The sequence below is a fragment of the Pseudomonas sp. TE3911 genome (assembly GCF_054062775.1).
On sequence record NZ_JBSSFP010000001.1, the window covers coordinates 401,260 to 513,466 of the forward strand.

A 112,207-nucleotide genomic window follows, 5' to 3' on the forward strand; every position below is an offset into this window, starting at 1 on the left:
TGGTCTATTGCCTGGTAATCGCTGCTGTGTGGCAAGCCTCCGGATTCATCATGGCGATGTTCCTCGCCGGTTTGCGTGGCGTTGATCAATCGATCATCCGCGCCGCGCAGATCGACGGCGCGAGCCTGCCGCGCATCTACTGGAGCGTGGTGCTGCCGAGCCTGCGTCCGGTGTTCTTCAGTGCGGTGATGATCCTGGCGCACATTGCCATCAAGAGCTTCGACCTGGTGGCGGCGATGACCGCTGGAGGTCCGGGCTACTCGTCCGACCTGCCAGCGATGTTCATGTATTCGTTCACCTTCAGCCGTGGCCAGATGGGCATGGGGTCGGCGAGTGCAATCCTGATGCTCGGTGCGATCCTCGCGATCATCGTGCCTTACCTCTACTCCGAGCTGAGGACCAAACGTAATGACTAGTCTCGCCTCTAAACCGTCCATCAGCCTGAGCCGCATCGCGATTTACGCGGTGCTGATCCTCGCCGTGCTGCTGTACCTGGTGCCGCTGGTGGTGATGCTGCTCACCAGCTTCAAGACCCCGGAAGACATCACCAACGGCAACCTGCTGAGCTGGCCCACCGTGGTCACCGGCATCGGCTGGGTCAAGGCCTGGGACACCGTCGATGGTTACTTCTGGAACTCGATCAAGATCACCGTTCCGGCTGTGCTCATTTCCACCGCCATCGGCGCATTGAACGGTTATGTGCTGTCGTTCTGGCGCTTCCGTGGCTCGCAGCTGTTCTTCGGTCTGCTGTTGTTCGGCTGCTTCCTGCCGTTCCAGACCGTGCTGCTGCCCGCGTCGTTCACCCTCGGCAAGATGGGCCTGGCCAGCACCACCACAGGCTTGGTGTTCATCCATGTGGTCTACGGCCTGGCGTTCACCACGCTGTTCTTCCGTAACTACTACGTGAGCATTCCGGATGCGCTGATCAAGGCTGCGCGCCTGGACGGTGCAGGATTCTTCACCATCTTCCGTCAGATCATTCTGCCGATGTCGACGCCGATCATCATGGTCTGCCTGATCTGGCAGTTCACTCAGATCTGGAACGACTTCCTGTTCGGCGTGGTGTTCTCCAGTGGCGACTCCCAGCCCATCACGGTGGCGCTGAATAACCTGGTCAACACGAGCACCGGGGCCAAGGAATATAACGTGGATATGGCGGCGGCGATGATCGCCGGGCTGCCGACCCTGCTGGTCTATGTGATCGCAGGCAAGTATTTCGTGCGCGGCCTGACGGCCGGCGCGGTCAAGGGGTAATCATGGCTACGCTTGAACTTCGCAATGTAAACAAGACCTATGGCGCCGGCCTGCCCGACACCTTGAAGAACATCGAACTGTCGATCAAGGAAGGTGAATTCCTGATCCTGGTCGGCCCTTCGGGTTGCGGTAAATCCACGCTGATGAACTGCATCGCCGGCCTTGAGACCATCACCGGCGGTGCGATCATGATCGGTGATCAGGATGTGAGCGGCATGAGCCCCAAGGATCGCGACATCGCCATGGTGTTCCAGTCCTACGCGCTGTACCCGACCATGAGCGTGCGCGAGAACATCGAGTTTGGCCTGAAGATCCGCAAGATGCCGCAAGCCGACATCGACGCCGAAGTGGCGCGCGTGGCCAAGCTGCTGCAAATCGAACACCTGCTTAACCGCAAGCCGGGCCAACTCTCCGGCGGTCAGCAACAGCGCGTGGCCATGGGCCGTGCCCTGGCGCGTCGGCCGAAGATTTACCTGTTCGACGAACCGCTGTCCAACCTCGACGCCAAGCTGCGCGTCGAGATGCGCACCGAAATGAAACTGATGCACCAGCGTCTGAAAACCACCACCGTCTACGTGACCCACGACCAGATCGAAGCCATGACCCTGGGCGACAAAGTGGCGGTGATGAAGGACGGCATCATCCAGCAGTTCGGCACGCCGAAAGAGATCTACAACAACCCGGCCAACCAGTTCGTGGCGAGCTTCATCGGTTCGCCGCCGATGAACTTCGTACCTCTGCGCCTGCAACGCAAGGACGGTCGCTTGGTGGCACTGCTCGACAGCGGCCAGGCCCGTTGTGAGCTGGCGCTGAACGTGACGGATGCGGGTCTTGAAGACCGCGACGTGATCCTGGGCCTGCGCCCGGAGCAGATCATGTTGGCGACAGGCGAGGGCGACAGCGCATCGAGCATTCGTGCCGAAGTTCAGGTCACCGAGCCAACCGGACCGGACACCCTGGTGTTCGTGCAACTCAATGACACCAAGGTCTGCTGCCGCCTGGCGCCCGATGTGGCACCCCAGGTGGGCGAGACCCTGACCCTGCAATTCGATCCGGCCAAGGTGTTGCTGTTCGACGCCAAGACGGGGGAGCGTCTGGGCACTGCTGCCTCAGTGCCGACACAGGGACATGCCGATAACGTGGCTCAGTTCAAGGGCCGCTGAACGATATAAGTCGTTGTTTTAGTTAAAAAATGTAACCCGCGTTAGATAAAAACAGTTTAATAACAATAAAGACGAGGATGTAGGGATGAAAAAGCAACACAACAACACTCGGCTGATCTGCCAACTGTCAGCAGCAGCAGCCCTGGTATTGTCCGCCAATGCGATGGCGGCCGATGCATTCAGCGCCGATTCCAAGTGGATGACCGGCGATTGGGGCGGCGAGCGTACCAAGCTGATCGAGCAAGGTATCGATATCAAGGCCGACTACGTTGGGGAGATGGGCGCCAACCTGCATGGTGGCTACAACGACGACAAGACTGGTCGTTACTCCGACCAGTTTGGTTTGGGCGTAGCACTGGATCTGCAAAAGCTGTGGGGCTGGGATAACACTCAGGCCAAGATCCAGTTGACCAACCGTAATGGCCAGAACATCTCCAACGACCGCATTGGCGATCCGCGTGCCGGCACGCTGAGCTCGTCGATGGAAGTCTACGGTCGTGGCCACATGGTGCGTCTGACCCAGTTCTGGATTCAACACCAGATGTTCGACAACAAGCTGGATGTGAAGCTCGGCTACTTCGGTGAAGGCGAAGACTTCAACACCTTCCCATGCGACTTCCAGAACCTGTCGTTCTGCGGCTCGCAAGTCGGTAACTACGTGAACACTTGGTACAACTGGCCTGTCAGCCAGGCGGCCATTCGCGTGAAGTACAACATCACGCCTGAGTTGTACGCGCAGATCGGTGCCTACAACCAGAACCCATCGCAGCTTGAGCACGGCAACGGCTTCAAGCTCAGCGGCAGTGGCACCAAGGGCACCGTGATTCCGGTGGAATTGGTCTGGTCGCCGAAAGTTAACAACCTGCCGGGCGAATACCGTGTGGGTTACTACAAGAGCGCGGCTGATGCACCGGACGTGCGTGAAGACGTCAACGGCGGCAATGCGGTCCTCACTGGCGCAGACTTCCGTACCCGCAGCAGCAAGAAAGGCTACTGGTTCGTTGCACAACAGCAGCTCACTACGCACAACGGCGATGCTTCGCGCGGCCTGAACATCGCAGCGAACGCCACCTTCCACGACAAGGAAACCAACCTGGTCGACAACTACCAGTCCTTGATGCTGGTGTACAAAGGTCCATTCGACGCGCGTCCAAAAGATGACGTCGGCATTGGTGCTGCTCGTCTGCACGTCAACAATGATGTGAAGAAGAACGCTGAGCTGCTGAACGCCGATAATGGCGTAAGTGACTATGACAGTGCGCAGTACACGCCGATTCGCGAGACCGAGTACAACTTCGAAATCAACTACGGCTTCCACGTCACCAACTGGCTGACCGTGCGTCCCAACCTGCAATACGTTGTCCAACCGGGCGGCGTGGATAAAGTCGACAACGCGTTGGTGGCTGGCCTGAAAATTCAGTCTACGTTCTAACGTTGTTGCGATAAGCTCCTTCTCTCTGTGCGCATTTGCGGGTAGCCATGGCTATCCGCTTTTTTTTGGGTGGCACTGTGATATTCGGGACCGTGGCACATGCATGAGCATCCGCTGCAACGCTTTTTCAAATCCTTGCGCGAGCGTCCAGTGTTCGCCTGGGAGCGCTTTCAGATGCGCGATGTGTTGGTGATTGACCATCCGCTGTGTCAGGCGGTGTTCAGCCGGCAGGGCGCGCAACTGTTGCATTTCCAACCCCGTGGCCAGAAACCCTGGTTGTGGTGCGCGGCCAAGTGGCCGCAAGTCGGCGCCATCCGTGGTGGCGTGCCGGTGTGCTGGCCGTGGTACGGCCGTCACCCGAGCGAGAACGCGTGGCCATCCCATGGCTGGGCGCGATTGATCGACTGGAAACTGCTCGACAGCAGCACCGACGACGACGGTGTACGCCTGCACTGGCAATTGCAGTTGTGCGACTGGCAGGTCGACCTGCACGCGCACCTGGGTGAAACCCTGGAACTGCGCCTGAGCACCGAGCATCAAGACGAACTCCCATGCCAGTTGAGCCATGCTTTGCACGCTTACTGGCGTATTGGTCACGTCGACGAGATAGCGCTGTCTGGGCTCGACGGCGCCCAAGGTTATGACCAGCTCAATCGTCAGGCTTGTCAGCAGGAAGGCGAATTGCGGGTGGACGGTGGGTGCCAGCGGGTGTTCCAGCACGAAGGTGAACTGCAGCTCAAGGATCACGCCTGGCAGCGTGAACTGTGTATCGACACTGGCGACAGTGCGGACACCGTGGTGTGGCATCCAGGCAGCCGGCCGTTGCTGGGGGTCAGTTTTAACGAGGCGTCGGGGTTTGTGTGCGTGGAGTCGGCGATGGCTGGCGCAAGTCTGGCGCCGGGGGAGCGGGCGCATCTCAGCTTGCAGGCGCGGGCTGGGGTTTAGCGGTGTGGCTGATGGCCCTATCGGGGGAAAGCCCCCTCCCACAGTTTGATTTGTGAATACATTTCAAATGTGGGAGGGGGCTTGCCCCCGATGAGGCCAGTGAAGCCAACACACAGACTGGCTTAGTTGAACTCATCCCCAACCGGATACCGGCTGTCATTCAAACTCTCTTTGATCTTGCGCAGATGCGGCTGGAAATCCACGCCACGGCGCAACGTCATGCCGGTGGCCAGCACATCCAGCACCGTCAGCTGAATGATCCGCGAGGTCATCGGCATATAGATGTCGGTGTCTTCCGGCAGCGGAATGTTCAGGCTCACGGTACTGGCCTTTGCCAGCGGTGAATTCTCGGCAGTCACGCCCAGCACCGATGCGCCGTTTTCCCGTGCGATACGCGCTACTTCCACCAACTCGCGGGTACGCCCGGTGTAGGAAATAATCACGAACAACTCGCCGGTGTGCGCCACTGAGGCGATCATGCGTTGCATCAGCACGTCGGCGTGGGCGGTCACCGACAGGTTGAAGCGGAAAAACTTGTGCAGCGCATCCATGGCCACCGGCGCAGACGCGCCCAGGCCGAAGAAGTGGATCTGCCGCGCCTGGATCAACAAGTCCACGGCCTTGCTTATCAGGTTCGGGTCCAAGGCCTGGCAGGCGCTGTCCAGGGACGCAATGGCGCTGCCAAAGATCTTCTGGGTGTAGGCCTCGGGGTTATCATCGGCCTCCACGGCACGGCTGACATAAGCTGCGCCACTGGCCAGGCTTTGCGCCAACTGCAATTTGAGTTCAGGGTAACCGCTGACGCCGAACGAACGGCAGAAACGGTTGACCGTCGGTTCACTGACCGAAGCGGCCTGGGCAAGGGCGGCAATAGAGAAGCGGGTCGCCTGCTGCGGGTTGAGCAGGATGACCTCGGCGACTTTTTTCTCAGCCTTGTTCAATTCTTCGAGGCGGTTCCGGATCTGTTCCAGAAGATTTCGCACGCGGTCCATTCAGTCTTTCCTTCGGGCGACGATGCAAATAAAGGGCGGCAGCCAATCGACGAGTGGCTTTTCGCGGTGGCCTATCCTACTGAGGGTAGCTGAACACCACCACTCGGAATGCGTATTTCGGGAAAATGTTGTGGTTATTACTACATTTTTCCTTGAGTGATGCCTTGAAAAAAGGTATTTGTAGCTTAACTTGATAAAAGAACAAACATCATGCCTTCGATAACCGTAGAACCCTGCACCTTTGCCCTGTTTGGCGCCTTGGGTGATCTGGCGCTGCGCAAGTTATTTCCTGCCCTCTATCAACTTGATGGCGCTGGGCTGCTGCACGACGACACGCGCATCCTGGCCCTGGCCCGTGAAGCCGGTTCCGAACAGCAGCATCTGGCTCATATCGAAAAAGAACTGCGTAAATATGTCGGCAACGAACTGGACGAAAGCATCGCCCAGCGTTTCCTGGCGCGCCTGACTTACGTCCACGTCGACTTCATGAAGGCCGACGACTACGTGGCCCTGGCTGAACTGGCGGGTACCGAGCAACGCCTGATCGCTTATTTCGCCACCCCGGCCGCGGTGTACGGCGCTATCTGCGAGAACCTGTCCAAGGTCGGCCTGGCGGAAAACACCCGTGTGGTGTTGGAAAAACCCATCGGTTCGGACCTGGAGTCCTCGCGCAAGGTCAACGATGCCGTGGCGCAGTTTTTCCCGGAAAACCGCACCTACCGTATCGACCACTACCTGGGCAAAGAGACCGTCCAGAACCTGATCGCCCTGCGTTTCGCCAACAGCCTGTTCGAAACCCAGTGGAACCAGAACTACATCTCCCACGTGGAAATCACCGTGGCCGAGCAAGTCGGTATCGAAGGCCGTTGGGGCTACTTCGATAAGGCAGGCCAGTTGCGGGACATGATTCAGAACCACCTGCTGCAACTGCTTTGCCTGATCGCCATGGACCCACCGGCCGATTTGTCGGCCGACAGCATCCGTGACGAGAAGGTCAAGGTGCTCAAGGCCCTGGCGCCGATCAGCCCGGATGGCCTGACCACTCAGGTTGTACGTGGCCAGTACATCGCCGGCTACAGCGCCGGTAAAGCGGTGCCGGGTTACCTGGAAGAAGAGAATTCCAACACCCAGAGCGACACCGAAACGTTCGTCGCACTGCGGGCCGATATTCGTAACTGGCGTTGGGCCGGGGTGCCGTTCTATCTGCGCACCGGCAAGCGCATGCCGCAGAAGCTGTCGCAGATCGTCATCCATTTCAAGGAACCGTCTCACTACATCTTCGCCCCCGAGCAGCGCTTGCAGATCAGCAACAAACTGATCATTCGCTTGCAGCCGGACGAAGGGATTTCCCTGCGTGTGATGACCAAGGAGCAGGGCCTGGACAAGGGAATGCAACTGCGTAGCGGGCCTCTGCAACTGAATTTTTCCGACACCTATCGCAGCGCGCGCATCCCCGATGCCTACGAGCGTTTGCTGTTGGAAGTGATGCGCGGCAATCAGAACCTGTTTGTCCGTAAAGATGAAATCGAAGCCGCGTGGAAGTGGTGTGACCAGTTGATCGCCGGGTGGAAAAAATCCGGTGATGCGCCCAAGCCGTATGCGGCGGGTTCCTGGGGGCCGATGAGCTCCATTGCACTGATCACGCGGGATGGGAGGTCTTGGTATGGCGATATCTGAATTGAAACTGCCTCGTGGCGTAACTGCCCATGAGTACCGCACGCCAGTGCAACTGGCGGACGGCCTGGCCAATGACGTGGCAGAGCAACTGCGCACGGCCATCAGTGCCCGTGGCGAAGCGACCCTGGTTGTGTCCGGTGGCCGCAGCCCTGTGGCGTTTTTCCAGAACTTGGCCAAGCAAGGCCTGGACTGGTCCAAGGTCACGATTACCCTGGCCGACGAGCGCTGGGTGCCGGTGGAACACGCCGACAGCAATGCTGGCTTGTTGAAACAGCATCTGTTGCAAGGCCCGGCCGCCAAGGCCAAGTTTTTGAGTCTGTACAGCGCCGCCGCCAATCTAGAAGACGCTGCCGAGCAGGCCGATCGCCTGCTGGCCGAGTTGCCAGCCATTGATGTGCTGGTACTGGGCATGGGCGATGACGGTCACACCGCATCGCTGTTTCCCAACAGTCCGAACCTCGCCGAAGCGTTGCAGGCCGACGGTACCCGTCGTTGCTGGCCGATGCTGGCGCCGACCGTGCCGCACCAGCGCCTGACCATGAGTCGCGCGTTGCTGGCCACAGCCAACTACACCGTGCTGTCGATTTCCGGCAGTTCGAAATTGACCACCTTGAGCGCCGCCCTGGCCAGTGACGACGTTGCTGCCATGCCGATTCGCGCGTTTTTGCAACCTACTTTAGAGATTTACTGGTGCCCATGAGCCAAGGATCAGCCGCTATGAAAAGCCCCCAACCGACCGTGTCCATGGCGGATAAAGTTGCCTTGATCGACAGCCTCTGCGCCAAGGCGCGGATCCTGCCGGTGATCACCATCGCCCGCGAACAGGACATCCTGCCGCTGGCCGATGCCCTGGCAGCCGGTGGTTTGACCGCCTTGGAAGTGACCCTGCGTTCCGAGTTCGGCCTCAAGGCCATTCAGGTACTGCGCGAGCAGCGTCCGGAACTGTGCACTGGTGCCGGCACCGTGCTCGACCGTCACATGCTCGAAGCGGCCGAAGTGGCTGGCTCGCAATTTATTGTCACCCCCGGGATTACCCGCGACCTGCTGGAAGCCTCGGTGCACAGCCCGATTCCTTTGCTGCCAGGCATTAGCAACGCCTCCGGCATCATGGAAGGCTATGGCCTGGGCTACCGCCGCTTCAAGCTGTTCCCGGCCGAAGTCAGCGGCGGCGTGGCGGCGATCAAGGCTCTAGGTGGCCCGTTCGGCGAAGTGAAATTCTGCCCGACCGGCGGCGTTGGCCCGGCCAACATCAAGAGCTACATGGCGTTGAAAAATGTGATGTGCGTAGGTGGTAGCTGGATGCTTGACCCTGAGTGGATCAAGAACGGCGACTGGGCCCGTATCCAGGAAGTCACCGCCGAGGCGCTGGCGCTGCTGGATTGATCTGATTTACCGAATCGTTGTTGCTGTGCTTAACGGCATTTTTGCGGTGCACTTGGTCGGTGTACCGCTTTTTTTTGCCTGTAGAAAAGCGCTTATTCGGCGCTCAACTCGGTAATAGCGTTGATCAGCGCATGAATGTCCTGCGCGGAGGTCACCAACCCTGGCGTCACTCGAATACACGTGCCAAACGCTGCTCCGGTTCGCGTGGTGGTAAACAGGTCGTACTCTTTGAGTAACCGATCGACCATGCCTTGCTGATTGCGGCCGACGAATTTGAACGCGGTAATCCCGCAATACAGCCGTGGATCATCCGAGGTCAGGACCTCAATGCCTTTCAGTGGTCGCACCTGACTTACCCATAAATCGCGCAGGTAATTCACCCGAGCACCTTTGGCTGCTGCGCCACCCAATGCCCGATGTTCTTCAAATACCAGTGGCAGTGTCATCAGCGCCGGAAAGTTCGGCGTGCTGTAAGACGTGCGTGCGCGAACATCCGTGATGGGGTAGTGGAATTCGCCCATGTCCGGATCGATGTCTGCCAGGCGTTCCGGAGCGATATACAGAAAACCCAGGGTCAGCGGTGCACCGATCCATTTATGCAGGTTGAAGCCGGCGAACTGGATACCCAGCTCGGCGAGGTTGAAGTCGATCTGGCCCAGGGCATGGGCGCCATCGAGGATCACGTCGACGTCATGTTCACGCGCCGCCTTGGCGATGGCTGCGACGGGCATCACCAGGCCGGTGCGGTGGGTGACGTGAGTCAGCGCCATCAGCTTTAAACGCGGGTACTCAGCGAAGGTACTGCGATAGGTCTGCAACAGACTGTCGAAACTGGCCGGGTGCGTGTGGGAAAGCTCGATCACCTCTACACCGCGAACCCCGGCCAGCCAACGCATGGCGCCCTTGACGGTGTCGTACTCCAAATCACTGATCAACACCTGGTCGCCCGGTTGCAGACGGTTGTAGTTGCGGATCAGCGACTGCAACGCTTCGGTGGCATTGCGGGTAAAGGCCACCGACTCAGGATCTACATCGATTAGTTCGGCCAATTGGCGGCGGATCTCGACGTTCTCGCCCTGTTCAAAGCGCTGGCGCACGTGCAGCGAATTGCTGCGGTTGATAAACGCCACATGGTCCAGATACTGCGCCTGTACTGCGCGGCTCATGCGCCCGAAGTAGCCGTTTTCCAGATTGATCGGACCCGGTTCCAGGTCATACCGCTGGGCGATGGCGTGCCAGTGACGTTCGTTGTTTGCATTCCCTTGCATGGCGCAGTTCCTGATTAATAGCGCGGGGCGGGCTTGCCGTGTTTAGTGCGCAAGGGTTCGAGCAGTTCCGACAAACCGTTGTGGTCGATTTCCTGCATCAAGGCCAGCAAACCGCCCAGCTCGCCGTGGGGAAAGCCTTCGCGGGCAAACCAGTTCAGGTAAGGACCCGGCAGGTCGGCGATGATCCGGCCCTTGTATTTGCCGAAGGGCATTTCGCGGGTGATCAGCAGTTCGAGTTTTTCGGGGTTCATGGGGGGATTCAATGGCGTGAGTCGAGACGTTCGAAAATACAGGCATTCTGCATGAAGGCCAAATGACAGATCATGCAAATAACGTACATACAGATCGTTCAAATATTTTTAAGTTGTTGAAATTAAACATAAAAGTTGTTTTTCAAAACCTGGCACGAGCGCTGCAATCATTAAGACAACCCTTCGTAACCTGCCTAAGGAATTGAAAAATGACTGACATCAATAAAGAATCGATCTCCGTACTCAATGACCTGATCGAGACCAGCATCGACGGCCAGAAAGGTTTCAAAGAATGCGCCGAAGACATCAAACACCCAGAACTCAAGGCGCTGTTTGCCAAGCGTTCCGCTGACTGTGCAACCGCCGCCGCCGAGCTGAAAACCGCCGTGCGTGCTCTGGGTGGTGATCCGGAAGATTCGGGTAGTGTGGCCGGCGCCCTGCACCGTGGCTGGGTCGACGTGAAGTCGATGGTTACCGGTAAAGATGAAGAGGCTGTTCTGAACGAAGCCGAGCGCGGCGAAGACCACGCACTCAAGGCTTATAAAGAAGCGATCGAGAAGATCAACAAGCACAACCTGCTGGGCATTCGTGACTTGGTTGAGCGTCAGTACCACGGCGTACAGCGCAACCACGACCAGGTGAAAGCCCTGCGTAACCAGGCTCGCGCTCAGTCGTAAGCCCTGCTGTGTAACAAATGTGGGAGGGGGCTTGCCCCCGATAGCGGTGGATCAGTCGATATTTCAATGACTGACACACCGCAATCGCGAGCAAGCCCCCTCCCACATTTGTATGGCGTTGGCCTTGAAACCAGACTCAGCCGATGCTGATCGGCGGCAGCTCGGTCAAGGTCACGACCTGCTGTTTGCGTGGCGCGAGGATTTCCGCCTCGCCATCCACTACCAACTCGTCACGCTGATTGAACACGCGAGTGGCGATACGTACGCGAAACTTCGGCAGCTTCTCGAGGATTTCCAGACGCACGGTCAGGGTATCGCCGATTTTGACCGGCTTCTGGAAGGTCATCTGCTGGCCGATATAGATAGTGCCCGGCCCAGGAAGCTCGCAGGCCACCGCCGCGCTGATCAGCGCACCGCTGAACATGCCATGGGCGATACGCTCCTTGAACATGGTCGCCTTGGCGTATTCGGCATCCAGGTGCACCGGGTTGTGGTCACCGGACATGGCGGCGAACAGCTGGATGTCGCGCTCTTCGACGGTCTTGCTGTAGCTGGCGGTCTGGCCGACTTCAAGGGCTTCGTACGGGGTGTTGGTTACCTGAGTCATCTAAAGGTGCATCCTGTGGCTAAACGGTAATTATCGGCCGATTTTAAACGGCTGATTTTAAAAGAAAAGTTATTCGCAGCGGGCTGGCCTGCGCAAGGTCAGGGCTTGGTCGAGCCACGTCAGCACATCCGCGGTGACGGCGTCGCGGTTGGTTTCGTTGAACACTTCGTGACGCGCCTGCGGGTACACATTCAATTGCAGATGCTGGCAGCCGGCCTCACGCAGGGCGTGGGCCAGGTTTTTGAGACGCTTGCCCTCACTCACCGGATCACATTCGCCGCCCATCACGAGGATCGGCAGGCCCGGATCAATCTGGGCGAGATTGGACGCTTTGCTGATTTGCTGCAAGCCGCCAAGCAGGTCGATCCACAGCTGGTTGGTACACCGGAAGCCGCAGAGTGGATCGCTGACGTATTTGTCCACTTCATCCGGGTCACGGCTGAGCCAGTCGAACGCCGTGCGGTTGGGCTTGAAGGCCTTGTTGAACGAGCCGAACGACAGGAACTCGATCAGCGCACTTCGCCCCCTTACACCCTGGCGCAGACGTTCGGCCCGAGCGATCATCCGCGCTGCGCGGTAAAGCGCTACCGGTTGGAAATTCGATCCACTGAGAATTGCCCCGTGCAGGCTGGCGCTGTGGTGCAGCAGGTAGGCTTGGGCGATGTAGCTGCCCATGCTGTGGCCCAGCAGGATGATCGGCAGCCCTGGTTGCTGCTGGCCGATGTGTTGATTGAGGCTTGCCAGGTCGCCTACCACTTTGTTCCAGCCATCCTTCTCGGCGTACAACCCCAGCGTACCTTCGTCGGCGGTACGTCCATGGCCACGCTGGTCCGGTGCATACACGCCATAGCCTGCGCTGCATAACGCTTCGGCCAAGCGTCCATAACGCCCGCTGTGCTCGGCCATGCCGTGGGACAGCATGACTACGGCGTGAACCGGGCCGTCGGGCATCCATTGATTGACGTACAGGCGGCTGCGGTCATTCGCGGTCAGCCAGAAGGTGCTGTGGTTCATGGCGCTTCCTTTGCTATGGGTCGTTGCAGTGTATAGCTGATCTGCCGAGGGGCGGGGTATCTGCCTACGCATCAGCGGCAAGATTCATACAATCAATGACACGATTTAGCGTATTTGCCTGTTTGGTCATAGCTGCTAACGTCCCCAAAGCTCCGCTTGTTATAAGCGGCCGGACATACTCAGGTAAGGGGACAAGAATAATGCAACCTGGTTTCTGGAATGACAAACGCGCGGCGGGCGTTCCCAACGATATCGACCTCACGGCCTACAAGTCGGTGATCGAAGTCTTCGAGCGCTCGTGCAAGGCCTTTGCCGACCGTCCGGCATTCAGCAACATGGGCATCACCCTGACCTACGCCGAGCTTGAGCGCCAGAGTGCGGCGTTCGCCGGTTACCTGCAACAGCACACCGACCTCAAGCCCGGCGAGCGCATCGCAGTGCAGATGCCCAACGTGCTGCATTATCCGATTGCCGTGTTCGGCGCCTTGCGCGCGGGGCTGATCGTGGTCAACACCAACCCGCTGTACACCCCGCGCGAGATGCGCCACCAGTTCAAGGACGCCGGCGTGCGTGCGCTGGTCTACCTGAACCTGTTTGGTTCGCGGGTACAGGAAGTGTGCAACGACACCGAGATCGACTACCTGATCGAAGCCAAGATGGGCGACTTTCTGCCCGCCGCCAAAGGCTGGCTGGTCAACACCGTGGTCGACAAGGTCAAGAAGATGGTCCCGGCCTATAGCCTGCCGCGCGCGGTGTCATTCAAGCGTGCCCTGCGCATGGGCTCGGGCCTGGCGGTGACCCGTCACCCCGTGACCCTGGATGACATCGCCGTGCTGCAATACACCGGCGGCACGACCGGCCTGGCCAAGGGCGCGATGCTCACCCATGGCAACCTGGTGGCAAACATGCAGCAGGCGCGTGCGTGCATGTCTCAGGTCGGCGACGACGGCCATCCTTTGATCAAGGAAGGGCAGGAGGTGATGATCGCGCCGCTGCCGCTTTACCACATCTATGCCTTCACCGCGAACTGCATGTGCATGATGGTCACGGGTAACCACAACGTACTCATCACCAACCCGCGGGACATCGGCGGGTTTATCAAGGAGCTGAAAAAGTGGCGCTTTACCGGGTTGCTGGGGCTTAACACGCTGTTTGTGGCGTTGATGGACCATCCGGAATTCAAGACCCTGGATTTCTCCCACCTCAAACTCACCAACTCCGGTGGCACGGCACTGATCAAGGCCACGGCCGAACGCTGGCAGCAAGTCACCGGCTGCACGATTGGCGAGGGCTACGGCCTGACAGAAACCTCACCGGTGGCGTGCACCAACCCCTATGGCAACAAATCGCGCCTCGGTACCGTGGGCATTCCCGTTCCGGCTACCGCGATGAAGGTGATTGATGACGAAGGCGTGGAGTTGCCTCTGGGCGAACGCGGCGAGCTGTGCATCAAGGGCCCGCAGGTGATGAAGGGCTACTGGCAGCAACCGGCCGCCACGGCCGAGAGCCTGGACGCTGAGGGTTGGCTCAAGACCGGCGACATCGCGGTGATCGATGAGGATGGCTTTGTACGCATTGTCGATCGCAAGAAAGACCTGATCATCGTCTCGGGTTTCAACGTGTACCCCAACGAGATCGAAGACGTGGTGATGGCCCACCCGGCCGTGGCCAACTGCGCGGTGATCGGCGTGCCGGACGAGCGCACGGGGGAGGCGGTTAAGTTGTTTGTGGTGGCGCGTGCCGAAGGCGTGAGCCTTGAGGAGTTGAAGACCTACTGCAAGGCCAACTTCACGGGGTACAAGGTGCCCAAGCAGATTGTGTTACGAGACTCGTTGCCGATGACGCCAGTGGGCAAGATTCTGCGCAGGGAGCTACGCGACATCGCCTGACCATGAATTGAAATGCAATCAAATGAGGGAGGGGGCTTGCTCCCGATAGCGGTGTATCAGTCACTGAATGTATTGACTGAACCACGGCAATCGGGAGCAAGCCCCCTCCCTTATTTGTTTTTGATTGTTCTGAAGACCCCATTCCAGAGCCTTTCAGTAGGTAATTCGAGCGCCAAAATAATTGTGACTAAATATTGTCCTACAGTCGAGTTTATGACTGTAAGGCCCGCTTTTGGCTCTAGTCGGCCCTTGGCAAAGCTGCTACTCTCGGCGCGCTTTGTGACGTCTAGGCCTGCTTGAAAGCGCCAGATTCACCTAAAAAAACATACACCAATAATAATCGCATCAAATGCGATGATGAATTCGCGTCGCTGAGGAGTGGGCTTCCATGAACGAAGACTTTTGGAAGGATAAGTACCCCGCCGGGATTGCTGCAGAAATCAATCCAGACGAGTATCCAAATATTCAGGCGGTACTGAAACAGTCCTGCCAGCGCTTCGCTAACAAACCGGCTTTCAGCAACCTGGGCAAGACAATCACCTACGGTGAACTGTACGAATTGTCCGGCGCCTTCGCCGCGTACCTGCAACAACATACCGACTTGAAACCCGGCGATCGCATCGCCGTGCAACTGCCCAACGTCCTGCAATACCCGGTCGCGGTATTCGGCGCCATCCGTGCCGGCCTGATCGTGGTCAACACCAACCCGCTGTACACCGCGCGGGAAATGGAACACCAATTCAACGACTCCGGTGCCAAGGCCCTGGTCTGCCTGGCCAACATGGCCCACTTGGCGGAAAAGGTCGTGCCCAAGACCGCCGTCAAGCATGTGATCGTCACCGAAGTCGCCGACCTGTTGCCGCCGCTCAAGCGCCTGCTGATCAACAGCGTCATCAAGTACGTTAAGAAAATGGTCCCGGCCTACCACTTGCCACAGGCGATCAAGTTCAACGACGTACTCGCCAAGGGCAACGGCCAACCAGTCAACGACGTCAACCCGGCGAGCAGTGACGTGGCCGTGTTGCAATACACCGGCGGCACCACCGGCGTGGCGAAGGGCGCGATGCTCACCCATCGCAACCTCGTTGCCAATATGTTGCAGTGCAAGGCGCTGATGGGCTCCAACCTCAATGAAGGCTGCGAGATCCTGATCACGCCGCTGCCGCTGTACCACATCTATGCGTTCACCTTTCATTGCATGGCGATGATGCTGATCGGCAACCACAACATCCTGATCAGCAATCCGCGTGACTTGCCGGCAATGGTCAAGGAACTGTCGAAGTGGAAGTTCAGCGGCTTTGTCGGTCTCAACACCTTGTTCGTGGCGCTGTGCAATAACGAAGGCTTCCGCAAGCTGGACTTCTCTGCACTCAAGGTCACCCTGTCGGGCGGCATGGCCCTGCAACTGGCGGCCGCCGAGCGTTGGAAGGCCGTGACCGGGTGTGGCATCTGCGAAGGTTACGGCATGACCGAAACCAGCCCGGTAGCCACTGTGAACCCGATCCAGCACATCCAGATCGGCACCATCGGCATTCCGGTGCCGTCCACAGTGTGCAAAGTCATTGCCGATGACGGCACCGAGTTGGCGCTGGGCGAAACTGGCGAGCTGTGCGTCAAGGGCCCGCAGGTGATGAAGGGCTATTGGCAGCGCCAGGACGCCACCGACGAGATGCTCGACAGCGAAGGCTGGCTGAAGACCGGCGACATCGCGATCATCCAGCCGGACGGCTACATGCGTATTGTCGACCGCAAGAAGGACATGATCCTGGTCTCAGGTTTCAACGTGTACCCCAATGAGCTGGAAGACGTACTGGCAGGGCTGCCAGGTGTGCTGCAATGCGCGGCCATCGGCGTGCCGGACGAGAAATCGGGGGAGATCATCAAGCTTTTCATCGTGGTCAAGCCGGGCGCCACCCTCACCAAGGATCAGGTGATGGAGCATATGCGCGCCAACGTCACCGCCTACAAGGTGCCCAAGGCTGTCGAGTTCCGCGATGCATTGCCGACCACCAACGTGGGTAAGATCCTGCGTCGTGAATTGCGTGATGAAGAGTTGAAGAAGCTGGGCCTGAAAAAGTAAGCCGATAAAAAACCCGCCGATGCGGGTTTTTTAATGACTGGATTGGAATGCAATCCAATGTGGGATGGGCGGTACCACGATTCGACTTGCCTCCGATAGGGAGGGATCAGTCACCAGATTCAGTGACTGACACTCTGCTATCGAGAGCAAGTCATATCGTCGCACCGCGCCTTCCACCTTTAAATCCGGTGCTTACAGGGCGAAATGCGCGAAGCTCACGTTAGCGCCGGCTGGGCGTACGTCTTTAAGGAACGAATCCTTGTCCGCGCTCAATTCCAACGTAATCTCGGGCTTGCGCTTGCCCGAATTGCGCACCACCAGACCTTCGATATGCTCGCGCAGGAACGCCGTCGGCACCTTCAGGTGCAGCAACTGGTCCGTCTCGGCGTTGTGCATCAACAAGTGAATCCACTCGTAATGGCCCACCGCAATACGGCCCAGCGGCAGGTCGAACCACCAGATATTGCGCTTGCGGTCCAGGTCGGTGAAATGGCAGTTGTTGACGCCGAGTACGGCACCGCCCAGTTCCTGGTTTCTACGGGCGATGGCCTGTGCTTTATTGAGTTTCATAACCTTCCTACGGGATCTGTTATTCAGCGTTATAGCCTGAATGTGCCGCGCATTCTCGTGGGTTGGTCGACAAACATAAAGCCAAACCTGCCGTTTTGGACGAAATGCCCGCTGAAAATAATTGAAACTCTGCCGAACGGCCTCTGGTCAATCTTTGTGTAATCACCAAAACCCTTGATTGTTCTTTCGGAGAAATACCATGAGCAGCACATCGGACAAGGCAAAAGGCTTGGCAAACGAAGCGATCGGCAACATCAAGCAAGGCGTCGGCAAAGTGACCGGCAACGACAAGCTTCAAGCTGAAGGTGTGATTCAGGAAAAGAAAGGCGAAGTGCAGAAAGCAGTCGGCGATACCAAAGATGCGGTCAAAAAAGCGACCAAGTAAGTCTGTATCACTGGCTGTATTCGTACAGCCCGGCGGCCATCCACGGATGGCCGTTTTTGTATCCCTTATTGCAACTAAACTTTCGAAATTGTTTCAAAGTCGCCATATGGGCTACTTTGATGTAGAAAACGGCCCCTGAGTCGCCCACGATCTCACCCTCTTTGCGGCGAAAGGAGACGCTATGATCTTTCCGGTTCTCGATGGTCTCAAGCTGCACAAGGTGCTGGTACGCACCGTCAAGGAATTCGTCGACGACGAGATGTCCACCTACGCGTCTGCATTGGCCTACCAGATGCTGTTCTCGCTGTTTCCCTTCCTGCTGTTCCTGATTGCCCTGATCGGTTTCCTGCACCTGCCTGACTTCTTTACCTGGCTGCGCCTGCAGTCGGAACTGGTGTTGCCGCCCCAGGCTTTGGAGCAGGTCAACCCGGTGATCGACCAGTTGCAGCAGTCCAAGGGTGGCCTGCTGTCGGTGGGTATCGTGATTGCGCTGTGGACCGCTTCGGCTGGTGTACGGTTGATGATGAGCGCCATGAACGCAGCCTACGACGTGGTGGAAGGCCGGCCGATTTGGAAGCGTTTTCCGCTGTCGATTTTCTACACCATTGGTATCGCCGGCATGCTGTTGGCCGCTGCGGCGTTGATGGTGCTCGGCCCCCAAGTGATGGAATGGGTGGCGGGGCAGATCGGCATGCAGGAGTTCGTGGTCACCTTGTGGACCATCCTGCGCTGGCCGCTGATTGTGATTTTGCTGATGTTTGCCGTGGCCTTGATGTACTACGTGATGCCTGACGTCGAGCAGAAATTCCGCTTTATCACCCCAGGCTCGGTGCTCGCAGTGGTGGTGTGGATCGTGGCCTCCCTGGGGTTTGGCTACTACGTCAAAACCTTCGCCGACTACAACGCCATGTATGGCAGTATCGGTGCGATCATCGTCCTGCTTTTGTACTTCTATATTTCCGCTGCCGTGCTGCTGCTCGGCGCGGAGATGAATGCCGTGATCGAACACATGTCGGCCGAGGGTAAAGATCCCGGTGAAAAAGAGTTCGATGACCCCGGCCACACTGATGAAAAACAGCACGTCTCAGGCCTAGGCCGTGACCACTCCAAGCCCACCCCCGTTGAGCCTGATCAATGATTCGTGAAATCCTGAAAATGGGCGATGAGCGCCTGCTGCGTATCGCGCCACCGGTTCCGCCGGAGATGTTCGACAGCCCCGAGCTGTGGCAATTGATCGACGACATGTTCCAGACCATGGAGCACGTCGGCGGTGTAGGTCTGGCGGCGCCGCAGATTGGCGTCGACCTGCAACTGGTGATCTTTGGATTTGAAGCCAGCGAGCGCTACCCGGACGCGCCGCCGGTGCCGCAGACTATCCTGATCAATCCGTTGATCACGCCGCTCAGCCCAGTGCTGGAAGAAGGCTACGAAGGTTGCCTGTCGGTACCCGGTCTGCGCGGCGCAGTGGACCGTTACCAGCAGATCCGCTACGAAGGTTTCGACCCCAAGGGTGAGCCGATCGTCCGCACTGCCGACGGCTTTCATGCGCGGGTGGTGCAGCACGAGTGCGATCACCTGATTGGCCGGTTGTATCCGTCGCGGATCACCGACTTCAGCAAGTTCGGGTTTATCGAAGTGATGTTCCCCGACATGGACCCAACGGCTGACGAGTAATCCCCAGACACACTGAAAAAATGTGGGAGGCCAAGCGCCTCCCATATTTGAATCGCGCTTCACATCGGGTTATCGGGTCGGCTTCACGAACTTCAACGTCATCCGATCCGATTCGCCAATCGCCACATACTTGGCCTTGTCCTGCTCTCCCAGCTTCAATGCCGGCGGCAATGTCCACACGCCCTCCGGGTAGTCTTTGGTGTCTTTCGGGTTGGCATTCACCTCGCTTTGCCCCTCCAGTTTGAAGCCCGCGTCGGTGGCCAGTTTTACCACATACGCTGTGGTCAGATAGCCGCTGTGCTTGATGTCTTCCAGCGACGCTCCGTCTTTGGCGCGGTGATCCACAACACCTAGCACGCCACCGGGTTTAAGCACCTTGTAGAACGCGTTGAAAGTGGCCCTGTCGGTATCAGCCAGCACCCAGTTGTGCACATTGCGGAATGTCAGCACCGTATCGACCGAGGCCGGTTTGCCGAATACCGGTGCCTTGGGGTCGAACTCGATCACCTCGGCCTTGGCATAACGCGTAGGGTCGGCGGCAAATTTTTTCTTGAGGTTTTCTTCGGACGTACGCGCGTAAGCGCTGCTGCTCGCGGCCTGCACCGCAGCGATGTAGTGCCCTTGGTCCTTGAGCAATGGCGCCAGCACCTCGCTGTACCAGCCGCCGCCGGGGGTGATTTCGATCACGCTCTGTTTGGCGCCCAGGCCAAAGAATTCCAAGGTCTGCTGTGGATGCCGATACCCATCGCGGGCGCTGTTTGCCGGGTCGCGCCAACTGCCGGCGAGCACGCTGGCGTATTGCTGGGCACTGATGGGAGCGTCGGCTGCCTGGCTCAAGGCCGGGGCGAGGAGGGCGGTGAGGCAGAGGGCTGCAAGCGTCGGTTTCATGATCATCCTGGTAAAGGCCACTGTGCTGCCGAGGCTAGCATGGGCGCTTTACCGGCCGATCACACATTATCTGAGGTCGACCTCACCAACGGTTCTAAGCCCATGGCGATCATCGGTTTGTTGCGCTTGTAACGCACCAGCCGTTCGCTGAGGGATTGGGGCAGGATCGTATCCTGGGTGAATCCAATGCGCTGATACAGGCTTTCCAGGTCTGGATGGCACAGCAGCCATACCGTGCCTTGCACATCAGCTATTGCCTGAAGAATCAAGCGCGCCGCCAACCCTTGGCGGCGATACGCCGGAGCCACAAACACTCCGGTCAGCCATTGCCCGCCTACCACCGGCGACAGGCACAGCCCGGCGACAATTTCACCATTGCGCGCCACCCATAAACGCCCGCCTTTGAGGGCCTTCATCGACGAGTCGTGGCTGCGGTAGAACTTGTTCAGCAGCGGCCACAGAGGCTCTGCCAGCAGATCAATGGACAACTCAGTCATGGTGTTCAGACAGGCTTTATAAAGGGGCGCGGATTATAAACCCCTTCTGGCGGGTGATCGGTGTTATACCCAGTGTTACATCCCCTTTCAGTGGAGCACGCATCATGGCCAAAGGTATGGATTCAAAGAAAGCAGCGAAGAAGAAACCGGCAAAGACCGCCGATGAAAAACGCGCCGACAAAAAAACCAAGAAATCCGAGAGCGGCCTGTTCGGTCACTGATCACCGTTCAACTGAAGGATTTTAAGCGGCCAACGCAACCCTCTCTGTTGGCCGTTCCCTGCCCCGCGCTCAACCTCCCTTCCTGCCCCGCCTTGCCATAACTAATGGCTGACTGGTGGCCTTGCATAGCGCCAAGCCCTGTCTATGCTCACCCAGAACCGTTGATGACGCTCGGCGTGTAAAGCGTTTCGGATGGTTATCCCATAAAGGTCTGCCAGCACTATCCAACTGATGAATGGAATGCGCCTAGCCAGGCGCGGGTTACTTAAGGGTGTCCGACATGTTCAACCTCCATCACAAGTCTGACCTGCTTGAAATCCAGCGTTTCTCCTGTGCACTCACCGAATCCAACGCCAAACTCGCCGCTATCAGCCGTTCCATGGCCATGATCGAATTTGATCGCGATGGGGTGATACTTGATGCCAATGACAAATTCTGCAAAACCATGGGCTACAGCGCCGAGGAAATTCGCGGCCAGCATCATCGGATCTTTTGTGACGAGGCCTACACCCATACCGACGCCTACGCCAAGCTCTGGCGCGATCTGGCGCGGGGCGAGGCCCTCAGCGGCACGTTCGTACGCTTTAACAGGCACGGCCAAGAGGTGTGGCTCGAAGCCAGCTATATGCCCGTGCTGGACAGCGACAACCACGTACAGAGTGTGATCAAAGTGGCGTCCGATATTTCCGCGCGGGTCCACCATGAACATGAAAACCAGAGCCTGATCGACGCCATCAGCCGCTCCATGGCGATGATCGAGTTCACCCCTCAAGGCCAGATTCTCAAGGCCAATAACAACTTTCTGAAGACCGTGCAGTACTCACTGGATGAAATCGTCGGCCAGCACCACAGCCTGTTTTGCCATCGCAGCGAAGTGGAGTCGCCGGCGTACAAAGCGTTCTGGGCGTCCCTCAATCGCGGCGAATACCACTCGCACCGCTTCGAGCGCAAAAACAAATACGGCAAAACCCTGTTTTTGGAAGCGTCCTACAACCCGATTTTCGACACCAACGGGCGCCTGTACAAAGTGGTGAAATTCGCCAGCGACATCACCGACCAAGTGACCACCCTGCGCACCGCCGCCGATTCGGCTCACGCCACCTCGGTACAAAACGACGCCTGCGCGCGCAAAGGATCGGAGGTGGTGCAGCAAACCGTGCAGATCATCGAAGAGATTTCTCACAATTTGAACCAGGCGGCACAGAGCATCGACGCGGTGAGCAAGCAGTCGGACATCATTGGCGCCATTGTGCAGACCATCCGCAGCATTGCCGAGCAAACCAATATGCTGGCGCTCAACGCCGCGATTGAAGCGGCACGAGCCGGTGAGCACGGACGCGGGTTTGCGGTGGTGGCCGACGAAGTGCGCAGCCTCGCCGCACGTACCAGCCACGCCACGGTGGAGATTGTGGAGGTGGTGCGCAAGAACCATGATCTGTCGTTGAGCGCAGTGTCGAGCATGCAGTCGAGCTTGAGCCGTACGGGGTTGGGGGTGGAACTGGCGAACGAGGCGGGGCAGGTGATCCTGGAGATTCAGGAAGGGTCACGGCATGTGGTGGATGCGATCGGGCAGTTCAATTCGACGCTTCAACTGCAATAGCCAACCTATCCATTTCCAATTTGGAAAGCCAATCCCTGTGGGAGGGCGCAAGCACTCCCACAGGTTGATCCGAAGTGTGGCTTAGATTGCCGCCAGGGTTTCTTTCACCGAGTGCGCAGGATCAGTGGCTTTCGCCGCTACTTGCTGCTCTTGTTGCTGCTTCAACCGGTCGGCCACTTGCTTGGAAATCGCGTCCTGTTTTTCCAGGGACATGTTCTGTACATCCGCCTCAGTCAAACCCTGCTCCTTGAGCAACTGCTCACGGATGCGTTCGGCCGGGGTTTTGCTCATGTACTCCGTGAATTCCGAGCGCGCGCCAGAGGTGGATGTGGTGGCAGGCGTCTCGGTCGAGGAGGTGGTTGCCGTGGTGGAGGCTTGCAACTGCACGCGAGTCTTGGCGAAGGCTTCGTCGATACGGTCGGTGGCTTTGTCCAGGTCCTTCTGCGCGACCGGTACGGCCACACTTTGCTGCGCGGCTTGAACGGCGCCGCTGTAAAGCGCACTGGCGGCAGCGTTGGCTGGATCCATATCGGGGCGTTTGAGTTGTTGGACGGTCGATACGGCTTGGGTGTTGTTGTTAACCAGCATGATCGGGCACCTGGAGGAAATGTACGGTGCTACAGCTGGAGCAAATAGCGTGCCGGGCGCCAAAGCCCAGGTTTTGCTGGGGGCGGCTCGGCTGTTGCGGCAAGTGCTGGCCCATCGACGGCCAGCCATTGCCGCCTGCAACTCAGTAGGTGATGGGAATCTCGAATGTCTGAAACGCATCATCCACCGGTTGATAGCCCAGCACACGCGTGGTTTCGCTCAAATCCAGACGCTTGAAACGGTTATTGGAAATGCCGTGGGCGATCAAGTGCTTTACGTCTTTAGTTTCAACCGAACGTTGCAGCAATTGCACTGCATCCCGTGGGCTGAGCCAAGCGCTGAGGTCGCGGGCGTTGTTCAGGTCGTGGCTTTCGGGGAATTCAAAGGCGCCAATGCGCAGGGCAATGGTCGACAGTGGCGTTTTCGCCGCGTAGTAGCCGCACAGCGCCTCGCCATAGCATTTGCTCACGCCATACAGGTTGGCGGGCAGCACTGGCATGCCAGGCGTGATCTGCCGATCCACCGGGTAGCCTTCGATGGTCTGGGCGCTGCTGGCGAAAACCAGACGCTTTACCCCGGCGGCCACGGCAGCTTCGAACAGGTAGGTGGTGGCGAGGATGTTGTTTGGCAGCAGTTCGTCGAACGAGGCGCTGGCATGGGGGATGCCCGACAGGTGCACGATCACGTCGATGCCATCGAGCAGCGCGACGAGCGCGGATTTATCGCTCAAGTCGGCGTGTACGAAGCGATGGTCGCCCAGTTCAAAATCCGGCGTGACGCGGTCTGTAAGCGTAAAGCGGTAGCGGTCTTTCGAGGCTTCGAAAAACGTCTTGCCGATTCTGCCGCAGGCGCCGGTGAGCAGTATGTTGAGTCCTTTCACGTGCATGTCCTTAGTTGTGGCCGTCGAGGGCGAAGGTCTGGAAGCCCGGATGCTGGCTGAGGCGTTCGTAATACGCTGCGATGGCGGGGTAGGGCGGATGTTCCATGGGCGTCATGCGCCAGCGGTGCACCGAAAGGCCGATAAGGACGTCGGCGAGGGTGAATTCGTCGCCGGTGACGTAAGCGTTGGTTTTGGTCAGCTGTTGTTCCAGCAGGCCCATCTTGTCATTCCAGCCCTGTACGCCGGCTGCGATTCGTTGCGGGTCCTGATGCTCAGGACTCTGACGCACCAGCGCTTGGAACGCGTAACCCCAGGAAGGGTTGAGCTCGGTGGCTTGCCAGTCCATCCACTGCTCCACCCTGGCCCGTGGCGCGGGTTCGGCGGGCAAGAGGTCGTGGCGTTGGTAGAGGCTGACCAGGTAGCGGCAGATGGTGTTGGATTCCCACAGCACGCCGTGGTCGTCGATGAGCACAGGTATTTGCGCGTTAGGGTTCAGGGCCAGGAATTCGGGGGATTGGGTGGGGGTGTAGCCGATGCCCCAATCTTCGCGTACGTATTCGATGCCCAGTTCGTGGCATGTCCACAGGACTTTGCGTACGTTGATGGAAGAGGTGCGGCCCAAGATTTTCAGTGAGTGTCCCATGGTGCTTCCCTGGCAGTGGAGAAGGGACAATCTAGCAGGGGCCGGGGAGGTTAAGCGAGCGCGGTCAAATTGAGGGAACCGGCAGGCTAGCTCCCTCGATGGATCACGTTCGGCTTGAAGGTCAGGTGCTTTCCCGCACCTGCAACGCAAAGCCCATGTCCACTACCGGCTTGGCGACCTTGTTGCCCGCCATGATCGTGAGCAGATGCTCCGCCGCACGGCGGCCAATGGCTTCGCGTGGCGTGCTGATGCTGCTCAGGCGCGGCACCATAAAGGACGACGCGGGCAAGTCGTTGAAACCCAGCACCGCCACGCGCTCTGGCACCTTGATGCCATGGCGCAGGGCTTCCAGCAGCGCGCCTTGGGCCAGGTCGTCGTTGCCGAAGAAGATCGCATCCACGTCCGGATGGGCGGCCAGCAACTGTAGGAACAACTCACCGCCCAGGCCCACGGAAGAAGGACGCGGCGTCAGCAGCTCCAGCGCCGGGTCGTACATTCCGGCCTGTTGCAGGGCGCGGCGGAAACCCTCGCCACGCAGCAAGGTACGTTGGTCCAATTGCGCGCCGATATAGGCCAGGCGCTTGCGGCCACGGGACAGTAAATGCGCCGCGGCTGTTTCACCGGCGGCCAATTGCGAGAAGCCCACGCAATTCACGCCAGCGTTAGGGTCCAGGTCCATCATGTAAACGCAAGGCACATTGCTGGCCTCGACCATTCGTCGGGCGCTTTCGGTGCGATCGAAGCCCGTCAGCAGCAAGCCCCGTGGCTGATAGGACATGTAGTTGCGCAGCAGGTTTTCTTCTTCATCGCGGGAGTAGTGAGAGTTGCCGATCAGCACTTCAAAGCCTTTAGGCCGTAGCACCTGATGGATGGCTTCGAGGGTTTCGATAAATAGCAGGTTGGACAACGACGGTACCAACACCACCACCGAATGGCTTTGAGCCGAGGCCAGGGCGCGGGCGGCGGGGTTGACCACGTAGTTGAGCTCGGCAGCTGCCTGTTGGACTTTTTCTACCAGTTCGATGGCCACAGTGCTGATGCCGCGCAGGGCGCGTGAAGCGGTGATCGGACTGACGCCAGCCAGGCGGGCAACTTCGTTGAGGGTCGGGCGACCCGTGGTGCGCGTATTTTTATCGTTCTTAGAGGTCATCAGGCGGCTTGCCAAACAAAAATCGAGGCACTAAGGTAGCGCTGTCTCCAAATGGCTGCAAATTATTGAACTTTGGGTTGCCTGATCCGGTTCAAATGATTGGAGCGGATGCACGCGTCACTCCATAAAAATGACAAGACGGCGCGGGAAAAGCCTGTTTTTGCACGTGCCTTACAGCGTGTGAAGGTAGCGCTATCTGCGTCTTGAGGTGTTTCATGAGTCAACCTGTTACCGCCCTGGTCATCATGGGTGTTGCCGGCTGTGGCAAGACCAGTGTCAGCGAGGCCTTGTGCCGGCTGAACGGCGCCACCGCCATTGAAGGCGACAGCTTTCACCCTGCCGCTAACATCGAAAAGATGAGCGCCGGCCACCCCCTCAACGACGACGACCGCGCCGGCTGGCTCGACATCCTGTGCGATGAACTGCGCCGCTCGCTTAAAGCGGGTGAACATCCGGTGCTCACCTGTTCGGCTCTCAAGAAGAAATACCGTGACCACCTGCGCGAAGCCGCGCCAGGTCTGGGTTTCGTATTCCTGGAACTGACCCGTGAAGTCGCCTCGGACCGCGTGTCCCATCGCCCCGGCCATTTCATGCCGGCAAGCCTGATCGACAGCCAGTTCGCCACCCTTGAATCGCCCAAAGGCGAGCCACTGACCCTGGCCCTCAACGCCAGTGAAGACAGTGTCGAGGCGTTGGCCGAGCAGACCAACGCTTGGTGGCTGCAACACGGCTTTGAACGAACTCATTAATTTTTTGCCGGAAAAGATAGCGCTATCCCCGGCAAGAAATTCAACACCCGCTTTAATAACAACAACAAACAGGAGAGACCCCCCATGTTTGGCATGTCCCACGAGTCGTACCTGCTGCTAGACGCAGTCGTCACTATCATCGGGTTGATCGTTCTGATCACCAAGTTCAAGGTCCACCCGTTCATTGCACTGATCATCGCGGCCGGCTTCCTCGGCCTGACCTCGGGCATGCCCGTGGACAAGATCATCAAGGCCTTCCAGGACGGTTTCGGCGGGGTGCTCGGCTTTGTCGGCATCATCCTCGCGCTGGGCACCATGCTCGGCAAGATGATGGCCGAATCCGGCGGTGCCGATCAGATTGCCCAGACCCTGATCCGCGCCTTCGGCAAAGAGAAGGTCCAGTGGGCCATGATGTTCGCCGCGTTCCTGGTGGGCATCCCGCTGTTCTTCGAGATCGGCTTTGTGCTGCTGATCCCGCTGGTGTTTATCGTCGCGCGCCGCACCGGTGTGTCGCTGATCAAGATCGGCATCCCGCTGCTCGCAGGCCTCTCGGCAGTGCACGGCCTGGTGCCACCGCACCCGGGCCCGCTGCTGGCTATCGGCGTGTTTGGCGCGGACATCGGCAAGACCATCCTGTATGGCCTGATCGTCGCACTGCCGACCGCCATCATTGCCGGCCCGATCTTCGGTACGTTCATCGCCAAGTACATCCCCGGTAATCCCTCCCAGGAACTGGTGGATCAACTGGCCCGCGAGACCGATAACAAGTCGCTGCCAAGCTTCGGCATCACATTGGTCACCGTGCTGCTGCCGGTGTTTCTGATGCTGCTCAAAACCTTCGCCGACATCGCCTTTGCCGAAGGCAACGTGGTGCGCAACTGGATGGACATGATCGGTCACCCGATCACCGCCTTGCTGCTGGCGCTCCTGCTGTCGCTGTACACCTTTGGCAGCCGCCAGGGCATTCACTCCAAGCAAATCCTCAAGCTGCTCGACGCCAGCCTTGCGCCGACGGCCGCGATCATCCTGATCATCGGTGCCGGTGGTGGCTTCAAACAGATGCTGGTAACCAGCGGCGTGGGTGACGTGATCGGCCATATGGCGGTGAATGCGCAGATCAACCCGATCCTGCTGGCCTGGCTGGTGGCGGCGGTGATTCGTATTGCGACCGGTTCGGCGACCGTGGCGACCATTACCGGCGCGGGCATCGTAGTGCCGGTGGTGGGGATGATCCCAGGGGTTAACCGTGAGCTGTTGGTGCTGGCGACGGGGGCGGGTTCGTTGATCCTGTCTCACGTCAACGATGCGGGGTTCTGGCTGGTGAAGCAGTACTTCAACATGACCGTGGCCGAGACGTTCAAGACCTGGACGGCGATGGAAACCATTCTGTCTGTGGTGGCGTTGATCTTCATCATGCTGCTGTCGTTGGTGGTCTAACAGACACACCAGCAGCAAGGGTGAAAACCCAATGTAAATGTGGGAGGGGGCTTGCCCCCGATGGCGGTGGGTCAGTCACCAGATGCAGTGATTGAACCTCCGCTATCGGGGGCAAGCCCCCTCCCACATGTTGACCACATTTGTTCAGGTGGATCGGGTCAGGCTTTAGCGACCAGCCCATCCGCCCGGAACATCCCGCGAATCCCGCGCACCGCCTGGCGAATCCGGTCCTGGTTTTCGATCAGCGCAAAGCGCACATGATCATCCCCATACTCGCCAAATCCAATCCCCGGCGACACGCAGACCTTGGCTTCCAGCAGCAGCTTCTTGGCAAATTCCAGCGAACCCATGGCGGCATACGCCTCGGGAATCTTCGCCCAGACATACATCGATGCCTTGGGATTCTCCACCATCCAGCCCAACTCATGCAGGCCCTTGACCAGCACATTGCGGCGCTGGCGGTACTGCTCGGCGATGTCCTTCACGCACTGCTGATCGCCTTCCAACGCAGCAATCGCGGCGACTTGCAGCGGGGTGAAGGTACCGTAATCGTGGTAACTCTTGATCCGTGCCAGGGCGTTGACCAGTTCCGGGTTGCCCACCATGAAACCGATGCGCCAGCCGGCCATGTTGTAGCTCTTGGACAGGGTGAAAAACTCCACCGCAATGTCCTTCGCCCCCGGCACCTGCATGATCGACGGGGCTTTCCAGCCGTCGTAGACGATGTCGGCGTAGGCCAGGTCATGCACCACCAGCACGTCGTACTGCTTGGCAAGGGCGATCACCCGTTCGAAGAAATCCAGCTCCACGCACTGCGCAGTCGGGTTGGACGGGAAGCCGAGGATCATCATCTTCGGCTTCGGGATCGACCCACGAATCGCCCGTTCCAGCTCGGCGAAGAAGTCCACGCCCGGAATCAGCGGCACCGAACGCACCTGGGCGCCGGCAATCACGGCACCGTAGATATGAATCGGGTAGCTCGGGTTGGGCACCAGCACCGTGTCGCCCTGGTCCAGGGTGGCCAGCATCAAATGCGCCAGGCCTTCCTTGGAACCGATGGTGACGATGGCTTCCGTCTCGGGGTCGATGTCCACCTCGTAGCGGTCTTTGTACCAGCGCGAAATCGCCCGGCGCAGACGTGGAATGCCTTTGGAGGTGGAGTAACCGTGGGTGTCTTCACGCTGGGCGACGGTAACCATTTTCTCCACGATATGGGGAGGCGTGGCACCGTCGGGGTTACCCATGCTCAAGTCGATGATGTCTTCGCCGCGCCGACGCGCAGCCATCTTCAGCTCGGCAGTGATATTGAAAACGTAAGGGGGGAGTCGATCTATGCGCGCAAAGCGGCGCGGCGAACCTTGGTCGGCCATTGTTGCCTCGAGAGTACGTAAGCGCCCGGAACCGTCCGAGCGACGTCGGCCACTGCGGTGGCCTGCGGAGCAGACAATACGGTCGATGATGGCCAGTTGTCCATATGCGTAGGAAAATTTTCTGCATGGAGTACGGCACGGATATACCCCTATACTCGATGCGGGTTTGTTCCCTCATAAGAAGGAGACTGTTCGTATGGATCAGCAGACAAAACAACCGTTAGAGCCACGCATGGAAGCAGGCAAGGCCTTGGTGATTGCTGGGGTACAAGGGCGTTATTCCAAGGCGACGGTGGGCGATATTCCCAAGTTGTGGGAGTTGTTCGACACCTGCATCAAGGACATCAAGAAGCGCATCGGCGGTGTGACCTATGGCGTTTGCCATAACCCCAATCACGGCGAATTCGATTACATGGCGGGGGTGGAAGTCCCGAGCAAAAGCGACGTCCCGAGCAACTTCGAAGCCATTGAAATTCCACCGCTCAACTATGCGGTTTTCCCCCATTACGGACCGGTGCAGGCTTTGGAACAGACGTACGAGCGCATCATGTTCGAGTGGTTGCCACATTCGGGCTACAAAGTGGCAGGGCCGGATTTTGAACGCTACAGCGCTGATTTTGACGTGAGGAAAGGCACGGGGACGGTGGAGATCTGGTTGCCTGTCGTAGCCAATACCTGATGGCGCATGACTGAGCTGCCGGGGCAGCTCAGTCGCGTGTGTCAACGGCTGAGCAGCCGCCCGATGAAGGACGCGTTGCCGCCGAGCGTGCCACTGCTTTGCAGGCGCTCTTCCTCCAAAACGCGCTCGAGTTTGTCGATATAGGAAGGCTGCGGCCTTGATTGCGTGTCGTTCCAGGCTATTGCGACGCCTTGATCGCCAAAGTCGGCGTCCAATTGGCCGGTCACGGTGTGTCTGAGCAGCTTGACCAGATTTCCGCTGTCATTACGCGCCAACGCGACAATCTTCCCATCGTTCTGGACCGTTACACTGGCATAGTTGCCATGGTTGGTTTCGGTTTCCAACGGCTGTCCTGCGTTGAACGACGTGTCCAGTTGACCGTTGGCAAGCAGGCTGGCAACGAAGTTCATTTGATGTGGGAGTTTGTGGCTGTCGCCGACCACCGCAATGCCGCCGACAACGGCAATGCGCCCCTCTGGGCCGCTCGCCAGCACAGTAACCTGTTCGTCGTGATTGCCCGAAAGCGGCAAATGGACAAGTCCGTTGTTGCCAAATCCTGTGTTCAGTTCCCCTTTGTTCGTATACCCGCTGAGGTGGGCTTTGCCATTGCTGGTACCCGCCAGTACAAAACCCTGCGCTGTCGTCAAGACCGCACTCAGGAGAACACCATGGACTTCAAGTGGCCCGTTGTTTCCGAAGTTGATAAATCGGCCACTTTCGTCGAGCTGGTAAACGAAACTTTTGGTGCCGTCATTGAATACAACGATGATGTTGCCATCACCCTGCACCGCAAGACCGGCCTTGCTGGTTTCACCGAGATTGATCGCTTGATTCAGCACAACTTGACCGTTAGTGCCAAACGACTTATCTACGTCGCCGTTATCGACCCGGAATCGTGTGACAAACGCCGCTTCACCGTCAGTATTTGCCGCTAGCAGCAGGGGTTTGTTATCCGGCTGAATCAGCATGTCGACAAGGACGTCGCGGTCTTCAGCCGGCGTGAGCCAGAACCCGAAGTTGATATCCTCCTCTCCGGTCGGTGTGTGTTTGGTGAGACCGATGAAGTGATTGTTCTGGTAAGTAAACAGGCCCGCTGTAAGGGTCGAGCCATTACTGAGGGCGCGGGAAATCCCCACCGTATTTCTGTAGATCACAGTGCCGTTCTTGGGGGTTGCGTTACCAAACGAAAGATCCGCGCTTCCTGCGGTGTTTACTGCAGTACTGCTCGATGAAGTCTTCATGGAATGTCTCCGCACTGGACGTAAAACGTTTCCACTCCTGCTCGTCATATTCCGTGAGCGACAACCTTGGCGTTACAGTAAAAGGCATCGAGGTGCGTGCGTATAGCTGTGAGATCTGACAGTAGGCAACGGGGGCTAAAGCCTGCGCCGACTGCCGTATCACTTTCGCTAGGTAAGGTGTGTCAAAGACGCTCCACCCAACATCAGACTCAACCTGCGTTCATACCCCACCCGCGCCTTGTACGCCTCGCCGATATCCAACCAGCCCGCTTGCAGATATAACCCCATCGCCGCCACATTGGCGCTGTCCACCGACAGTTCCAGTGCCTCGATTTGTGGCCATTCCTGGCGCGCTGCCGCCGGCAATGCCTGCAAACACGCCTTGCCGAACCCTCGCCCTTGCTGGTGCCGATCCACCTGGAACGCATGCAGCGTGGCGCTGTGTGCATCGGCCCAATGGGGCAGGCAAGGCGGGCGTTTGAGCAAGAGGAAGGCCACCGGAATGTCATCGGCCAGCAGGGCGAACCCTTTGACGCCTGGGCTCGGTTTGGCCAGCAGCGAATTGAGCGCGCAATACATATCGCCGCAAAACGGCAGTTGTTCGGGATGAACTTCGATGGCGCTGGCTTGCTGTCGTTGCACAGCAGTGAGCGCTTCGTAGGCGACAAGGCGGGTTTGCATCGGAACGTCCGAACGGCTGCAAGGAAGCGCGCAGTCTAGCGGGTTTGAGGGCGACACAGTGCTTAGTGATAAGCGGGCTGGCCCTGAGCGAGGCGCGCCAATTCACCACATACTCTGAGCCTGATCACTCATCCAGCATCTGCGCCAGCATCCAGCTGCCCGCCGGTCCCGGTGGATACTGCCGCGACCACAGCGCATCCACCGCTACCAGTCGCGGCCAACCGCGCACTGGGAGTTCCACCAGCCCAGTGTTGCCAAAGCGTTCCACCAGCCAACGCGGCAGCTCGGCCCAACCGAAACCGAGCTGGGCCATTTCCATCAGCATCAGAAAACTCGGCGCCGACCAAACGCGGCCGCTGGGGCGGGTTTCATTCGGGTTGATGATGCTCGCCAGCCGAAGTTCGCGGTGTTGCTGTAAGCACTGCACGTCGATGTTCGGCAGCGTGGCCAACGGATGCTCGGGCGCGACGAACAGCGCGATTTCCGTGCGTTCAGCCACGGGCGCGCGGCTGAGGTCGGGTGGGTAATGCGCCTGGGCTTCGACAAATGCGATCTGCGCACGACCGCTCTGCACCAGCGCGATCAAGTCTTCGCACTCGGCGATCAGCCATTCCAGTTCAAGGTCCGGGTAACGCTGCTCGAAGGCCTTGAGCGCGAGTTCGAAGCGCTCAGATTGATAGGTATCGGACATGGCAATCGTGACTTTCGGCTCCAATCCCATGGCCAACTGACTCGCGGCCAGCGACAGGCGACTGCTGGCTTCCAGGACTTGCTCGGCGCGTTGCAGCAACACCAGGCCGGCGGGCGTGAGCGTCGGCTTGCGGCTGCTGCGATCAAACAGCACAACATCCAAGTCAATCTCCAGGCTGGCTACCGCCGCGCTGACGGTGGACTGGCTCTTGCCCAGTTTGCGCGCCGCCGCCGAAAACGAGCCTTGTGTGGCCGCCTGCACAAACGCCTGCAGCACTTCATTAGAGGCCATGACTATCGCCTTGATCGATGGTTATTGGTTATGAAGTATCGATTCAAAGGGTAATGATGGCAACCGTCGTCACTCTCGGAGACGGGTCATGAACCCTACCAAATCCATCACTGAACGCGTTTGCCAGGCTGTTGGTTTCGAAGCCCTGGCGTTGTTGATCTGCACCCCTTTGTTGGCGTGGATCATGGACAAACCCGCCCTGGAAATGGGCATGGTCACCCTGGCGATCAGCCTGATGGCGCTGACCTGGAACGTGATCTTCAACGGCCTGTTCGACCGACTCAAGGCACGCCTGCAACTGGCCAACAATGGCTGGACCCGTGTGTTGCACGCGCTCATGTTTGAAGGTGGCTTGATTTTGGTGTGCGTACCGCTGATTGCGGCGTGGCTGAATATCAGCCTGATGCAGGCATTTATCCTCGACATAGGTGTATTGCTGTTCTTCCTGCCGTACACCTATGTGTATCACTGGGGCTATGACGTACTGCGCGACAAGCTCCTACAGAAACATTCCGCCCGACGCCTCGATGCGCTGGCCGGTGATCCAGTGGCTGCCGTCGGCCAGCAGGCTGGCAATCGCTCCACCGATATCGTCCGGTAAGCCGGCGCGGCCCAGGGCGGTGTTGCTCGCGACCATGGCATTGAGGTTGGCGTTGTCGCGTACAGCGCCGCCGCCGAAGTCAGTTTCGATCGCGCCAGGGGCCAGGATGTTGACGCTGATCCCGCGCCCACCCAGCTCTTTGGCCTGGTAGCGGGTCAGCACTTCCATGGCGCCTTTCATCGCCGCGTAGGCGGCATAGCCCGGCAGGCTGAAACGCGCCAGGCCGCTGGAGACGTTGAGGATGCGGCCGCCGTCGCGGATCAACGGCAACAGCTTCTGCGTCAGGAAAAACGGACCCTTGAATTGGATCGCCACCAGTTGGTCGAACTGGGCTTCGGTGGTCTCGGCAAAACTGGCGTGAATGCCGATCCCGGCGTTGTTGATCAGAAAGTCGATGTGATCCTGTGCGAAAACATCCTTGAGCACGCCGGCCACGTCGCCGACAAAACCTTCGAATGTTGCGCTTTGGCTCACATCCAATTGCAGCATGGCGGCGCGGCCACCCAATTGTTCGATCTCGGCCACCAATGCCTGCGCCTCGTCGGCCTTGCTGTGATAGGTGCCGATGATGTCTACGCCTTGCGCCGCCAGGTGCAACGCAGCGTTTTTACCCAAACCACGGCTGGCGCCGGTGATCAATGCGATTTTGCGGGTCATGGTGCAGTCCTCTTCAGATGTGAACGTGGGACTGAGTGTATTTGTCCGCTGCTAACGTGATAAACAGGGCCACACCGGAATCACTGGCCGGATAAGGCGAACAATCCCATGAACAAACTTGAGTTGCTGCGCACCTTCGTGCGGGTCACCGAACTGTCGAGTTTTACCCAGGCGGGCGAGAGTCTGGGGCTGCCGCGTTCCACGGTGTCCGAGCATGTGCAGGCGCTGGAAGAACTGCTCGGCGCGCGTCTGTTGCAGCGCACCACACGCAAAGTGCAGGCGACCCAGGACGGGCGCGTGTTGTACGAGCGCAGCAAGGACCTGCTCGCGCATATGGAGGAACTCGAAGGGCTGTTTCGCCAGGACGAAGCGCAACTGAGCGGGCGCATCCGCGTCGACATGCCTAACGTGATGGCGCGGGAACTGATCCTGCCGCGCTTGTCGCAGTTCATGGACGCGCACCCGTTGATCGAGTTGGAGATCAGTTGCACCGACCGCCAGGTCGACCTGCTCGCCGAAGGCTTCGACTGCGTACTGCGCGTCGGCGCCCAGCCGGACCACAGCGTGGTCGCACGCGTGCTGTGCCGCATGCCGATGATCAACTGCGCGAGCGCGGGTTACGTGCAACGTTACGGCGTGCCCGCGACCTTGGCCGATCTGGCGCAGCATCAATTGGTGCATTACGTGCGGCCGTTGGGTTCACGCTCGGCCGGTTTCGAGTATCAGCAAGGCAACAAGGTGCAGCGCATCCCCATGGCCGGGCGGGTGACGGTCAACAGCACGGATGCGTATCGCGTGGCGTGCCTGGGCGGTTTTGGCATTACTCAGGTGCCGGCCTTGGGTATTCGTGACTTGCTCGCCAGTGGCGAGTTGGTGGCCCTGCTCCCGGACTACCCGGCGCCGCCGCTGGATGTGTCCTTGCTCTACGCGGGCCAGCGGCATTTGCCGTTGCGGGTGCGCGTGTTCATGGACTGGCTGGCGGCCACCCTGCAAGCCCATCTTTAACGGCGCGCCGACAGTTGCTGCGGCGCCAGGAACGCGTCGTGAAAGTAATCCCGGAACGCCTGCATCGCCGGGGTAAATGCCCGCTCGCGGTGCCAGGCCAGTCCGACGCTCATGGGCGTGACCGGGTCGGTGACGGTCAGGGTTTCGATGCGCTTGCCTTCCAGTGACCACGGGCGGTGCACCAAGTCCGACAGAATCGCCACGCCGCTGCCATTGGCGACCATGCTGCGTACTGCCTCCACCGAACTGGTGCGCAGTCGCACCTTAGGCGTTTGCCCGGCCTGTTCCCAATAGCGCATGGCGCTGTGTTCGGCTTCATCGACGGTCAGCAGGATGTAGGGCTCCTGCGCGACATCCGCCAGGCTCACGGCGCCGCGCTCGCACAATGGGTGATGGCTGGGCAGCCACAGGCGACGTTCCGAGTTGAACAGAATCTCGGAAACGATCGCCGGGTGAGTCAGGTTGGCGGTGAGCACCACGGCCATGTCGAACTGGCCGTCGAGCAGACCTTGTTCGATCGCCTGGCGTTCCTGCTCGAAGACCTCGATGGTCACGTCCGGATGCCAATGCTCCATGCGCTGCAAGTGATGGGGCAGGAAGTAACCAAGCACAGTGTAACTGGCCGCTACCCGCAGGACGCCGCTGGCGCGGTAGTCGGGCAATGGACTGTTCAGCGCATCGTCCACGCTGCGCACAATCACATAGGCTCGGTTGAGAAAGTGCCGCCCGGCATCGGTCAAGTTCATGCCTTGGGCCGAGCGCACAAACAGTTGCACGCCGAGCATCGCCTCCAACTCCTTGATCGCCGTGGTCACCGCCGACTGCGAGATGTTCAGGTGGATCGCTGCCTGAGAAATCTGGCCGATCTCAGCGGTGGCGACGAAGTAGCGGATTTGGCGCAAGGTCAGCGACATGAGCGATATCTGTTTTTCAGAAGATAGGGCATCTGATAATAGATCTTCCCAAGGGGTCAAGGCGCAGCCTACTTTTCCAACATCATTTCTGGCGGAGCGACCCCGATGCAGGCAGTGGATTTCAATTCGGACATGGGCGAAGGTTTCGGCCCCTGGACCATCGGTGATGGCGTCGACGCGGAGCTGATGGCCTACATCAGCTCGGCCAATATCGCCACCGGCTTCCACGCCGGCGACCCCGGCACCATGCGCCGCACCGTAGAACGCGCCAAGCAACTGGGCGTGGCCATCGGCGCCCATCCCGGCTTTCGTGATCTGGTCGGCTTTGGCCGTCGGCATATCAACGCACCGGCCCAGGAACTGGTGGACGATATGCTCTACCAACTCGGTGCCCTGCGGGAAATCGCCCGCGCCCAAGGCATGACGCTGCAACATATCAAGCCTCACGGCGCGCTCTACATGCACTTGGCCCGTGACGAAGAAGCGGCCCGGCTGCTGGTGCAAAACCTGCAACTCATCGAACCGACGCTGTTGCTGTACTGCATGCCCAACTCGGTGATCTGGCGGGTGGCCAAGGAGTTGGGGCAACCGGTGGTCCGGGAATTTTATGCCGATCGTGAGTACGATCTGACGGGCTCCATCGTGTTTACTCGCACTGTTCGCGCGCTTGATCCTGCAACGGTGGCGGCACGTGTCCTGCGGGCTTGTCAGACGGGGTTGGTGCGCACCGTAGAAGGCGAAGACCTGTTTATCGAATTCGATTCCATCTGCCTGCACAGCGACACTCCCGGCGCCCTGGAACTGGTGGAAGCCACCCGCGAAGCCTTGGACCAGGCGGGTATCACGGTCAAAACACCCTAATAAGATCGACCCCTTACTTTTTTGCCTGCCTTTCCATAACCATTCCAAGAGGAAGCGACATGGCTGAAACGACCCCCATCCGCTACAGCTTCGGCGGTGACGAACACCTGTTTGCCGAGGTCAGCGACAGCATGTCGTTGGAGGCCTTTTTCAAGGGCATGGCGGTGACTCGAGTGGTGGAGCGCCTGGCGCTGGAAGGCGTGCTGGATGTGTGCCTGGCCAATGCCTCGTTCCAGATCCGCTTCGACCCCGACCGCATCGCGCCCCATGTGTTGCTCGACGCCGTGCAAAGCGCCGAAGCCCAGGCCGTGGCCGAACGCACCTTGCGCACGCGCATCATCGAAATCCCGGTGCTGTACAACGACCCCTGGACCCATGAAACCCTGATGCGTTTTCGCGATCGCCATCAAGACCCCAGCGGCACCGACCTGGAGTACGCCGCGCGCATCAATGGTCTGGCGGATGTGGACGCGTTTATCGCCGCTCACAGCGGCGCGCCGTGGTTTGTGTCGATGGTCGGGTTTGTCGCGGGTCTGCCGTTCATGTTCCAAATGGTCGAGCGTGAGCGGCAGTTGCAGGTGCCCAAATACCTGCGCCCGCGCACCGACACGCCCAAACTCACCCTCGGCCATGGTGGCTGCTTTGGGTGTATCTACTCGGTGCGCGGCGCTGGCGGTTACCAAATGTTCGGCGTGACCCCGGCGCCGATCTACGACCCGGCGCAGCAGTTGGTCTACCTCAAGGAGCACATGGTGTTCTTTCGCCCCGGTGACATCGTGCAGTTCAAACCCATAGAACGTGATGCCTACGACCTGGCCGTCGCCGAGGTGGACGCAGGACGTTTCGACCTGCGCATCCGCCCGGTGGAATTTTCCCTCGACGCCTTTCTGGCCGACCCGGTGGGCTATCCGAAAACCCTGCAGGAGGCGCTGGCATGATCAAAGTCCTCAAACCCGGCCTCGCCACCTCTGTGCAGGACCTTGGCCGCGAAGGTTATTACCACTTGGGCATTCCGCCGTCGGGGGCGCTGGACCAATACGCGCTGAGCGCGGCCAACCATCTGGTGGGCAATCCGGTCGGTGCGGCGGGCCTGGAATGCACCTTGATCGGGCCTGAATTGGAATTCCAACAGGATGCGTTGGTGGCACTCAGCGGCGCGCTCATGTCGCCGCGCCTTGACGGTGAAGTGGTGCATCAGGACACCGCGTTCCAGGTGCGTGCCGGGCAGGTGCTGCGTTTCGAATTCCCCAAGGCCGGCGCACGGACTTACCTGGCGGTGGCCGGCGGCATTGATGTGCCCGTGGTGCTCGGCAGTCGCTCCACTTACACCCTGGGCGCGCTTGGTGGGTTTAAAGGTCGGCGCTTGCAGGAGGGTGATGAATTGCACATCGGTGAGCTCTGCGGGCAGGGGCGGGCGGGCAACAGTTTGCCCATGGCCTTGCGCCGGTCGGTAGGGGGCGATATCACCCTGCGTGTGGTGCCTGGCCTGTATTACGAGCGCCTGACCGATGCCGCCAAAAGCAGTTTTTTTGCCGAACCGTGGACCGTGGGTTCCGAAGCGGACCGCATCGGCTATCGCTTCAAGGGCGGTAGCGCGTTGAGCTTTGAACCACGGGAACAGCCGTTTGGCGCGGGCTCGGATCCGTCGAATATTGTCGACAGTTGCTACCCCATCGGTTCGATCCAGGTACCGGCGGGGCTGGAGCCGATTGTGTTGCATCGAGATGCAGTGTCGGGCGGAGGTTACGCGATGATCGGCACGGTGATCAGTGCCGATCTGGATTTGATCGGGCAAATGCAGCCCAACCAGCGCGCGGGTTTTGTGGCGGTGACGCTGGAGGAGGCCCTTGAGGCGCGGCGGGTGTACAAGAAGCGGCTCAAGGCCATGACGGGACTTTTCAACAACTGACACAACACACATCCAACTGTGGGAGGGGGCAAACCCCCTCCCACAGTTTCAATCTATGTTGTGTCAGAAAAGTTGGGTGAACAGCCAGTAGAGGCTGCCAGACAGAAGAATCGCCGCCGGCAACGTCAGCACCCACGCCATCAGCAAATTGCGGATCGTCCGCATCTGCAACCCAGCACCATTGGCCACCATGGTCCCCGCCACACCGGATGACAGCACATGGGTTGTCGACACCGGCAACCCATACATATCTGCGGCCCCGATGGTCAGCATCGCCACTGTTTCCGCCGCCCCACCTTGGGCGTAGGTCATGTGGGTCTTGCCGATTTTCTCGCCCACCGTGACCACGATGCGCTTCCAGCCGACCATGGTGCCCAGGCCAAGCGCAATGGCCACCGCGATCTTCACCCAAAGCGGAATAAAGCGCGTGGCGTTGTCGATCTGTTGCTTGAACAGCTGCAGTTTGTCTTGGGTGTCGGCGTCGAAATTGCCGACCTTGCCCTTGTCCATCAGGCGAATGGTTTCGCTGGTCAGGTACATGTCGTTACGCACGTTGCCGACCGCCTCGGCGGGGACTTTGGCCAGGGAGCCGTAGCCTTTGACTTCTTCGCCGATATGCCCGGTGAGCGCGGCGAGGGCCGGCACCAGGTCCGGTGTGGCTTGCTTGGTGCGCACGTAGGTCGACAGGACGGGGCGAGGGTCGCCGGGCAATGCCTGCGCCGTGGTTTTCATCAGGGCGGCCTGGGTCACTTCGGCCACCGCCGCGAACTGCAAAGACTGCTCGGCGGGCATGGTGCGGTTCAACGCATAGGCCATGGGCAATGTGCCGACCAGAATCAGCATGATCAGGCCCATGCCTTTCTGCCCATCGTTGGAGCCGTGGGCGAACGACACGCCGGTGCAGGTGGCGATCAACATGCCACGAATCCACCACGGCGGCGGAGTGTTGCCTTTGGGCGCCTTGTACAGCGATCGGTTCTTCACAAAGGCGCGCATGGCCAGCAGCAACAAGGCTGCAAACGCAAAGCCGATCAAGGGGGACAGTAGCAACGCATAACCAATCTTGGTCGCCTGGGCCCAATCTACCCCGCTGGTACCGTCACGTCCGTGCATCAAGGCATTCGCCACGCCGACGCCGATGATCGAGCCGATCAGCGTATGGGAGGACGAGGCCGGTAAACCCAGCCACCAGGTGCCGAGGTTCCACAGGATCGCAGCGATCAGCAGGGCGAAGATCATCGCGAAACCGGCCGATGAGCCCACCTGCAAAATCAGCTCCACCGGCAGCAGGGCGATGATGCCAAACGCCACCGCGCCGCTGGAGAGCAGCACGCCGAGGAAGTTGAAAAAGCCCGACCACACCACCGCGAAATGCGGTGGCAGCGAGTTGGTGTAGATCACCGTCGCGACGGCGTTGGCGGTGTCGTGGAAACCGTTGACGAACTCGAAGCCCAGAGCGATCAACAACGCGACGCCCAGCAGCAGGAACGGCGTCCAGGTGGTGACCACCGTGCCCAGTTCGTGCATGTCATGCATCAGGCTGTAGGCGGTGAACAACAGTCCCATGGCGAGGACGGCGAAGAAAATGATCACGGTCACCAGGCCAGGTTTCTTGTCCAGGCGCGGTTTTGAATCGACGGAAGATGAGTGCGTGGAGGCAGTCAGGGAAGGGGTGGCCATGCCGGAGCATCCAGGTGATGAAGGATGTCGTTCATAGTCATTGCAGAATGTTACAACGGTGCTGCCGCAGGTCAGTGTTTGGTCAATCAGGCACGCCATTAGTCTGTCTTGCAGCGCACACAGCCGCGAAACTCATAGGCACCACCGATCCCTGTGGGAGATGTCGAGCTTCAGCGAGGCTTCGATAGCGGCGGCAGGGCTGGCAGAGGTGTTGGCTGACACACTCTCATCGGGAGCAAGCCCCCTCCCACAGCGGATCTCATTTCAATTTGAAAATCTGCGAAACGCCCAACGCCCGGCAATCAAGGTAAAGGTCGCGACCAGCGCCACCAAAATCCAGAAGCCTTCCGGGTCTTGTGAAAGCGGCACGCCGCCGACGTTCATGCCAAAAAAACCGGCGATGATGTTGATCGGCAGTGCCAGCACCGTCACCACCGTAAGGGTGAACAGTGTGCGGCTGCTTTGCTCGTTGAGGTTGGCGGCGATCTCTTCCTGCAACAGTTTGATGCGTTCGCCCAGAGCCGTCAGGTCGTTGATGATCAGCGCAAACTCTTCGGTGGATTTGCGCAACTCCTTCACGTCTTCCTTTTGCAGCCATTGCGGCGGTCGGTTGAGCAGGCGCAGCAACGAGCCCGGCTCCAACGCCAGCAAGCGTTGCAGGCGCACCAGCACCCGGCGCGCGGCACCCAGTTCGGCGCGGTTGGTGGACAGGCGCGAGGACAGTAATTGGTCTTCGATATGGTCGACGCTGATGCTGGTCTTGCGCACGATCTGCGTCAGCACTTCGCCCTGGTCGCGCAGCAAATGCACCAACAGTTCCAGTGGCGAGCGAAAGTGTTCTCCGGCCTTTACCGACGAGCGCAACTTGTCCACCGAGTGCAACGGTTGCAGCCGCGCGCTGATCAACAGGCGGCTGCGAGCGCATACCCACAGCGTGGAAATATCCGACGAGACCATGCTGCTGAAGTTGAACACCACGTCGTTGACCACCGCCAGCAAGGCCGAGTCGACGTGTTCGATGCGGGTGGAGCGCGAGCCCTCGTGAAGGGCCTCGAAAAACTCTTCAGGCAGTTCCAGGTGCGCCTGCATCCAGCGCTCGCAGGCGGCGTGGGCAAGGTTCAGGTGCAGCCACAAGAACTCCTCCGGGTCCTGCGGTTGCTTCAATGCCGCCAGGGCGGTAGCCGAGTCAATCTGCTCCCCCTTAACACCTGGGCGAAAACGAAAACCGTAAAGCAAGCCAAACAGATCGGAGTCCTGATGGCTGTGATCGATGCTGTGATTCATGGAGGCTCGCAGAGAAAAGGCCTGTAGGACATTTCACAGGTCGCGTGGCGAATAATTACAGGGTTATTTGACAGTTTTATGACAGTCGTTGGTTTATTTCGCATTCGTGACATTTTATTGACCATTTGTCCGAATCCCTTCAAGAAGGCTCTATTCCGGCCGATTCAGCTCATTAACAACCGTTAGGGATGTGCGGTGTCTTTGTCGACAGGGAGGTCAAGGCGTGCACACGCCACTTACCTGTATCGAGGCTTTCCCCGATGAATGTTTTGCGAACCTCCTTGAGAGCACAAATCCTGTCGCTGCTCGGTGGCAGCTTGCTGGCGATATTGTTGATCGCCCTGGCCTGTTTCAACTTCCTCTCCAACGGGGTGCAGAGTTATCGCAGTTTGATTGACGGGCCGTTGCTCACTTCGCAATTGATCGACGAAGCCAACCTGCAGTTCAAGGTGCAGGTGCAGGAATGGAAAAACGTGCTGCTGCGCGGCAAGCAGCCTCAGGATATGGAGAAATATTGGGGCCAGTTCCAGGACCGCCAGCGCGATGTGCAAAGTATCCTCGCTCGCCTGGTCACCCAGACCAGCAGCGACGCGCCGTTGAGCCGACGCATCGAAACCCTGCGCCTGGAGCACCAGCAACTGGGCGTTGCCTATCAGAAGGGACGTGATGCCTATATGGCGGCGGGTGGTGATGCAACCGTCGGCGATACGGCAGTCAAAGGCGTAGACCGCGCCGCCAGTGAGCAGATGAGCGCTCTGGTCAGCGACCTGCGTGCCCAAGGCAGCCAGCAATCTCAGGCCATCAGTGCCTACGCCGAGCGCACCGTGCTGGTGGGGCTGGCGATTATGTTGCTGTCTGGTGTGCTGATCGGCCTGTTCAGCCTGTGGCTGATCAACCGCAACCTGATCCTGCCGATTCGTGGCTTGATCGACTACGTCACGCAACTCAGCCACGGCCGCTTTGCCGAGCGCGTGGCCAGCCGTCGCCAGGATGAACTGGGCCACCTGGCCGCCGCCGCGAATACGCTGCGCGACTTCCTCGCTGAAACCTTCAGCCGCTTGCAGCGCAGCGCCACCGACTTGGTCAGCGCCAGCGGCGAGTTGAACTCGATTGCCGGCCTGATGGCTACCGGCACCCAAGAACAATTCAACCGTACCGACCAAGTGGCCACGGCCATGACCGAAATGTCGGCCACCGCCCAGGAAGTCGCACGCCACGCTGCCAGTGCCTCGCGCGCGGCCGACGAGGCAGATCACTCGGCCCGCGAAGGCGGTGAAGTGATGAAGGTCACCATCGCTACCATCGGCCAGATGCGCACGGAAATCCTCAACACCGGCACCATCATCCGACGCCTGGAAGCTGACAGCGTACGCATCGGCAAAGTGTTGGAAGTGATTCGCGGCATCGCCGAGCAAACCAACCTGCTGGCGCTCAACGCCGCTATCGAGGCGGCGCGGGCGGGCGAGGCGGGGCGTGGTTTTGCAGTCGTCGCCGATGAAGTCCGCAGCCTGGCGCAACGCACGGCCGCGTCGATCATCGAGATCAACCAGATTATTCAGGCGGTGCAGACCGGCGCGATCGATGCGGCCGAGGCGATCGTCAGCGGCCAGTCGTGCAGTGATGACAGCGTGGAAAAAGTCAGCCAGGCCGGCGCCATGCTCGACCACATCACTCAGGCGGTGGAAGCGATCCGCGACATGAACCGCCAGATCGCCACCGCGGCTGAGGAGCAGACGTCGGTCGCCGAGGACATCTCGCGCAATATCACCCAGATCACCACCGTGGCCACGGCCAACCTCGACAACGTGCAACGCACCGAAGCCGCGAGCCACAATCTGCGCGGTTTGTCCGGTGAGTTGAATGAGGTGACGGCGCGCCTGGGCGCCTGATCAGCCGGTTGGCAGGCTGAAGCTAAACATCGTGCCGTGCTCCGCGGTGGTGGACACTTTGAGTTCACCGCCATGAGCTTCGGCAATCTGCTTGACGATATACAACCCCAGGCCCAGGCCGGCCTGGGGCGTGTTCGTCGCTGGGCGTGAGTAAGGCTCAAAGAGCCGGGGCAAGGCTTGCGCGCTTATCTGGCCGGCGTTTTTCACTGACAGGTGGAAATGGTCGTCCTCAACCTGCGCGCGCACCTCCACCGGGCCGTCATGGCTGCCATGGTGAATGGCATTGGCCACCAGATTAGAGAGCAACTGCGCCAAGCGGTCTCGGTCGCCACTGACCCCTTGCAGATCACCGATATCCGCACGAATCTCGCGCTGCGGGTGCACGCTCTGCACTTCCGATACCACATGCTGCAACGCCGCCTGTAACCCTTGGCAGTCGCCGATGTTGAGTGGGATGCCGCTGCCCATGCGGCCCCTGGCGAAATCCAGCACGTCTTCCACTAACTGCGCGGCGCGTCGGCCGCTGGTGAGAATGTGCCGCACGAGGGTATCGGTGGCGGGGTCCGGGTATTTACGCAGCAGTCGTTCGGCACCGAAGTTAATTGCAAACAACGGGTTGCGCAGGTCATGGCCGAGCACGGCGATAAATTGCTCACGCAGTTCGGCGGTACTGCGTTCTTCCTGCAATTGCGCTTGTGTTTGCTGCGCGGCTTCTTCGGCTTCGATCTGCAATGACAACACCCGCGCAAACGATTCCATGGTCGATCGGATCGTGCTGCTGCGCAGCATGGCGGGATTGGGGTCCAAGGCGCAGATCGTGCCGAAGAAGCGCCCGTCGGTGCGGAATACCGGCACCGAAATGTAGCTTTCGAAGTGGTACAGGCGCGGTGTGTGGTGGTCGTGGTAGACCGGGTCTTCGCTGGCCTTGTCGATCACCACGGAGATATGGGAACCGCGAATCTCGTGGCAAATGGTGGTGGTCAGGTCCAACTCGCCTCCGACGCCGAGGCCGAATCCCAGGCGGTCGAGTACGGCGCAGGCGGTCCAGGTTTCGTCGGTCACCCGCGCAACGGCGGCAAAGCGCAGGCCAGTCATGTCGCTGATCACTTGGAGCATTGCGGGAACGGCACTGATTCGGCCAATGGTGGCAATGTCGACGGCTTTTTGCTCCATGACGTGTTCTCGGTGTGCTGTGCGATGGCGTAATGCCCTGGCTGATGCGGGGAAGTCTAACGACCTTGAATTGAGTCGGGGGAATTTGATTCATCGCGACGGCGCTTTTTCCAGGCATTACTGACGAGCGCCCATAAAAAAACCGCGCCACCCGAAGGTGGCGCGGTTTTGAGGATTCAACTCAGGTGTCTTGCTTGTTTTCCAGCACGGCACCGGTCTTGGCGTCGAGCTTGACTTCAAACTTCTTGCCAGCGGTGTCGGTCAGGTCTACTTCGTAGACATATTGATCGGCTACACCGTGTTTGTTGTCCAGTTCGGTGTCGGTAATTGTCGCGCCAGGGTGAGTGGCTACGGCCGCGGCGTTGAGCTTGTCAAAAGGCATCACTGCGCCGGATTTGACCAGGCCTTCAATATGATCCGGACGAACATCCGCTTGGGCCAGGCCGGCAGTCAGCGTCAGGGCAGTTGCGGCGAACAAAGTGGTCAAAGTTTTCATGGTGTATGTCCTTCTTTGGTGAGCTGTTTAAGTGGCGCCAGATTAACTGGCGCAACTTAATTCATCCTTAATGGCGCACTGACACCAACTATGCCTCAGTACTTATAGTCGTTGAGCAAATCCTGCACGCTGGACGACGGCCAGCGCTTGTAGAACTTCAGCAGCTCGGCGGCGCGGTTGGTGAAGATGCCGTCGACGCCGGCTTTCATCACTTTCTCGAAATCCACTGGCTCATCCACGGTGTAGACATGCACCAGCAGACCTTTGTCGTGGGTCAGCTTGTTCATTTCAGGCTTCACCAGGTCCGAATAGCTCTGGTCGCCGTGGTCGGTCAGCTCGGCGGATGGGCCGGTGCCGATAGCGCCGAGGCTCTTGGCTTCGTCGACCCATTTTTCGAACTCGGCGGCGTCTTTCGGTTCTTGCTTGGCGTAGTAGGCGGCCTTGGTCGGCTCGCCGGATTCGGCGAAGGTCTGCTTGGATTTCGGCTCGATGCTGCCTTCACCCACCCACAACAGCAGGATCTTCGGGGTGTTCGGCATTTCTTTCTGCAGCTCTTTGAGGCTGGCGGTCTCGAAGGTTTGCAGCACTACGCGGCCCTTGCCCTGGCCGACGCCGGTGTTGCTCTTGCCCAGCTTGGAGCCGGCGGAGCTCAACCAGCCTTTATCCAACAGCTTGTTTTTGAGGTCGGCTTCGATGCCCGGGAACTGCTTGGGCTCCTTGGTCTCGATGTACAGGCCGGGTTTGTGCTGCGGATTGCCTTCAGCGATCTTGATGATGTCGTCCAGGCTCAGGATCTTCAGACCGACGAAGCCTGGACGCGCGCGGTCCGGGTAGGCGGCGTTGAACCAACTGCCGGCATCGAGGCTTTGCAGTTCCTTCCAAGTGAATTCGTTGGCCGGCGCGTCTTTGCGCTCGGGAAACTTGGTGGCCACATCGGTGGTGCGCTGCAGGTTGTTGTCGTGCAGGGCGAACAACACGCCGTCCTTGCTGCGCTGCAGGTCCAGTTCCAGGTAGTCGGCACCCAGGTCGCGCGCAACTTTGTAGGCGGCGGCGGTGGATTCCGGAGCGTCGTAGGAGGCGCCTCGGTGAGCGATCACGGCAGGGTGGGGAATGCCTTCGTTGGTTGCCAATTCAGCCGGGCTGATCGGGTCGGCAGCCTGCGCCTGGCCAAGGCCGAGCATCAGGGCCAGCAGCAGGGCGCTCTTGGTAAACGTGACAGGCATATGCGAAGTCCTTTCGTGGAGGTAGCTTTTAGAAGGCCTCCTTTTTAACAATTGATTGCGAAAGGCGCTATCACCAAACCGACATTAACGTGCGCACCGGTCAATTTTCTCGGTTTTTTTGCCAGGCATTGCAGTACTCTTGACCGCAGCCGCCCCGCTAGAGGGCAGTACTTTCCGCCACGCGTGTAAACCATCTTTCCAGTCCCTGTGGGACTTTTCAGTGAGGTTTACCATGCGCATCACTTCCGAGCTTATCTGCCAGGCCGCCGACCAACTCCACGGATTTGTGGGCCTTAATCGCAAGACTGGCCAGTACATCGTACGTTTCAGCGAAGACTCCTTCGGCATGGACGTGGCCGATGACGGGATCATTCCTACCGCCGAATTTGTCTGGCTGCCCGCCCCCGAGCAGACCATGACCCTATCGCGTGAACGCATTCAGTTGCTGCTGGACCAAAACATCGATGACCGCATCAACATTACTGAGCCGCTGCGCGTGTATATGCGTCGGGTTGAGATTCCACAGATCAGTGCGTTGCGCAGTCTTGTGAGCTAGTTCGCTTCAAAACCGTAGGCCCGCTCCACCTTGCACACCCGTGTCTGAAATGCCGAGTACCAGGTGGCGCGGCCCAGCTCACGCACGTTCCGGTGCTCGGCCTGCTGCTTCCACGCCAGGATTGCCGCTTCGCTGCTCCAGTACGACACGGTAATCCCCAGGCCATCTTCCCGCGCCGATTCCACGCCCAGAAAACCAGGTTGCTGCCGTGCCAGTTCCAGCATGTGTGCGGCGGCCTCGCCGTAGCCGTGATCGCCCTCGGTGCGCAGTGAGCTGAAAATCACTGCGTAGTAGGGCGGGGTGGGTGTCTTGGCGATCATGCCGATTGCTCCTGGCACGCCTTGAGCAGGGCGATCGCCAGGGGCGGCGCGATGCCCTTGAGCGCCGCGCGTTCGGGCTGGAACAGAGTGGCGACGAAGAACGGATGGCCGAGCAATTCCACTGCTCGCAGGTCCCCTGCGCAGTCGTGGCCGGTGGCGATCAGGTCGCCCTCCAGCAACGCGCTGGCGAATTCGGGGTTCACCCCGTAACGGCAACGATAACCTTCTTCAAGATCAAGGGTGCCGTAGGCCTCGGCGATGCGCGTGTAGGGCATTAAACGTACGGTGTCGGTCGCCTCCACCAGCGCGCAGGTCAAGGGTGTGATCAAGGCGCGTTTTGCGTCAGGAGCCACTTCACCGTGTTCGGCGTCGGCCCAACCCAGCGCGTTACGGGCATATTCCAGCAATGCATGTTGAAAACCACCGCAGGTGCCGAGCAACGGTCGGCGCTGCTCGCGGGCAAAGCGGATCGCCCGGAGTGCGCCATCGGCATCCCGGTAAGGGGTGGCGGGTACACACCAGAAACCGTCGAAATCGTGCAGGGATTCAGGCAGGGTGTCGGTGTCGAGCCAGTGCACATCAACAGTCATGCCCAGCGTATCGGCCGCCCGTTGCAGGGCCACGGGAATGGCTTGGTGCGCGGTGACGTGCGGGTTGTAATCGCCAATTAGCGCGAGGCGTAAGGGGGTGGTTTTCATCGTGTGCGTTCCATGGCTTGTTGTGGGCTGAGGCGCACTATAGATTGGCGTTCACGCAATCAATATTGGCGTTTGCCCATATGCTCAATGCACCGACGCACTATTCAATTGACTACCCTGACCTTTCGCTGATCCTTGCACTTGTGCGCGGTGGCTCCCTGGCGCGGGCGGCAGCGTTGTTGCGGGTGGATGTGTCCACGGTGTTTCGAGCGATACGACGCTTGGAGGCGGCACTGGGCCAGACACTGTTTGAAAAAAGCCGCGCCGGCTACCTGCCCACCAGCCTGGCCAACAACTTGGCGCAGCAGGCTGAACGCGCCGAACTGGCCCTCGAAGCGGCGCGCATCGGGGTGGAGCAGGGGGGCGAGGTGATCAGCGGCACAGTGCGCCTGACCTGTACCGATTCGGTGCTGCAAGGTCTGTTGCTGCCAGCATTGGCGCAGTTCATGCCGGACTACCCTGCGCTGATCCTGGAACTGAGCACCTCCAATGATTTCGCCAACCTCAGCCGCCGCGATGCAGATATCGCCCTACGCCTGACCAAGACTCCGCCTGAGCATCTCGTAGGACGTTGCCTCGGCACCGTGTCGTACCAAGTCTACGCAAGCGCCGACTATGCCCGCCGTCATGCAGGCCGTGAACTGGCCGACCTGACCTGGATCGCGCCGGATGACTGCCTGCCCGATCATCCCACCGTCGCCTGGCGCCGCGAACACTTGCCTGGAATTCGGCCCAGCTATCGCTGCAACAGCATGTTGTCGGTGACCGAATTGGTACGGGCGGGAATGGGTGTGGCGGCGTTGCCGGACTTTCTGCTTGATGAGGGTCTGCAACCACTGGGCCCTGCATTGGCAGGGTATGACACGGCGCTGTGGTTGCTCACACGTCCCGATTGCCGGGCATTGCGCTCGGTGGTCACGTTGTTTGATGAGTTGGGACAGCATGTACGGTTGCCGGATCGTTAGGTTTTTCGTACGAAGTGCTCATGCATTTCGCACGTCAGGCTTTCGATATGCTCGGTCAGTTGCTTGGTCATCTCCGTCAGTCGGGTGTTTTGCTCCAGCAATTCCAGCAGCTGTTTGGTGGTCTGCGCGGCCTGGGCCTGGCGTTCGGTATTGGCAGTGGCCAAGGCTTCGCGATGCTGTGCGTCGGCGTCTGACTGCGCCTTGTCTCGCGCAGCCTGGCGAGTCTGGGCCAACAGGATCAGCGGCGCGGCATAGGCCGATTGCAGGCTGAACGCCAGGTTGAGCAGGATGAACGGGTACACGTCGAAGTGAGTGATGCCGGTCGCATTCAGAACCACCCACAGCACCACAATCGCGGTTTGCGCGCCTAGGAAGGTCGGGGTGCCGAAGAAACGGGCGAAGGCTTCGGCCTTCAGCGCGAAGGTATCGTTACCGAAAGTCGGCGCCAGGTGAGCGTGGGGGCGGTGGAAACGCAGGTGGTCAATAGGTGCGGTTTCAGGCTTCTCTGAGGTCATGGCGGGCTCGGGTCATCACGGTTAAGACGTTGGTTCACTATAGTCCTGGCGACCTGTCTTACACATGAATAACCCAAATCCTACTTAGTGGCGGACACGGTCATTGGCAAACGCACTCACCGCCTGTAATGCCTCGTTAGTGCCTTGGCGTATTTGCAGGATCACGGTCCCGGCGCGGTTGGCCAAGTCCACGCCCTGGGCTGCACGGTCGCGGGTACCGTCCATACTGTCGATGGCTTGGCGCGTTTCGTTCTGGATCATTGCGATCATGCTGGAAATTTCCGCCGTCGAACGGCTTGTGCGTGCGGCCAGTTGCCGAACTTCATCGGCCACCACGGCAAACCCACGCCCTTGCTCACCCGCGCGCGCCGCCTCGATGGCCGCGTTGAGCGCCAACAGGTTGGTCTGGTTGGCGATGCCGCCAATGGTGTTGACGATGGCGGTGATCTGCTGCGAACGCTCACCCAGCTTGGCGATCAGTTGCGAAGAACCGTCGATGTCTGAGGCAATTTCGCGCATGCCGTTGGCACTTTGCTGAATCACTTCGGCGCCTTTTTCCGCGATGTCCTGGGTGTTCAGGGAAATGTGATACGCCTGAGACGCGCTCGCCGCATCGGCAGCATGTTGCTCCACCTTGGCGGTCACGTCCGAGGCAAATTTCACCACTTTGCACAGGCGCCCGCTGGCGTCATATACCGGGTTGTAGTTGGCTTCAAGCCACACCGTCCGGCCGTTCTTATCCACGCGTTCGAATTGGCCGCTGAACAGCTCACCTTGGTTGAGGCGCTTCCAGAACTCGGTGTAGGCCGAACTGTTGGCCAGCTCCGCAGAACAGAACAGGCGATGATGCTTGCCCTGGATTTGCGCGAGGCTATAGCCCATGCGCTGCAGGAAGTTAGCGTTGGCCGTGATGATGGTGCCGTCGAGGTTGAACTCGATCACCGCCATGGCCCGGTCGATCGCCTCCAATTTGGCGCTGGCTTCGCTCTCGGCTTGCAGGCGCGGGGTCACGTCCAAGGCGAACTTAACCACCTTTATCACGTGCCCTGCCTCATCACGGACTGGGTTGTAGCTGGCTTCCAGCCACACCGATTCCCCATTGCTCGCCTGGCGTTCGAACGTTCCGGACTGAAATTGGCCATTGCGCAGGTTCGACCACAACTGGTGATACTCGGTGCTGCGGGCGAACGCCGGTGTGCAGAACATTCGATGGGGCTTGCCCACAACTTGCTCTGCGCGATAGCCCATGGTGTTAAGGAAATTGTCATTGGCCCGCAGTACATTGCCTTGCGGATCGAATTCGATCACCGCCATGGAGCGCTCGATGGCATCCAGCATGCTGGCCTGGTGGGAAACTGTGTTTTGCAGGGCGTTGATGGTTTTTTTATGGGTGTTGAATAGCATGGTGGCGGCTCGGGCAGGCAGCGTCTGAGTTTTCCATGTATAGGCGCCTGCCCCGTACGGCGCTCGGCCTACGGTTGACGTGCTCATTGTCGGCTTCCTGCTGCCGACAGAGGGAGGTGGAACAAGGGATTCAGAGTGATCAGATTGCCAAGAAGTTCGCCCCAATGGCAGGACCTTTTTTGGGTAGGCGACAGATGGTGGCTCTGTGCTATCTCCGCGGGTGCGCTGGAGGCTGTATCAGGCCGAATAGGCGACTCTTTCGTCGCTGACATTCACCCTGTTGCGGCCGTTATCTTTCGCTGCATATAGCGCTCGATCTGCCGCATTCAGCCACATAGCGGCGCTGGTGAAGGAGGGCTGAAAGTCCGCCAAGCCAATGCTCAGGCTCACGCGCAGCTCAGGGATGTGTGGGGCGCGGTAGTTGCTGAAGGTTTCGCGCATGCGCTCCATAACCTGTGCGGCTTCTTCTTGGTTCATTCGCGGAAGAATCACACAGAACTCGTCGCCCTCGTAACGTCCAGCCAAGTCGTTTTCCCGCAAGTGGCGCCTTAATTCCAAGCTCAACTGGCGCAGCACGGCGTCGCCGGCGATATGGCCATGAGTGTCGTTAATCTGTTTGAAGTGATCGATATCGATCAGCACAATGGTGCCGTGGGTTTGTTGTTGCTGGCACTTGTGGAACTTGAGGTGCAGCAAGTCTTTCCAGGACCCGTGATTGAGTAATCCCGTGAGGCTGTCGATGCGGCTCAAGGCACGGAGGGCGCGTTTGTGGTCCGAGAGTTTGATCGCCAATTGATAGCAGATCATGCCGATGGCCATGGGGTAGAAGGTCAGCATCGGCAGGCACGCGTAGACCTGGACCACGCTGATGCCAGGGTTGAAGTGCAGGCCAAACAGCAAAATCGCGACGCCGGCGCCGAGCAGTTGCGCCAGTGCTCCGCGTAACAGCAGGTATCTGCCGCCGGCGGCGACGTTGTTCATGGACACCATGGACAGCAAGGTCACGGTGGTTAACGGCGCGAACTGCAACGTCGCGACCCAAAAGCCGCTGAATAACGCGTCGTACACCAGATTGCGTCGCTCGGCGTCATAGGGGACTTTGGCGCGGGTCGCCAGTTGATACGCGAGGTGCGGCCAGACAAAACCATTGGCCAACAGCGCTGCCCAGACCCACCCCGGCATCGCCAACGGATACAGGGCGGCTATTACACTGATGCTGCACATGGCAGAGCCGATGATTCTGGGCCTGTAGATGCGCCTGGCAAACGAGAGTCCTTTGCCTTGTCTGTTTTCCATAAAGTCCTGATTGAGCTGCTTTTCTACCTATATGAAGGCGCACGTTCGCTGGATGAACCGTTGATCGGATAAGGCCGATGAATATTGTCAGTTATTCCCGTGGGAATAATCAGTGTCCTTCCAGGCCATTTACGCAAAACAGAGGGCGAAAGCGTCAAATACGACCTTAAGTGTCGCTTACACAACAGGCATTACTGGGCGGGTGTGGGCCTGACTTCGTAGCCGGCCAGGAACAGGTCAATGGCGGACTCGATCACGCTGGCCTGGTTGGCGGCGTCCAAGGTTGGTTGGCCGAGGGTAATCTGCGGCCAGAATGCGAAGGCTTTGAGCAGACTCTGGATCTGATGGGCGGCAAATGCCGGGTCGGTGCAGGAGAGACGGCCGTCTTCCTGGGCGGCGCGCACCCACTGGGTGAAGCCTTCTTCGCGCTGGCTCAGGCGGGTAACCATGTCTTGCGCACGTTCCGGCGAATGAATGGTAGCCGCGATGGCGACTCTGGCGAGATCGAGGAAGTTGGCGTCCGACATCATCTTCATCTTTGCCTCCAGCAATCCGCGCAATTGCTCACGCAGCGGCCGGTCGCTGGCATAGCAGACGTCGAGCTGAGCGACGCTGCTGGCCCAGAGCTGGTGGAGAATCTCGGCGAACAACTCTTCCTTGCTGGGAAAGTGGTTGTACACCGTGCGCTTAGAAACGCCGGCGGTGGCGGCGATCTTGTCCATGCTGGTGACCTCGAAACCGTTATCGCGAAACTCAGCGATGGCAGCAGCCACGATGGCTTGGCGTTTGCGGTCGGTGAGGCGTTGAGGGGCAGTCATGGAGGGCGCTCAGCTCTTGAAGGAAAATTACACTCGGTAGTTTACTTGCTCCCTGTTTTGTTGCAATCTTGAAACTACACTGTGCAGTGTAATTTATGAGCGGACCGTAGGAGTCACTCTGCAATGGCCACCATCTCACCCCGCGTCGACCGCACGTCTGCAGCGCTCAAGCCAGCAGAGCAGGGCAAGGCGCACTTCAGCAACGACGCCCCTGTGCAACATGGCGGGCTTGGCAAAACGCTGCGTATTTTTTGGAACATGGTGTTTAACAAGCCGCGCACCACGCGACCGGTGGGGGCGATTCCGGTAAAGCCGCTGACGCGCGAGCAACTGTTGGCGGCGCCTGATCACAGCGTATTTCGCTTGGGGCATTCCACTGTATTGCTGAAAATGCGCGGTAAGTTCTGGGTGACCGACCCGGTGTTCGCCGAGCGTGCCTCCCCATTCAGTTGGGCCGGCCCCAAACGCTTCCATCAGCCGCCGATCAGCCTTGAAGAGCTGCCTGATCTCGAAGCGGTGATTCTTTCCCACAACCATTACGACCATCTGGACCGCAAGGCTGTCGTCCAATTGGCCAACAAGACCCGTCATTTTCTAGCACCGCTTGGCGTGGGTGACATTTTGATCAAGTGGGGTGTCGACGCCAGCAAGGTTCGCCAACTGGACTGGTGGCAGGGCACCGAGGTAGACGGCATCCGTTTTGTGGCCACGCCGGCTCAGCACTTTTCCGGGCGTGGCCTGTTTGATGCCAATCAGACCCTATGGTGTTCGTGGGTGATGATCGACGGTGCGCGGAGGATTTTCTTCAGCGGTGACACGGGTTACTTCGATGGCTTCAAGCGCATCGGCGAGCAATACGGCCCGTTCGATCTGACGCTGATGGAAACCGGTGCTTACAACGTTGATTGGCCCCATGTGCACATGCAGCCGGAGCAAACCCTACAAGCGCACATCGACCTCAAGGGCCGCTGGTTGCTGCCGATCCACAACGGTACCTTCGACCTGGCGTTTCATGCCTGGCATGAACCGTTTGACCGCATCATGGCGCTGGCTTGGGAGCGCAATGTGTCGATCACTACGCCACCCATGGGCCAGGCGTTCAGCTTGAATCAGCCTGAGCGTGGGTATGCATGGTGGCTGGAAGTTGAAACTCAAAAAGATGCACAAGAGCAGCTTTTGAGCTGATGGAAGAGGTGTGGGAAAAAGGAGTTTTCATGTTGTTTCAGGGCTGCGACACACGCCAGTGAAGGATGCGATGATCCCCGGAAAATCACGGTTCAGGGGAGAGTTTTGGTGGAAAAAAAATGCAGTAAACATCCGCGAACAGAGGCGGTTTGCCAGTTAGGGCAGCCGCTGGCTGCACTCATGGATATAGCCGGTCGGGCAACGTCGTGCCACGCTCCGTCCTCTGAGCAGCCCCCTCCCCGCAACATCGCTTTTTGTGGCGATCCACACGTTCAAGTCCATCCCAGGGATGGCGTCCTGATCCCCGGATATAACGCGCCGGCCCTGCCGATAAAACCCGTGCGTGACCCCTCATTGACGCTGATTGCCTTGAGCGGCATCGAACCCGAGGGACCGGTGATGGTGGAGGTGCCTCTGGTGCAGAACAACAGCACTTTTACTGCCCTCAGCATGCTGGCTGGCCGGCGCGTAGGTTTTGCCGACCGATATGAGCGCAACGGTGATCAAGAACCCCTCAAGCATCGGGCGGTGTTCCTGCGAGCGTTGGAGCAATTACGACAAGCCGGGGCGCTCCTTGTACCGGTGTCTGCACAACAGGTCGATGGCTCGCTGCAATTCGACCTCCACACGCGTAATGAAATCGACGACCTTATGACTGAGCATCGGCTGGATGCGCTGGTCTCGGACAGTCAGAGTGCCGCGTTCCATCAGGCGTGTTGGAGTGGATACCCAAGGCTGGGCGAGCCTTTGGGAGCCGGGGCTACGTTGTGGTTCTACGGTGCAAGATGGTCGAAGGATTCACTGGCAGTCCTGGTGCAGGGGTATCGCAGTGTTCGTGGCCATGCAGATGCACGGTAGGGGCTGACTGTGGCGTCGGGCAATCCAACTCGTTGATCTCCCTACGTAGCGTGCGCCGGCATGAGACCTGGTTTAAAGGTGCCGGCTGGTCCGCTGACTTGGATAGGCTTTACGCACCATTCGGTTGGGCATTGGGAGAGTCTATTGATGCGGTGGTTGAGCCCATCAGCCGAGACATGATGCCCTGTGCCACGGGTTCAGGTGGCGTGATATTAAGGCGGCGCGCACTCATTCCCCAGCCCGGCGCAAAGCCTGGGAAAAATACCAGCCCTTCAGCCTCCAGCCGAAACGCCAGCGCCAGGCGCGTTGCATCATCGCTGTCACCCTGGCTTTCAAACCGTTGAATAGCCTCCACCACCACACCGACATGACGGGCCAGGTCTTCCCGACTCCAGCCCAGCATCGCGCGGGCCTGTGCGCTGTGTTTGGCGGTGAATTGGTGCAGGACGATCTGCTGTTCTACGAAAGAGCTCATTGCCAGAGAGGACATGGGGTTTCTCCAGGGTTCGACGGGGGAGGACAAACTATACTGTGTTTTTGTACAGTTGTTTTGACCGCTCATCAACTGGATTTTCCGATGGCTTTTTACCACTGACTATTCCAACCCCGGCGCCTCCCGAATAATCAGGTGATCCAGGTTCTCGATATCCGCGCTGAACACCCCGAACGTTTGCTCGGGATTCTTCTTGCTGGGCACATGCTTGAGCTCTGGCGTCACCCCGTAGAAGAAGCAATACAGCGCACGCTGACTGTCCACTGCCGCCTTGATCTGTTCTAGGAACGCCGTGCGCTTGCGGTAGTTTTCGATGAGTTTTTTGCTCAGATAAACGTTGACCGAGTAGGGCTTCTTGTCGAGCCACACCTTCTTTTCGAAGTCGATGCGAAAGCTGCTGGTGTAGTCCTTGATCGCCTTGATCTTGCCCCAATAGATCAGGCCCTTGCTGTCTTGCAGGTATTCGATCTTCTTGAAAAACGTCCAGTAGGTCGCGGTGTGATCGCCGATTTTCAGCGGCATGCGCTTGAGCGTGTCCTTGTCGTCGATGTTGGACACGTAACATTCCACCGGGTGGGCGAATACGCTGGTTTTATCCGGGGTGGTGTCGCTGGAACTGACGGACGTGCTGGTTCGGTTTGAAGGTGCTTTCGCAGGTGACGCTGGGATTTGAGCTTCGGCACCGGTCACCGGAGTGTTGCGCGGGTACGTTCGTCGGGTCAGTACAAATTCCGACGGGAAATGGTCTTCGCGCTCGCCTTCAGTTTCACCCGCCGCGCCCCTGTGCGTGCTGGCATAGCGGCAGCCCTCGATATGCTGGGTGCTGGTTTTGTTCTTGAAGTGCGGCGTGCGCACATAGTTGACGTTTTTTGCATTGAATGTGCTTAACGCATTGCCCGAATCGAACGTCCCTCGGCACGCATCGTTGGGGCAGAGGAAATGGTCAGTGTCGGAGTCGTATACGGCAGTTTCGTCGAAATTCAGGTCACGCACGTCGTAGATCGACAGCTTGTCATCGAGACTCAAACTGTAGGCCGTGTCGAATTTCATGAGGCTCGGGTCCGTGAGAAGTTTCGCTATTAATAGCGGGATCCCATGTAAATATCAGCAAGAACCTGCAACCCGCCGCCCACTCAGGAAACACAAGGTGCCACCCACAGCTGTCAGTGCGCCCAAGGCATAGAACATGCTGGTGGGCGCCGCATTGATCAGCAAGTACCCACAAATCACCGGGCTCAACGCTCCGCCAAAGGCGGCCAGGTTCTGTGCACCGTAGTAACTGCCGCGCAGGGTGTCGGGGGCGATGGTGTCGATGAACAGGAACTCCGAGGGGTAGATGATCATCTCGCCCAAGGTGAATACAAACATCGCCAGGCACCAGGTGACCAAGCTGTCCGCCAGGCTGAAACCGATCAAACCGGCAATGAACAGCAACGTCCCCAGCACGATCCAGTAGCGCAGTTGTTCACGCTTGAGAAACCGGCCTATCTGGTACTGCATCAAAATCACCGTAATGGCATTGCATGCCAGCACCGCCGAGAGAATCTTCAGAGCTTGCGCAGGCTTGTAGGCCACCAGCAGAAATTGCGACAGATACAGGGTGTAGCGCCCGTGGACAATGGTGCTTAACAGACTGCCACCGGTGAACAGAATCAATGCACGGTCGTTGCGCAATGTGCGCAGGGTGCTGAGAAAGCTCAGCGGTTTGTTGCTTTCGTCCCGTTGAGTCGGTGGGATGCCGATCATCAGGAACACACTGCAGAAGGCAATTGCGCTGGCGATCAGGAACGGCGCCAACTGCATGTGCCCCGCAATTACTACACCCACCATGGGGCCCGTGGCGTAGCCGACGTTGGTGAGGGTGTAGCGCAGGGAAAACACCTTGGCACGCTCACCCACTGGCAGGTTTTCGCTGATGATCGCTTTGGAGCCAATCAGGAACAGCGCCGACGCGGCTTCGGTGATTACCAGGGTCAGTGTCGTCAGGTAGAGGTTGCTGGCAAAGGTCAGCAACAGAAAACCGATGGCGCTGGAGAGCATGGCCAGGATCAGCAGCTTGCGCTTTTCCAGGCGGTCAATGATGTAGCCGCCGTACAGGCCCAGCAGCGTGGCGATAAACACGGCGATCCCCATCAGCAGACCGATGTCCTGCTGGTTGAGGCCTAGGCGCGTGCTCAGCAGCAGGGCCAGCAACGGGCTGGTCATGGCGCGGCTGACCACGATGGTCACCGAGCAAATCATCAGGCGGCGGATTACCAGGGAGTAGGTGGCCACGGTGGGGCGGATGTCCTTGTTATCTTTTTTGAACAACAAAAATCCAGTGTGGGAGGGGGGCTTGCCCCCGATAGCGGTGTACAGCCAAGCATCAGGTGACAGAACCACCGCCATCGGGGGCAAGCCCCCTCCCACATTTTTTAGACCGAGTTATTGGCCAGCGTTAATGGTGATCTTCTCGACCGCCCCTTGCTCCAGATCCCACTTCTTCAAAATCTTGCCGTAGGTCCCATCATCAATCATGCCCTGCAGCGCCTCACTGATCGCGGTCACCAGTTCAGTGTTGCTTTTCTCAATCCCCAGCCCGGTGAACTGCTTGGAAATCGCCAGCCCAACCGGCTTGTACTTACCTTTATCCAACGACATCAGATAAGGAATCGTCTCGCTGCCCTGCATTGCGGCATCCAAACGGTTCTGCTGCAACTGCGCCCGCGCATCCGCCGAGCCTTCGGTGCCGATCACCACGATCGCCGGCTTACCGGCCGCTTCGCAGTTTTCCTTGCTCCACGCGGCAATTTCCGACGGCCAAGTAGTCCGGCGACTGGTGCCGACTTTTTTACCGCACAGGTCAGTCAGTTCCTTGATCTCTTCACGCTTGGCCAGGGTGTACAGCTGCGGGCCACTGGTGAAGTAGTCGACAAAGGTTACGGATTTCTGGCGTTCGGCGGTGTCCGACATGCCCGACAGCACGATGTCCACGCGCTTGGTGGTCAGGCCGCTGAGCATTTGCTCGAAGCCGGTTTCCTGCCACTTGATCTTCACGCCCAGGCGCTCGGCCAGAGCGTTGCCCAGGTCGAAGTCAAAGCCTGTGAGTTTATTGGTGGCCGGGTCCTTGAAATCCATCGGCGGGTAGTTCGGCACGATAGCCGCGCTGATCTCACCCTTGTCCTTGATGGCCGCCGGCAAGGCCGCGAATACACAGGTGGAGGCCATCAGGCCTGCGAGCATCGTTGGGATAAACAATTTTTTCATGGGGGCGTTCTCGTTAGTTTTTTAGTTAAGTGCGAACGGCAGAAATAAAGCTTTGGGTACGCGGATTTTGTGGGCTTATTAGAATTTCTTCGGGGCTGCCGGCTTCCACAATCTGGCCGGCGTCCATAAACACCATGCGGTTGGACACTTCACGGGCGAAGCCCAATTCATGGGTGACCACGATCATGGTCATGCCGGTGGTGGCCAAATCGCGCATCACCGACAGCACTTCTCCTACCAGCTCCGGGTCGAGGGCTGACGTGGGTTCGTCGAACAACATCAGCTTGGGACGCATCGCCAGCGCACGGGCAATCGCCACGCGTTGCTGCTGGCCGCCGGACAATTCCACCGGATAGGCATTGCGTTTGTCCGCCAGGCCCACGCGGGCCAGCAGTTCCAATGCATCTTCGATGGCTTCCTTGGGCGAGCGCTTGAGCACCTGGCACGGGCCTTCGATGATGTTTTGCAACACGGTCATATGCGGGAACAAATTGAAGCGCTGGAACACCATGCCGGTGGCAAGGCGCTGTCGGGCGATCTGCGATTCGTTCATCTCATGCAGCTTGTTGCCGACGACCCGGTAACCCACCAGTTCGCCGTCGACCCACAGGCCGCCCTTATCGATTTTTTCCAGTTGGTTGACGCAGCGCAGCAGCGTGCTTTTACCCGACCCGGACGGGCCGATGATGCACATCACTTCGCCTTGCTCGACTTCGATATTGATGTCGCGCAGCGCGTGATACTGGTCGTAATACTTGTTCAGGTTGACGGCCTTGACGATGCTTCTCATGGGGCAAATCTCCTCAACCCAAACTTACGAACGCTTGCCGGCGCCCGCGAGCGAAACGACGCTCCAGACGGCTCTGGCCAAATGAAAGAACAGTCACCACCGCCAAGTACCAGATACCGGCAACGATCAGCAGCTCCATGACCCGGGCGTTGGCGTAGTAGATGTTTTGCGCGTTGTGCAGCAGCTCCGAGTACTGGATGACGCTGGCCAGGCTGGTCATTTTCACCATGCTGATGAACTCGTTGCCTACAGGCGGAATGATCACTCGCATGGCCTGCGGCAGAATGATCCTACGCAGCGCTTGCAAGCTCGGCATGCCGATGGACTTGGCGGCTTCGTACTGGCCCGTGTCCACTGACAGCAAACCGGCGCGCACCACTTCGGCGGTATAGGCACCCTGGTTGATGCTGAGGCCGAGCAGGGCGGCCACGAACGGCGTCATCAGGTCAACGGTGTCGATGCTGAACAGGCCGGGAATCGCGATTACCGGGAAAATCAGCGCCAGGTTGAACCACAGCAACAGCTGCAAAATCAGCGGTGTCCCGCGGAACAGCCAGGTATAGGTGATGGCCACATAGCGCAGAATCGGGTTGGCCGACATGCGCATGATTGCCGTGATCACACCGATCACCACACCCAGCGCCATCGCCAGAATCGACATGACAATGGTATTCACCAAGCCCCACAGAATGGCCTCAGACGTGAGGAACTGACCGATGTAGGACCATTCGATTTGGCCATTGGCGAAGGCGCGCAACAGTGCGGCCAACACAATCACGATCAATGTGGCAAAAAACATCCGTCCGTAATAGCGGCGCGGCACGTGTTCGTACTGGGTTATGTCGAACTGGTTCTCGGACAGCTTGCGCTCTATTTCCAAGCGCTCGGCCGGGGTTTGGTTCATGGTGATTCTCCAAAACTGATGACGCTACTACTGATGTACTCGGTCCAAATGTGGGAGCGGGCTTGCTCGCGAAAGCGTCAGCCCCCGCACCACACCTCTGACAGGCTTAAATCCGAAAGCCCTGATAGCTCTCAGCCCACTGCTGCTGAGCCGCCAATGCAATCTTCAAACGTCCAATCTGCTCTCGAACCCGCTCCGGTGCCGTCCCACCCCAGCCACTGCGTGCCGCAATCGCCGCTTCCAGGGTCAAGCAATCCCGCACCTCAGGCAGCAGCCGAGCATCCACCTCGGCCAACATCGCCGTTGAGGCTTCCCACAACTCAATCTCATGCTTCTCACAGGCTTGTACCAACGCGCCGGTAATCTCATGGGCCTCCTTGAACGGCACACCACGGGTGGCTAGCCAATCCGCCACCTCGGTCGCCAAGGTAAAACCCATCGGTGCCTGGCGCCGCAGTTCGTCCACCTGGACTTTCATGGTCGCCACCATCCCCGCCATGGCTGGAAGTACCAGCAGCAACGTGTCCACACTGTCCAACACGCTGTGTTTGTCTTCACTCAAATCGCGGTTGTACGACAGCGGCAAGGATTTGAGCGTCGACATCAACCCGGTCAGGTTGCCAATCAAACGCCCAGCTTTGCCCCTGGCCAGTTCGGCAATGTCCGGGTTCTTTTTCTGCGGCATGATCGAGCTGCCGGTAGCGTAGGCATCGTCCAACACCACCCAGCGAAACTGGCGCGACGACCACAGGCAAAACTCCTCCGACAGCCGCGAAATATTCACCCCGAGCATGCCCGCCACAAACAGGAACTCCGCCACATGGTCGCGGCTGGCCACAGCGTCGATCGAGTTTTCACACGGCCCGGTGTAGCCCATTTCCTTGGCCGAATGCTCCGGCCTCCGCGCAATCGCCGAGCCCGCCATTGCTGCGGCGCCCAATGGCGACAACGCCGTACGTGCATCCCAATCCACCAGACGCTGCACATCGCGCAGCATCGACTGGGCGTGAGCCAGTAAGTGGTGGGCGAACACGATGGGTTGCGCCTGCTGCAAATGGGTAAAGCCGGGGCAGATGCTCTCGACATGCTGCTCGGCCTGTTCCACCAACGCCTGCTGCAAACCCAACACCTCGGTGGTGATGGTTCGCGCATGGTCCCGTAGGAAAAGGCGCAAATCGTTGGCGGTTTGATCATTACGCGAACGCCCGGCGCGCAGCTTGCCGCCCAAGGCGCCCAGGCGTTCGGTCAAGACGCGTTCGATAAAGGTGTGTACGTCCTCGTCATCCTGGGTTGGATGCAGGCGGCCAGCGGCGAAGTCTTCACCGATGCGGTCCAGGGCTTCGAGGGTGCGCAACGTCTCCGATTCATCCAGCAAACCGGCGCGCTGCAATTCACGGGCATGGGCACGGGAGCCGGCCAGGTCGTAGGGCGTCAGGCGAAAATAGCGCTCTGGGCAACGCGACAACGCGGCCAACGCAGCAGACGGACCGGTCTTGAAACGAGCGCCCCAAAGGCGGTCGGTGGGCTGAGACATGGGTATTCCTCACGCTTGTTTTTAGAAGAGTCGGAGGCAGTAAAAAAAGGTTTTCAACTAAACTGAATCAGCGTCTGACGCGCCGTATTCAAGGTTGCCAAGGGCGGATGTTTATGTTCATTATCGCCGCCTGGCTATGTTCAAGGATTGGGTTGAAGCCTGTTGAATATGGTACTTGAGGTCAACGCGTATTATGGAAACTCCACTTTCCACTTCTGGAAACCTGCCACCCAAACCGGGCACAAGACCACCGCTGCAACTGAGCGGACTGGACTTCAAATTGCTGCGGGTATTCATGGCCGTGGTCGAAGCTGGCGGCTTCAGTGCTGCGCAAAACGAACTGAACGTGGGGCTGGCGGCCATCAGTAAACAGATCTCTGACCTCGAGATTCGTATCGGCATGCGCCTGTGTACACGGGGCCGAGAAGGTTTCGGGCTGACCGAAGAAGGGAAGTTAGTGTATCAAGCGTCCATCGAGTTATTTACCTCGGTGGACAGTTTCAGAGACAAGCTTAGTTCGGCGCAAAACGAGCTTATTGGTGACCTTAGTGTCGGGGTTATTGATAACACCGTGTCGGATGTTAATTCCCCGCTTATTACCGCATTGGGAAAATTACATAGCGAATCACCAAAAATAAGATTGCGCCTACAGGCTTCACAGTTGGACGAAGTTGAACGCGGCGTGGTGGAAGGCCGGTTAATCGTCGGTATCGTTCCCGTGTACCAGCGCCGTGAAGAGTTCGATTACTTCCCGCTGTACGAAGAAAAGGCCCAGGCCTACTGCGCCGTAGGACATCCGCTCTTTACTGCGAGCGACATTACGCCGGAGGTGCTGCGCCAATATGAAGTGGTCAACCATCGTTATGCGATCCATCGCGACAAGACTAACTTCGTCAATTACGACAGCCAGTCCGCCTCCGCCTCGCAAGTCGAAGCCGTCGCGATCCTGATCCTTACTGGCCGTTTCCTCGGTTTTTTGCCCGAACACTACGCCAAGCCCATGGTAAGAGAAGGGCGCCTTCGCGCACTGTGCCCGGAGCAAGTTCACCTGAGCACCGCCTTCAACCTCATCCTGCGCCACAACGCTCCGCGCAGCCCGATGGTAAAAGCCTTTGCGACGGCGTTGGGCGTAGACCTCAAAACCGCTGTCTGATCAACCTGCGGTGAGCGGGCTTGCCCCGCGCTGGGCTGCGCAGCAGTCCCAATAAAAACGCCGCATGCTGTCAGACAGCATGCGGCGTTTGGTTTTAGGGCCGCTACGCGCCCCAGCGCGGGGCAAGCCCGCTCACCACAATGGTCAGCACAGCGCTTTCGCCCGCTTCTTCTTCGCATGAAAATGCCGAAACGTCCCACGCAGCCCGATGGTAAAAGCCTTTGCGGCGGCGTTGGGCGTAGACCTCAAAACCAGTGTCTGACCAACCTGTGGTGAGCGGGCTTGCCCCGCGCTGGGCTGCGCAGCAGTCCCAATAAAAACGCCGCATGCTGTCAGACAGAATGCGGCGTTTGGTTTTAGGGCCGCTACGCGCCCCAGCGCGGGGCAAGCCCGCTCACCACAATGGTCAGCACAGCGCTTTCGCCCGCTTCTTCTTCGCATGAAAATGCCGAAGCGTCCCACGCAGCCCGATGGTAAAAGCCTTTGCGACGGCGTTGGGCGTAGACCTCAAAACCTGTGTCTGATCAACCTGTGGTGAGCGGGCTTGCCCCGCGCTGGGCTGCGCAGCAGTCCCAATAAAAACGCCGCATGCTGTCAGACAGAATGCGGCGTTTGGTTTTAGGGCCGCTACGCGCCCCAGCGCGGGGCAAGCCCGCTCACCACAATGGTCAGCGCAGCGCTTTCGCCCGCTTCTTCTTCGCATGAAAATGTCGAAAATGCGCATCCTGCGCCGCCGCCAACAACTCCCGGTCCCCGCGCGTATCTCCCCAGGCCCGGAGCCGATACTCCCCCAGGTCTCCGTACACCGCCTCAAGCCGCAGCACCTTGTTCTCACACCGGCAGTTATTTCCAGTGAGCTTGCCGGTCAACACCCCGTCGACTACCTCAAGCTCGGTGCCAATCAACTTGATCCCAAGTCGATTGGCAAACGGCTGCAACACTAACGCAGGCGAAGCCGAACACAATGTCACCTCCGCGCCGGAGCCCAACTCCTGCTCCACCGACAACACCCCGGCCGGGCGCATCAACCGCGCCCAATTGCGCTGGCAATACTCCTCGGCCTTCTGTTGCACCCACGTCTTCTCCACCCCTGTCATAAACGTGCGGATCAACTGCGCTTTCAACTCATCCCGGCTGATCTGCCGAACCAAAAAGCGCAGCCCAGGCACCGCCAGCTTGACCATCCGGCCATAGAACTCGCCGGTACCAAAGGCAAACTTGAGGAAGGGCACGAAACTGTCGTGGTGGGTCAGGGTGCCGTCGAAGTCAAAGACGGAAAGTACTTTGGCGTCAGCGGGGCCGGCTTCGAGCATGTCTGGGTTCACGGGTTGGCCTCGGTCCTATCTAGTATTTTTTGAGCGTGCATCAGGTGTGACAGCAGGAGTTTACTCCCGTGCCAATCTTCCGACCTTGGCGTAAAGCCCCTCGGTGAAAGCCTCCCGGTCACTCGACCGGTGACAACGCTGATGGCAATTGGGGCACAAGGCTACAGCATTGGTGATGCGATCCGAACCCTTCTGGGCTAGGTGCTTGACGTGATGTACTTCAAGAAATGGCAAACCGTCGACCTCAAACGGCGCGTTAGAGCCGCAGCCTTCGCAGACGCCCTTGGCCTCTTTCAGTACCCAGGCGCGTACCTTTGGGTCGCGAACAAAAGCGGTGCTGACGGTCGAGACCTGCTGCGGCTGGGCAATGCCGTCCGGTCGCTGAGTGAAAGGTTGCTGCTGCAGTTTGGACGCACGGCGGATAAGCGTTTGCTCGTCTGCTGTTTGGGCGGCGTCTTCGGATTCGAATACACCCTGCGCGGCAAGTGCTTGGCGGATGCGTTGCTCCACGCCTGTGCCCACGTTCTTCGCAGGCTTATAGCCTTCGATGCGGTCCCAGCCCATACGCACAAGCACGGTGGAGATGTTTTGCATGCGGAATTCGATGGAGCCCTTTGCACGGCCTGCCACTGGGCCTTCGCGCAGGAGGCGGTTTTCGAGGGCTTTGTTGAACGGTTGGCCGCTCTTTTCCCAGGCCAGCATCTTCAAGTACGCCTCGACCGCAGCTGCCAACTCCGCGTCGCTCCAGTCCGTTTTGTCTTTCGTAATGTCCATACAACCGCCGAGGGTAGAAAACCCTCGGACGATACTGAGTAGCCATTATTGCGTCTACGAAATTTCCTACGAGCCAGAAGGATTTGGCGGTCAGCTACTTTGGTAAATTCGCTGCTTTGTAAGGAGAGTCTTTAGTGAGCTCGCATAAAAAAGCCCCGAACAAGTCAGGGCTTTTTGGTGTTGCTGTGCTAAGGAATCAATCCCAGCTCAGCGCGCCGCCAGTCTGATACTCGATCACACGGGTTTCGAAGAAGTTTTTCTCTTTCTTCAAGTCCATGATTTCGCTCATCCATGGGAACGGGTTAGTGGTCCCTGGATACTCTTCTTTAAGACCGATCTGCGACAGACGACGGTTCGCGATGAACTTGAGGTAATCCTCCATCATCGCCGCGTTCATGCCCAATACGCCGCGCGGCATGGTGTCGCGAGCATATTCAATCTCCAGCTGAGTCCCTTGCAGGATCATCTGGGTCGCTTCTTCCTTCATCTCGGCATCCCACAGGTGTGGGTTTTCGATTTTGATCTGGTTGATCACATCGATACCGAAGTTCAAGTGCATCGACTCATCGCGCAGGATGTACTGGAACTGCTCAGCGACGCCGGTCATTTTGTTGCGGCGGCCCATGGAGAGGATCTGGGTGAAGCCGCAGTAGAAGAAGATGCCTTCCAGCACGCAGTAGTAAGCAACGAGGTTGCGCAGCAGTTCTTTGTCGGTCTCAACGGTGCCGGTTTCGAACTTCGGATCGGAGATCGAACGGGTGTATTTCAGGCCCCAGGCTGCCTTTTTGGCGACCGATGGGATCTCGTGGTACATGTTGAAGATCTCGCCTTCATCCATGGCCAACGATTCGATGCAGTACTGATAGGCGTGGGTGTGGATCGCTTCTTCGAAGGCCTGGCGCAGGATGTACTGGCGGCACTCCGGGTTGGTGATCAGGCGGTATACGGCCAGCACCAGGTTGTTGGCAACCAGGGAGTCGGCGGTGGAGAAGAAGCCCAGGTTGCGCATGACGATACGGCGTTCGTCGTCGGTCAGGCCTTCGGGGTTTTTCCACAGGGCGATGTCGGCGGTCATGTTGACCTCTTGCGGCATCCAGTGGTTGGCGCAGCCGTCGAGGTACTTCTGCCAGGCCCAGTCGTACTTGAAGGGCACGAGTTGGTTGAGGTCGGCGCGGCAGTTGATCATGCGCTTTTCGTCAACGGCGACGCGGGCGGCGGAGCCTTCCAGCTCGGCGAGGCCTTCGGCGACGTCGAGTTTGTCCAGGGCAGCCTTGGCGCGCACGATGGCGGCGGAGTCACTGGCGGTGACGGCGCGGGCTTCGATGGCGGCAGCTGCGCCAGCACCGTCGAGGCGGTCCATGTTGGCTTCGGTGGCGTGGCCGGCGTTGGCGCCTTTGGTGGCTACTTCGCCTTCTTCTTCTTTGTCGAATTCGTCCCAGCTCAGCATGACGTGTCGTCTCCTGCGTGAGGGCTCAAAGGTGCCCGTGTGAAACCGGATGGTTGGGTGTTCACACGGCCCTAGGGCCGCGGTGGATCTTAAGGAATCGTTTGTTGCAGCAGCTAGCGCAGGCATTAAACGGAATAGGGTTACGGGTACTCTGCTTGAGGCTTGAGGTGCGCAGCGGTAGGTGCAAGCTCGCGCGGAGGCCTCAGGTCTGGCTCTTCGTCCCAGTGTAAAGGGATATTGCAGGCCCGATTTACCCGCGCATTATAGGGAAAAATTCGGTTTTGTGTTGCGGTGGATGGTCACGGGCGAGGGTCAAAATGGCGTGGTTTTCGGCCAAAGCGTGTGTTTGCGAGGCTTTGCTGGGGTTGGTTTTTTTTGAGGAGCGATGAGCGGCTTTTTGCGGGTGGGGGCAGGGGACGGGACGTAGGGCGTAATAGAGAGGTGCGGCGGTTGACGCTATCGGGAGCAAGCTCCCTCCCACATCTGGACTGCGTGGTGCCTCAAGCCGGTTCTTTGCCGCAAGAACGATTTCTTGCGGCGAATAAGATTCGGGTGTTTTCTAACTGACTAAGTTGTTAGCCGTTAGAGCAACCGTTGCCCATAATCTTGTAATTAAGAATATGGCGTTGACCCTGGGAATCTTCATATTCCATCTTCGCAGGTACAACTTCACATACATTCGGAACTTCGCTCATGGACAATACTTTGGCAACGTCCAAGTGGGTGCTGTAGGTGTAATCTTCAACAATCGGGGCGTTCTGGCCGGCCAGCTCGGTCGGGGCTTCGTCGGCCAGGGCGGCGGCGGCGCACAAGCTGCTGAGGGCCATAACTACGAGAGCTTTCATTTCTTTACTTACCTTCTTCAGGGCGAAAGGGGTCACGGGGCCCTTGTGAGGCCACGTGTGTAACTTAGGATTGGTTAGTTCGGATTAACGTTGCCTTCGTGGGGGCTGTTACGTTGTTAATCACTGCCGTGTAAACCACGGCGTCGTGTTGACGGAGTTGATTTTAGGCCTGCGGGTTATATTCATATACCCGTGCTTTTGATAAACACTATTGGCGGTTTTTGTAACAATCCCGTGGTAAAGGTTTTTTCACACAGCTCCAGAAGCCTTGCAGCCCTTGGCCCAGAGCCCTGTCAGCCGATACCAGGGCAATGTGTAGGGGCTTGTTACTACCATCGTCGAATGGTTCTATGGGGTCGCCCCGGCTACAACAGGGCATACAAAAACAACTATTGTCACCGAGGTAAGAAAGATGAGTGCGGCTTCCCTGTACCCCGTTCGCCCCGAAGTAGCAGCCAACACGCTGACCGATGAGGCGACCTACAAGGCCATGTACCAGCAGTCGGTGGTCAACCCCGACGGTTTCTGGCGTGAGCAAGCCAAGCGTCTTGACTGGATCAAGCCTTTCACCACGGTGAAGCAGACCTCGTTCGACGATCACCATGTCGACATCAAGTGGTTCGCCGATGGCACCCTGAACGTGTCCTATAACTGTCTGGACCGTCACCTCGCCGAGCGTGGCGACCAGATTGCGATCATCTGGGAGGGCGATGACCCTGCCGAGAGCCGCAACATCACTTACCGCGAGCTGCATGAAGAAGTCTGCAAGTTCGCCAACGCCCTGCGTGGTCAGGACGTGCACCGCGGCGACGTGGTGACTATCTATATGCCGATGATCCCCGAAGCCGTGGTCGCCATGCTGGCGTGTACCCGCATCGGTGCGATTCACTCGGTGGTGTTTGGTGGTTTTTCGCCGGAAGCCCTGGCCGGTCGCATCATCGACTGTAAGTCGAAGGTGGTGATCACTGCCGACGAAGGCATTCGCGCCGGTAAGAAGATTCCGCTCAAGGCCAACGTCGACGACGCACTGACCAACCCGGAAACCAGCAGCATCCAGAAGGTCATCGTGTGCAAACGCACCAATGGCCAGATCAAGTGGAACCAGCATCGCGACATCTGGTACGAAGACCTGATGAAAGTGGCGGGCACCGTATGCGCGCCAAAAGAAATGGGCGCCGAAGAAGCCCTGTTTATCCTCTACACCTCCGGTTCCACCGGTAAGCCTAAAGGCGTGCAGCACACCACCGGCGGCTACCTACTTTACGCCGGCCTCACCCACGAGCGCGTGTTCGACTATCGCCCGGGCGAAATCTACTGGTGCACTGCCGACGTCGGCTGGGTCACCGGCCACACCTATATTGTCTATGGTCCGCTGTCGAATGGCGCGACCACGGTGTTGTTCGAAGGCGTGCCTAACTACCCGGACATCACTCGGGTGGCGAAGATCGTCGACAAGCACAAGGTCAATATCCTCTACACCGCGCCGACCGCCATCCGCGCAATGATGGCCTCCGGCACCGCAGCCGTTGAAGGTGCTGACGGCAGCAGCCTGCGCCTGCTCGGTTCCGTTGGCGAGCCGATCAACCCGGAAGCGTGGGATTGGTACTACAAGAACGTCGGTCAATCCCGTTGCCCAATCGTCGACACCTGGTGGCAGACCGAGACCGGCGGCAACATGATGAGCCCGCTGCCGGGCGCCCATGCGCTCAAGCCAGGCTCGGCTGCACGGCCGTTCTTCGGCGTGGTGCCGGCTTTGGTGGATAACCTGGGCAACCTGATCGAAGGGGCTGCCGAAGGCAACCTGGTGATCCTCGATTCGTGGCCGGGCCAAGCGCGTACGCTGTTTGGCGATCATGACCGTTTCGTCGATACCTACTTCAAGACCTTCCGTGGCATGTACTTCACCGGTGACGGCGCTCGTCGTGACGAGGACGGTTACTACTGGATCACGGGACGTGTGGATGACGTGTTGAACGTTTCCGGCCACCGCATGGGCACTGCCGAGATTGAAAGCGCCATGGTTGCCCACCCTAAAGTGGCTGAAGCAGCGGTGGTTGGGGTGCCGCATGACATCAAGGGGCAGGGCATTTATGTGTATGTCACCCTCAAAAATGGCGAAGAGCCAAACGAAGCGCTGCGCCTGGAGCTGAAAAATTGGGTGCGTAAAGAAATCGGGCCGATTGCTTCGCCGGACGTGATCCAGTGGGCGCCGGGCTTGCCGAAGACCCGCTCGGGCAAAATCATGCGCCGTATCCTGCGCAAGATCGCCACGGCTGAGTACGACGGGTTAGGCGATATCTCCACCCTGGCGGATCCAGGTGTAGTGGCGCATTTGATTGAAACCCACAAGACCATGAACGTCGCTTAAGGCGAGGTTGGTTGGACAAAGCCCTATTCGGTGTGAGCCGGGTGGGGCTTTTTTATGTTCGCTTCGAGCCGGTGGGGATCCAGTGTGGGAGGGGGCATGCCCCCGATTGCAGTGGGTCGGTGAATACAGCTGTCAAGGGTCTACCGCCATCGGGAGCAAGCCCCCTCCCACGTTTGGATCTGCGCCACCCGAATAAATATCGGTTTATTGCGTAGGAGGTTTCTGAATGTTACCGGGTGGGGCAAATGTGTAACCCCATGTCCACACATGAGGCAAAGCGCTACGCCCGTGCCCCGAAAAACCCCATTCCAGACACCCCAAGAAATAAGATTAAACGCCAGACTTGCCGTGCCAGAAGGGTTTGCGAATAATAGGCCCGCAATTTGCAGCGTCTACAGGTTTAATGTCTTTTGTCTCTGCATAAAATCCAGGGGCTGTCAATGAGCTGGAACCGCTTTCTCTGTGCTTCTGTAAATTGTTGTCGCATTGAGGAAATATCGGCTTCCGGCCTGTCGTTAGAATGCCGATCACTCGCTCGTCGTCGCCGATGTTGAATTGGTGTCGGACGCAGCACCGCTATTCGGTTTCACCTTCGCCGCATCGTGGGCCATGGCTCATACTGCTGTTTTGCCCTATACCGATGGAGTCCCAAGATGAAGAAACTCGTGCTGTTGGGCGCCCTGGCGCTGTCCGTGCTGTCCATGCAGGCCTTCGCTGAAGGCAAGCCTCTGAAAATTGGTATCGAAGCGGCTTACCCTCCGTTTGCCTCGAAGGCGCCGGATGGCAACATCGTTGGTTTTGACTACGACATCGGCAACGCCCTGTGCGAAGAGATGAAGGTCAAATGTACGTGGGTCGAGCAAGAGTTCGACGGCCTGATCCCTGCGCTCAAAGTGCGCAAGATCGACGCCATCCTGTCGTCCATGTCCATCACTGAAGACCGCAAGAAGTCCGTTGATTTCACTAATCGCTACTACCTGTCCCCAGCACGCCTGGTGATGAAGGAAGGCACCGCTGTCAGCGACAGTCTGGATGAATTGAAAGGCAAGAAGATCGGCGTGCAACGTGGTTCGATCCACGACCGCTTCGCTCGTGAAGTCCTGGCTCCAAAAGGCGCTGACATCAAGGGTTACAGCACCCAGAACGAAATCTACCTGGATGTGGCCGCTGGCCGCCTCGACGGTACCGTGGCCGACGCCACCCTGTTGGAAGACGGTTTCCTGAAGACCGACGCTGGTAAAGGCTACGCGTTCGTTGGCCCATCCTTCACTGACGCCAAATACTTCGGCGACGGCATAGGCATCGCGGTACGTAAAGGCGACAAGGAAAACCTGGACCGCATCAACGCTGCTATCGCTGCGATCCGTGCCAACGGCAAATACAAAGAAATCGAGAAAAAGTACTTCAACTTCGACATTTACGGCCCAGAAGCCCAGTAAAACGTCGCAGCGGTCTGTCCTAAATGGCGCAAGCAACAGAATTCCTGCGGTTTGCGCCATTTTTTCATCCCCCTTTTCGAGGACCTGAATCATGTTGAAAGGCTACGGGGCCGTCATCCTCGATGGCGCATGGTTGACGCTTCAGCTCGCCTTGTCGTCCATGGCCTTGGCCATTGTTCTGGGTCTGATCGGGGTCGCGTTACGCCTGTCGCCGGTGCGCTGGTTGGCCTGGCTGGGTGACTTGTACTCCACGGTGATCCGCGGGATCCCTGACCTTGTGCTGATCCTGCTGATTTTCTACGGCGGCCAGGACCTGCTCAACCGCGTCGCGCCGATGCTCGGCTACGACGACTATATCGACTTGAACCCTTTGGCCGCCGGTATCGGCACTCTGGGGTTCATCTTTGGCGCCTACCTTTCGGAAACTTTCCGTGGCGCCTTCATGGCCATCCCCAAGGGACAGGCCGAAGCCGGCCTTGCATATGGCATGAGCAGTTTCCAAGTGTTTTTCCGGGTGATGGTGCCGCAGATGATTCGGCTGGCGATCCCTGGTTTCACCAACAACTGGCTGGTACTCACCAAGGCCACCGCGCTGATCTCGGTGGTAGGCCTGCAAGACATGATGTTCAAGGCCAAGCAGGCGGCAGATGCCACCCGCGAGCCTTTTACCTTCTTCCTCGCAGTGGCGGCGATGTACCTGGTGATCACCAGCGTATCGTTGCTGGCGCTGCGCTATCTTGAGAAGCGCTACTCGGTAGGCGTAAGGGCGGCTGATCTATGATCTTCGACTACAACGTCATCTGGGAGGCCATGCCGCTGTACCTTGGCGGCCTGCTGACTACCCTGAAATTGCTCGCCATCTCGCTGTTTTTCGGCCTGCTCGCCGCCTTGCCCCTGGGGTTGATGCGTGTGTCCAAGCAGCCTGTCGTGAACGGTGTGGCCTGGCTCTACACGTACGTGATCCGCGGCACGCCGATGCTGGTGCAACTGTTCCTGATCTACTACGGTCTGGCGCAATTCGAAGCGGTGCGCGAAAGCTTTATGTGGCCCCTGCTGTCCAGCGCCACGTTCTGTGCGTGCCTGGCCTTTGCGATCAACACCAGCGCCTACACCGCCGAGATCATTGCCGGTAGCCTCAAGGCCACGCCCAATGGCGAGATCGAAGCGGCCAAGGCGATGGGCATGTCGCGCTATAAGCTGTACCGCCGCATCCTGCTGCCGTCGGCCTTGCGCCGTGCGCTGCCGCAGTACAGCAACGAAGTGATCATGATGCTCCAGACCACGAGCCTGGCCTCCATCGTCACCCTGATCGACATCACCGGCGCCGCACGCACGGTGAACGCCCAGTTCTACTTGCCGTTTGAAGCCTATATCACCGCTGGCGTCTTCTACCTGTGCCTGACCTTTATCCTGGTGCGCCTGTTCAAGTTGGCCGAGCGCCGCTGGCTGAGCTACCTGGCTCCACGGAAGCACTGATATGGAACGTATCGACCACCTGTTGCCCTGGGGCCACCTGGGCTGCGAGCGCCAACTGAGCGTGTTCCGTTTCGGCAGCGGCGAGCGCAAGGCCTATATCCAGGCCAGCCTGCACGCCGATGAACTGCCCGGCATGCGCGCCGCCTGGGAACTGAAAAAACGTCTGACAGAACTGGAACAGCAAGGCGCCCTCAACGGTGTGATTGAGCTGGTGCCGGTGGCCAATCCGATGGGCCTGGGCCAGTTGTTGCAAGGCAGCCACCAGGGGCGTTTCGAAGTAGGCAGTGGCAAGAATTTCAACCGCGATTTCGTCGAGTTGAGCGAACCGGTTGCCGCATTGCTTCAAGGCAAGCTGGGGGATGATCCCCATGCCAATGTGCGCCTGATCCGTCAGGCCATGAGCGATGCGCTCAGCGACTTGCCCGAGCCGAGCAGCCAGTTGCAAGGCATGCAGCGCGTCTTGCTGAGCCACGCGTGCACCGCTGATATCGTCCTCGACCTGCATTGCGACGCCGAAGCCGCGCTGCATATGTACGCGCTGCCCCAGCACTGGGCCCAGTGGCGTTCGCTGTCGGCGCATCTGAATGTGAAGGTCGGCTTGTTGGCGGAGGATTCCGGTGGCAGCTCGTTTGATGAAGCCTGCTCGCTGCCATGGTTGCGCTTGTCCCGGATGTTTCCGGACGCTCAGATCCCGTTGGCGTGCCTCGCGACGACGTTGGAACTGGGCGGTCAAGCCGACACCGGGCGTGATGAAGCAATCTTTCACGCCGAGGGCATCCTCGCATTCCTTGCCGAGCAAGGCCTGATCAACGGCGAATGGCCGGCTGCGCAGCACGAAGCGTGCGAAGGCATGCCGTTTGAAGGCACCGAGTTGCTCTTCGCGCCCCACGCCGGGGTGATCAGTTACCTGCGCAAAGCCGGAGACTGGGTGGACGCCGGCGAACCGATTTTTGAAGTGATTGACCCCCTGCAAGACCGCGTGAGCATTATCTGCGCCGGTACGTCGGGGGTGTTGTTTGCCGTTGAACGGCTACGTTATGCCCAAGCGGGTTTCTGGCTGGCCAAGGTGGCGGGGCGCGACGCGCTGCGACACGGGCGCTTGCTCAACGACTGACCACCTGTTTTTGTGAGAACCGACCGCATGTACAAACTTGAAGTCCAAGACCTGCATAAACGCTATGGCAGTCATGAAGTGCTCAAAGGCGTTTCCCTGGCCGCTGCGGCCGGTGATGTGATCAGCATCATCGGTTCCAGTGGTTCGGGCAAAAGTACCTTTTTGCGCTGCATCAACCTGCTGGAGCAACCCCACGCCGGCAAGATTCTGCTCAATAACGAAGAGCTGAAACTGGTGGCCAACAAGGACGGCGCCCTGAAGGCCGCTGATCCCAAGCAGCTGCAACGCATGCGTTCGCGCCTGTCCATGGTGTTCCAGCATTTCAACCTGTGGTCGCATATGACCGCGCTTGAAAACGTGATGGAAGCCCCGGTGCACGTGTTGGGCATGTCGAAGAAAGATGCCCGTGAAAAGGCCGAGCACTATCTGGCTAAAGTCGGCGTGGGCCATCGTAAGGATGCGTTCCCTGGCCATATGTCCGGCGGCGAGCAGCAGCGTGTGGCGATTGCCCGTGCCTTGGCGATGGAACCTGAGGTGATGCTGTTTGACGAACCGACTTCGGCGCTGGACCCGGAACTGGTCGGCGAAGTGCTCAAGGTGATGCAGGACTTGGCCCTGGAAGGCCGCACCATGGTGGTGGTCACCCACGAAATGGGCTTTGCCCGCGAAGTGTCGAACCAGTTGGTGTTCCTGCACAAAGGGATTGTTGAAGAACGCGGCAACCCGCGGGAAGTGCTGGTGAACCCGCAGTCCGAGCGGTTGCAGCAGTTCCTGTCCGGCAGCTTGAAATAATTCCTCCCACATGGATCTCTACATTGGGGTTCTACAGTTGGATCTTTATCGTTTTTAAGCTTTGTGTTGGTTTACGGGCTAGCATTGGCCCTTGTCTTCATTACTGTTACAGGCTTCGGATAGCACTCCATGACCGCCCATAAAATTGGTTTCCTGATTTGGCCCAGCACAAAGGCACTCACGCTTGCGCTGGCTGAGGAGGCCTTACGCGTTGCTCAGCGGGTGCATCCGGATGTGGTTTACGAGCTGTCGTTTTTGCTCGCGGAGCCTGCCACCGAAGGCGCCTGGCAATTGCCGGGCGAACCATGGGCCGGCAAGCTCGAAGGCTTTCAGAAACTGTTTCTGCTGGCCGACGAGCCGCCAACGGTTATTGCCTCGCAACTGAGCACGGCCCTCAAGCAATTGGTGCGGGCCGGGTGTGTGATCGGTGGTTTGTCGGCCGGCGTGTACCCGTTGGCCCAACTCGGTCTGCTCGACGGTTATCGCGCTGCCGTGCACTGGCGCTGGCAGGATGACTTCGCCGAACGTTTTCCCAAGGTTATCGCCACCAGCCACCTGTTCGACTGGGACCGTGATCGCCTGAGCGCCTGCGGTGGCATGTCGGTACTCGACTTGCTGCTGGCGGTACTGGCCCGTGACCACGGCGCCGAACTGGCGGGTGCAGTCTCCGAAGAACTGGTGGTGGAACGCATCCGCGAAGGCGGCGAACGCCAGCGGATTCCCCTGCAAAACCGCCTGGGTTCCAGCCATCCTAAGCTGACCCAGGCAGTGTTGCTGATGGAAGCCAATATCGAAGAACCGCTGACCACTGACGAAATTGCCCAGCACGTCTGTGTGTCGCGACGCCAACTGGAGCGGATCTTCAAGCAGTACCTCAACCGCGTCCCCAGCCAGTATTACCTGGAGCTGCGTCTGAACAAGGCCCGCCAAATGCTGATGCAAACCAGCAAGTCGATCATCCAGATCGGCCTGTCCTGCGGCTTCTCCTCGGGGCCACACTTCTCCAGTGCCTACCGTAACTTCTTCGGCGCCACCCCGCGTGAAGACCGCAATCAACGGCGCAGCAGCAGCCCGTTCGAGTTGTCATCGGTGCCGTCCGAACGCGGCTGAAACCGGGTTGTCCCGAACAGGTACGCGACTGTCTCACTCCTCCATGGGTTCCGGTGTGCCGGGCGGGGTTATGTCCTCCATGTTTTCGTCGTATGTCGCTTCCTCCACGCCCAACTCATAACCCGTCTGCCGGTAATAGGTACGCAAGATCGTCAGGCTTTCGGGAGACAGGGGGTTGCCGCTCACATCCGAGTCATCGTCGAGCGGCAGTGGCATTCCCAGCAGGTCGTCCGGCAAGTGCTCGATCAGGTTGTCGCTCAGGTCTACGGCCCGCAGGCGCGGTAGGCTGAAGATCCCCGTGGGTATGTCGCGCAGCCTGCAGTTGTGGAGGTACACCATCGTCAGTCGCGTCATGTTGCGCAGGTCCGGCGCTTGGGTGAGGGTGTTGTCGCTCAGATCCAAGTAAGTGAGCTCCGTCAGGCGCGACAGTTGCTCGATGCTGTTCGGCGTCAGGCGGATCTGGTTATTGCTGAGCTTGAGCAGGCGCAATTGCTTGAGTTCGAACACTCGGTCGGGAATCCGCTGCAGGGCGTGCTGCTCCACTGTCAGCGCAGTCAGGTTTGGGAACGCCTGCAGGAATTCGCCTACGCGAACATGGCGCTTGTCGCCCGTCAGTTCCATCAGCGTCACATGTTCCAGGCGCGCATTCAGGGCTGGCAGATCTCCGGAAAGCTGGCCGTTGAAAATCAGCTTGTGAGTGTTTCGGGCGGGCCATTCGTTTTCATCCAGATCGGTTTCTCTGCGCCAGCAGCGCAGTATCAATTCCTTGAATGCCAGGCGACGCACCTGCTCCTCGGCGCGGGCATTTTCGATCAGCAGGGGGTTGGCCAGCTGGTCCATGGCGGGGACGTTGAGTACCCATTCCTCCAGGTCGCTGTCGAGCCGCTCGTATTCGGCACTCAGGCGGCTGATTTGCGCGTCGGCGTCCTCCAGTTCGCCGGGTAGCTCAAAAAAGATGCGCTTGGTGTCTCGCTCCGTGAGGCTGGGGTAGAGCGCGTTGATGCGCTGCAATTGTGCATCGGGAATGCTGGCATTCCAGTGTTCGCCCTTGGCTTGGCAATAGCGCTTGATCGCGTGCAAGGTCGAGGGCGACAGCGGGTTGGCCGACAGGTCGAATGCGTTGCTGGCCGCCCGCGGCAGTTCGAAGGCCTCATCAGGCAGCTCGCGCAAAGCGTTCTGGCTCAAGTCCACGCGGGCACGCAATACCGCCGGCTGAATCAGCGAGCGCGGCAGTTCGCTCAAGCCAGTGTTACGCAGTGACAGGCTGACCAGGTTGGGCAGCTGGTTGAAATCCGGCAGTCGCGCCAGCGGGTTGTTATCGAGGTTCAGGTGCTTGAGTTCACGCATGCCCTGCAAGGCTTGCTGCGCGGATGGCGACAATTGCAGCGTGCAGCGGTCCAGCACCAGGTACGACAGGTTTGGCAGGTGGCCGAGTCGCGGCAGTTCACTCAGTGCATAGTTTTCGATATGCAGCGCAGTCAGCGCCGGGAAACTGCGCAGGAACGCATCCAGGCCCAACGGTGAGCCCAAGCCCTTTAAGGCGAGCACGGACACATGATTGAACGAGGTGCGCAGGGCGGGCAAATCGCCGCTCACCGGGAGGAAAAGGCTGAATTCGTAGCTGAGCATCGGCAGCCCGAAGTTGACATCGCCCGAGGTGATATCGCGTCGCCAGCCTGCCTCAAGGGCAACGATGAATCGGTGGCGCAGGGCCTGTTCCTCGGCGGTGACGCTGCTGTCGTTGGCCCAGCCAAGGCAATCCTGACGAATAGTGGGAAATTCGTTCTCCAGCCGACTCATCTCGACGCGACCGGCTGCCAGGTCCCCTGGCAGGCCAAAAATGAAGCGGTTGATTTGGTCACCGTTGAACGAGGGGAACAGTCTTTTGGCCTGCTCCGCGTCGACCCTGGCCGGGATCGCTTCCAAGTAGTGTTGGGTACGCTGGAAGTAGGCTTTGACGCGCTCCAGTGTCGGCTCGGACAACGGGTTGTTGGACAGGTCGAAATGCCGAGTGATGTCGACGGGCAAATCGAACAGGGCGGCAGGCAACTCGCTGATCCTGTTATTGGACAGCATCGCCAGCGTCAGGTGGCTGCGACTCAGCAATCCTTCGGGCAGTTGCTCGATGTCGGTGTTGGCCAGGTCCAGGTATTGCAACTGCGGCATCTGTTCCACATTGGGAGTCAGCGTCAGGGGGTTGTTGTACAGGTCAAGGGTCAACAGGCGCGTCATGTTGTTGATGACCGCATGGCTTTGCTCGGTGAGGCGGATGTTGCAGCTGCTCAGGATCAATTCGTTGAGCGTGTTCATCGAGGCCAGGCTGGGCGGCAGTTCGTCCACGGCAAGATTGCGGATGTTCAGCCGACGCAAGCTTGGAAAAAGCTGCAGGAATCCGTCGATTTCCATGCGTTGGTGCGCACCCTGCAATTCCAGGTGAGAGACATGTTCGAAGCGTGCACTCAACGTGGGCAACTCACCCAGCAGGGGGGCTGACAGTCGCAGGATATGACCGTTGATGGCTGGCGGCTCATAGAAGTTATCGAGCTCGGTTTCCTGGCGCCAGGCTCGCCGTAGTTGGTGGGCAAACAAATTGCGGTCGCGCCGCAGGTATTCATATTGGAGCGCGCTCAGCGTAGCGCCGGTTGTGGGGTGTACACGGGGTGTCTGGGATTCCCAGACCACCAGGTTCAGGTCCAGTTGGATGTATTCGTTGCGCAACCGGGTTAAGGCCAGTTGTGCACCGCCGGGGGTATTTTGCAGGGCGGCGATCATGTCGCGGATTCTTGCACGCGACAGTTGCGGGCGCAGCGTCTGCAGCTGTTGTTCGAGCGAGGGGCCGCGGCTGGGTCCCGGCACCTCGGGAATGGCTGGCGGGTAACCGTCCATGCCGCCGCGCAAACGCATGACATTGGGGTCGTAGCTGGGTTTGTTGTGCGGGTCGCTCTTTAATATGTCGCGCAAGGTAGGGCGATCCACCGGGGCATCGCCGATCGCCTGCTTGAGGCGTGGGCCCTGGCCGATATGAAGTTGCAGCGCATTGCGTGCACTGTCAGGCAGGGCCTGCAGGACGGCGGTGAAGAAGTCGGTGCTGCCAAACAGTGCGGTCTGGCCGTTCTCGGGGATGAATTGGCCGTCCGGTGTGGCCACCAGCGTACGTTTGGTCGGCGCGTAAGTAGGCCCGATGGCGTCGAGCAACTCGCCGTCAGCGCGGTATTGGCGCAGTTCCAGACGAATCCACTCGGGCCAGCCATTGAGGTTTTCCAGCGAATGCAGCGCCAGCCGGCAAGTGTCCGGATTTTCCACAGCGTCCAGATACAGGCCTTCATAGGCGCGTGTGGTGCGCACTTCATGCAACGACCATTCGGCCAGTTCGGTCAGGCGCGTCGGTACGTTGCCAGCGTCGATCGACTTGAGCTCCTCGCCACTGGCACCGGCCAGTAACTCCTCGGCAACCGGCGTCGGCAGGCCGGGGCGCGAGGCACTGTCGATGAGCTTTTGCACACGTGGGTCGCTGGTGCGGTCCTGGCCGCGGTAGCGTGAGTCGAACAGTGAGAAGCGCTTGTCCTGGGCAATACGCGCAAGTTTCTTGCGCAAAGCGGCTGCGCGGGTGCGGCTGGAGGCGGGAGGCAGCCCGAATTCTTCTTCCAGTAGTTCCTTGCGCTCCGGCTCATTCAGGCTGTCGATCAGGGTGGGCAGCAGGTCGCCGTTGCGCAATTGCTCCTCAAGTACCTGCACAGTGCTGGCCCCGGATTCTCCGAGGAACTCCCACAGGGTGTTGCCGCTGGCATCCACCACCCGCAAGGTCTTGCCGGAGGGCCACAGGCCATAGCTGATCAGCAACTGCAATTGGGTCTGCGGATCTGCCTTGGCGTAGATCGCCGGGTCGTCGCTGTTCATCTGTGTCACAAACTCCTGCAACTGCTGGTCAATCTTGAAGCGCTTGAGGGTGTCGGCCAGTAGCGGTGGTGGCGGCTGCTGGGTGCTGTGCGTTTTGCGCAACGTGTTGTCATGGGTAGCGCTGCTGTCGCGGACCTGCGCTAATTGCGCGTCGCTCAATGAATCGGTCTGGTAACCGAGGCGGCGCATCAGCGTAGTGCTATCCCAGCTCAAGGGGTTTTCCAGCTCGGTGACCCAGGCGCCCTGTCCATTGGTCATCACGGCCGGACGGTAAGCCGAAGGTCGCGTGGGGTGCTGGATGAAATAGCGGTCGGCGTCTTTCTGCACGTGATAGCGCTCGCCATTGAGGCTAAGGATGTTTTTGTCTGCGTGCAGGTGCAGGCCTTGCGCGTCCGGGCGTGCCTCGGCGGGCAGTGTCACCTCCTGTCGATAGGGGCTGAGGTCGGGTTGCCACAGACGGCGCTGACTGTTGGGCCGTTTGACCGGTTGCAAGCGCTCGATGAAGGCCAGCAGCTGCGCGGGCAATGCTTCGCGCACCAGTCCTTCGATGATGGGCAATCCGGTGGCGAACAGGCCCAGTTGGACCATCTGCTCCAGCAGGCCCAAAGCATGGCCCAGGGCTTCATGTCGCAGGCCCTCAGCCCAGTCGATGATGCCTTCGAAGGCCTCGTCGAGCACCTGATAGGCGGTATACGCCAGCATCAGTGCGCCCAGCGGCGGCACGAACGGCAGTGCCACGAAGGCAACGATCTGCAGCAGGGTATCGCCGATTTTCTTCAGGAATTCCCAGCGTTCCCAACGTGCGTTCTGGTCGACCTTGGCGGTGGAGACCGCGCGGCTCTGCGCGTCTGCCAGCAGCTTGCTCAGGTGCATCTGGAATAGATGCGCGAAGAGGTCACCGTTGATCCTGAGGCTGCGAAATTGCAGCTGGGGGCTCTGGGTCGGGGTGTCACGCCAACTGGGCAGTGGATCGCCCTGTTTATGCGCATGCCAGGTGACTTGGTTGAGGCGTTGATTGAGGTTGGCGAAGAACACCGCAGCGTCTTCATGGCGGACAAAACGGCTGAAGAACCCTTGAAAGTCCTTCGAGCGCAGCCGGGCGACCAGGCTCTGCATGAACGCGGCACTGCTGGGGTAGTGTTTGATCGGGTGTTGCGGATCGTCGGGGATATAGGCGATCAGCGGGACTGCATCGCGGCTGTTCTCCAGATCCGGAGCGAACAGCACCACGCCAGTGAGGCGACAATCCATGATGAATAAATCATGGGCCGTCAGCGGTGGGCAGCCGTTGTGCGTGGCGTCGCCGTTTTCGATCAGATTGAGTACCGCGGTGTGGCTGGCGGCGGGCAGCTCGTCCTTGAGCAAGGCCATGTACAGAGCGAATTTCAGCGCGCCCAAGTGGCTTTGTTTGAGCCAGTGCTCCAGGGCGTTGCGCGCCACGGGGTTGCCCAGGTCGAGGTACTCGTCCAGGTAGCGTTGGTATTGGCCGCCGATGTCCAGGCGCCGGCAGAGCTGGGTGAATTGCGCGACGCTGATCTTCGCGTCGAGGTCGGGCAGGGGGCTGAACTGCCCTGTGGCCGTGGGTTGCGTGCTGAAGCCCGAGTGCTGCGCGTAGGTCTCGTCGGCTTCGAAGTTGTGCAGCGCCGCTTCCAGCAGTGAGACCGACCAGGTTCTGGCCGCGCCCTGCTTGACGGTAAAACCGACGACGGTCAACGGTACGTACAGTTGCAGGTAGGTGGTGCGCACATCAGTGTCGATGCCGAACTCGTCCTTGAGTGCCGCGTGCAGGCGTTCGGCGCCGAACTGCTCCGGGCTTTTCAGTGCCGCCAGAGCCTTGTCCACGAGGTTCTGCGCGGTCCAGGCGGCGGCGTTGAGTTCTTTGAGCTGTGCATGTTGCGACTCGGTTGCACGGGTATACCAGTCGGCAATCAACGGCGTGCAGGCTTTCAACGCCACGCGCTTGGCGGCACTGGCCGTGCCCAACCAAGGAGGGATAGCGTCGCGGAGAATGTCGAGGTGTGGTGTCTGGGTTTCAGGATGCTGCGCCATGGGCCGTTCCTTGATGGATTTTGAGGAGGCTCAGCAAAACAGCGCGGGCTTGTCGTTGGGCGGTAGACAGTTAGCGCAGCGCGCTGGGGCAGATTTGCGAAGATCCTGTCATCCCCTGCCCACGAGGCCTGCGCACGGTTTAAACTGCGCCTTTGCGACGCTATTTGTCGCATTGGCGTAAACCCGCTGAAAACGCGGGTTGGCGCTATAAGAAGTTGTCGCTTGGCGGCAAGGCCGCTCTGAAAACTGTCCTTACAATCCCTGCATCGCCCGCCAGTTCCAGGCAGGCGTTCCTCTTCAGGAGACTCCGATGTCCGTTGAGCAAGCCCCGGTGCAACGTGCCGATTTCGACCAGGTCATGGTTCCCAACTACGCACCTGCCGCATTCATCCCCGTGCGTGGCGCAGGCTCCCGTGTGTGGGACCAGGCGGGTCGCGAGCTGATCGACTTTGCCGGCGGCATCGCGGTCAACGTGTTGGGCCACGCCCACCCGGCGCTGGTCGGTGCGTTGACCGAACAGGCCAACAAGCTGTGGCATGTCTCCAACGTGTTCACCAATGAGCCGGCCCTGCGCCTGGCCCATAAGCTGATCGACGCCACCTTTGCCGAGCGCGTGTTCTTCTGTAACTCCGGCGCCGAAGCCAACGAGGCCGCGTTCAAGCTGGCCCGTCGCGTGGCGTTCGACCGTTTCGGTACCGAGAAGTACGAGATCATTGCCGCGCTGAACAGCTTCCACGGCCGTACCTTGTTCACCGTCAACGTTGGTGGTCAGTCGAAGTACTCCGATGGCTTCGGTCCTAAAATCACCGGCATCACCCACGTTCCTTATAACGACTTGGCTGCGCTGAAAGCCGCCGTGTCGGACAAGACCTGCGCCGTGGTGCTCGAACCGATCCAGGGCGAAGGCGGCGTACTGCCGGCCGAGTTGGCTTACCTGCAAGGCGCCCGCGAACTGTGCGACGCCAACAATGCGCTGCTGGTGTTCGACGAAGTGCAGACCGGCATGGGCCGTAGCGGCCACCTGTTTGCCTACCAGCACTACGGTGTGACGCCGGACATCCTCACCAGCGCCAAGAGCCTGGGCGGCGGTTTCCCGATCGCGGCGATGCTCACCCGCGAAGACCTGGCCAAGCACCTGGTGGTCGGCACCCACGGCACCACTTACGGCGGTAACCCGCTGGCGTGTGCGGTGGCCGAAGCGGTCATCGACGTGATCAACACCCCTGAGGTGCTGGCCGGCGTCAACGCCAAACACAGCCAGTTCAAGGCGCGCCTGGAACAGATCGGCAAGCAGTACGGCATCTTCACCGAAGTGCGTGGCATGGGCCTGCTGATCGGTTGCGTATTGAGCGATGCGTTTAAAGGCAAGGCCAAGGACGTGTTCAACGCGGCCGAGAAAGAAAACCTGATGATCCTGCAAGCCGGTCCGGACGTGGTGCGTTTCGCGCCGAGCCTGGTGGTGGAAGAAGCGGACATCAACGAAGGCCTGGATCGCTTCGAACGTGCAGTAAAAACCCTGACACAAGCCTGATAACTACACCTTCTGCCGGCCGGACTGGGTCAAAAATGTGGGAGGGGGCTTGCCCCCGATAGCAGTCTTTCAGTTGATACATCCGGTGACTGATACACCGCTATCGGGGGCAAGCCCCCTCCCACATTGGAATATGGTTGTTCCAGCTATGTCCGGTAATTTTCCCCTATGAGTTTTAGAGTTAAGGAGTGACACCATGCTGGTGATGCGCCCCGCGCAAATGGCTGATCTGGGCGAGGTACAGCGTCTGGCTGCGGACAGCCCGATTGGTGTCACCTCCTTGCCGGATGATGTGGAACGCCTCAGCGACAAGATCGCCGCCAGCGAAGCGTCCTTCGCGGCCGAGGTAAGTTTCAACGGTGAAGAAAGCTATTTCTTCGTGCTCGAAGACACCGAGACCGGCAAGCTCGCCGGTTGCTCGGCCATCGTCGCGTCGGCCGGCTACTCGGAGCCTTTCTACAGTTTTCGTAACGAGACCTTCGTGCACGCCTCGCGCGAGCTGAAGATCCACAACAAGATCCACGTGCTTTCCCAGTGCCACGACCTCACCGGCAACAGCCTGCTTACCAGTTTCTACGTGGTGCCCGAGCTGGTCGGTTCGCCGTGGTCGGAACTCAATTCCCGTGGCCGCCTGCTGTTCGTCGCCAGCCACCCCGAGCGCTTTGCCGACTCGGTGGTGACCGAGATTGTCGGCTACAGCGACGAGAACGGTGATTCGCCGTTCTGGGATGCCATCGGCCGTAACTTCTTCGACCTCAACTACGCCGCCGCCGAGCGTCTGTGCGGGCTGAAAAGCCGTACGTTCCTCGCCGAGCTGATGCCGCACTACCCAATCTACGTACCGCTGTTGCCGGACGAAGCCCAGGAAGCCATGGGCCAGGTGCACCCGCGTGCGCAGATTACCTTCGACATCCTGATGCGCGAGGGCTTCGAGACCGACCATTACATCGACATCTTCGATGGCGGCCCCACGCTGCATGCACGGGTTTCGGGGATTCGCTCTATTGCCCAGAGCCGCGTGGTTCCGGTGAAGATCGGCGAGATAGTCAAGGGTGTCGGCCGCCAATACCTGGTGAGCAACGCGCAGTTGCAGGATTACCGTGCGGTGATGCTGGAACTGGACTACGCGCCCGGCAAACCGGTGACCCTGGACTTGGCAACTGCCGAAGCCTTGGGCGTTGGCGAAGGCGCGAGTGTGCGCTTGGTAGCGGTATAAAGACTGAGTTTCGCGGGTGGCTGACAACAGCGGCCCGTCTGAGGAGATAGCATGATCGTTCGTCCCGTACGCAGCAGCGATTTACCGGCCCTGATTGATCTGGCGCGCAGCACCGGCACCGGCCTCACGACCTTGCCGGCCAACGAAGAGCGCCTGACCCATCGGGTTGGCTGGGCGGAAAAAACCTTTCGCGGCGACGCCGGGCGTGGCGACGCGGACTACCTGTTCGTGCTGGAAAACGACGAAGGCCGCGTGGTGGGGATTTCCGCCATCGCTGGCGCCGTTGGCCTGCGTGAGCCTTGGTATAACTTCCGGGTGGGCCTGACCGTCAGCGCCTCCCAGGAACTGAACATTTACCGCGAGATTCCGACGCTGTTCCTGGCCAACGACCTCACCGGCAATTCCGAGTTGTGCTCGTTGTTCCTGCACGCCGACTACCGCAACGGCCTCAACGGCCGCATGTTGGCCAAGGCGCGCATGTTGTTTATCGCTGAGTTTCCGCAGTTGTTCGGCAACAAGATCATTGCCGAGATGCGCGGCGTGTCTAACGATGCCGGGCGTTCGCCGTTCTGGGAAAGCCTGGGGCGTCACTTCTTTAAGATGGAATTCAGCCAGGCCGACTACCTCACCGGCGTGGGCAACAAGGCGTTTATCGCCGAGCTGATGCCGAAGTTTCCGTTGTACAGCTGTTTCCTGTCGGAAGACGCGCGCAACGTGATCGGCAAGGTCCATCCGGACACCGAACCCGCGCTGAGCATGCTCAAGAGCGAAGGCTTCAGCTACCAGGGCTATGTCGATATCTTCGACGCCGGCCCGGCAGTGGAGTGTGAGACCAGCAAAATCCGTGCGGTGCGCGACAGCCAGTCGCTGGTATTGGCCATCGGCACGCCGGGGGACGACGCCACGCCGTTCCTGATCCATAACCGCAAGCGCGAAGAGTGTCGCATCACCGCCGCACCGGCCCGCCTGGCGGCAGGCACGCTGGTGGTCGATCCGCAGACTGCCAAGCGCCTGCAACTGGTGGTGGGTGATCAAGTGCGCGCTGTACCGTTGTCTGCTGCTCGGGAGTCGAAATAATGAATTCGCTGTATATCGCAGGTAGCTGGCTGTCTGGCCAGGGTGAGTTGTTTGAATCACGCAACCCGGTGACTCAAGACGTGCTGTGGGCCGGCAACGGCGCCACTGCCGAGCAGGTCGAGTCCGCTGTGCAGGCCGCGCGCCAGGCGTTCCCGGCCTGGGCCAAGCGTTCGCTGGAAGAGCGCATCAGCGTGCTGGAAACCTTCGCCGCGACCCTTAAACGTCGCGCCGATGAAATCGCCCGCTGCATCGGTGAGGAAACCGGCAAGCCGTTGTGGGAATCGGCCACTGAAGTCACCAGCATGGCCAACAAAATTGCGATCTCGGTGCAAAGCTACCGGGAGCGTACTGGCGAGAAGAGCGGCCCCCTGGGTGACGCCACCGCCGTGTTGCGCCACAAACCCCACGGTGTGGTCGCGGTGTTTGGCCCTTACAACTTCCCTGGGCATTTGCCCAACGGTCATATCGTCCCGGCCTTGTTGGCGGGTAACACCGTGCTGTTCAAACCGAGCGAGTTGACCCCCAAAGTCGCCGAGCTGACCGTGCAGTGCTGGATCGAAGCCGGTCTGCCGGCGGGTGTGTTGAATCTGCTGCAAGGTGCGCGGGAAACCGGTATCGCGTTGGCGGCCAACCCAGGCATCGACGGTTTGTTCTTTACCGGTTCGAGCCGTACCGGCAATCACCTGCACCAGCAGTTCTCCGGACGCCCGGACAAAATCCTGGCCCTGGAGATGGGCGGCAACAACCCGCTGGTGGTGGACGAAGTGGCCGATGTGGATGCGGCGGTCTACACCATTATCCAGTCGGCGTTTATCTCTGCCGGCCAACGTTGTACCTGCGCCCGTCGCCTGCTGGTACCGGAAGGCGCCTGGGGCGATGCATTGCTGGCGCGGCTGGTGGCGGTGAGTGCGACGATTGAAGTCGGTGCGTTCGACCAGCAACCGGCGCCGTTCATGGGCTCGGTGATTTCCCTCGGCGCTGCGAAAGCGCTGATGGATGCCCAAGAGCTGATGCTGGCAAATGGCGCTGTCGCGCTGCTGGAAATGACCCAGCCGCAGGATCAGGCCGCTTTGCTGACCCCAGGCATCATCGACGTGACCGGTGTGACCGAGCGCGAAGACGAAGAACTGTTCGGCCCGCTGTTGCAGGTGATCCGCTACGCTGATTTTGAGGCGGCGATTGCCGAGGCCAACAACACCCAGTACGGCCTGGCCGCCGGTTTGTTGTCGGACTCCGAGGCGCGTTACCAGCAATTTTGGCTGGAAAGCCGCGCCGGGATCGTCAACTGGAACAAACAACTGACCGGCGCTGCGAGTACCGCACCGTTCGGTGGGGTGGGGGCGTCGGGCAACCATCGCGCCAGTGCGTATTACGCGGCGGATTATTGTGCGTACCCGGTGGCGTCGCTTGAAACGCCAAGCCTGGTGGTGCCGGCCACGCTAACCCCCGGCATTACGCTGATCTAAATGTGGGAGGGGGCTTGCTCCCGATGGCGGTGTGTCAGTTGATGAATCAGGTGACTGATCCACCGCTATCGGGGGCAAGCCCCCTCCCACAGGGGTTCAGTGGTGTATTCAAGTAATTTGATGCCTATAAAAACAGATGTTCGTGGAGCCTCGCCGATGAAATCCTATGAAGTCAATTTTGACGGTCTAGTGGGGCCGACCCATAACTACGGCGGTTTGTCCTTCGGCAACGTCGCGTCCCAGAGCAACAGCCAGCAGCATTCCAACCCCAAGGAAGCAGCGTTGCAGGGCCTGCAAAAAATGAAAGCCCTGATGGACATGGGCTTTGTGCAAGGCGTACTCGCGCCCCAAGAGCGCCCGGACGTGGCCGCCTTGCGCAGCCTTGGCTTCAGCGGGACCGATGCCCAGGTGATCCAGCAGGCGGCCAAGCAGGCCATGCCGTTGTTGGTCGCCAGTTGCTCTGCGTCGAGCATGTGGGTGGCCAACGCCGCCACGGTCAGCCCGAGCGCCGACACGGCGGATGGTCGCGTGCATTTCACCGCCGCCAACCTCAACTGCAAGTACCACCGCAGCATTGAACACCCGACCACCAGCCGCGTGCTGGGCGCGATGTTTGCTGACCAGAAACACTTTGCCCATCACGCCGCATTGCCGGCGGTGGCGCAGTTCGGAGACGAAGGCGCGGCCAACCACACGCGTTTTTGCCGTGAATATGGCGAGGCCGGGGTAGAGTTTTTTGTGTTCGGCCGCAGCGCGTTCGATCCCCGTTACCCGGCCCCCCAGAAATACCCGGCACGCCAGACGCTCGAAGCCTCCCAGGCCGTCGCCCGTCTGCACGGTTTGAAAGACGACGGCGTGGTCTACGCCCAGCAGAACCCGGCCGTGATTGATGCGGGTGTGTTCCACAACGACGTGATCGCGGTGGGCAACGGCGAAGTGCTGTTCTATCACGAGGATGCGTTCCTCAATACCGAACAGATGCTCGCCGAACTGCAAGGAAAGTTGGGCAAAGTGGGCGGCAACTTCCAGTCGGTGTGCGTGCCGCGCGCCCAGGTCAGCGTCGAGGACGCAGTGCGTTCCTACCTGTTCAACAGCCAGTTGCTGACCCGACCTGACGGCTCGATGCTGTTGATCGTGCCAGAAGAGTGCCGCGCCAATGAGCGCGTGTGGCATTACCTGCAAGGCCTGACCGCTGCGGGTGGGCTGATCCGCGAAGTGAAGGTCTTCGACCTCAAGCAGAGCATGCAGAACGGCGGCGGCCCGGCGTGCCTGCGCTTGCGCGTGGCGCTGAACGAAACGGAACTGGCGGCGGTGAATCCAGGGGTTATCATGACCGCGCCGTTGTACGACACGCTGACCCAATGGGTCGACAAACACTACCGCGACAGCCTGCGTGAAACCGACCTGGCTGACCCGCAGTTGCTGCTTGAGTGCCGGACGGCACTGGATGAACTGACGCAAATCCTTAAACTGGGCTCGGTTTATCCTTTCCAGATCAATTAACGCCGCACGGCTGAGAACTATTTTATGACCACCGACACCCTGAAGCTGATCCTTGAAGACACCGACGGCACCCAGCTGGAAACATCCTGCACCCGCGTCGCCGTGGTCTGGCAGGGCAAGGAAATCTGGATCCAGCACGACGGCCGTGGCCAACTGCTGATCGGTGTGGACGTCGAAGAAGGCGATGCCGAATACGCCAACCTGCTGATGCGCCCACTGGCCACCAACCTGATGAGCCTGCAGCTGGAAATGGAACCGGCCGACGTTGAAGGTGATGACGACGATCACGTCCACGGCCCAGGCTGCAACCACTAAGGAAGCTGCGTATGCTCGCCCTCGGCAAATTGCTTGAACTGACCCTCGCCGGTCGTGAACCGGCGCAAAAAATTCAATCGACTGTCGACGGCGTGCAGATGCGCTGGCTCAGCGAGGGCGCGCTTGAAGTGCGTCCTCCTGAAGCACGGGACAATGGCAGCGACCTGCTGCTGTCGTCCGGCATCCATGGCAACGAAACCGCGCCGATCGAACTGCTCGACCGCTTGTTGCATGGCATCGCCCGTGGGGAGATCAAACCCCGCACTCGTATTTTGTTCCTGTTCGGCAACCCCGAGGCGATGCGCCGCGGCGAGCGTTACCTCGAACTGGACGTCAACCGGCTGTTCAACGGCCGTCACGAAAAAAACATCGGCCCCGAAGCCATGCGCGCCGCCGAGCTTGAACAACTGGCCCGTAGCTTCTTCAGCCAGCCTGACCGTTCGCGCCTGCATTACGATTTGCACACCGCCATTCGCGGCTCGAAGATTGAGCAGTTCGCCCTGTACCCCTGGAAAGACGGGCGCCAGCATTCGCGTCGCGAACTGGCGCGTTTGAACGCTGCCGGCATGGAAGCGGTGCTACTGCAGAACAAGACATCGATCACCTTCACGGCGTTTACCTATGAGCAACTGGACGCCGAAGCTTTCACCCTGGAACTGGGCAAGGCGCGGCCGTTCGGGCAGAACCAGGGGGTGAATGTTTCCCGCCTGGAGCTGCGCCTCAAACAGATCATCGAAGGCACGGAGCCTGAGACTGACAGCCTGGACGGGTTGAAACTGTTCGCCGTGTCGCGTGAAGTCATCAAGCACAGTGATGCCTTCCTGCTGCACTTGCCGGCTGACGTGGAAAACTTTTCGGAATTGGAAAAGGGTTATCTGCTGGCCGAAGATGTGGCCAAGACGCGTTGGGTGATCGAGGAGGAGGGCGCACGCATCATCTTTCCCAACCCTAAGGTGAAGAATGGTTTGCGGGCAGGGATATTGATTGTGCCGACCACGGACGCTGGCCTGGCGTAGGTCTCAAGGCGTAACCGGATGCAAATGTGGGAGGGGGCTTGCCCCCGATGGCGGTGTCTCAGCTACAGATGAGCTGAATGACACACTGCTATCGGGGGCAAGCCCCCTCCCACATTTTGTTTTGCAGTGTTGCTTAGACCGCTACCGCCCGTGGCTCGCTACGACGGATCGCCCGTACCTTGTGCAGGGTATCTGCGCAGGTCTTCGCCGCTTCCTGGCCCTTGTGCACAAAGTGATCATGGAAGAACGCGTGGTGTTCGCTGCCCGCGTGGAAGTGATGCGGCGTCAGCGATACCGAGAACACCGGCACTTCAGTTTCCAGTTGCACCTGCATCAGGCCGCTCACCACCGATTGGGCGACGAATTCGTGGCGGTAGATGCCACCGTCCACCACCAGCGCGGCGGCAACGATACCTGCGTAACGACCGGTCTTGGCCAGTAGCTTGGCGTGCAGGGGCATTTCAAAGGCGCCGCCGACTTCGAAGAAATCGATGTCCGATTCCTGGTAGCCCTGGGCGATCATTTCGGCGAGGAAGCCTTTACGGGATTGGTCGACAATATCCTTGTGCCAGCAGGCTTGGATAAACGCGACGCGCTCGCCGTAGTGGTTTTTGCTTTTGCTGTCGATAGCGGTGGGTTGCATGTTCTGACTCCTGTTTAAGAAAAAAACAGGGCGTTATGAATCGAATGGGATTTAAGGGTACGCATGCGTCAATAGGCGCGCGGCCCTTAGGTCTCAATCCCGTTCTCTCTTCATCCGGACTATGACCGTCGGCCCCGGGATCACACCGGGTCTGCTGACCTTGTCGCCGTCCCGCGTGAGCAGTTCGAGGCGCCAAGCGCTCGCGGGCTATACACATTGCGTGTAATTACCGCCGGTGGGGAATTACACCCCGCCCTGAGAACGTTGCCACCAGAACCCTGGTGGCGGGGAGATTTTTAACATGGTTTTTCAAAAACTGCACGGACGCCGTATCGATAACCTATATCGGTTTGTTTGGTTGGTATTCGATTGAATGTAAACGGGGCTTGATATTCCGGGGCTTTGCCCGCAGTAATCATCGATAAAAGGACGTACTCAACCTGTTAGAGGCCTGTTTCATGACCGTGATTGACCTGCGCAGCGATACCGTGACCCAACCCACCCCCGGCATGCTGGACGCGATGGCCACTGCCGTCAGCGGCGATGACGTCTACGGTGAAGACCCCAGCGTCAATCTGCTGGAAGCTGAATTGGCCAAGCGCCTTGGGTTTGCTGCGGCGTTGTTCGTGCCCACCGGCACCATGAGCAATCTACTGGCATTGATGGCTCATTGTGAGCGCGGCGAGGAATATATCGTCGGCCAGCAGGCCCACACCTACAAATATGAAGGCGGTGGTGCAGCGGTGCTGGGTTCGATCCAGCCGCAGCCGCTGGAAGTGCAGGCGGATGGCTCCCTGGATTTGAACCATGTACGGGACGCGATCAAGCCGGACGATTTCCACTTCGCCCGCACCCGCTTGCTGGCTCTGGAAAACACCATGCAAGGCAAAGTGCTGCCCTTGGAATACCTGGCCCAGGCGCGGGCGTTTACCCGTGAACATGGCTTGGCCCTCCATTTGGATGGCGCGCGAATCTACAACGCGGCGGTCAAGCTTGGGGTGGATGCGCGGGAGATCGCCCAGCATTTCGATTCGGTGTCGGTGTGCCTGTCCAAGGGGCTCGGTGCCCCTATCGGCTCGGTGCTGTGCGGCTCTACGATGTTGATCGCCAAGGCCCGGCGTTTGCGCAAGATGGTCGGTGGCGGTATGCGCCAGGCCGGTTCCCTGGCTGCGGCGGGGCTGTATGCCTTGGATCATCAGGTGCAACGCCTGGCTGATGACCACGCCAACGCTCAGTGGCTGGGCGAAGAGCTGCGCAAAGCGGGGTATGAGGTCGAGCCGGTGCAGACCAACATGGTCTACGTGCAGATCGGCGATCAGGCCCAGGCCTTGAAGGCCTTTGCTGCCGAGCGCGGGATCAAGTTGAGCGCCGCGCCACGCCTGCGTATGGTCACTCATCTGGATGTCAGCCGGGCGCAGATCGAGCAGGTGCTCGCGACATTCGTCGAATTTTCGCGCAAATGATCGTGCAGACCGTCTAATTGAGCGTCTCTATCGCATAAACACGCTGTACCCCCGGCAAAGGGCCGATATAATGCGGCCTTTTGCCGTCGCTCCGTCTGATGATGTTGCGCACTGGCCTTTGGCCGCAGCCTCCGTGGAAGAACCTAATGAAAAGCGCAGAAATCCGTGAAGCCTTCCTTCGCTTCTTCGAAGAGCAAGGTCACACCCGTGTCGCCTCCAGCTCTTTGATCCCAGGCAATGACCCAACCCTGCTGTTCACTAACGCGGGGATGAACCAGTTCAAGGACTGCTTCCTGGGCCAGGAAAAGCGCGCCTACACCCGCGCCACCAGCAGCCAGAAGTGCGTACGTGCCGGCGGCAAGAACAGTGACCTGGAAAACGTCGGCTATACCGCCCGTCACCACACGTTCTTCGAAATGCTGGGTAACTTCAGCTTCGGTGATTATTTCAAAAAAGATGCGATTACCTTCGCCTGGACCTTCCTGACCGACGTGCTGAAGCTGCCAAAGGAAAAACTCTGGGTCACCGTCTACGCGACGGACGATGAAGCGTATGACATCTGGACCCAACAAATCGGTGTGCCTGCCGAGCGCATGATTCGCATCGGCGACAACAAGGGCGCGCCCTACGCCTCCGACAACTTCTGGACGATGGGCGATACCGGCCCATGTGGCCCTTGCACCGAGATCTTCTACGATCACGGCGCCGACATCTGGGGTGGCCCGCCGGGCTCGCCGGAAGAAGACGGCGACCGTTACATCGAGATCTGGAACAACGTATTCATGCAGTTCAACCGCACCGCCGATGGCGTGTTGCATCCGCTGCCAGCGCCGTCGGTGGACACCGGCATGGGCCTGGAGCGGATCAGTGCGGTGATGCAGCACGTTCACTCCAACTATGAAATCGACCTGTTCACCAACCTGCTGAGCGCGTCGGCGGCGGCCATTGGTTGCGCCAATGAGGGCCAGTCTTCGCTCAAGGTTGTGTCGGACCATATTCGTTCCTGCGGCTTCCTGATTGCCGACGGTGTGCTGCCGTCCAACGAAGGCCGTGGCTATGTGCTGCGCCGCATCATTCGTCGAGCCTGCCGCCACGGTAACAAGTTGGGCGCCACCGGCAGCTTCTTCTACAAAATCGTTGCCGCCTTGGTGGCCGAGATGGGCGAAGCGTTTCCAGAACTCAAGCAGCAGCAGGGCAACATCGAGCGCGTGCTCAAGGCTGAAGAGGAGCAGTTCACCAAGACGTTGGAGCACGGTCTGAAGATCCTGGAACAGGACCTGGCTGAGCTCAAAGGCACCGTGGTGCCGGGCGATGTGGTGTTCAAGCTTTACGATACCTATGGCTTCCCGATGGACCTGACCGCTGACATCGCCCGTGAGCGCGAGCTGACCATTGATGAAGCCGGCTTCGAGCGTGAGATGGAAGCCCAGCGCGTACGTGCTCGCTCCGCCAGCTCCTTTGGCCTGGACTACAACACCCTGGTCAAAGTTGATGTGCCTACCGAGTTCACTGGCTACAAGGCGACCCTTGGCTCGGCCAAGATCGTTGCCCTCTATAAAGATGGCAAGTCGGTCGACGTTCTAAATGAAGGCGACGAAGCCGTTGTGGTCCTGGACCAGACGCCGTTCTACGCCGAGTCGGGTGGCCAGATCGGTGACTGTGGTTTCCTGAGCTCGACATCGGGGCGTTTTGAAGTGCGTGACACCACCAAGACCGGCGGTGCGTTCCTGCATCACGGTGTGTTGGTGCTGGGCAACTTGACGGTCGGCGCGCCAGTGGACACGCAGGTCGATGCCGAAGTACGGCATGCAACCGCCTTGAACCACTCGGCCACTCACTTGCTGCACGCTGCATTGCGTCAGGTGCTGGGTGAGCACGTCCAACAGAAGGGTTCGTTGGTCGATAGCCAGCGTCTGCGTTTCGACTTCAGCCACTTCGAAGCGATTAAGCCGGAGCAGATCAAGGCCCTGGAAGATATCGTCAATGCACAAGTGCGCAAGAACACCCCGGTTGAAACCGAGGAAACCGATATCGAGACCGCCAAGGCCAAGGGCGCCATGGCACTGTTCGGCGAGAAGTACGGCGACAACGTGCGCGTACTGAGCATGGGCGGCGACTTCTCGGTGGAACTGTGTGGTGGTATCCACGCCAACCGCACCGGCGACATTGGCCTGCTGAAGATCATCAGTGAAGGCGGTGTGGCCTCCGGTGTGCGACGTATCGAGGCGGTGACTGGCGCTGCGGCCCTGTCCTACCTCAATGCTGCCGAAGAACAACTCAAGGAAGCGGCCAGCCTGGTCAAGGGCAGCCGCGACAACCTGATCGACAAGCTGTCCGCCGTGCTGGAGCGCAACCGTGCTCTGGAAAAACAGCTGGAGCAGTTGCAGGCCAAGGCAGCCAGTGCGGCGGGCGACGATCTGTCGTCTTCTGCGGTGGATGTCAAGGACGTGAAAGTCCTGGCGGCGCGCCTGGATGGTCAGGATGGTAAGGCGCTGTTGGCCCTGGTCGATCAGTTGAAGAACAAGCTCGGCCGCGCAGTGATCCTGCTCGGCGGTGTCCATGAGGATAAGGTCGTTCTGGTTGCCGGTGTAACCAAAGACCTGACTGGCCAACTCAAGGCCGGTGATTTGATGAAGCAAGCCGCCGCGGCGGTGGGCGGGAAGGGCGGTGGTCGTCCGGACATGGCGCAAGGCGGTGGTGTCGATGCCGGTGCTCTGGATGCGGCCCTGGCCCTGACCGTGCCGTTTGTCGAGGCAGGTATTTAAGGCGCTGTTAACTGGCCCGTGGTCTAGTCGCGGGCTTGTTCGGTGCTGGTTGATTGGATATTTAGGCGCCCCTTTACGGGCTGAGGCGGCTTAGAAATGGCTTTGATCGTACAGAAATTTGGAGGCACCTCGGTCGGCTCTGTCGAAAGAATCGAGCAGGTTGCCGACAAGGTTAAGAAATTCCGCGATGCTGGCGACGACCTGGTGGTGGTGCTGTCGGCCATGAGCGGCGAGACCAATCGCTTGATCGAGCTGGCCAAGGCAATCAGTGGCGACCAGCAACCGCTCCCGCGTGAGCTGGACGTGATCGTCTCTACGGGTGAGCAGGTGACCATCGCCTTGCTGGCCATGGCCCTGAACAAGCGTGGCGTTCCTGCGGTGTCCTACACGGGCAGCCAGGTGCGTATCCTCACCGACAGTGCGCACACCAAGGCGCGCATTCTGCAGATCGATGATCAGAAAATTCGCACTGATCTGAAAGCTGGCCGCGTGGTAGTTGTAGCGGGCTTCCAGGGTGTGGATGAACACGGCAACATCACCACCCTCGGGCGTGGCGGTTCGGACACTACCGGCGTGGCTCTGGCGGCAGCTCTCAAGGCTGATGAGTGCCAGATCTACACCGATGTGGATGGCGTCTACACCACTGACCCGCGTGTCGTTTCCGTGGCCCAGCGTCTGGACAAAATCACCTTCGAAGAGATGCTGGAAATGGCCAGCCTCGGTTCCAAGGTTTTGCAGATCCGCGCGGTGGAGTTCGCCGGCAAGTACAACGTTCCGCTGCGCGTATTGCACAGCTTCAAAGAGGGTCCGGGCACCCTCATTACTATTGATGAAGAGGAATCCATGGAACAGCCGATCATTTCCGGCATCGCTTTCAACCGCGATGAAGCCAAGCTGACGATCCGTGGCGTGCCAGACACCCCGGGCGTGGCCTTCAAGATTCTGGGCCCGATCAGTGATGCGAATGTTGAAGTCGACATGATCGTGCAGAACGTCTCGCACGATAACACCACCGATTTCACGTTCACTGTGCACCGCAACGAGTACGATGCGGCATTGAAAATCCTGGAGAACACCGCGAGCGAGATTGGCGCCCGTGAAGTGGTCGGCGATATCAAGATTGCCAAGGTGTCGATCGTGGGTGTGGGCATGCGTTCCCATGCCGGCGTTGCCAGCCGTATGTTTGGGGCTCTGGCCAAGGAAAGCATCAATATCCAGATGATCTCCACGTCTGAAATCAAAGTCTCGGTAGTGATCGAAGAGAAGTACCTGGAGCTTGCTGTGCGCGCGCTGCATACCGCGTTTGAGCTAGACGCTCCGGCCCGACAGGGCGAGTGATGTAGTGCCAGGAAGGCGCGGTCTACCGCGCCTTTCCTTTTTTTGTAGGGCGCATGGTCTTTTGTGTGCGCTCGACAATACTTAGGTCGTTAGGGCTATGACTCTCGAGTCGTAGGTCGAACGCCTTTTTTTTGCAGACTGTTGTTCCTGAAATGAAATGCGTGAGGAGAAAGGTATGCTGATTCTGACTCGTCGGTGCGCAGAAAGCCTGATTATCGGTGATGGCGAAATCACCGTGACCGTGCTCGGCGTCAAAGGCAATCAAGTACGTATCGGGGTTAATGCTCCGAAAGAGGTAGCGGTCCACCGCGAGGAAATCTACCTGCGGATCAAGAAAGAGAAGGACGAAGAACCAAGCCTTTAATTTTTATCGTTTTTTATGTTTGCAAACGGGGAGGAACGTGGTTAATATACGCCCCGTGTTGCGGAGAGCTGGCCGAGTGGCCGAAGGCGCTCCCCTGCTAAGGGAGTACACCTCAAAAGGGTGTCGGGGGTTCGAATCCCCCGTTCTCCGCCATTATTTGCTTAGTACGTTGCAATCTGGTTTTTTCGGTAAGTTGTTGAAAATTAACGAAAAAATAGCTTTACATAGAGATTGAACGGCCTATAATGCGCGGCAACAAATGCACTCGTAGCTCAGCTGGATAGAGTACTCGGCTACGAACCGAGCGGTCACAGGTTCGAATCCTGTCGAGTGCACCATTTAAGAGTTAGTTGCAGTAATGCGGTTAACTTGGCTTCAACCAGTTGTGATCTGGTCTAAAAACACAATCTGCACTCGTAGCTCAGCTGGATAGAGTACTCGGCTACGAACCGAGCGGTCACAGGTTCGAATCCTGTCGAGTGCACCATACAAACAAAAAGCCCGCCTAGTGCGGGCTTTTTGCCGTCTGGGGTTTGTGTCGGACTTTATCTTTTTCTCCTTCCTTGTGTGTTTTCCCTTCGCGCCGTGGCGTCGCAGTTCTAAGATGCAGCCAATACTCAGCTTTGGCTCGCAAGCGCTTGTTCTTTCCAGTTTTTTGACATTTAAGATGGTCGGTCGGTGTATCATTGCGCCCGTCAGCCCCGCCGGGGCTTGTGGAATATCTCCATGGACTTACCCAGTAGTTACTCAGTACCCCGCTTTACCAATCATGAATTGACTGATTGATCCTTCCGGCGTGCCCCGCTGCTGGGAGTGGAGTTCGCCTATGACCGAAGTAGAAGTAAAGAAAACACAAGAAAGCCTGCAAGATCGCTTGGCTCAAGTCATTGAGCTGCTGCAGCGCCAGCGCGTGGTCGAAGACCTTACGCATCGCCAGGAAGGTCCAAACCACGACCGCGTCGAAAACCTGGTTCACCGGCAAAACCTCGTCGAATTGCAGCGCAAGCTCGATGATCTGCACTCCGCCGACGTTGCCTACATTCTGGAAGCCTTGCCGCTCGATGATCGACTGACCCTCTGGCAGTTGGTCAAGGCCGACCGCGACGGCGACATCCTGCTCGAAGTATCCGATTCTGTTCGTGAAACCCTGATCGCCGACATGGACGATCACGAGCTCCTGGCTGCGGCCAGGGAAATGGACGCCGACGAACTGGCTGACCTGGCCCCTGAGCTGCCCCGTGATGTTGTCCATGAGCTGATGGAGGCACTCGACGGCCAACAGCGTGAGCGCGTGCGCTCCGCGTTGTCCTATGACGAGGACCAGGTCGGCGCGCTGATGGACTTCGAGATGGTCACCATCCGAGAGGATGTCAGCCTTGAAGTGGTGTTGCGTTACCTGCGTCGTTTGAAAGAGCTGCCGAGTCATACCGACAAACTGTTCGTGGTTGACTACGAAGGCATTCTCAAGGGCGTGCTGCCGATCAAGCGGCTGCTGGTCAACGATCCTGAAAAAAGGGTTGCTGACCTGATGGCTAGCGATACCGTCAGTTTTCATCCGGACGAAGACGCCTACGACGCGGCGCAGGCTTTTGAGCGCTACGACTTGATCTCGGCGCCCGTGGTCGACAAGAACGGCAAGCTGATCGGCCGTCTGACCATCGACGAAATCGTCGACCTTATTCGTGAAGAGAGTGAAACCGAAGTCCTCAACATGGCGGGTTTGCGTGAAGAGGAAGATATTTTTGCGTCGGTCTGGCGTTCGTTGCATAACCGCTGGGCCTGGCTGGCGGTGAACCTGATCACGGCATTTATAGCCTCTCGTGTGATTGGGCTTTTTGAGGGGTCTATCGAAAAACTGGTGGCTTTGGCTGCGTTGATGCCGATTGTGGCAGGTATTGGCGGTAACTCCGGTAATCAGACCATTACTATGATCGTGCGCGCCATGGCGCTGGATCAGGTGAGTACCGCCAACTCTTCGCGCCTGCTGCGCAAGGAGCTGGCAGTGGGTCTGATCAACGGCCTGGTGTGGGGTGGTGTGATTGGTCTGGTGGCTTACTTGCTCTATGGCAGCTGGTCGCTGGGGGTGGTGATGACCGCCGCTATGACGCTCAACTTGCTCCTGGCAGCGCTAATGGGTGTGCTGATCCCCATGACCCTGGCGCGCCTCGGCCGAGATCCAGCCATGGGCGCCAGCGTGATGATCACCGCCATGACCGACAGTGGCGGCTTCTTTATCTTCCTGGGTCTGGCGACGATCTTCCTGCTCTGATCCCTTCCGACGGTGGGGGCAAATTTGCCCTCCAGCCTCGCATTACCTTTCTAAATTCCAGGCAAAAAAAAGCCAGCACATGGCTGGCCTCGGCTTTCAGTTGCAGATCAATTGGCTTCTGCGGCCGCCTCTACGTCGTGCGCGATAAGCGAGACGAGGGCATTTTGCTGGCGATGGGAGAGCTGACGAAAACGCTGCAGCAGTTCGCGTTCATGCAGTGACAGCTCAGGACTATCCAGACGCATGCTCAACTCGTCACCTAGCGCACCTTCCTGAATAAGGCTCTGTTCCAGGCGCGCGATGATTTCGGAGTTCATGCTGCGGTGATGATTGCGAGCCACCTCGGCAATGCGTTCCCGCATTCCGTCTGGCAGACGTACGACGAACTTGTCAGCCGTACGGCTGGAATAAATTGCCTGTTTCAATGGGCGCATATATTTAACCGGTTAGTTCAGGGGAGCGGTTTTTGGAATTGGCCGCAAGCGATGAGAGTTAAGACAAGACTCACGACCAAAGTTCAACCCGAATTGCAAAGAGGCCGCATCATGCCTCAGATTTGCCAGTTCCTTGGCGTCAATTCTGTGACAAATATTGAACTGCCTAAAGGCTTTATGCCAGCACTGATTTGCATTTTTGCGGACTGGTTGGAAAACTTTTCTGCGAGAGGGGCGCTTGACGATCTTCCCGTAGAACGGGCCGCAACGGGGCATTCGGGCGGCACATCGTATAGCAAAGTGGCCTTTTGCCCCTGCGTTTAAGACTAGTGGCAATTTGCCGATTTACTAGGGCGAGGCGACATAAGGTAGGACGAGGGGGGAGGGGTCAGCGCAAAACCGGGTCGAATTTGATGCGGCGACCCATAACAAGGGTCAGCAGTAGAATGCAGGCGCAGACACCGCTCGCAATCAGTGCGTTGAGTTGAGTGTCCTGGGACTCGGCACCCAAGCCGTAGATGCCAGTGACAGTGGTCAGGCACAGAAAAAGCCAGGCAGTTTTGGTCATGAGCGGTTACCTTAAAAAACCCAGTGTTCGGAGGCCGGGGCGGCCTGAGTGCCTTGAGTCAAGCGTACCGGGGATTGCGCGTTCGGCGTCATGACTGCCAGCTGCGGGCGTTGTTGCAAGTGGTGCGGAACAGCCTGGCTGATCTGTGCTGGGTCATTATCGCCCGCCGACTGAAAATGGAATGTGACCAGCGTAGCCAGAGCGATGGCGTTAAGGGTTAACAAAAGGGCACTGTTCATGATCATGTTCTCCGCTTAACGCCGTGGCTGAAGGGGTGGTATGGGAGAAGTATTGCAGGTGTCGTGCCAATCTATTAATTCAATAAAATCAATGGTTTAGGTCTTGATAAAGATGTCAAAGGCTTGCAATTTGCAATGCTGGCATTTTGGGGGAGTGCATTTTGCACGATTAGCCTGAGTGCCCGTATTTGCGGGTCGAAACCGCGACCTCCGGGGCGCGGATCCTCCTACACTCAAAAAGCCCACGGACGACATGACAAAACCTAACTCGGCCGTTAACATGCACGCCGTCCGTCGCAATGCCCTTGGCCCGACGGCTGTCATTTGTCCCAGTAGCTCAATTGGATAGAGCATCCCCCTCCTAAGGGGAAGGTTGGCCGTTCGAACCGGCCCTGGGACACCAGTTCCAAAGCCCCGCACAGACTATTCTGGGCGGGGCTTTTTTGTGCGTGCTCGGTCTTTTCAAACAACAATCGAACCTTGCCGCCGATCAATGTTCACAGCAGGTGCTGTCGGGTATTTTTCGCGATGGTGTACCTCTTACGACGCCCCGTGTCGTCTGAGCTGTTCAAGCAAATTAATCCCCGGAAACAGCTCATACCGCCTGTCCGGAACCGGCCACCCAGGACTATCATGCCGATAGCCCTGTCTCTCACTGCAAGGAGCCGCTCGGAACGCCGATGCGTCAGATCTGGAAATCTTTTCGAGCCCTTTATTTCGCGTCCTTGATGATGCTGATCGGCTCTGGCCTGCTCAGTACCTACCTGGCCTTGCGTCTGGCGGCCGACCATGTCGACAGCCTATGGGTGGGTGCGCTGATGGCGGCCAACTACTTTGGCCTGGTTTTGGGCGGCAAGATCGGGCACCGCTTAATTGCGAGAGTCGGGCACATCCGTGCCTATGCCACCTGCGCCGGTATCGTCGGCGCGGCGGTGCTGGGCCATGGCCTGATCGACTGGTTGCCGGCCTGGATCGTGCTGCGGATGATTGTCGGCCTCGGAATGATGTGCCAGTACATGGTCATCGAGAGCTGGCTCAATGAGCAGGCGGATGCCAAGCAGAGGGGCGTGGTATTCAGCGGCTATATGATCGCGTCCTACCTGGGGCTGGTGCTGGGTCAATTGATCCTGGTCATGCATCCCCAGCTTGGCCTTGAGTTGCTGATGCTGGTGGCGCTGTGCTTTGCCCTGTGCCTGGTGCCGGTGGCCATGACTCGACGTATTCACCCGGCGGCCTTACACCCCGCGCCGATGGAGCCGCGTTTCTTTATCAAGCGCGTGCCCCAGTCGCTGAGTACAGTGTTGGGTGCGGGGCTGATTGTCGGTTCGTTTTACGGTTTGGCGCCGCTTTATGCGTCCCAGCAGGGGCTCACGACGGAGCAAGTCGGTCTGTTCATGGGTAGCTGTATTTTTGCCGGGCTGCTGGTGCAGTGGCCTCTGGGCTGGTTGTCGGATCGTTATGATAGGGCGCTGTTGATTCGTTGTTTTGCCTTGTGCCTGGCGGTAGCGGCCTTGCCGCTGGCGATCATGACTCAGGTGCCGCTGGAAGTGCTGTTTGTCGCGGGCTTCCTGTGTTCGCTGGTGCAGTTCTGTCTGTACCCGCTGGCGGTGGCGTTTTCCAATGACCATGTGGAAGGCGACCGTCGAGTATCGCTGACTGCCATGCTGCTGGTGACTTATGGCGTTGGTGCGAGTATCGGGCCGTTGCTGGCAGGCGTGATCATGAAGATGTTCGGCAGCCAAATGCTGTATGCCTTCTTCAGCCTGTGTGCGTTGATCCTGGTATGGCGCATCCGGCCGAAGGCGGTGACCAATTTGCATCAGGTGGAGGATGCCCCCCTGCATCACGTGGCGATGCCCGACAGCATGTCGAGTTCGCCGCTGGTGGCCGCGCTTGATCCACGGGTCGATGAGCAAGTGGTGCAGGAGCAGATGCAGAATGTCCCTGATCCTGAGCCTGAGCCGGAAACTGATCCCCAGCCGCCAGTAGATGAGCCAGCCTTTGTCGGGCCGCCGGAACCTCTGGGGCCGGAAGAGCATCCGCATGACTTGAGCAGGGCGCGCCCCTGAAAGTAAAAACGGGCAGATCCCCAAAGGATCTGCCCGTTTTTTTACCGCGATCTTTAATGATTAAAAATCGTCGTCCTTGTCGAAGCGCCGCGCTTCTCGCTGCAGTTGATACACAAAACGTTCGACTTGGCGCTGCACCAGGCCACTCATGTTGTGGAAGCGCACGCCGGCAAAGGTGGTGTTTATCTTCTCTTCGAAGTGCAGGTAACGCAGCTCGACCGAAGTGGTCATGCTGCCAAACGGCAGGGCGGCGATAAAGCGGTCGTAGACCTGGCCCAGTTGCAAGCGTTCGGAGATGTCGCCTTCAAAGCGCAGTTTGCAGCCGGTGGCGGAGATATCGAGCAATTTGCCGTTGACCGGCGCCTTGAGTTTTTCGCCGCCGAGCTCGATGTTCACCAGTTGTGCCAGCTTCAGCGCGGCGCGAAATGCATTGCGGCGCTGATGGTAGACCACCTCGTCCGGCAGGCTGCCGGTGTAGATACGGTGGCCATCTTTTTCGCTGATTTTGAGGTTGCCGGTGCTTTCCCAGGCGACGCGCACGCCGTCGTGGAAGCCTTCGATACGGAAGGGTTCGCCGTTTTCGAGGTGGCGTTCGCCATCACGGGGGATCATTTCGTCCAGCGCCAGCGTGCTGCTGTCACGGTTAACGTCCACCAGATAGCTCTGGAAGCGCTGGCTGCGCTCATGGAAGGTGATGATCAGCGGGTCATGGCTGTCTTGCAGCATCCGCAAGGTGCCTGCGATTTCCAGAGGCGTGGTGAGCACCTTGGGTGGCTGCGGCGCATCTTCCGCATTAAGGGCGTTGAACACGGTTCTTCCATCTCCAGACAAAATACGACTACACGCAAGAACCGGCATTTTGCCAGCATGTGGCGCGCCTTGGATAGGGCGCACAGTAAACTGGCGTCAGGCTTGGCTGCGGGTGCTTGGCTTGACCAGGCGCGAGGTTGATCCCTGGGCGTTATACAGTGCCGGCGGCTCTCCGCCGTGGAGTATGCGCAACTGGTTGGCAGTCGTGGCTTGCTGAAGCTGGATCGACTGACCGTTAAGCAGGTTGGCTTCCTGGCACTGGGCGAGCAATTGGTTGAGTTCTTTGCTCTGGCTCAGGAGCTGATCGCCGACCGAGGAGTGGCTGGCCAGTTGCGCCAAGCCGTCGTGGTCTGCCGGCAGGCCAAGGCTGATCAGGATCTGGCTGCGTTTTTTGCCGTGCTGTTCCAAGAGGACAATCAGCGACTGTTTGCGCGCCAGAATTTCTTCCAGCAACGGCATATCCCGGCCGTAAAGGGCCAGTGATTCCTCTCTTAGCAGCTCCAGCAATTGTTGCGTCGGCGCTAGATCATCAATGATCAGTTGCAGCAAATGTTCGTCGTGATGCATGGCTGGCCTTGGGTTTTAAGCGTCCAAAAGCCCTGCGCAGGCCTTTGCCTAGCGCTCGGCTTCGAAATTAAGCAGCTTGCTGGCTACACGGTTGCTGTCGACTTTATAGCTGCCATCGGCGATTGCCTGTTTCAATTCGGCCACACGGGCTTTATTGACCACGGGTTGATCGCGCAGCGAGTCAGTGACCTTCTGCAACTGTTGAGCCTCATTGCTCAGGTGTACGGATTCCCCGCTCTGGCTGGCCTGTTCTGCCTTGACGGGCAGCGCCGGGGCCTTGGCTTCTACGCTGTCCTTGGTGCTGGTGGTGCGCGTAGTGCCTGACGTCGTCGGGGCGTTATTCAAACGGCTGAAATCGATGACCATGATAAAAAAACCTCTGGGTATTTGGACGCTTGCCATGTTTTCGGCCATACCCGGACAAACTTTAGGCGCGAATGACAATAAATCTCCGCACGGGACTTCTCGTGCACAGTGTAGGAAAACCCAGCGTCCTGTACCAGTAATCTATAAAGCGACCTCGACTTGCCCTGGGGCTGTCACCCGCGCCTTGATCACGCGGTTGGAGTTGAGGTTCTTGACTCGAATCTGTTCGCTCATGCCGCCGTTGGACAGTGCTTCACCAGGCATTTTCACATTCAATCCCCCGCTGCTCGCGGAAATCACCACCTGATCGCCCTTGCGAATGACCTCGGCCTGTTCCAGATGCACCAGCGTAATCACCTGATCGGTGACCACTGGTCGGGTCAATTTCTGCCCGATGGCTTGGTCCACTGATGTGAGATAGCCCTGGTTGATCAGGCTGATGTCGCGTTCACGCAGCACAACGTCTTCAAAACCAATGATGCCGGTGCGTTTCAGCGGTCGGGCCACCACCACTACATCGCGGAATAGCTTGACCTGTGCCGGCACAAACACCGTCCAGGGCGAGGCGCCATCGCAGCGCACCCGCACCGTCACGCGGCCGATAGGCTGAGCAGGGCTTTCCAGGGTCGCTGTCAATTCCTTGTCGCACATAGGCATGCGCAGGCGCGGGTCCAACTGGTTGACCTGGATTTCATAACGCCCCGGTGTCTGGGTGGTCGCCAGATAATCTTCTACAGTGAACTCAAGAAAGCCCTGAGTGACGCCGATAAGTAGATCAGGCAAGGTGACGTTATCTGCGCGGGCCGTGGCGCCGAGGCAGAAAGCAAGCAATGCCACCGAGGCGCAGAGCAATCTGCGGTACTGTGGGAATCGAAGGCGTCGGGAAACTGTCGTTTTAATATCCATGGCCAATAAATAGCAAAGCTCGTGCCGTTTAGTGTTGGGTGCGCGTCGCACCTTCAAGGTTTTAGCGTAGGAGTCTGGGCATGGCAGGAGTAATGGATTCAGTAAACCAGCGCACACAGCTGGTAGGGCAGAATCGCCTGGAGTTGTTGCTTTTTCGCCTGGATGGCAAACAGCTGTACGGCATCAATGTGTTCAAGGTGCGGGAAGTGCTGCAATGTCCCAAGCTGACGATCATGCCCAAGTCCAGCCCTGTGGTGTGTGGCGTAGCCAACATCCGTGGCGCGACCATCCCGATTCTTGACCTGGCCCTGGCCACCGGTTCGGCTGGCCTGCAGGACCGCGAGAGCCCGTTCGTAATCATCACCGAGTACAACACCAAGACCCAGGGCTTCCTGGTGCGCTCGGTGGAGCGCATCGTCAACATGAACTGGGAAGAGATTCATCCGCCGCCCAAGGGCACTGGCCGCGACCACTACCTCACGGCGGTGACGCGGGTCGATAACCAGTTGGTGGAAATCATCGACGTGGAGAAGATCCTCGCCGAAGTTGCGCCGACCTCGGAATCGATTTCCGTGGGCGTGGTGGATGCCGAAACGGCGCATAAGGCGGTCTCGCTGCGTGTGCTCACGGTGGATGACTCCTCGGTGGCACGCAAGCAGGTGACCCGTTGCCTGCAAACCGTCGGCGTGGAAGTGGTGGCGCTTAATGATGGTCGCCAGGCGCTGGATTACCTGCGCAAGCTGGTGGATGAAGGCAAGAAACCGGAAGAAGAATTCTTGATGATGATCTCCGACATCGAGATGCCGGAAATGGACGGCTACACCCTCACGGCTGAGATACGCAGCGATCCACGCATGCAAAAATTGCATATCATCCTGCATACTTCGTTGTCGGGCGTATTCAATCAGGCGATGGTCAAGAAGGTCGGTGCCGATGACTTCCTGGCCAAATTCCGTCCTGATGACCTGGCATCCCGGGTAGTCGACCGGATCAAGGCAGCAGATCACAGCTAAGGGCTTGTTGCCCTGGCGGTCTTACGATTTTAGAGGCGGTATCAGTGTCTACGGGTAATTTGGATTTTGAACAGTTCCGGGTCTTCCTGGAAAAAGCCTGTGGCATATTGCTCGGTGAAAACAAGCAATACCTGGTATCCAGCCGTCTTAACAAACTGATGGAGCAGCAGGGCATCAAGTCCCTGGGCGAGTTGGTTCAACGGATCCAGGGGCAGCCGCGCAGTGGTCTCAAAGAAATGGTGGTCGATGCCATGACCACCAACGAAACCCTTTGGTTTCGTGATACGTACCCCTTTGAAGTGCTCAAGAGCAAAGTGCTGCCGGAGGCTATCAAGGCCAGCCCGGGCCAGCGTCTGCGCATCTGGTCGGCAGCCTGCTCCTCGGGGCAGGAACCGTACTCTATCTCGATGTCCATTGATGAGTTCGAGCGGACAAACATGGGTCAGTTGAAGGCCGGGGCACAAATTGTTGCCACTGACCTGTCCGGCACCATGCTCACTAATTGCAAGACCGGCGAGTACGACAGCCTGGCTCTGGGGCGTGGTTTGTCCCAGGAACGACTGCAACGTTACTTCGACCCGAAAGGGGCGGGGCGTTGGGCGATCAAGGCGCCAATCAAGAGCCGCGTTGAGTTCCGCTCGTTCAACCTGCTTGATAGCTACGCCAGCCTTGGCAAGTTCGACATGGTGTTTTGCCGCAACGTGCTGATCTACTTTTCGGCCGAAGTGAAGAAAGACATCCTGTTGCGCATCCACGGCACCCTCAAGCGTGGTGGTTACTTGTTCCTCGGTGCTTCCGAGGCGCTCAATGGCCTGCCGGATCATTTCCAGATGGTGCAGTGCAGCCCTGGGATCATCTACCAGGCCAAGTAATAAAGCGTACGCGGTCAAGAATGTGGGAGGGGGCTTGCCCCCGATAACGGTGGTTCAGTTGATGCATCTATCACTGATACACCGCTATCGGGGGCAAGCCCCCTCCCACATTTTTTTTGTGCGGCAATCCTCAGGATAGCGGCAAGCCGGATTGCCGCTTTACTGGCGCTACGCGGAGACCCGTTGCCGCTTTTCTGGCATTGCCGCCGGCAATATCCCCGTAAACCCTTGATTCATGGGCTTTTCAGAAACTGGCATGCGCTTTGCTATAACCCAGTTAACGAACAGCAGGTCAGCCTAAAGGTTTCCGCCATGAGCATCAGCTTCGATAAAGCGCTCGGTATCCACGAAAAAGCCCTGGGCTTCCGCGCCCAGCGTGCTGAAGTCCTGGCCAACAACATTGCCAACGCCGATACCCCGAACTACAAGGCTCGGGACCTGGACTTCTCCGCCGTGCTTGCCGCACAGCAGGACAAGACCAAGAACGGCACCTTCGCCTTGAACATGACCAACAACCGTCATATCGAAGCACAAGGTCTGAGCAGTGGTGACGAGTCGCTGCTGTATCGCACGCCGATGCAGCCGTCGATCGACCAGAACACCGTCGACGCCCAGCTGGAGCAATCGGCCTACGCCGAGAACTCGGTGAACTTCCAAGCCAGCTTTACGCTGCTCAACAGCAAATTCAAAGGGCTGATGTCGGCCCTTCGTGGAGAGTAAGCCATGTCCCTGTCCAGTGTTTTCAATATTGCCGGTAGTGGCATGAGCGCCCAGACCACGCGTCTCAACACCGTCGCCAGTAACATCGCCAACGCCGAGACTGTGTCTTCGAGCATTGACCAGACCTACCGTGCGCGTCACCCGGTCTTCGCCACCATGTTCCAGGGCGGCCAGAACGGCGGCAGCGATTCGTTGTTTCAGGAGCAGGGCGCAGCAGGCTCTGGCGTGCAGGTGCTCGGCGTGGTCGAAGACCAGAGCAACCTCGAAGCCCGCTACGAGCCGAACCACCCGGCTGCGAACGAAAAAGGCTACGTGTACTACCCGAACGTCAACGTGGTCGAGGAAATGGCCGACATGATTTCCGCCAGCCGCTCGTTCCAGACCAATGCGGAAATGATGAACACCGCCAAAACCATGATGCAGAAGGTCCTGACCCTGGGTCAGTGATAAGGGGCGCCAAATGATGGCCATCGTTGATACGTCTACTAATTCGGCAGTCCAAGACCTTTTCAATTCCAAGGTCAGCACTGCAACAAACAATGTCGCGAGTACGGCTGCTGCTGCTACCGGCAATCAGTCGTTGGGTAAAGATGCATTCCTGCAGCTGCTCGTCACCCAGCTGAAAAACCAGGACCCGCTGTCGCCTCAGGACAACGGTGCATTTGTGGCCCAACTGGCCCAGTTCAGCAGCCTGGAAGGCATCAACACCCTCAACGACTCGGTGAATGCAATTTCCAGCAACTTCAGCTCCTCCCAGGCGCTGCAGGCTTCGTCGCTGGTTGGGCGTTCGATCATTACCCAGACCGACAAGGCCCTGGTGGATACGAGCAAGAGCATGAACGGTTCGGTAGCTGTGACTGCAGCCACCGGCAACGTCGCCATCAAGATCACAGACAAAGATGGCAACTTGGTGCGCACCATTGATATGGGTGCCCAGAGCGCCGGCACCGCGAGCTTCATCTGGGATGGCAAGAACGATGCGGGTGAGGTGGCTCCAGCGGGCACCTACACCTTCGCGGCCACGACCAAGAATGACGCTGGCGATTCAGTGGCCCTGGCCACTTCGTTGCCGGCAACGGTGACCAGCGTGACTTTGAGCAAGACCGGTGGCGAGATGCTGCTGAACCTTGCGGGTGGCATGGGCAGCGTCAAGCTGTCGCAAATTCAGACTATCGGTACATAGAGCCGGCTAACTACGGCAGAGGGAGAGAAACATGTCTTTTAATATCGGCCTTAGCGGCCTCTATGCGGCCAACAAACAATTGGACGTGACTGGCAACAACATCGCCAACGTCGCGACCACTGGCTTCAAGTCGTCCCGTGCGGAATTCGCCGACATCTACGCCGCGTCCAAATTGGGCACCGGCCAGAACAGCATCGGCAATGGTGTGAACCTGGCGGCGGTGTCCCAGCAGTTCACCCAAGGTGACGTCAACAACAGCGGCGGCGTGCTGGACATGGCGATCCAGGGCGGTGGCTTCTTCGTGCAGAAGGGCAGCGACGGTTCGCTGGAATACACCCGTAGTGGTGCGTTCCGTGCCGACAAAGACGGCTATATCACCAACAACACCGGCACCTCGCGCCTGCAAGGCTACGCAGCGGATGAAGACGGTAAGATCATCAAGGGTGGCTTGACCGACCTGCAACTGAACTTGTCTTACCTGCCGCCGAAGGCGTCCACCAAAGTGGATTCCACCAGTAACCTGAACTCGTCGGAGCCGGTGATCAATCAGACCGACAAGCCGTTCGACCCAAGCGACACCACCACCTTTACCACTCAGTACAGCACCACCTTGTACGACTCCCAAGGCAACTCGCACGCCATGGTGCAGTACATGGTGAAAACCGACGCCAACGAATGGAATGCCTACACGTTGATCGATGGTCGTAACCTGGATGGTTCCAAGCCGACAACGACCGGCACCACTGCACCTGTGCCATCGACCATCACTTTTGATGGTGCCGGTAAGCTTAAAGATGTTGTTACCGGTGGCGTGAGCAGCAAGACATTGACGCTCACTGGCTGGGTCCCAGGATCGGTGACCGATGGCGTTTGGACGCCAAACGAAGCGACCGCCGGGCCAATTGCCGTGAATATGGGCAATATCACCCAGTACAACTCGGCCAGCTACCGCAATCCACCGACTACCGACGGCTATGCCACCGGCCAGATCACCGGCCTGAAAATCGACGGCAACGGCGTCATGTTCGCCACGTTCAGCAACCAGCAGAGCAAGGCCATTGGCCAGATCTCCCTGGCCAGCTTCAACAACGAACAGGGCCTGCAGCCTGCGGGCAGCACCGCTTGGAGAGAGACCTTCTCCTCGGGCCAGCCGGGTTACGACACCCCGCAATCCGGGACCCTGGGTTCGATTGTGGCCAACTCCCTGGAGAACTCCAACGTCAACCTGACCAACGAGCTGGTAGACCTGATCAAGGCCCAGAGCAACTATCAGGCGAACGCCAAGACCATCTCCACCCAGAGCACCATCATGCAGACCATCATTCAGATGACCTGATGCTGTAATGCTCCACAAGAAGCCCCTCGTGAGAGGGGCTTTTTTGTGGATGTAAGAAAAGTGTGTTTGAAACGGTCCCCACGCGTGAGAGCGATCAAACCGCAGGCAAAAGAAAACCCCCGACCAGCCCAGAGGGTTGATCGGGGGTTTCGAGTAAGCGCTATTGGGCGCTTACCTGCTCAGCTTATTGGCAAGCTTCGCAATCCGGCTCATCAATCGCGCAGGCCTTTGGCACGGGTGCCGGACCGGCTGGAGCAGCGAGTACCGAGTCATCACCATGGTTGCCGCTGGATACAGCGTTCAGCTTACCGGTGTTGATGGTCGACTTCTCGGTGCTGGTTGCGGCCAGGGCACGGAGGTAGTAAGTGGTTTTCAGGCCACGGTACCAAGCCATGCGGTAGGTCACGTCCAGCTTCTTGCCCGAAGCGCCAGCGATGTACAGGTTCAGGGACTGAGCCTGGTCGATCCACTTCTGACGACGGCTAGCGGCGTCAACGATCCACTTGGTGTCCACTTCGAAGGCGGTCGCATAGAGTTCTTTGAGTTCTTGCGGGATGCGCTCGATCTGCTGCACGGAACCGTCGTAGTACTTCAGGTCGTTGATCATGACCGAGTCCCACAGGTCGCGAGCCTTGAGGTCGCGAACCAGGTACGGGTTGATCACGGTGAATTCGCCCGACAGGTTCGATTTCACATACAGGTTCTGGTAGGTCGGTTCGATCGACTGGGACACGCCGGTGATGTTGGCGATGGTCGCGGTCGGTGCGATGGCCATGATGTTGGAGTTACGAATACCTTTCTGCACGCGGGCACGTACCGGCGCCCAGTCCAGGGATTCTTCCAGGTCAACATCAATGTACTTCTGGCCACGTTGCTCGATCAGGATCTGTTGCGAGTCCAGCGGCAGGATGCCTTTGGACCACAGCGAACCCTGGAACGTCTCGTAGGCACCGCGCTCGTCGGCCAGGTCGCAGGAAGCCTGGATCGCGTAGTAGCTGACCGCTTCCATGGACTTGTCGGCGAACTCGACCGCTGCATCCGAACCGTAAGGGATGTGCTGCAGGTACAGCGCGTCCTGGAAGCCCATGATGCCCAGGCCAACCGGGCGGTGCTTGAAGTTGGAGTTCTGCGCCTGTGGCACCGAGTAGTAGTTGATGTCGATTACGTTATCGAGCATGCGAACTGCGGTGTTGACGGTGCGCTCCAGCTTGGCAGTGTCCAGCTTGCCGTTGACGATGTGGTTCGGCAGGTTGATCGAACCCAGGTTGCAAACGGCGATCTCGTCCTTGTTGGTGTTCAAGGTGATCTCGGTGCACAGGTTCGAGCTGTGAACCACGCCCACGTGCTGCTGCGGGCTGCGCAGGTTGCATGGGTCCTTGAAGGTCAGCCATGGGTGGCCGGTTTCGAACAGCATGGACAGCATCTTGCGCCACAGGTCTTTGGCCTGGATGGTCTTGAACAGCTTGATCTTGCCTGGGTACTGGGACAGGGCTTCGTAATACTCGTAGCGTTCTTCGAAAGCCTTGCCGGTCAGGTCGTGCAGGTCCGGCACTTCGGATGGCGAGAACAGGGTCCACGGGCCGTCATCGAAGACACGCTTCATGAACAGGTCAGGGATCCAGTTGGCGGTGTTCATGTCGTGGGTACGACGACGATCATCACCTGTGTTCTTGCGCAGCTCGATGAACTCTTCAATGTCCATGTGCCAGGTTTCCAGGTAGGCACACACAGCGCCTTTGCGCTTGCCGCCCTGGTTGACCGCTACCGCGGTGTCGTTCACGACTTTCAGGAACGGTACGACGCCCTGGGACTTGCCATTGGTGCCCTTGATGTACGAACCCAAGGCCCGCACCGGAGTCCAGTCGTTGCCCAGGCCGCCTGCGAATTTGGACAACATGGCGTTGTCGTGGATCGCGTGGTAGATGCCCGACAGGTCATCCGGCACGGTGGTCAGGTAGCAGCTCGACAGCTGTGGACGCAGGGTGCCGGCGTTGAACAGCGTCGGGGTCGACGACATGTAGTCGAAGGACGACAGCAGGTTGTAGAACTCGATCGCACGGTCTTCTTTGTGCTTCTCTTCAATCGCCAGGCCCATGGCTACGCGCATGAAGAACACTTGCGGCAGTTCGAAGCGGATACCGTCCTTGTGGATGAAGTAACGGTCGTACAGGGTTTGCAGGCCCAGGTAAGTGAACTGCTGGTCGCGCTCGTGATTGATCGCCTTGCCG

Annotated in this window: 103 protein-coding genes, 4 tRNA genes, 4 pseudogenes and 1 riboswitch (2 of these 112 running past the window's edge); of the genes and pseudogenes, 60 read left to right on the forward strand and 51 right to left on the reverse strand. The window is 58.9% G+C overall.

Annotated elements, in window-relative coordinates:
• From ACVWXD_RS01875 to ACVWXD_RS01895, 5 genes are all read left to right on the forward strand, one after another.
• Positions 1–416 carry the 3' portion of a carbohydrate ABC transporter permease gene (locus ACVWXD_RS01875; RefSeq protein ID WP_003175732.1) on the forward strand. Its footprint begins 493 nt before the window's first position, so 416 of the gene's 909 nt are visible here — the last part of the coding sequence; its start codon lies beyond the left edge, outside the window; it ends in the stop codon at positions 414–416.
• Positions 409–1,254, forward strand: coding sequence for a carbohydrate ABC transporter permease (locus tag ACVWXD_RS01880; protein ID WP_032891002.1), 846 nt, complete (start codon positions 409–411; stop codon positions 1,252–1,254). Before ACVWXD_RS01875 ends, ACVWXD_RS01880 begins: the two co-directional genes overlap by 8 nt.
• Positions 1,255–1,256: 2 nt before the next feature.
• Positions 1,257–2,417: an ABC transporter ATP-binding protein gene (locus tag ACVWXD_RS01885; protein ID WP_032891003.1), complete on the forward strand. Its 1,161-nt coding sequence runs from the start codon at positions 1,257–1,259 to the stop codon at positions 2,415–2,417.
• An 85-nt stretch (positions 2,418–2,502) separates the two neighbouring features.
• A complete protein-coding gene (locus tag ACVWXD_RS01890) occupies positions 2,503–3,849 on the forward strand; it encodes a carbohydrate porin (protein ID WP_457370623.1) in 1,347 nt (448 codons plus the stop codon).
• Positions 3,850–3,948: 99 nt separating this feature from the next.
• Positions 3,949–4,794, forward strand: a complete 846-nt coding sequence (locus tag ACVWXD_RS01895) for a D-hexose-6-phosphate mutarotase (RefSeq protein WP_032891005.1) — start codon at positions 3,949–3,951, stop codon at positions 4,792–4,794.
• Between the two features lie 122 nt (positions 4,795–4,916).
• Here the strand turns inward: ACVWXD_RS01895 and ACVWXD_RS01900 are convergent, their stop codons facing one another.
• Positions 4,917–5,777: a MurR/RpiR family transcriptional regulator gene (locus ACVWXD_RS01900; protein ID WP_169851198.1), complete on the reverse strand. Its 861-nt coding sequence runs from the start codon at positions 5,775–5,777 to the stop codon at positions 4,917–4,919.
• Positions 5,778–5,996: 219 nt separating this feature from the next.
• Between ACVWXD_RS01900 and zwf the strand changes: the two genes are divergently transcribed.
• The 3 genes from zwf to ACVWXD_RS01915 are packed head-to-tail and all read left to right on the forward strand — an operon-like array spanning position 5,997 to position 8,846.
• Positions 5,997–7,463 carry a glucose-6-phosphate dehydrogenase gene (gene zwf / locus ACVWXD_RS01905; protein WP_032891006.1) on the forward strand — a complete coding sequence of 489 codons (1,467 nt, stop codon included), beginning with the start codon at positions 5,997–5,999 and terminating at the stop codon, positions 7,461–7,463.
• Positions 7,450–8,163 carry a 6-phosphogluconolactonase gene (gene pgl, locus ACVWXD_RS01910; RefSeq protein WP_032891007.1) on the forward strand — a complete coding sequence of 238 codons (714 nt, stop codon included), beginning with the start codon at positions 7,450–7,452 and terminating at the stop codon, positions 8,161–8,163. The genes zwf and pgl overlap by 14 nt, the downstream gene beginning before the upstream one ends.
• Positions 8,164–8,180: 17 nt before the next feature.
• On the forward strand, positions 8,181–8,846 hold the full coding sequence (locus ACVWXD_RS01915) for a bifunctional 4-hydroxy-2-oxoglutarate aldolase/2-dehydro-3-deoxy-phosphogluconate aldolase (protein ID WP_017735662.1): 666 nt from the start codon (positions 8,181–8,183) through the stop codon (positions 8,844–8,846).
• Between the two features lie 92 nt (positions 8,847–8,938).
• Here ACVWXD_RS01915 and ACVWXD_RS01920 read toward each other — a convergent pair whose 3' ends face one another.
• A complete protein-coding gene (locus tag ACVWXD_RS01920; RefSeq protein ID WP_401381105.1) occupies positions 8,939–10,114 on the reverse strand; it encodes an aminotransferase class V-fold PLP-dependent enzyme in 1,176 nt (391 codons plus the stop codon).
• 14 nt (positions 10,115–10,128) lie between these two features.
• Positions 10,129–10,365, reverse strand: a complete 237-nt coding sequence (locus tag ACVWXD_RS01925) for a DUF3820 family protein (RefSeq protein ID WP_099602788.1) — start codon at positions 10,363–10,365, stop codon at positions 10,129–10,131.
• Positions 10,366–10,574: 209 nt separating this feature from the next.
• Here ACVWXD_RS01925 and ACVWXD_RS01930 point away from each other — a divergent pair, with 209 nt between their 5' ends.
• The gene (locus ACVWXD_RS01930; protein ID WP_032891010.1) at positions 10,575–11,042 is read left to right on the forward strand and encodes a ferritin-like domain-containing protein; all 468 of its coding nucleotides are present in this window, start codon (positions 10,575–10,577) and stop codon (positions 11,040–11,042) included.
• Between the two features lie 136 nt (positions 11,043–11,178).
• Here the strand turns inward: ACVWXD_RS01930 and ACVWXD_RS01935 are convergent, their stop codons facing one another.
• Positions 11,179–11,649 (reverse strand): MaoC family dehydratase, encoded by a 471-nt coding sequence (locus ACVWXD_RS01935; RefSeq protein ID WP_024077080.1) that lies wholly within the window; start codon positions 11,647–11,649, stop codon positions 11,179–11,181.
• Between the two features lie 69 nt (positions 11,650–11,718).
• On the reverse strand, positions 11,719–12,663 hold the full coding sequence (locus ACVWXD_RS01940) for an alpha/beta hydrolase (protein WP_260367606.1): 945 nt from the start codon (positions 12,661–12,663) through the stop codon (positions 11,719–11,721).
• Positions 12,664–12,863: 200 nt separating this feature from the next.
• Between ACVWXD_RS01940 and fadD2 the strand changes: the two genes are divergently transcribed.
• Positions 12,864–14,552, forward strand: a complete 1,689-nt coding sequence (gene fadD2, locus ACVWXD_RS01945; protein ID WP_032891013.1) for a long-chain-fatty-acid--CoA ligase FadD2 — start codon at positions 12,864–12,866, stop codon at positions 14,550–14,552.
• Positions 14,553–14,940: 388 nt separating this feature from the next.
• Complete coding sequence (gene fadD1 / locus ACVWXD_RS01950; protein WP_032891014.1) at positions 14,941–16,632, forward strand: long-chain-fatty-acid--CoA ligase FadD1; 1,692 nt, start codon at positions 14,941–14,943, stop codon at positions 16,630–16,632.
• 192 nt (positions 16,633–16,824) lie between these two features.
• Here fadD1 and ACVWXD_RS01955 read toward each other — a convergent pair whose 3' ends face one another.
• Entirely contained in the window at positions 16,825–17,202 is a 378-nt protein-coding gene (locus ACVWXD_RS01955; RefSeq protein ID WP_032891015.1) for a hypothetical protein, read from the reverse strand.
• Between the two features lie 199 nt (positions 17,203–17,401).
• On the opposite strand from ACVWXD_RS01955, the gene ACVWXD_RS01960 reads away from it, so the two are divergent.
• The 3 genes from ACVWXD_RS01960 (at position 17,402) to def (ending at position 19,261) form a co-directional block, all read left to right on the forward strand.
• Entirely contained in the window at positions 17,402–17,587 is a 186-nt protein-coding gene (locus ACVWXD_RS01960) for a CsbD family protein (protein WP_032891017.1), read from the forward strand.
• A gap of 181 nt (positions 17,588–17,768) precedes the next feature.
• Positions 17,769–18,725, forward strand: a complete 957-nt coding sequence (locus ACVWXD_RS01965; RefSeq protein ID WP_260367607.1) for a YihY/virulence factor BrkB family protein — start codon at positions 17,769–17,771, stop codon at positions 18,723–18,725.
• Complete coding sequence (gene def / locus ACVWXD_RS01970; protein ID WP_032891019.1) at positions 18,722–19,261, forward strand: peptide deformylase; 540 nt, start codon at positions 18,722–18,724, stop codon at positions 19,259–19,261. Before ACVWXD_RS01965 ends, def begins: the two co-directional genes overlap by 4 nt.
• Before the next feature lie 69 nt (positions 19,262–19,330).
• On the opposite strand, the gene ACVWXD_RS01975 is transcribed toward def, so the two are convergent.
• Together ACVWXD_RS01975 and ACVWXD_RS01980 are read right to left on the reverse strand one after the other, a co-directional pair.
• Positions 19,331–20,149: a class I SAM-dependent methyltransferase gene (locus ACVWXD_RS01975; protein ID WP_457370624.1), complete on the reverse strand. Its 819-nt coding sequence runs from the start codon at positions 20,147–20,149 to the stop codon at positions 19,331–19,333.
• A 59-nt stretch (positions 20,150–20,208) separates the two neighbouring features.
• Positions 20,209–20,646 carry a GNAT family N-acetyltransferase gene (locus ACVWXD_RS01980; RefSeq protein ID WP_122753103.1) on the reverse strand — a complete coding sequence of 146 codons (438 nt, stop codon included), beginning with the start codon at positions 20,644–20,646 and terminating at the stop codon, positions 20,209–20,211.
• Positions 20,647–21,147: 501 nt separating this feature from the next.
• Between ACVWXD_RS01980 and ACVWXD_RS01985 the strand changes: the two are divergent.
• Together ACVWXD_RS01985 and ACVWXD_RS01990 are read left to right on the forward strand one after the other, a co-directional pair.
• Positions 21,148–21,924, forward strand: a pseudogene (locus tag ACVWXD_RS01985) (PAS domain-containing protein); the annotation flags it as partial.
• 138 nt (positions 21,925–22,062) lie between these two features.
• A pseudogene (locus tag ACVWXD_RS01990) lies at positions 22,063–22,467 on the forward strand (methyl-accepting chemotaxis protein); the annotation flags it as partial.
• A gap of 81 nt (positions 22,468–22,548) precedes the next feature.
• On the opposite strand, the gene ACVWXD_RS01995 reads toward ACVWXD_RS01990, so the two are convergent.
• The 4 genes from ACVWXD_RS01995 to gntR form a co-directional block, all read right to left on the reverse strand.
• On the reverse strand, positions 22,549–23,055 hold the full coding sequence (locus ACVWXD_RS01995) for a hypothetical protein (RefSeq protein WP_260367610.1): 507 nt from the start codon (positions 23,053–23,055) through the stop codon (positions 22,549–22,551).
• 142 nt (positions 23,056–23,197) lie between these two features.
• Positions 23,198–23,935 carry an NAD-dependent epimerase/dehydratase family protein gene (locus ACVWXD_RS02000; RefSeq protein WP_095185728.1) on the reverse strand — a complete coding sequence of 246 codons (738 nt, stop codon included), beginning with the start codon at positions 23,933–23,935 and terminating at the stop codon, positions 23,198–23,200.
• Between the two features lie 10 nt (positions 23,936–23,945).
• Positions 23,946–24,578 carry a glutathione S-transferase family protein gene (locus ACVWXD_RS02005; protein ID WP_032891026.1) on the reverse strand — a complete coding sequence of 211 codons (633 nt, stop codon included), beginning with the start codon at positions 24,576–24,578 and terminating at the stop codon, positions 23,946–23,948.
• A gap of 121 nt (positions 24,579–24,699) precedes the next feature.
• On the reverse strand, positions 24,700–25,731 hold the full coding sequence (gntR, locus tag ACVWXD_RS02010; RefSeq protein ID WP_457371571.1) for an HTH-type transcriptional regulator GntR: 1,032 nt from the start codon (positions 25,729–25,731) through the stop codon (positions 24,700–24,702).
• 212 nt (positions 25,732–25,943) lie between these two features.
• Here gntR and ACVWXD_RS02015 point away from each other — a divergent pair, with 212 nt between their 5' ends.
• Both ACVWXD_RS02015 and ACVWXD_RS02020 read left to right on the forward strand, forming a co-directional pair.
• Entirely contained in the window at positions 25,944–26,477 is a 534-nt protein-coding gene (locus ACVWXD_RS02015) for a gluconokinase (protein WP_032891028.1), read from the forward strand.
• A gap of 84 nt (positions 26,478–26,561) precedes the next feature.
• Positions 26,562–27,914, forward strand: coding sequence for a GntP family permease (locus ACVWXD_RS02020; protein WP_032891030.1), 1,353 nt, complete (start codon positions 26,562–26,564; stop codon positions 27,912–27,914).
• 158 nt (positions 27,915–28,072) lie between these two features.
• On the opposite strand, the gene alaC is transcribed toward ACVWXD_RS02020, so the two are convergent.
• On the reverse strand, positions 28,073–29,284 hold the full coding sequence (gene alaC, locus ACVWXD_RS02025) for an alanine transaminase (protein ID WP_032891031.1): 1,212 nt from the start codon (positions 29,282–29,284) through the stop codon (positions 28,073–28,075).
• 196 nt (positions 29,285–29,480) lie between these two features.
• On the opposite strand from alaC, the gene ACVWXD_RS02030 reads away from it, so the two are divergent.
• Positions 29,481–29,963: a GyrI-like domain-containing protein gene (locus ACVWXD_RS02030; RefSeq protein WP_122756152.1), complete on the forward strand. Its 483-nt coding sequence runs from the start codon at positions 29,481–29,483 to the stop codon at positions 29,961–29,963.
• A gap of 41 nt (positions 29,964–30,004) precedes the next feature.
• Here the strand turns inward: ACVWXD_RS02030 and ACVWXD_RS02035 are convergent, their stop codons facing one another.
• The 3 genes from ACVWXD_RS02035 to ACVWXD_RS02045 all read right to left on the reverse strand — a co-directional run bounded on the left by ACVWXD_RS02035 (position 30,005) and on the right by ACVWXD_RS02045 (position 32,867).
• A complete protein-coding gene (locus ACVWXD_RS02035) occupies positions 30,005–31,204 on the reverse strand; it encodes a hypothetical protein (RefSeq protein ID WP_457370625.1) in 1,200 nt (399 codons plus the stop codon).
• A gap of 168 nt (positions 31,205–31,372) precedes the next feature.
• A complete protein-coding gene (locus ACVWXD_RS02040; protein WP_457370626.1) occupies positions 31,373–31,885 on the reverse strand; it encodes a GNAT family N-acetyltransferase in 513 nt (170 codons plus the stop codon).
• Positions 31,886–32,009: 124 nt separating this feature from the next.
• Complete coding sequence (locus ACVWXD_RS02045; protein ID WP_122763772.1) at positions 32,010–32,867, reverse strand: LysR family transcriptional regulator; 858 nt, start codon at positions 32,865–32,867, stop codon at positions 32,010–32,012.
• 88 nt (positions 32,868–32,955) lie between these two features.
• Here ACVWXD_RS02045 and ACVWXD_RS02050 point away from each other — a divergent pair, with 88 nt between their 5' ends.
• On the forward strand, positions 32,956–33,468 hold the full coding sequence (locus ACVWXD_RS02050; RefSeq protein WP_032891040.1) for a multidrug/biocide efflux PACE transporter: 513 nt from the start codon (positions 32,956–32,958) through the stop codon (positions 33,466–33,468).
• Here the strand turns inward: ACVWXD_RS02050 and ACVWXD_RS02055 are convergent.
• A complete protein-coding gene (locus ACVWXD_RS02055) occupies positions 33,367–34,125 on the reverse strand; it encodes an SDR family NAD(P)-dependent oxidoreductase (protein WP_032891041.1) in 759 nt (252 codons plus the stop codon). The genes ACVWXD_RS02050 and ACVWXD_RS02055 overlap by 102 nt on opposite strands.
• Before the next feature lie 108 nt (positions 34,126–34,233).
• Between ACVWXD_RS02055 and ACVWXD_RS02060 the strand changes: the two genes are divergently transcribed.
• Positions 34,234–35,130, forward strand: a complete 897-nt coding sequence (locus tag ACVWXD_RS02060) for a LysR family transcriptional regulator (protein ID WP_032891043.1) — start codon at positions 34,234–34,236, stop codon at positions 35,128–35,130.
• Here the strand turns inward: ACVWXD_RS02060 and ACVWXD_RS02065 are convergent.
• The gene (locus ACVWXD_RS02065; RefSeq protein ID WP_032891044.1) at positions 35,127–36,044 is read right to left on the reverse strand and encodes a LysR family transcriptional regulator; all 918 of its coding nucleotides are present in this window, start codon (positions 36,042–36,044) and stop codon (positions 35,127–35,129) included. The two genes, ACVWXD_RS02060 and ACVWXD_RS02065, sit on opposite strands and share 4 nt — an antisense overlap.
• 105 nt (positions 36,045–36,149) lie before the next feature.
• Here ACVWXD_RS02065 and ACVWXD_RS02070 point away from each other — a divergent pair, with 105 nt between their 5' ends.
• Genes ACVWXD_RS02070 through ACVWXD_RS02080 form a run of 3 tightly spaced genes read left to right on the forward strand, consistent with a single transcriptional unit; the run spans position 36,150 to position 38,814 of the window.
• Positions 36,150–36,905 carry a 5-oxoprolinase subunit PxpA gene (locus ACVWXD_RS02070; RefSeq protein ID WP_122756156.1) on the forward strand — a complete coding sequence of 252 codons (756 nt, stop codon included), beginning with the start codon at positions 36,150–36,152 and terminating at the stop codon, positions 36,903–36,905.
• Between the two features lie 59 nt (positions 36,906–36,964).
• On the forward strand, positions 36,965–37,843 hold the full coding sequence (locus ACVWXD_RS02075) for a 5-oxoprolinase subunit B family protein (RefSeq protein ID WP_260367620.1): 879 nt from the start codon (positions 36,965–36,967) through the stop codon (positions 37,841–37,843).
• Entirely contained in the window at positions 37,840–38,814 is a 975-nt protein-coding gene (locus ACVWXD_RS02080) for a 5-oxoprolinase subunit C family protein (RefSeq protein WP_260367622.1), read from the forward strand. The genes ACVWXD_RS02075 and ACVWXD_RS02080 overlap by 4 nt, the downstream gene beginning before the upstream one ends.
• A gap of 63 nt (positions 38,815–38,877) precedes the next feature.
• Here the strand turns inward: ACVWXD_RS02080 and ACVWXD_RS02085 are convergent, their stop codons facing one another.
• Together ACVWXD_RS02085 and ACVWXD_RS02090 are read right to left on the reverse strand one after the other, a co-directional pair.
• Entirely contained in the window at positions 38,878–40,494 is a 1,617-nt protein-coding gene (locus ACVWXD_RS02085; RefSeq protein ID WP_032891052.1) for an inorganic phosphate transporter, read from the reverse strand.
• Positions 40,495–40,758: 264 nt separating this feature from the next.
• A complete protein-coding gene (locus ACVWXD_RS02090; RefSeq protein ID WP_032891053.1) occupies positions 40,759–41,778 on the reverse strand; it encodes a transporter in 1,020 nt (339 codons plus the stop codon).
• Between the two features lie 260 nt (positions 41,779–42,038).
• Here ACVWXD_RS02090 and ACVWXD_RS02095 point away from each other — a divergent pair, with 260 nt between their 5' ends.
• Entirely contained in the window at positions 42,039–43,667 is a 1,629-nt protein-coding gene (locus ACVWXD_RS02095) for a methyl-accepting chemotaxis protein (protein ID WP_032891055.1), read from the forward strand.
• Here ACVWXD_RS02095 and ACVWXD_RS02100 read toward each other — a convergent pair whose 3' ends face one another.
• From ACVWXD_RS02100 to ACVWXD_RS02110, 3 genes are all read right to left on the reverse strand, one after another.
• Positions 43,668–44,840, reverse strand: coding sequence for a GAF domain-containing sensor histidine kinase (locus tag ACVWXD_RS02100; protein ID WP_099602799.1), 1,173 nt, complete (start codon positions 44,838–44,840; stop codon positions 43,668–43,670).
• A 181-nt stretch (positions 44,841–45,021) separates the two neighbouring features.
• The gene (locus ACVWXD_RS02105) at positions 45,022–45,336 is read right to left on the reverse strand and encodes a PepSY domain-containing protein (protein ID WP_122753094.1); all 315 of its coding nucleotides are present in this window, start codon (positions 45,334–45,336) and stop codon (positions 45,022–45,024) included.
• 95 nt (positions 45,337–45,431) lie between these two features.
• Positions 45,432–46,559 carry a glycerophosphodiester phosphodiesterase family protein gene (locus tag ACVWXD_RS02110; protein ID WP_032891060.1) on the reverse strand — a complete coding sequence of 376 codons (1,128 nt, stop codon included), beginning with the start codon at positions 46,557–46,559 and terminating at the stop codon, positions 45,432–45,434.
• A 232-nt stretch (positions 46,560–46,791) separates the two neighbouring features.
• Here ACVWXD_RS02110 and ACVWXD_RS02115 point away from each other — a divergent pair, with 232 nt between their 5' ends.
• Complete coding sequence (locus ACVWXD_RS02115; protein ID WP_032891062.1) at positions 46,792–47,115, forward strand: DUF2025 family protein; 324 nt, start codon at positions 46,792–46,794, stop codon at positions 47,113–47,115.
• On the opposite strand, the gene ACVWXD_RS02120 is transcribed toward ACVWXD_RS02115, so the two are convergent.
• Both ACVWXD_RS02120 and ACVWXD_RS02125 read right to left on the reverse strand, forming a co-directional pair.
• Complete coding sequence (locus ACVWXD_RS02120; protein WP_179179962.1) at positions 47,112–47,435, reverse strand: antibiotic biosynthesis monooxygenase family protein; 324 nt, start codon at positions 47,433–47,435, stop codon at positions 47,112–47,114. The genes ACVWXD_RS02115 and ACVWXD_RS02120 overlap by 4 nt on opposite strands.
• Positions 47,432–48,133 (reverse strand): CTP synthase C-terminal region-related (seleno)protein, encoded by a 702-nt coding sequence (locus ACVWXD_RS02125; protein ID WP_457370627.1) that lies wholly within the window; start codon positions 48,131–48,133, stop codon positions 47,432–47,434. The genes ACVWXD_RS02120 and ACVWXD_RS02125 overlap by 4 nt, the downstream gene beginning before the upstream one ends.
• Positions 48,134–48,213: 80 nt before the next feature.
• Here ACVWXD_RS02125 and ACVWXD_RS02130 point away from each other — a divergent pair, with 80 nt between their 5' ends.
• A complete protein-coding gene (locus ACVWXD_RS02130) occupies positions 48,214–49,098 on the forward strand; it encodes a LysR family transcriptional regulator (protein WP_457371572.1) in 885 nt (294 codons plus the stop codon).
• On the opposite strand, the gene ACVWXD_RS02135 is transcribed toward ACVWXD_RS02130, so the two are convergent.
• The 5 genes and pseudogenes from ACVWXD_RS02135 to ACVWXD_RS02155 all read right to left on the reverse strand — a co-directional run bounded on the left by ACVWXD_RS02135 (position 49,095) and on the right by ACVWXD_RS02155 (position 53,131).
• The gene (locus ACVWXD_RS02135) at positions 49,095–49,613 is read right to left on the reverse strand and encodes a DUF1003 domain-containing protein (protein ID WP_457370628.1); all 519 of its coding nucleotides are present in this window, start codon (positions 49,611–49,613) and stop codon (positions 49,095–49,097) included. The genes ACVWXD_RS02130 and ACVWXD_RS02135 overlap by 4 nt on opposite strands.
• A gap of 84 nt (positions 49,614–49,697) precedes the next feature.
• Complete coding sequence (locus tag ACVWXD_RS02140; RefSeq protein ID WP_457371573.1) at positions 49,698–50,279, reverse strand: methyl-accepting chemotaxis protein; 582 nt, start codon at positions 50,277–50,279, stop codon at positions 49,698–49,700.
• 18 nt (positions 50,280–50,297) lie between these two features.
• Positions 50,298–51,104, reverse strand: a pseudogene (locus ACVWXD_RS02145) (PAS domain-containing protein); the annotation flags it as partial.
• A gap of 150 nt (positions 51,105–51,254) precedes the next feature.
• Complete coding sequence (locus ACVWXD_RS02150) at positions 51,255–52,313, reverse strand: diguanylate cyclase (RefSeq protein ID WP_457370629.1); 1,059 nt, start codon at positions 52,311–52,313, stop codon at positions 51,255–51,257.
• A gap of 191 nt (positions 52,314–52,504) precedes the next feature.
• Positions 52,505–53,131 (reverse strand): TetR/AcrR family transcriptional regulator, encoded by a 627-nt coding sequence (locus ACVWXD_RS02155; protein ID WP_032891070.1) that lies wholly within the window; start codon positions 53,129–53,131, stop codon positions 52,505–52,507.
• A gap of 123 nt (positions 53,132–53,254) precedes the next feature.
• Here ACVWXD_RS02155 and ACVWXD_RS02160 point away from each other — a divergent pair, with 123 nt between their 5' ends.
• Both ACVWXD_RS02160 and ACVWXD_RS02165 read left to right on the forward strand, forming a co-directional pair.
• On the forward strand, positions 53,255–54,316 hold the full coding sequence (locus ACVWXD_RS02160) for an MBL fold metallo-hydrolase (protein ID WP_122680729.1): 1,062 nt from the start codon (positions 53,255–53,257) through the stop codon (positions 54,314–54,316).
• A 339-nt stretch (positions 54,317–54,655) separates the two neighbouring features.
• Positions 54,656–55,174 (forward strand): hypothetical protein, encoded by a 519-nt coding sequence (locus tag ACVWXD_RS02165; RefSeq protein ID WP_095185838.1) that lies wholly within the window; start codon positions 54,656–54,658, stop codon positions 55,172–55,174.
• Positions 55,175–55,283: 109 nt separating this feature from the next.
• On the opposite strand, the gene ACVWXD_RS02170 is transcribed toward ACVWXD_RS02165, so the two are convergent.
• The 7 genes and pseudogenes from ACVWXD_RS02170 to argH form a co-directional block, all read right to left on the reverse strand.
• Positions 55,284–55,664 (reverse strand): helix-turn-helix domain-containing protein, encoded by a 381-nt coding sequence (locus ACVWXD_RS02170; protein ID WP_457370630.1) that lies wholly within the window; start codon positions 55,662–55,664, stop codon positions 55,284–55,286.
• Positions 55,665–55,769: 105 nt separating this feature from the next.
• Positions 55,770–56,717: a hypothetical protein gene (locus ACVWXD_RS02175; RefSeq protein ID WP_457370631.1), complete on the reverse strand. Its 948-nt coding sequence runs from the start codon at positions 56,715–56,717 to the stop codon at positions 55,770–55,772.
• 54 nt (positions 56,718–56,771) lie between these two features.
• Entirely contained in the window at positions 56,772–57,941 is a 1,170-nt protein-coding gene (locus ACVWXD_RS02180) for an MFS transporter (protein WP_122680797.1), read from the reverse strand.
• 150 nt (positions 57,942–58,091) lie between these two features.
• On the reverse strand, positions 58,092–58,913 hold the full coding sequence (locus ACVWXD_RS02185; protein WP_032891075.1) for an ABC transporter substrate-binding protein: 822 nt from the start codon (positions 58,911–58,913) through the stop codon (positions 58,092–58,094).
• Between the two features lie 25 nt (positions 58,914–58,938).
• On the reverse strand, positions 58,939–59,703 hold the full coding sequence (locus ACVWXD_RS02190) for an amino acid ABC transporter ATP-binding protein (protein WP_010208290.1): 765 nt from the start codon (positions 59,701–59,703) through the stop codon (positions 58,939–58,941).
• A gap of 24 nt (positions 59,704–59,727) precedes the next feature.
• Positions 59,728–60,607: pseudogene (locus ACVWXD_RS02195) on the reverse strand (amino acid ABC transporter permease).
• A 106-nt stretch (positions 60,608–60,713) separates the two neighbouring features.
• A complete protein-coding gene (gene argH, locus ACVWXD_RS02200) occupies positions 60,714–62,141 on the reverse strand; it encodes an argininosuccinate lyase (protein WP_457370632.1) in 1,428 nt (475 codons plus the stop codon).
• Positions 62,142–62,334: 193 nt separating this feature from the next.
• On the opposite strand from argH, the gene ACVWXD_RS02205 reads away from it, so the two are divergent.
• A complete protein-coding gene (locus ACVWXD_RS02205; RefSeq protein WP_457370633.1) occupies positions 62,335–63,294 on the forward strand; it encodes a LysR family transcriptional regulator in 960 nt (319 codons plus the stop codon).
• 668 nt (positions 63,295–63,962) lie between these two features.
• Here ACVWXD_RS02205 and ACVWXD_RS02210 read toward each other — a convergent pair.
• The 4 genes from ACVWXD_RS02210 to ACVWXD_RS02225 all read right to left on the reverse strand — a co-directional run bounded on the left by ACVWXD_RS02210 (position 63,963) and on the right by ACVWXD_RS02225 (position 67,685).
• Positions 63,963–64,607, reverse strand: a complete 645-nt coding sequence (locus ACVWXD_RS02210; RefSeq protein ID WP_032891078.1) for an HAD-IB family hydrolase — start codon at positions 64,605–64,607, stop codon at positions 63,963–63,965.
• Between the two features lie 72 nt (positions 64,608–64,679).
• Entirely contained in the window at positions 64,680–65,393 is a 714-nt protein-coding gene (locus tag ACVWXD_RS02215; RefSeq protein WP_457370634.1) for an HNH endonuclease, read from the reverse strand.
• Between the two features lie 196 nt (positions 65,394–65,589).
• Entirely contained in the window at positions 65,590–66,840 is a 1,251-nt protein-coding gene (locus ACVWXD_RS02220) for a ribonucleotide-diphosphate reductase subunit beta (RefSeq protein ID WP_005790649.1), read from the reverse strand.
• Positions 66,841–67,415: 575 nt separating this feature from the next.
• Complete coding sequence (locus tag ACVWXD_RS02225) at positions 67,416–67,685, reverse strand: DUF2790 domain-containing protein (protein ID WP_457370635.1); 270 nt, start codon at positions 67,683–67,685, stop codon at positions 67,416–67,418.
• A 412-nt stretch (positions 67,686–68,097) separates the two neighbouring features.
• Here ACVWXD_RS02225 and acs point away from each other — a divergent pair, with 412 nt between their 5' ends.
• The 7 genes from acs (at position 68,098) to ACVWXD_RS02260 (ending at position 75,984) form a co-directional block, all read left to right on the forward strand.
• Complete coding sequence (gene acs / locus ACVWXD_RS02230) at positions 68,098–70,053, forward strand: acetate--CoA ligase (protein WP_032886744.1); 1,956 nt, start codon at positions 68,098–68,100, stop codon at positions 70,051–70,053.
• 653 nt (positions 70,054–70,706) lie between these two features.
• Positions 70,707–71,492, forward strand: coding sequence for an ABC transporter substrate-binding protein (locus ACVWXD_RS02235; RefSeq protein WP_032886745.1), 786 nt, complete (start codon positions 70,707–70,709; stop codon positions 71,490–71,492).
• A 91-nt stretch (positions 71,493–71,583) separates the two neighbouring features.
• Positions 71,584–72,273, forward strand: coding sequence for an ABC transporter permease (locus ACVWXD_RS02240; protein ID WP_032886746.1), 690 nt, complete (start codon positions 71,584–71,586; stop codon positions 72,271–72,273).
• Positions 72,270–72,968, forward strand: coding sequence for an ABC transporter permease (locus ACVWXD_RS02245; RefSeq protein ID WP_032886747.1), 699 nt, complete (start codon positions 72,270–72,272; stop codon positions 72,966–72,968). Before ACVWXD_RS02240 ends, ACVWXD_RS02245 begins: the two co-directional genes overlap by 4 nt.
• A gap of 1 nt (position 72,969) precedes the next feature.
• Positions 72,970–74,082, forward strand: coding sequence for a succinylglutamate desuccinylase/aspartoacylase family protein (locus tag ACVWXD_RS02250; protein WP_457370636.1), 1,113 nt, complete (start codon positions 72,970–72,972; stop codon positions 74,080–74,082).
• Positions 74,083–74,109: 27 nt separating this feature from the next.
• Positions 74,110–74,874 (forward strand): ABC transporter ATP-binding protein, encoded by a 765-nt coding sequence (locus tag ACVWXD_RS02255; protein ID WP_032886749.1) that lies wholly within the window; start codon positions 74,110–74,112, stop codon positions 74,872–74,874.
• Between the two features lie 129 nt (positions 74,875–75,003).
• Positions 75,004–75,984, forward strand: coding sequence for a GlxA family transcriptional regulator (locus tag ACVWXD_RS02260; protein ID WP_095185706.1), 981 nt, complete (start codon positions 75,004–75,006; stop codon positions 75,982–75,984).
• Between the two features lie 33 nt (positions 75,985–76,017).
• Here ACVWXD_RS02260 and ACVWXD_RS02265 read toward each other — a convergent pair whose 3' ends face one another.
• Complete coding sequence (locus ACVWXD_RS02265) at positions 76,018–81,930, reverse strand: dermonecrotic toxin domain-containing protein (protein WP_457370637.1); 5,913 nt, start codon at positions 81,928–81,930, stop codon at positions 76,018–76,020.
• 310 nt (positions 81,931–82,240) lie between these two features.
• Between ACVWXD_RS02265 and ACVWXD_RS02270 the strand changes: the two genes are divergently transcribed.
• From ACVWXD_RS02270 to astE, 7 genes are all read left to right on the forward strand, one after another.
• Entirely contained in the window at positions 82,241–83,461 is a 1,221-nt protein-coding gene (locus ACVWXD_RS02270; RefSeq protein ID WP_401384124.1) for an aspartate aminotransferase family protein, read from the forward strand.
• Positions 83,462–83,657: 196 nt separating this feature from the next.
• Entirely contained in the window at positions 83,658–84,677 is a 1,020-nt protein-coding gene (gene aruF, locus ACVWXD_RS02275) for an arginine/ornithine succinyltransferase subunit alpha (protein ID WP_401384121.1), read from the forward strand.
• A 51-nt stretch (positions 84,678–84,728) separates the two neighbouring features.
• Positions 84,729–85,754 carry an arginine N-succinyltransferase gene (gene astA / locus ACVWXD_RS02280; RefSeq protein WP_032886754.1) on the forward strand — a complete coding sequence of 342 codons (1,026 nt, stop codon included), beginning with the start codon at positions 84,729–84,731 and terminating at the stop codon, positions 85,752–85,754.
• On the forward strand, positions 85,751–87,220 hold the full coding sequence (gene astD, locus ACVWXD_RS02285) for a succinylglutamate-semialdehyde dehydrogenase (RefSeq protein WP_164444890.1): 1,470 nt from the start codon (positions 85,751–85,753) through the stop codon (positions 87,218–87,220). The genes astA and astD overlap by 4 nt, the downstream gene beginning before the upstream one ends.
• A gap of 156 nt (positions 87,221–87,376) precedes the next feature.
• Positions 87,377–88,723: an N-succinylarginine dihydrolase gene (gene astB / locus ACVWXD_RS02290; protein WP_095185702.1), complete on the forward strand. Its 1,347-nt coding sequence runs from the start codon at positions 87,377–87,379 to the stop codon at positions 88,721–88,723.
• Between the two features lie 24 nt (positions 88,724–88,747).
• Positions 88,748–89,038, forward strand: a complete 291-nt coding sequence (locus ACVWXD_RS02295) for a hypothetical protein (protein WP_003214319.1) — start codon at positions 88,748–88,750, stop codon at positions 89,036–89,038.
• 11 nt (positions 89,039–89,049) lie between these two features.
• Positions 89,050–90,054 (forward strand): succinylglutamate desuccinylase, encoded by a 1,005-nt coding sequence (gene astE, locus ACVWXD_RS02300; protein WP_122681237.1) that lies wholly within the window; start codon positions 89,050–89,052, stop codon positions 90,052–90,054.
• 133 nt (positions 90,055–90,187) lie between these two features.
• Here astE and ACVWXD_RS02305 read toward each other — a convergent pair whose 3' ends face one another.
• Positions 90,188–90,697: a 6,7-dimethyl-8-ribityllumazine synthase gene (locus ACVWXD_RS02305; protein WP_095185700.1), complete on the reverse strand. Its 510-nt coding sequence runs from the start codon at positions 90,695–90,697 to the stop codon at positions 90,188–90,190.
• Positions 90,698–90,794: 97 nt separating this feature from the next.
• A riboswitch (FMN riboswitch) is annotated at positions 90,795–90,964 on the reverse strand.
• A gap of 191 nt (positions 90,965–91,155) precedes the next feature.
• On the opposite strand from ACVWXD_RS02305, the gene ltaE reads away from it, so the two are divergent.
• The 8 genes from ltaE (at position 91,156) to mgtE (ending at position 98,896) form a co-directional block, all read left to right on the forward strand.
• On the forward strand, positions 91,156–92,160 hold the full coding sequence (gene ltaE / locus ACVWXD_RS02310; protein WP_122753549.1) for a low-specificity L-threonine aldolase: 1,005 nt from the start codon (positions 91,156–91,158) through the stop codon (positions 92,158–92,160).
• A 146-nt stretch (positions 92,161–92,306) separates the two neighbouring features.
• Positions 92,307–94,925, forward strand: coding sequence for an alanine--tRNA ligase (gene alaS / locus ACVWXD_RS02315; RefSeq protein ID WP_457370638.1), 2,619 nt, complete (start codon positions 92,307–92,309; stop codon positions 94,923–94,925).
• Positions 94,926–95,021: 96 nt separating this feature from the next.
• Positions 95,022–96,263: an aspartate kinase gene (locus ACVWXD_RS02320; protein WP_032886761.1), complete on the forward strand. Its 1,242-nt coding sequence runs from the start codon at positions 95,022–95,024 to the stop codon at positions 96,261–96,263.
• 175 nt (positions 96,264–96,438) lie between these two features.
• Positions 96,439–96,627: a carbon storage regulator CsrA gene (gene csrA / locus ACVWXD_RS02325; RefSeq protein WP_003175645.1), complete on the forward strand. Its 189-nt coding sequence runs from the start codon at positions 96,439–96,441 to the stop codon at positions 96,625–96,627.
• Between the two features lie 62 nt (positions 96,628–96,689).
• Positions 96,690–96,780, forward strand: a tRNA-Ser gene (locus ACVWXD_RS02330).
• A gap of 108 nt (positions 96,781–96,888) precedes the next feature.
• Positions 96,889–96,965 (forward strand) — tRNA-Arg (locus ACVWXD_RS02335).
• Positions 96,966–97,037: 72 nt separating this feature from the next.
• Positions 97,038–97,114 (forward strand) — tRNA-Arg (locus tag ACVWXD_RS02340).
• 339 nt (positions 97,115–97,453) lie between these two features.
• Entirely contained in the window at positions 97,454–98,896 is a 1,443-nt protein-coding gene (gene mgtE / locus ACVWXD_RS02345; protein ID WP_032886762.1) for a magnesium transporter, read from the forward strand.
• A gap of 107 nt (positions 98,897–99,003) precedes the next feature.
• On the opposite strand, the gene ACVWXD_RS02350 is transcribed toward mgtE, so the two are convergent.
• From ACVWXD_RS02350 to ACVWXD_RS02360, 3 genes are all read right to left on the reverse strand, one after another.
• Positions 99,004–99,330 carry an Arc family DNA-binding protein gene (locus ACVWXD_RS02350; protein ID WP_003175643.1) on the reverse strand — a complete coding sequence of 109 codons (327 nt, stop codon included), beginning with the start codon at positions 99,328–99,330 and terminating at the stop codon, positions 99,004–99,006.
• 388 nt (positions 99,331–99,718) lie between these two features.
• Positions 99,719–99,898 (reverse strand): PA3371 family protein, encoded by a 180-nt coding sequence (locus tag ACVWXD_RS02355; RefSeq protein WP_032886763.1) that lies wholly within the window; start codon positions 99,896–99,898, stop codon positions 99,719–99,721.
• Between the two features lie 11 nt (positions 99,899–99,909).
• A complete protein-coding gene (locus ACVWXD_RS02360; RefSeq protein ID WP_032886764.1) occupies positions 99,910–100,137 on the reverse strand; it encodes a hypothetical protein in 228 nt (75 codons plus the stop codon).
• A gap of 326 nt (positions 100,138–100,463) precedes the next feature.
• Here ACVWXD_RS02360 and ACVWXD_RS02365 point away from each other — a divergent pair.
• Positions 100,464–100,540 (forward strand) — tRNA-Arg (locus tag ACVWXD_RS02365).
• Positions 100,541–100,817: 277 nt separating this feature from the next.
• Complete coding sequence (locus ACVWXD_RS02370) at positions 100,818–102,206, forward strand: MFS transporter (protein ID WP_095185681.1); 1,389 nt, start codon at positions 100,818–100,820, stop codon at positions 102,204–102,206.
• A gap of 60 nt (positions 102,207–102,266) precedes the next feature.
• Here the strand turns inward: ACVWXD_RS02370 and ACVWXD_RS02375 are convergent, their stop codons facing one another.
• From ACVWXD_RS02375 to flgA, 4 genes are all read right to left on the reverse strand, one after another.
• On the reverse strand, positions 102,267–103,016 hold the full coding sequence (locus ACVWXD_RS02375; RefSeq protein ID WP_032886767.1) for a flagellar brake protein: 750 nt from the start codon (positions 103,014–103,016) through the stop codon (positions 102,267–102,269).
• A gap of 96 nt (positions 103,017–103,112) precedes the next feature.
• The gene (locus ACVWXD_RS02380) at positions 103,113–103,583 is read right to left on the reverse strand and encodes a flagella synthesis protein FlgN (RefSeq protein ID WP_032886768.1); all 471 of its coding nucleotides are present in this window, start codon (positions 103,581–103,583) and stop codon (positions 103,113–103,115) included.
• A 48-nt stretch (positions 103,584–103,631) separates the two neighbouring features.
• The gene (gene flgM / locus ACVWXD_RS02385) at positions 103,632–103,949 is read right to left on the reverse strand and encodes a flagellar biosynthesis anti-sigma factor FlgM (RefSeq protein WP_032886769.1); all 318 of its coding nucleotides are present in this window, start codon (positions 103,947–103,949) and stop codon (positions 103,632–103,634) included.
• A 141-nt stretch (positions 103,950–104,090) separates the two neighbouring features.
• Positions 104,091–104,855, reverse strand: a complete 765-nt coding sequence (gene flgA, locus ACVWXD_RS02390; RefSeq protein WP_099601981.1) for a flagellar basal body P-ring formation chaperone FlgA — start codon at positions 104,853–104,855, stop codon at positions 104,091–104,093.
• Between the two features lie 80 nt (positions 104,856–104,935).
• Here flgA and ACVWXD_RS02395 point away from each other — a divergent pair, with 80 nt between their 5' ends.
• The 6 genes from ACVWXD_RS02395 to flgE all read left to right on the forward strand — a co-directional run bounded on the left by ACVWXD_RS02395 (position 104,936) and on the right by flgE (position 109,979).
• Positions 104,936–105,868 (forward strand): chemotaxis protein CheV, encoded by a 933-nt coding sequence (locus ACVWXD_RS02395; RefSeq protein ID WP_095185679.1) that lies wholly within the window; start codon positions 104,936–104,938, stop codon positions 105,866–105,868.
• A gap of 44 nt (positions 105,869–105,912) precedes the next feature.
• Positions 105,913–106,740: a protein-glutamate O-methyltransferase CheR gene (cheR, locus tag ACVWXD_RS02400; protein ID WP_032886774.1), complete on the forward strand. Its 828-nt coding sequence runs from the start codon at positions 105,913–105,915 to the stop codon at positions 106,738–106,740.
• 312 nt (positions 106,741–107,052) lie between these two features.
• On the forward strand, positions 107,053–107,460 hold the full coding sequence (flgB, locus tag ACVWXD_RS02405; RefSeq protein WP_032886775.1) for a flagellar basal body rod protein FlgB: 408 nt from the start codon (positions 107,053–107,055) through the stop codon (positions 107,458–107,460).
• A gap of 3 nt (positions 107,461–107,463) precedes the next feature.
• Positions 107,464–107,907 carry a flagellar basal body rod protein FlgC gene (gene flgC, locus ACVWXD_RS02410; protein WP_032886776.1) on the forward strand — a complete coding sequence of 148 codons (444 nt, stop codon included), beginning with the start codon at positions 107,464–107,466 and terminating at the stop codon, positions 107,905–107,907.
• A gap of 16 nt (positions 107,908–107,923) precedes the next feature.
• Positions 107,924–108,643, forward strand: a complete 720-nt coding sequence (gene flgD / locus ACVWXD_RS02415; RefSeq protein ID WP_032886778.1) for a flagellar hook assembly protein FlgD — start codon at positions 107,924–107,926, stop codon at positions 108,641–108,643.
• Between the two features lie 31 nt (positions 108,644–108,674).
• The gene (gene flgE, locus ACVWXD_RS02420; RefSeq protein WP_457370639.1) at positions 108,675–109,979 is read left to right on the forward strand and encodes a flagellar hook protein FlgE; all 1,305 of its coding nucleotides are present in this window, start codon (positions 108,675–108,677) and stop codon (positions 109,977–109,979) included.
• A gap of 184 nt (positions 109,980–110,163) precedes the next feature.
• Here flgE and ACVWXD_RS02425 read toward each other — a convergent pair whose 3' ends face one another.
• Positions 110,164–112,207, reverse strand: partial view of a ribonucleoside-diphosphate reductase subunit alpha gene (locus ACVWXD_RS02425; RefSeq protein ID WP_032886782.1) — the 3' portion only. Its footprint extends 851 nt past the window's final position; only the last 2,044 of its 2,895 coding nucleotides appear in the window; its start codon lies beyond the right edge, outside the window; the stop codon is at positions 110,164–110,166.

Bases quoted from the DNA above. Each gene is read 5' to 3' on its own strand.
- ACVWXD_RS01930 (WP_032891010.1), top strand. From the start codon at position 10,575: ATGACTGACATCAATAAAGAATCGATCTCCGTACTCAATGACCTGATC.
- astB (WP_095185702.1), top strand. From the start codon at position 87,377: ATGAAATCCTATGAAGTCAATTTTGACGGTCTAGTGGGGCCGACCCAT.
- ACVWXD_RS02030 (WP_122756152.1), top strand. From the start codon at position 29,481: ATGGATCAGCAGACAAAACAACCGTTAGAGCCACGCATGGAAGCAGGC.
- flgD (WP_032886778.1), top strand. From the start codon at position 107,924: ATGGCCATCGTTGATACGTCTACTAATTCGGCAGTCCAAGACCTTTTC.
- flgM (WP_032886769.1), bottom strand. From the start codon at position 103,949: ATGGTCATCGATTTCAGCCGTTTGAATAACGCCCCGACGACGTCAGGC.
- zwf (WP_032891006.1), top strand. From the start codon at position 5,997: ATGCCTTCGATAACCGTAGAACCCTGCACCTTTGCCCTGTTTGGCGCC.
- ACVWXD_RS02120 (WP_179179962.1), bottom strand. From the start codon at position 47,435: ATGATCGCCAAGACACCCACCCCGCCCTACTACGCAGTGATTTTCAGC.
- flgB (WP_032886775.1), top strand. From the start codon at position 107,053: ATGAGCATCAGCTTCGATAAAGCGCTCGGTATCCACGAAAAAGCCCTG.
- ACVWXD_RS02095 (WP_032891055.1), top strand. From the start codon at position 42,039: ATGAATGTTTTGCGAACCTCCTTGAGAGCACAAATCCTGTCGCTGCTC.
- ACVWXD_RS02015 (WP_032891028.1), top strand. From the start codon at position 25,944: ATGAGTCAACCTGTTACCGCCCTGGTCATCATGGGTGTTGCCGGCTGT.
- ACVWXD_RS02090 (WP_032891053.1), bottom strand. From the start codon at position 41,778: ATGAATCACAGCATCGATCACAGCCATCAGGACTCCGATCTGTTTGGC.
- alaC (WP_032891031.1), bottom strand. From the start codon at position 29,284: ATGGCCGACCAAGGTTCGCCGCGCCGCTTTGCGCGCATAGATCGACTC.
- ACVWXD_RS01995 (WP_260367610.1), bottom strand. From the start codon at position 23,055: ATGCTGGTTAACAACAACACCCAAGCCGTATCGACCGTCCAACAACTC.
- ACVWXD_RS01980 (WP_122753103.1), bottom strand. From the start codon at position 20,646: ATGACTGAGTTGTCCATTGATCTGCTGGCAGAGCCTCTGTGGCCGCTG.
- ACVWXD_RS01960 (WP_032891017.1), top strand. From the start codon at position 17,402: ATGAGCAGCACATCGGACAAGGCAAAAGGCTTGGCAAACGAAGCGATC.
- ACVWXD_RS01890 (WP_457370623.1), top strand. From the start codon at position 2,503: ATGAAAAAGCAACACAACAACACTCGGCTGATCTGCCAACTGTCAGCA.
- flgC (WP_032886776.1), top strand. From the start codon at position 107,464: ATGTCCCTGTCCAGTGTTTTCAATATTGCCGGTAGTGGCATGAGCGCC.
- ACVWXD_RS02175 (WP_457370631.1), bottom strand. From the start codon at position 56,717: ATGAAATTCGACACGGCCTACAGTTTGAGTCTCGATGACAAGCTGTCG.
- ACVWXD_RS02270 (WP_401384124.1), top strand. From the start codon at position 82,241: ATGTCCGTTGAGCAAGCCCCGGTGCAACGTGCCGATTTCGACCAGGTC.
- ACVWXD_RS02260 (WP_095185706.1), top strand. From the start codon at position 75,004: ATGACCGCCCATAAAATTGGTTTCCTGATTTGGCCCAGCACAAAGGCA.
- ACVWXD_RS01880 (WP_032891002.1), top strand. From the start codon at position 409: ATGACTAGTCTCGCCTCTAAACCGTCCATCAGCCTGAGCCGCATCGCG.
- ACVWXD_RS02185 (WP_032891075.1), bottom strand. From the start codon at position 58,913: ATGAAAAAATTGTTTATCCCAACGATGCTCGCAGGCCTGATGGCCTCC.
- ACVWXD_RS01920 (WP_401381105.1), bottom strand. From the start codon at position 10,114: ATGCAAGGGAATGCAAACAACGAACGTCACTGGCACGCCATCGCCCAG.
- ACVWXD_RS02395 (WP_095185679.1), top strand. From the start codon at position 104,936: ATGGCAGGAGTAATGGATTCAGTAAACCAGCGCACACAGCTGGTAGGG.
- ACVWXD_RS01940 (WP_260367606.1), bottom strand. From the start codon at position 12,663: ATGAACCACAGCACCTTCTGGCTGACCGCGAATGACCGCAGCCGCCTG.
- flgE (WP_457370639.1), top strand. From the start codon at position 108,675: ATGTCTTTTAATATCGGCCTTAGCGGCCTCTATGCGGCCAACAAACAA.
- argH (WP_457370632.1), bottom strand. From the start codon at position 62,141: ATGTCTCAGCCCACCGACCGCCTTTGGGGCGCTCGTTTCAAGACCGGT.
- ACVWXD_RS01975 (WP_457370624.1), bottom strand. From the start codon at position 20,149: ATGAAACCGACGCTTGCAGCCCTCTGCCTCACCGCCCTCCTCGCCCCG.
- ACVWXD_RS02355 (WP_032886763.1), bottom strand. From the start codon at position 99,898: ATGACCAAAACTGCCTGGCTTTTTCTGTGCCTGACCACTGTCACTGGC.
- ACVWXD_RS02210 (WP_032891078.1), bottom strand. From the start codon at position 64,607: ATGCTCGAAGCCGGCCCCGCTGACGCCAAAGTACTTTCCGTCTTTGAC.
- ACVWXD_RS02320 (WP_032886761.1), top strand. From the start codon at position 95,022: ATGGCTTTGATCGTACAGAAATTTGGAGGCACCTCGGTCGGCTCTGTC.
- ACVWXD_RS02350 (WP_003175643.1), bottom strand. From the start codon at position 99,330: ATGCGCCCATTGAAACAGGCAATTTATTCCAGCCGTACGGCTGACAAG.
- alaS (WP_457370638.1), top strand. From the start codon at position 92,307: ATGAAAAGCGCAGAAATCCGTGAAGCCTTCCTTCGCTTCTTCGAAGAG.
- ACVWXD_RS02215 (WP_457370634.1), bottom strand. From the start codon at position 65,393: ATGGACATTACGAAAGACAAAACGGACTGGAGCGACGCGGAGTTGGCA.
- ACVWXD_RS01915 (WP_017735662.1), top strand. From the start codon at position 8,181: ATGAAAAGCCCCCAACCGACCGTGTCCATGGCGGATAAAGTTGCCTTG.
- ACVWXD_RS02005 (WP_032891026.1), bottom strand. From the start codon at position 24,578: ATGGGACACTCACTGAAAATCTTGGGCCGCACCTCTTCCATCAACGTA.
- ACVWXD_RS01935 (WP_024077080.1), bottom strand. From the start codon at position 11,649: ATGACTCAGGTAACCAACACCCCGTACGAAGCCCTTGAAGTCGGCCAG.
- flgA (WP_099601981.1), bottom strand. From the start codon at position 104,855: ATGGATATTAAAACGACAGTTTCCCGACGCCTTCGATTCCCACAGTAC.
- ACVWXD_RS02020 (WP_032891030.1), top strand. From the start codon at position 26,562: ATGTTTGGCATGTCCCACGAGTCGTACCTGCTGCTAGACGCAGTCGTC.
- csrA (WP_003175645.1), top strand. From the start codon at position 96,439: ATGCTGATTCTGACTCGTCGGTGCGCAGAAAGCCTGATTATCGGTGAT.
- pgl (WP_032891007.1), top strand. From the start codon at position 7,450: ATGGCGATATCTGAATTGAAACTGCCTCGTGGCGTAACTGCCCATGAG.
- ACVWXD_RS01925 (WP_099602788.1), bottom strand. From the start codon at position 10,365: ATGAACCCCGAAAAACTCGAACTGCTGATCACCCGCGAAATGCCCTTC.
- ACVWXD_RS02045 (WP_122763772.1), bottom strand. From the start codon at position 32,867: ATGGCCTCTAATGAAGTGCTGCAGGCGTTTGTGCAGGCGGCCACACAA.
- aruF (WP_401384121.1), top strand. From the start codon at position 83,658: ATGCTGGTGATGCGCCCCGCGCAAATGGCTGATCTGGGCGAGGTACAG.
- astA (WP_032886754.1), top strand. From the start codon at position 84,729: ATGATCGTTCGTCCCGTACGCAGCAGCGATTTACCGGCCCTGATTGAT.
- astE (WP_122681237.1), top strand. From the start codon at position 89,050: ATGCTCGCCCTCGGCAAATTGCTTGAACTGACCCTCGCCGGTCGTGAA.
- ACVWXD_RS02050 (WP_032891040.1), top strand. From the start codon at position 32,956: ATGAACCCTACCAAATCCATCACTGAACGCGTTTGCCAGGCTGTTGGT.
- ACVWXD_RS02170 (WP_457370630.1), bottom strand. From the start codon at position 55,664: ATGTCCTCTCTGGCAATGAGCTCTTTCGTAGAACAGCAGATCGTCCTG.
- ACVWXD_RS02250 (WP_457370636.1), top strand. From the start codon at position 72,970: ATGGAACGTATCGACCACCTGTTGCCCTGGGGCCACCTGGGCTGCGAG.
- ACVWXD_RS02235 (WP_032886745.1), top strand. From the start codon at position 70,707: ATGAAGAAACTCGTGCTGTTGGGCGCCCTGGCGCTGTCCGTGCTGTCC.
- ACVWXD_RS01885 (WP_032891003.1), top strand. From the start codon at position 1,257: ATGGCTACGCTTGAACTTCGCAATGTAAACAAGACCTATGGCGCCGGC.
- ACVWXD_RS02205 (WP_457370633.1), top strand. From the start codon at position 62,335: ATGGAAACTCCACTTTCCACTTCTGGAAACCTGCCACCCAAACCGGGC.
- ACVWXD_RS01895 (WP_032891005.1), top strand. From the start codon at position 3,949: ATGCATGAGCATCCGCTGCAACGCTTTTTCAAATCCTTGCGCGAGCGT.
- ACVWXD_RS02150 (WP_457370629.1), bottom strand. From the start codon at position 52,313: ATGGAAAACAGACAAGGCAAAGGACTCTCGTTTGCCAGGCGCATCTAC.
- ACVWXD_RS02070 (WP_122756156.1), top strand. From the start codon at position 36,150: ATGCAGGCAGTGGATTTCAATTCGGACATGGGCGAAGGTTTCGGCCCC.
- ACVWXD_RS02220 (WP_005790649.1), bottom strand. From the start codon at position 66,840: ATGCTGAGCTGGGACGAATTCGACAAAGAAGAAGAAGGCGAAGTAGCC.
- ACVWXD_RS02115 (WP_032891062.1), top strand. From the start codon at position 46,792: ATGCGCATCACTTCCGAGCTTATCTGCCAGGCCGCCGACCAACTCCAC.
- ACVWXD_RS02225 (WP_457370635.1), bottom strand. From the start codon at position 67,685: ATGAAAGCTCTCGTAGTTATGGCCCTCAGCAGCTTGTGCGCCGCCGCC.
- ACVWXD_RS02040 (WP_457370626.1), bottom strand. From the start codon at position 31,885: ATGCAAACCCGCCTTGTCGCCTACGAAGCGCTCACTGCTGTGCAACGA.
- mgtE (WP_032886762.1), top strand. From the start codon at position 97,454: ATGACCGAAGTAGAAGTAAAGAAAACACAAGAAAGCCTGCAAGATCGC.
- ACVWXD_RS02080 (WP_260367622.1), top strand. From the start codon at position 37,840: ATGATCAAAGTCCTCAAACCCGGCCTCGCCACCTCTGTGCAGGACCTT.
- ACVWXD_RS02060 (WP_032891043.1), top strand. From the start codon at position 34,234: ATGAACAAACTTGAGTTGCTGCGCACCTTCGTGCGGGTCACCGAACTG.
- ACVWXD_RS02130 (WP_457371572.1), top strand. From the start codon at position 48,214: ATGCTCAATGCACCGACGCACTATTCAATTGACTACCCTGACCTTTCG.
- ACVWXD_RS02135 (WP_457370628.1), bottom strand. From the start codon at position 49,613: ATGACCTCAGAGAAGCCTGAAACCGCACCTATTGACCACCTGCGTTTC.
- fadD2 (WP_032891013.1), top strand. From the start codon at position 12,864: ATGCAACCTGGTTTCTGGAATGACAAACGCGCGGCGGGCGTTCCCAAC.
- ACVWXD_RS02305 (WP_095185700.1), bottom strand. From the start codon at position 90,697: ATGCAACCCACCGCTATCGACAGCAAAAGCAAAAACCACTACGGCGAG.
- ACVWXD_RS02110 (WP_032891060.1), bottom strand. From the start codon at position 46,559: ATGCCTGTCACGTTTACCAAGAGCGCCCTGCTGCTGGCCCTGATGCTC.
- ACVWXD_RS02155 (WP_032891070.1), bottom strand. From the start codon at position 53,131: ATGACTGCCCCTCAACGCCTCACCGACCGCAAACGCCAAGCCATCGTG.
- ACVWXD_RS02190 (WP_010208290.1), bottom strand. From the start codon at position 59,703: ATGAGAAGCATCGTCAAGGCCGTCAACCTGAACAAGTATTACGACCAG.
- ACVWXD_RS01965 (WP_260367607.1), top strand. From the start codon at position 17,769: ATGATCTTTCCGGTTCTCGATGGTCTCAAGCTGCACAAGGTGCTGGTA.
- ACVWXD_RS02055 (WP_032891041.1), bottom strand. From the start codon at position 34,125: ATGACCCGCAAAATCGCATTGATCACCGGCGCCAGCCGTGGTTTGGGT.
- ACVWXD_RS02160 (WP_122680729.1), top strand. From the start codon at position 53,255: ATGGCCACCATCTCACCCCGCGTCGACCGCACGTCTGCAGCGCTCAAG.
- acs (WP_032886744.1), top strand. From the start codon at position 68,098: ATGAGTGCGGCTTCCCTGTACCCCGTTCGCCCCGAAGTAGCAGCCAAC.
- ACVWXD_RS02100 (WP_099602799.1), bottom strand. From the start codon at position 44,840: ATGGAGCAAAAAGCCGTCGACATTGCCACCATTGGCCGAATCAGTGCC.
- ACVWXD_RS02255 (WP_032886749.1), top strand. From the start codon at position 74,110: ATGTACAAACTTGAAGTCCAAGACCTGCATAAACGCTATGGCAGTCAT.
- ACVWXD_RS02360 (WP_032886764.1), bottom strand. From the start codon at position 100,137: ATGAACAGTGCCCTTTTGTTAACCCTTAACGCCATCGCTCTGGCTACG.
- fadD1 (WP_032891014.1), top strand. From the start codon at position 14,941: ATGAACGAAGACTTTTGGAAGGATAAGTACCCCGCCGGGATTGCTGCA.
- ACVWXD_RS02125 (WP_457370627.1), bottom strand. From the start codon at position 48,133: ATGAAAACCACCCCCTTACGCCTCGCGCTAATTGGCGATTACAACCCG.
- ACVWXD_RS02065 (WP_032891044.1), bottom strand. From the start codon at position 36,044: ATGTCGCTGACCTTGCGCCAAATCCGCTACTTCGTCGCCACCGCTGAG.
- ACVWXD_RS02295 (WP_003214319.1), top strand. From the start codon at position 88,748: ATGACCACCGACACCCTGAAGCTGATCCTTGAAGACACCGACGGCACC.
- ACVWXD_RS02245 (WP_032886747.1), top strand. From the start codon at position 72,270: ATGATCTTCGACTACAACGTCATCTGGGAGGCCATGCCGCTGTACCTT.
- def (WP_032891019.1), top strand. From the start codon at position 18,722: ATGATTCGTGAAATCCTGAAAATGGGCGATGAGCGCCTGCTGCGTATC.
- ACVWXD_RS02370 (WP_095185681.1), top strand. From the start codon at position 100,818: ATGCGTCAGATCTGGAAATCTTTTCGAGCCCTTTATTTCGCGTCCTTG.
- ACVWXD_RS02105 (WP_122753094.1), bottom strand. From the start codon at position 45,336: ATGAAAACTTTGACCACTTTGTTCGCCGCAACTGCCCTGACGCTGACT.
- ACVWXD_RS02085 (WP_032891052.1), bottom strand. From the start codon at position 40,494: ATGGCCACCCCTTCCCTGACTGCCTCCACGCACTCATCTTCCGTCGAT.
- ACVWXD_RS02240 (WP_032886746.1), top strand. From the start codon at position 71,584: ATGTTGAAAGGCTACGGGGCCGTCATCCTCGATGGCGCATGGTTGACG.
- ACVWXD_RS02380 (WP_032886768.1), bottom strand. From the start codon at position 103,583: ATGCATCACGACGAACATTTGCTGCAACTGATCATTGATGATCTAGCG.
- ACVWXD_RS02035 (WP_457370625.1), bottom strand. From the start codon at position 31,204: ATGAAGACTTCATCGAGCAGTACTGCAGTAAACACCGCAGGAAGCGCG.
- ACVWXD_RS01955 (WP_032891015.1), bottom strand. From the start codon at position 17,202: ATGAAACTCAATAAAGCACAGGCCATCGCCCGTAGAAACCAGGAACTG.
- ACVWXD_RS02075 (WP_260367620.1), top strand. From the start codon at position 36,965: ATGGCTGAAACGACCCCCATCCGCTACAGCTTCGGCGGTGACGAACAC.
- ltaE (WP_122753549.1), top strand. From the start codon at position 91,156: ATGACCGTGATTGACCTGCGCAGCGATACCGTGACCCAACCCACCCCC.
- ACVWXD_RS02265 (WP_457370637.1), bottom strand. From the start codon at position 81,930: ATGGCGCAGCATCCTGAAACCCAGACACCACACCTCGACATTCTCCGC.